This window comes from Clostridium sp. AF02-29 (assembly GCF_934835585.1).
In the GTDB taxonomy this organism is placed as follows: domain Bacteria; phylum Bacillota; class Clostridia; order Lachnospirales; family Lachnospiraceae; genus Otoolea; species Otoolea fessa.
Genome location: NZ_CAKVZK010000006.1, coordinates 1 through 81,992, shown reverse-complemented (window position 1 = coordinate 81,992; position 81,992 = coordinate 1). Strand labels below are relative to the sequence as shown.

The following is an 81,992-nucleotide window of genomic DNA, read 5'->3' as shown; positions in this document are numbered from 1 at the left end:
AATATTGACAAGGAACATATCTGCTGCGCCATGTCCGGCAAGCAGAGTGTTGCAAAAAAGGAATGGCTGCGGCAGCGCTTTGAGGATGGACTTGTTTTCTATCGCAGCGAAGAACGCGGCAAATGCTTTATCGAATACATTCCGGCTGAAAACGCCTGGGTGCCGATTGCGGCAGATGATTATCTTTACATTAACTGCTTATGGGTATCCGGCTCCATGAAGGGACACGGATATTCGAAGGATCTGCTGGAGGCATGTATCTGTGATGCCAAGGCGCAGGGAAAGAAAGGTATTTGCATTCTGTGCGCGGAGGGCCGAAAGCGGGAATTCCTCGCTGACCCGAAATTCCTTACTTATAAGGGGTTCTGTGTGGCAGACATATCCGACTGCGGGATCAATCTTATGTATCTTCCCATTGAATCGGGTGCACAACCGCCGCATTTCAAGGAATGTGCGAAACATCCGGTGATTGAAGAAGCCGGTTTTGTTCTTTATTACACCGATCAATGCCCATACACCTATTATTGGGTGCCAAGAGTGCAGGAGGCGGCGAAGGAACATGGTATCCCGTTTAAGGTTATCCATATCACTGATAAAGAAAGCGCACAGAATGTACCTGCACCGGTCACGACTTATGCACTGTTTCGGGATGGTCAGTTTCTGACACAGAGTATCCAGTCAGATAAAAAATTCCTGGCGCTGGCAGGTTTACAAAATTGATTTTACTCCGCTATTTTTGAGTCGCAACATAATGTTATCAAATGAAATGGAGAAAAAAAGAATGAAAAATATATTGATTATTTCAAGCTTGCCAATGTGACGTGTCTTTGACCTGCGCACAATAAAGCTATCGTGCGATTCACAAGGAGTTAGGATAAAGCCCTGCAAAAGTGCTTTCGGATTTAAAAAAAGGATTTCGATACTGACAGAAAGGAAAAACATGGAGAAAAAATTGAAAAATCCAACCTCTAACAAAAATGAAACACCCGCACCGCAGGGAGGCAAATGGCCGGACGAGACGATCGTTCGCTATATCATCCGTGCTTTTTTGCTGCTTATTGTATTCGCATGGGCGCTGGTAAACCTTGACGCTGTTTTGTGTTTTCTCGGCAAGGTGCTTGCACTGTTCACTCCGTTTCTGATCGGCGGCGCGATTGCTTTTTTGATCAACGTAGTTCTTCGGCCAATGGAATGCTGCTGGAACAAGGCGTGCCGCAAAGCTCCTGCAAAGCTGACCCGCCCCGTGTGCCTGACAGCAAGCACCGTGCTCATCCTTGGAATTCTGTTTGCTGTGGTGTTTATGATGCTCCCCAGCTTGCGGGAATCCGGCGATGAGTTTATCCAAAACATTCCGGTCTATGTGGAGGAAATCGGGCGGTGGTGGGCTGGCGTTGTCCAGTTTGCTGCAAAATATAACATTGTCCTGCCCGAATATGTCATAGACTCTGATCGGTTGATTGAGAAGGTCACCGCCTTGATCAGTGACAAGGAAAGCGGGATTCTCACCGTGACATGGGGCGCGGCAACCTCTGTCCTGTCGGTTTTTGTGGATGCTTTCTTGGGATTTGTTTTTGCACTTTATCTGCTTGCAAAGAAGGAGGCCGTCGCGGCACATTTGAAAAAACTCATTGAGACAGTCCTTCCGCAAAAGACGGCGCAGCGGCTTCTTAGTATTGCTGCGCTGACCAATCAGACCTTCACAAATTTTGTCAGCGGCCAGCTTACCGAAGCGGTTATCATCGGTGTTCTGTGCTTCTTTGGAATGCTGATTCTTGGGATTCCGTATGCCGGTGCTGTCTCCGCGTTTGTGGCCGTCACTGCGCTGGTGCCGATTTTTGGCGCATGGATTGGCGGCGGCTTTGGTGCGTTTTTGATTCTGCTGGCAGAACCTGGCAAGGCTCTGTGGTTCATTCTCTTTCTGATCGTTTTGCAGCAGGTGGAGGGCAATCTGATTTATCCCAAGGTGGTCGGCAAGTCCGTTGGGCTTCCCGGACTGCTTGTGCTGATGGCTGTTACAATCGGCGGCGAAGCATTCGGCATCTTAGGGATGCTGTTCAGCGTTCCCGTCTGCGCCGTGCTGTTCAGCCTTTATCTGGAGTTCATGAAGAAAGCAAGCCCCCTTTAAGCTGTGGTCTATTCAACAAAGACCACGGCAATTATCGAGCATATTATTTACGATGAGATGGATGACCATTACGGCGCAGAGCCGGAATATCCCTGGAATGACTGGAAAGCTGTACTGAGGCGCAACGACAATAATAAATGGTATGGTTCTGAAAGTATCTGCTGATAAGTTGGGGGCGTCGGAAGCAGCCGGCATTGATCTAGGGCTGCCGTTCGAGGAAAAACGAAGGGTTTTCGAGGGAGGCAAGTCAAATGGAAGACGTTCGACTTGAATTATTCATTAGTTCTTGATAAGTAACCATTCGGTAATCATAGCGTAGTTATCGAATGGTTACTTTAATGAAGAAAATAATTATGGCGGAAGGCACAAAGAAACGGATTTTGAGAACAGCACTGGAACTGTTTGCGCATACGTGCCCAGTAAAGGATAGAGTTGTATCTTAACCTGAGTATAGTTATAATACAATTATGACAGCTGCTTTCCCAGGATTATCAATGACGGAAATGATGTATGACGATGATAGGCAGCAGGGAATTTCCTGGGTATAAAAAAGCTTGCGAAGCTAATGAGAAGGGATGGCATCATGGGACATTTTTATTTTGTAAGACACGGACAGACTGTGTGGAATGTGGAGAATAAAATCTGCGGAGCAACAGACAGTCCGTTGACGGAGCATGGACGGCAGCAGGCGGCTGAAACCGGGAAAAATATTGTAGAAAGCGGAATCAAGGCAGATGAAATTCTCTATTCACCCCTTAGCCGTGCAGCAGATACAGCAAAAATTATTTCTGAAATGAGCGGGATTCCCTGCAGGGAAGAACCAAGACTCATAGAGCAGAACTTTGGAAAATGGGAGTCTACGCCGAGAGACGGCAAAGAGTTTAAGACGGCGAAAGAGTCATTTGCCTGCCGATATGAAGGGGGAGAATCCATGCTGCAGCTTGCACAGCGTATCTATAATCTGCTGGATGAGATAAAACAGGAGTCTGACCATAAGACATACATTCTGGTGGCACACAATGGAATTTCAAGGATGATTCAGTCGTATTTTACGGATATGACCAATGAAGAATTTGCATCCTTTGGCGTAAAAAACTGCCAGGTGGTGCGGTATGATTTCTAATATGTATGACCTTTCCGGTCAGGCTGTGCTCTCGACCAAGGGATATCGTTTGGAATTATGGAGAATGCGGAGAAGTGATATCCGGGGAAAAAACATCCTGGAGCGAGGCGGGCAGTAAAGCTTACCGGGAAGCAGCGGGAGAGTAAAAATCACAAACTTAAGGAGGAGAGATGAATCCAAATAAAAAGGATGATGCGAGCTACCTGCAGACGGTTGGCCGTGCCCTAACTATTTTAGAAATGTTTAGACAGCAGAATACACTGTCTCTGCCGTCGATTGCCAAGGAGCTGGGGGTGGGAAAAACCATCGCCTATCGATTGGTACATACTTTGACCGAAGAGGGATTCTTAACACAGGATCCTTTTACGAAACAGTACTCTTTGGGAGAGCAGGTGCTGATGTTGGGATTTTGTGCGGTGCATAGGCAAGATGTTAAACGAATTGCTCACGATTTTCTTTGGAATTTCCATGAGCGTACCAAGATCAGTACATATCTTACAATTCCGTGCGGAAATCAGAGTTTGTGTGTGGATCGTGTGGTCTCAGATAATACTGGGCGTTTGAGTTCGGTGTTTGTGGGTGGGGTATACCCGTTGTTTCGTGGGGCAAGCAATCGAGTATTACTGGCATTTGCTTCGCCCCAATTTCAAAGCAGTTATTTGAATAGCTTAGAGTTGTCAGAAGAGGAGAAAACTCAGCTGAAGGAGGATTTGAAAGGTGCTCGAGCTCGTGGATATGATATTACTCATAACAGGCTGACAGAGGGACTGTTTGCCGTTGGATTTCCTATCTATAACTCAGCTAACCAGCTAGTGGCTGGTCTGAGTGTAGGGGGAGTAGATGATTCGGAACGACAAGACGTTGTGGAGAAATATATCCAGCAGGGGCGTCAACTGGCTGTTGAGATCAATAATCAAATGGGTTCAAACTATTACAGTAGAATATCTGATTGATTTGTTGCAGATGCAAATATAGGTAATAATATAAGGAATCAGGACAAAAGAAATGGTCTTTTGCCCTGATTTTCTTTTTGTCACAAAAAAGTATAGATATAAAACTAATTTATGAGAATTCGATGTAGTATATTGACAAGACTCTGATAAAATGCTAATATAACAACATAATTCTTATGAAAGTAATTACATTCCTATAATAGGAATTTCGGACAAATGAACGATAGAAAGGAGAGTGAGAAGCATGAAGTATAAAGGTGCAGCGATTCAATACGACTGCCATTTTATGGATAAAGAGAAAAACTTGGCTGCTCTGACGAACTTGGTGCGTCAGGCAGCAGCTCAAGGGGCGAAGCTCATTGTCCTGCCAGAAATGTGCGCCACTGGATACTATTTTGAAAGTATGGAACAAGCGGCCAAGATGGCAGAGTCCGTAGTAAATGGGCAGACGGTAGGATTATTGGAGAATTTAGCAAAGGAGTTAGACTGCTATTTAGTTGCAGGACTTCCTGAGCTGGATGGAGAGAGATTGTACAATTCAGCGGTTCTTATAGGACCAGATGGGCTGATTGGCCGACATCGAAAAATGCACCATTATGTTCCTGATAGCACATGGGCTAAAACGGGAGATGAACCGGTAAAGGTGTTCGATACCCCTATTGGGAACATAGGCATACAGATTTGTATGGATCTAAGTTATCCGGAAGGACCTAGGTTAAGCCGGCTTATGGGAGCACAGGTTTTGTGTGCGCCTATGAACTGGAACGAGTCCTCTATCCCATCAGATATCTGGCTGACACGTGCTAAGGAAAACGGTATGTATGTGATTGCTTCTAATCGGCACGGAAATGAAAAAGGATTCGATTTCTGCGGCGGAAGCGGGATTATTGATCCAGAGGGCAGAGTAGTGGCATGTCAGCCTCATGGGGATGGAATTGCTATAGCTGAGATTGATTTAGAGATGAAGCCGGATCGAAGCGATATTCCTTTACGCCGTCCGAAACTCTACCGTGAACTTCAGTTACAGCGTTATCCATGGTATCAGAGCCAGTATTACCAAGCATATGCTACGGAGCCATTGCTTGAGGGAAAGCAATTTTCAACGGCGGTATGCAGCATAAAGCCAGAGAATCGGGAAGAAGGTTTTATGGCTGTAAAGCAGGCTATCAGTCAAGCGGGGAAGCAAGGAGATCGCTTGCTGGTTCTGCCTGAATTGGTGCTTGGAGGTGTGCCTGATGACTTGCAGCAAGCACAGTGCATGGCCATTCGAGAGGATGATCCTGTGTGGAAAGAGCTATCTTCTCTAGTCATGGAGAATCATGTGGATGTGATTCTGGGCTTTGTATTAGAAGAAAACGGGAAGCTATGGAATGCAGCAGCATGCTTGTGCGAAGATGGTTCTCGTCATTACTATCGGAAGAGTCATCTGACTGAGAGAGAAGCACAGTGGGCGGAAGCAGGAGACTGTGCCGGACTGGTCCTTGATCGCCCTTATGGCAGAATCGGTGTACTGTTAGGCAACGAAATTTTTATTACGGAAGTGCCTCGATTGCTGGCCAATAGAGGATGCGATATTTTAGCTATTCCAGCAGTGGAAAATCCGTCGTGCCCTCCTGGTATTCCAGAGGTTCAACAGGAGGTGGAACATTATCATCTTGCTAGGGTAAGGGCTAATGAAAATAGTACATACGCAGCCTTTGCGGCTCAAAAAGGAGTGAGCGGCATATTTGGTCCAGATATGTTCCTAGTACCGCGGAATGAGGTGGTGCTCAACGAGAGCGGATTTGCAGATATGACAATGGATACTCGATTTATATTCTCAGATGAAAGTGGGTGTCCAGTGATAAACCTGGTTCGAGAAAAGCCAATGCTTGGGACCAGACATACTACATGGTATGACAAGTTGATAGAAGAAACGGATTGTGTGCTTTAAAAGAAGGGAGAGCCATATGAGTGATAAAAAACAGGATGTGAATGCTGTGACAACTGAGTCTAACGTGGAAGATCAGGATTATATTTATACCCCGGTTCCTCAGAATAAGCGGTACGGATGGATTAAGATGTTTTTCGTCTGGTTATGTTGGAATGTAGTAGTAGGAGACCTGGCTACAGGTACGGCGTTGGGATCCAGCATGAAGTTTCGGGATGCTCTCATTGCCCTGTCAATCGGTGATATTATATTAGTGGTGGTCATGATTATGACTGTGTATATCGGTTCAAAAACCGGATTGGCAGCAATGTCATTGATTCGGTTTACCGTAGGTCGGGTAGGAACTTATATTTTCTCGGCGATTATCTGTGTGACCTCCGTGGGTTGGTTTGCCACCCAGTTGGGCTTCTTTGGGCAGATTTGGTCTCAGTATCTTCCGATAAGTGTACCGATCCTGGCAGTGCTGGGCGGAATTATGATGGCATCTACAGCGATTAAGGGATTTAAGGGAATGGAGAAGTTAAGCACATTTGCAGCGATTCCGTTGCTTCTGTTTATTGTTTTGGCACTGGTTAACTGTGTAAGATTGATTGGCGTAGATTCTTTGTTCTCTTATAGCCCTACGGGAAGTCAGATTGGCACCATGGCTACTGGCGTTACCACAGTTATTGGCAGCTGGGCAGCCGGAATGGCTACTGTTCCCGACTGCGGTCGATTTGCAAAGACGGATATCATAAAGATTTCTATCGTTTGGATCGCTGGTCTTTTCTTTGGTCATTTCCTGCTTCCAATTGCTGGTATTGCAGCTGCTCTGCATCTGGAAACATGGGATTTCGGAGTAGTATCTGATTACATCGGCGTATTGGCCACTGGTTCAGGAATCATTGGTGCTGTGCTTATTACTTTAGCTGCATGGACAACTAACCAGCAGAACCTGTACTCCGCATCCAATGCGACATGCAACATTATCGAAGTGAAGAAAAAGAGCACTGTTACCATTGTTCTGGGCGCTATCGGAATTGCTTTAGGTTTCTGTGGTGTGGTGGACTACTTTGTGCCGTATATGACATGGCTTGGTATTGTAATTCCGCCAATGGCTGCAGTTATGGTGGCTGATTATTTGGTACTGCCTTTGTTTGGAGTAAAACATAATTATAATTATAATGACATTTCTTACGAAAACCTTCCACTTATCAAGTGGCCTTCCGTTCTGGCTTGGGGATGTGGTGTAGCAGTTGCTATTTTCTCTCCGGGCATTCAGGCTATTAATGGTATGGTAGCTACGGTTGTGCTGCATGTGGTATTTAATCTGGTGGCAAATAAGAAGAATTAAGGTGGAAGCATTTTGATGCAGAATATAGAAAGGAAGAAAGTTATGGAACATATTGGAATGAAATTGACAGAAGAACATGTCCGTTGGGCGGCTCTTGGTGGCTCCATTCTTGGCGGCGGTGGAGGCGGTTCGGCAAAGACCGGAGCTGAGTTCGGAGATCTGGCTGTGCGGTTCAGCCAGCTGGAATTAACCCCGTTGGATCAGATTGATCCGGAAACCGTGGTTGTCACAGCTTCTATGGTAGGGGCTCCTGCCGCACAGGAGAAGTTTGTCTCCCCGGCAGATATGATGCGCTGCGTGGAGCTCTTTACTCAAAGCACGGGTATTCGTCCAGGAGGTATCGTTACTAATGAGAATGGAGGCGGTTCTACGTTCAATGGCTGGCTAGAGGCATCCATGCTGGGAATCCCTCTGATAGACGCTCCCTGCAACGGCCGTGCTCATCCTACGGGAGTGATGGGAAGCCTGAATCTTCATCGTGATCCCAATTATATTACTACCATGACCTGTGTGGGCGGACGAAAGGAATTGGGCCGACACGTGGAATGCACAGTTACAGGTTCTATTGATCATTGTTCTAAACTGGTGCGGGCGGCTGCTGTGGAGGCTGGAGGTCTTGTGGCTGTAATCCGGAACCCGGTGAAGGCTTCGTTCCTGCAAAAAAACAGCGCTGTGGGGGGCTTGTCACTGGCTATTGAGACGGGACGCCGTTATTCACAGGGATTAGAAAAGTCGGTAGAAAATGGCGTGCAGGAGGTTTGTGAATTTTTAGGCGGTGAGATATTGGCTCACGGTCCGGTAGAGGAGTATCAGCTGCGCAGTGAAGGCGGCTTTGATGTAGGTATCGTTAAGATTGGTGGATATGAGATGTCTTTCTGGAATGAGTACATGACGGTGGATGGACCAGATGGACAGCGCAGAGGCACATTCCCTGATCTGATTATGACATTTGACAGCCAGACTGGACGGCCAACGCCTACATCTGACTTGAAGCAGGGCCAGGAAGTTTATCTCATTCATGTGGGTTATCAGCATCTGAAGTTGGCGGCTCCCATGTTTGACAAGGACTTATTGGCGGGCGTAGAGAAGATCATCAACCGTCCTATTGTGGATTGTGTGTCATTCTGATAAGGAGATAAGGAAATCTATGCGAAAGACCCCGCCGCCAAAATACTGGCAGCGGGGCCTTTGTAGATAGGACGTAACGGTTCAGCAGGCAAAAATCCCATTGCCGTAGGCAATTTTTAATGGATTTTTGCGCGTGACTGTGAAGGTACTGAACAGTTACGATAGGACAAGTATAAGATGGAGGAAATTAAGATGGTGAAGATGAAAGTTGGAGCAATAACCATTGGGCAGTCACCCAGGGCGGATGTGGTTCAAGAATTGCTTCCGCTGATGGGTGAGCAGGTGGAACTAATTCAGGCAGGTGCATTAGATGGGCTCACTCGGGAGGATATCCAGGCATTTGCACCAGGACCAGAGGATTATACTTTAATCTCGCGACTTCGAGACGGAAGTTCGGTTATGTTTGCCGAACGACATATTCTGCCCCAGCTGCAGCAGTGTATCGATCGGTTGGAAGAGCAGGGCGTAAATTTGATTCTGTTTTTGTGCACGGGAGATTTTCCAGCTGTGTTTCATTCGAAAGTGCCATTGATTTTTCCGTGCAAGGTGCTTAATGGCCTTGTGTCGGCTTTGTCTAATCGAGGAAAGATCGCTGTAGTGGTTCCTACACCGCAGCACGTGGAACAGACAGAGAAAAAGTGGAATCAGTATGTAAAGGAGAGTATTGTTATTCCGGCTTCTCCCTATGGCAGCCAGGATGATTTGGATGCGGCGGCTAGAGCTGCAGCGAAAATGGATGTGGATCTGGTGGTAATGGACTGCATTGGCTATAATATCGGAATGAAAGAGCGATTTCAGAAATTGTCTGGAAAACGGGTGATTTTATCCCGGACACTTGCAGTTCGGGTTATGATGGAGCTGTTGTCATAAGGGGGGAAAATACGATGGAACTGGCGGAAATTGGAAAAAATATTTTAACAAACTGCATGAATGTCAAACCAGGGGAGAACGTACTGATAGTGACCGATGATGAGAAGTATGCCATTGGTCAGGCCTTGTATCAGGCAGCTAAACTTTTGAAAGCAGAAGCTATGTTAATGACCATGCCTGCTCGAGAGGTATCTGGTCAGGAACCACCCTCTGTAGTGGCAGCTGCCATGAAGGCGGCGGATGTGGTGATTTGCCCCATGAAAACATCGATTACGCATACACGCGCCAAAATTGAGGCAGCGGAAGCTGGAGCAAGGATTGCTACAATGCCGGGAATCACGGAGGAAATGTTTGCCATGGGTGCTATGACTGCAGATTACAGTCGTGTTATGGCACTTACAGAGCAGGTGACTGATTTATTGACGAATGCCAATACAGCCCGCATAGAGAAAGATGGACATGTTTTAACGCTGGATCTTCGGGGACGGCGTGGAGTATCTAGCCCTGGTGTCTATCGGGAAAAGGGGCAGGCGGGAAATCTTCCTTCCGGAGAGTCCTACATAGCTCCGATAGAGACAGGAGCAAATGGTACGATGGTAATTGATGGATCTATGGTTGGAATCGGTTTATTAGAACAGCCTTTGGAAGTGAAAGTGAAGGACGGGGTTCTTCAAAGCATCCAAGGAAAAGAGGCAGAGAAACTGGAGATTCTCTTGAGAAATAGGAACAATGCCACTCTGTGTGAACTGGGCATTGGAACCAACTATGCGGCCAGACTGATCGGCGTTATTCTGGAGGATGAGAAAGCTTATCAAACGGTTCATATTGCCTTTGGTACTAACGTGGGATTTGGAGGAAATAATCAGGCAGACTGCCATATGGATGGAATTATTAAGAATCCTACATTATATTTGGATGACAAGCTAGTTATGTTAGATGGAGTTTTCCAGATTTAAGGAGAACTTCCAATTGCTGCTGGAGTACTTTCTTCATGAAATTATTTTCACGAAACAAGAGAGAAAGGACGTATAATATGAAAACTTATAAAGTTGGTCTGATTCGGGTGCTGACCACAGAGGACGAGGAATTGCTGCAGCTGCATGGAAAGCTGATAGAATCGTATTTCCCTATGTTCCAGGTGGTGTCACGATGTATTCCGGAACAACCGGAGGGAATTCATGATGATGAAACATTCGCTGTAGGTGTACCTAAGGTGGTGAATCTTGCAGTGGAACTGTGGAAGGAAGGCTGTCAGGCTATTATTATCAGCTGTGCCGGTGATCCGGGAGTTCCGGAGGCAAGACAGGCTGTACCGATTCCGGTTATAGGAGCGGGATCCAGTACTGCAGCGTTGAGTCTGTTTTTTGGCAGTCATCCGGCTGTGTTGGGGATTACCGAAGATGTACCGTCAGGATATCAGCGGATATTCGGTGATCGGATTGTAGACAATGCAAAGGGAGATGGGGTAGAAAATGTCCTGGATTTGATGACAGACAGAGGATATGAAGCCACCATGAAAGCAGCGGCTGCGCAGAAAGAGATGGGTGCCGATGTGATTGCCCTTAGCTGTACAGGAATGTCCAGTATCCGTATTGCTCCCTCCATCGAAAAGACAGTAGGAATTCCGGTTCTGGATCCTGTTTTGTGTGAGGGACTGCTGACATTGTTTGAGCTATTGAGAAGAGAAAATATGGAGGATTAGGAGTTAGAATTAGGAAGCTTCGTCTATACTAAAATATAGGCGGAGCTTTTTTGTGTATAATGATTGTATCTTAAATGGAAGATCGATTATAATATAAATAGACAGAAAAACTGGCGGTTTATATAAATATTATGCTGGGTACACATACATTCCCAGCAGCTGCTGAACACAGTAAAAGGCAATGGAGGCACCGGATAACCATAGCTGCAACTGTGGCGCAGAAAGTGAATGAGTGAAATTATGAAACGAATTAACAATGTTATGCCAATTATTTCTGGACCCTGTTTTGGTTTTGCCGGAATTTTTGTACACGAATTACGGATCGTACTTGCTAAGCTTGTGCTTTCGGGTAAAAAGCAGGAAGTTGTGGAGGAATAGGATCATGTCAAAAGATGAGTATTTGATTACCGATGCGCCGCTGAAAGCGTTGACGGTTTTTGCAATGCCGATGATTCTCGGCAGTTTTTTTCAGCAGGTATACAATATGGCTGACTCCATTATCGTCGGTCAGTTTGTGGGTTCCTCTGCACTGGCAGCGGTGGGTGCCTGTGCAGCCCTGACGAATGTTTTCATTTGTGTGGCACTGGGTGCCGGTGTCGGTGCAGGTGTGCTTGTGAGTCGCTATTTCGGCGCCAAAGAGTATGGCAAAATGAAAACCATTGTGTCTACGTCACTGATCAGCTTTTTGCTTCTGAGCATCCTCCTTGGTATCTTTGGCTTTTGCTTTTCCCATGCGATGATGAGCGGGTTACAGACCCCTGCCGATATTCTGGACGAAGCGGTACTGTACTTGCGGGTCTATTTTGTGGGCTTTCCGTTTTTGTTCATGTACAATATTCTCTCCACCATGTTCACTTCCATCGGTGAATCAAAAATTCCGCTGGGGCTGCTGATCTTTTCATCCATCCTGAATATTGTGATGGATCTTTGGATGGTAGCCGGTCTGGGACTTGGCGTGTTCGGTGCGGCGCTTGCAACTTTGATCGCACAGGGCATTTCGGCTGTGTTTTCACTTTTGATTTTCTTTTACCGGATGCGGCGGTATAAGAGTATCTTTGCCTGGTTTGAGGGACAGGAGCTGCGCTCGATGCTTCGGATTGCTGTTCCGTCGGTTCTTCAGCAGTCTACCGTATCCATCGGTATGATGATCGTACAGGCGGTGGTAAATCCTTTTGGCACACAGGCACTCGCCGGATACGCGGCAACGATGCGTGTGGAGAATGTTTTTTCCCTGATTTTTGTGTCCATCGGCAATGCGGTTTCCCCATTTGTTTCCCAGAATCTTGGCGCAAACAAAACCCAGCGCATCAAAAAAGGCTACCACGCAGCATTGGTGCTGGATGTGTGTTTTGCGGCGCTTGCTTTCCTTGTCATTGAAACGCTGCACACGCAGATTTCATCACTGTTCCTTGGAAAAGACGGAACCGCCCTGGCTTATCAGGTGTCTGGGGATTATATGAGATGGCTTGGTTACTTCTTTATTTTTATGGGAATTAAAATGGCGACCGATGGAGTCCTTCGCGGACTCGGAATCATGCGGCCATTCCTCGTTGCCAACATGGTAAATCTTGCGATCCGCCTGTCCGTGGCGTTGATCGGTGCACCGCGTTTTGGCATTAATTTTGTTTGGCTTGCCGTGCCGGCAGGATGGCTTGCCAACTTTCTGGTTTCCTATGCGGCACTGAGAAAATCCTGGCTGGCTGAGAAAGTGGAGCCGTCTCGATAAATTTGGATGTACGGAAACGAAATACATACGTTTGTCTTGTTTGATTTATGAATATCGATTTTGTTAAAAATATGTAATGATACCAGGGTCAAAAGGTCAGAAGTTCGACGCAAGCTTGCTTGCGGGAGAATTTTTGACCCCAACATCATGTAATTGCTTTAGGAAGAAAAAACGAATATAATAACATAAACTGACAGAAGGAGAAATTTGTGATGAAGAGACAGAAAGGTTTTACACTGGTTGAACTCTTGATAGTGGTTGTTATTATTGGAATACTGGTATCAATTTCAATCCCGATTTTTACGGCACAGATGCACAAGGCAGAGGTGGCGGCAGACTGGGCGAATCTCAGGGCATATTATGCGGAAATACAGGCAGATTATATGTCTACCCAGAAGCAGAATCCGAATCCGAAGGTTAAAGTGATTGATGTTGATGTAGCAGGGAGCGATTATGACTGGCAGTCGGTGACTTTTTTAGATGGGCATAAGGTTAAGATGAAGGCTGGATACTGTGCAGTTAGGTTTAAGAAGGATAAAGGATATTCAATTGCATATAATTGTAATAAAGGTCATGCAAAATGTGACTTAGGTTTAGGAGAGAAATATACGAGTCAATGATATAGCTTGAGAATACATAAGGAATTTCCGGTTCTAATGCTGGACATCCACCCCAAAGTCAAGTATAATGAACTAGAACAGTTGTACGATTATAATAAACGGGTAATCAGAGCACAAGCGGACATCTGATTTCCCGTTTTTGTATTGCAATGTATCCGGAAGACAAACAGAAGGAGGTACCCTATCCGATGTCAAGAAAAAATCCGTTCGTCATGCCCATCCTAAAATGGGTAGGCGGCAAACGGCAGCTGCTGGACAGCATCAATCCGCTGATCCCGGAATGTTCGACCTATTATGAGCCGTTTATCGGGGGCGGTGCGGTGCTCTTTGGGAGACAGCCGAACAAGGCGGTGATCAATGACTCCAACGAAGAGCTGATCAATGTATACCGGATGATCAAGGAAGAGCCGGAAGAGCTGATTGCGGCGCTGAGCGCCCATAAGGAACAGAATTGCGAGGAGTATTATTATACGGTGCGGGCGTGGGATCGCGATAAGGAGACGTATCAGACGCGGACCAACGTCGAGCGGGCAGCGCGGATCATTTACCTGAACAAGACCTGCTACAACGGCCTGTTCCGCGTCAACAGCTCCGGCGAGTTCAATTCTCCGTGGGGCAGATATAAGAACCCGAATATCACGAACGAGGCGACTATCCATGCGCTGAATACGTATTTAAATAAAGCGAATATTACGATCAAATGCGGCGATTACCGCGAGGCGTTAAAGGGCATCCGGAAGGGCGCGTTCGTCTATTTTGATCCGCCTTATATGCCGATCAGCTCGTCGGCGTCGTTCACGGGCTACACCGCGGGCGGCTTCGGGGAGGAAGAGCAGATCGCATTAAAAGAGCAGTGCGACATGTTGAATGCAAAGGGCATCAAGTTCCTGCTTTCCAATTCGTCCTGCGAATTTATCGAGGATTTATATAAAGATTACATCATCGACCACGTGGATGCCAAGCGCGCGATCAACGTGAAACCGGAGAAGCGCGGAGAGATTCAGGAAGTTCTGGTACGCAATTATGAGCTTGATTGATGATAAATGGAGAATTTTATTTGATAAATACCGGATTGAGCGGGAAATTGAGAAACATGGGCGGTTTTACATCACCGCCGACCAGATCCGCGAAGTCAAGGAACCGCGTCTGATGACGAAATTTGACACGCGGGAATCCCTGCCGCGGGTGTTTGGAAAGAAGATTTCGATTCTTCCGGTGTCGCGCGGCGGCTATGTGCTGGGCGAGTTTGACTTATATCAGGATTTTCCGGAGATTCCGTCCGATATCAAACGGGTGACGAGCGCGAAGATACCCGATTACTTTGAGTCGATCGACCTTCATGACATCCGCTCGGAAGCCAGCGCGATCAATGTTATGAGCATCACGGGGATTCTGGATGATTTTCTGGGCGAGGATCGCATGGTGCAGACGGTTTCGGGGCGGATGGGGTCTGGAAATTTTGAGTTTTATGTCAGCGACTATCAAAAATCAGAGCCGATTGAAAAAAAGCCGCTTATCCAGGTACAGAATTCGCAGGTCGAGATCGACGGCGGATTTGAAAATGAGAATGTATTTACGCTGATCGAGGGAAAAAACGTCGTCCACAGCAATTTTCTGATCCGGCAGCTCTATTATCCGGCGAGACTCTGGGAGGAGAAGATACACAAGCCGATCCGTCCGGTGTTTATGGTGTATTCGAATAATATTTTCCGCCTGCTGGAATATGAATTTACGGACCTGCGCTACTACAATTCGCTGCGGCTGGTGCAGGAGCGAAATTATAGCTTAGAGGAAATCGAGATCACGCTGGATGATTTATACGATGTCTGGTCACGAACAAAGGTCAAGCCGGAACCGGCGGTTACCTTTATCCAGGCGGACAGCTTTTACAAGGTTATTTCACTGGTGGAACGGCTGAACGAGAATCCAATGACGGGCGGGGAGATCGCGCAGCTTTTTGGATTTAAGGAGCGACAGTCGGACTATTATTTCAACGCGTGCCGCTATCTGGGGCTGGCGGAGAAGCAGACGGATGAGGACGGCGTGAAAGTGCATATCACGGCGATGGGAAGACGGCTTTTGAAACTGCCGTATAGGGCGCGCCAGCTCGAATACGTCCGCCTGATTCTGGAACACCCGATTTTCCACGATTTATTTGAGGCTGCCCTTCAGATCGGAGATGTTCCGGACAAGGAGTATGTCGCAAAGAAAATGCGGGAATACCAGGTCTGCGGGGAGAATCTGATCGTGCGAAGGTCAAGTTCAGTGCGGGCATGGCTGTACTGGATTCTGACGCTGGTGAACGAAGGATAGGGCAATGGTGCGGAATTATTATATGTATCCGTTATCATGCTAAGGGGGTAATTTCGTCTCAGATGCGGCGGCGTCCGTGCATGTGATGCCTGACCGTTAGAAAAACGGACCATTTGGACAGAGAATAAAATATAGAAAGTTACAGGACAGCATATGGGCAGACAAGAGCAGACAAATCATCTTTTCAGCAATCGCGATCTGCGGATTCTTCTGGTTCCGCTGATCGTAGAGCAGATTTTAAACTCCCTGATGGGTACAGCGGACAGCATTATGGTCAGCAACGTGGGATCGGCGGCGATCTCGGCGGTTTCTTTGGTTGACTCCATCAATATTTTAGTGATACAGGCATTCTATGCGCTGGCGGCAGGCGGCACGATCGTCTGCTCCCAGTACATCGGACAGAAAGATAAGAAAAATGCGGAGGAATCCGCGAGACAGTTATCTTTTGTGGTGGCGTGCATCTCGTCGGCGGTCATGGCAGTCTGCCTTCTGACACGCGGACCGCTGCTGCGGCTGATTTTCGGCAGCGTCGAGGCGGATGTCATGGAGGCAGCGCAGATCTATTTCTTCTACACGGCGCTTTCGTTCCCATTTATCGCCCTCTATGATGCTGGTTCCTCGATCTACCGGGCGCAGGGAAATACAAGGCTTCCGATGACGATCGCGGTCGTCTCTAACGGGTTAAATATCGCCGGAAATGCGGTGCTTATCTGGGGCTTCCATCTTGGAGTTGCCGGTGCGGCGATTGCCACGTTCGGTTCCCGCGTTATCTCGGCAGTGGTGGTGTTCGCTTTTTTGCACAATCCCAGCCAGGAAATTGCGGTGCGTGACTATCTGCATATCCGTCCGGACGGACGCCGGATTATGCGGATTCTCTCATTGGGAATCCCAAACGGTATCGAAAATGCGATGTTCCAGTTTGGAAAGCTTGCGATTCAGTCAACCGTCTCGACCCTCGGGACGATCGCGATCGCAGCCCAGGCGATGACGAATATTCTGGAAAACTTAAACGGCATCGCGGCGATCGGTATCGGAATCGGCATGATGACGGTGGTCGGACAGTGTCTCGGCGCGGGGCGCAAGGATGAGGCGATCTATTATATCAAAAAATTGACGGCAGTGGCGGAGATCGTCATCATCGCAAGCTGTGCGCTCGTATTTCTGGCGACGAAACCGGTCACGATTCTGGGCGGCATGGAGCCGAAGAGTGCGAAGATGTGTCTCTACATGGTCGGATGGATCACGGTGGTAAAGCCGATCGTCTGGACGCTCGCATTTATTCCGGCATATGGAATGCGGGCTGCCGGGGATGTGAGGTTTTCGATGATTCTCTCCTGCATCAGTATGTGGGCGTTCCGGGTGACGCTGTGCATTTATCTCTGCCGCGTCCACGGCTTCGGACCGATCGCGGTGTGGATCGGCATGTTTACAGACTGGATGATCCGGGGCATTGTATTCACATTCCGCTTTATGGGCCGGAGATGGCTCGCGCATAAAGTTGTGTAAAAAACAGAGGGAGCAAAATGAAAATGGAGTTACAAATACTGGATTGGATTCAGCAGATGCGGACGCCGGTGGGCGATGTCTGGATGGTGTTTATTTCGCGGCTTGGAAATGCAGGAATGATTTGGATTCTGTTTACATGCCTGCTGCTTATGATTCCGCGGACGAGAAGATGGGGAGCTGCGCTGGCGGCAGCGCTCTGTCTGGATGCGATCATCTGTAATATCTTACTAAAGCCTATGGTTTGCCGGATCCGTCCGTGCGATGTGAATCAGACAATTCAGCTGCTCATTGCCCGCCCGGCGGACTATTCCTTCCCGTCGGGACATACGGCGGCTTCGTTTGCTGCGGTCGCGGCTCTGTACTTTGCCGGGGCGAAAAAATGGTGGAAAATCACGCTGCCTCTGGCGATCCTGATGGCGTTTTCAAGAATGTATTTATATGTGCATTACCCGACCGATGTTTTGGGCGGCATGATTGTGGGATGCGCGGCGGGGTATTTTGGAAACCGGCTGGCGGCGCATCTGATACGGTCCTGGAGACAGAAGATGAAAAAACCAGAGGACAGAAAAAATAGATAATTTTATGTAAGAGATGCCAGAAGTTACTGTTCACGCATACGTGAACAGTAATGCCAGAACACCTGTAATTGCCCCGTTTTTCTCTTGATATCCTTTATTTCCGATGGTATAATCTATAATCGAAATAATTTCTTTTATGATAGAAAAGGGATGATTATGATGGGGTTAGACCAGAATCAGTAATTTTATTCATTGTTAAAAGGTACGGCGTGATCTATCGACTCCAAAGTTTAGGATGATAGGAACTGCGTTTTTTGATGATGAGGTACCTGGAACGAGACCAGGGGTAATGTGCTCTCGGAATCTTTCTGTGCTTGATTTTGTGAGATGATTTTTTTTGTCAGTTGCGCCCAAATTTCTGAGGCGTTGGCGTTGCGTCCGCCTCTGAAATTCGGGTGCGGCTGGCGGAAAATCAGCCACAAAAGCAGGTGCAGAAAAGACTCCGAGAGTACATTATAGAGTGATGGAGGAGAAAGACATGTTAAATTACAAGAAATATAAGAGAGTTCCGGTGGTAGATTACCCGGAGCGTGAGTGGCCGAATAAAGAGATTGAGAAAGCGCCGATCTGGTGCAGCGTTGACCTGCGCGACGGCAACCAGGCACTGGTTGAGCCGATGGTCGTAGAGGAGAAGATCGAGATGTTCAACCTCCTGGTAAAACTTGGATTTAAAGAGATCGAGATTGGCTTCCCGGCAGCTTCCCAGATCGAGTACGATTTCCTGCGCCAGTTAGTAGAACGCAAGCTTATCCCGGACGACGTAGTTGTACAGGTTCTGACCCAGTGCCGCGAGCACCTGATCAAGAGAACCTTCGATGCCATCCAGGGTATTCCGAAGGCGATCGTACATATTTACAATTCGACTTCTACCTTACAGCGTGAGGTTGTATTCCATGCAGAGCGCGAGGAAGTAAAGCAGATCGCGATCGATGGTACCCGCATGGTAAAGAAATATATGAAAGATTACGACGGAAAAGTAATCCTTGAGTACTCTCCGGAGAGCTTTACCGGAACCGAGCTTGATTTTGCACTGGATATCTGCACCGCTGTACAGGAAGAGTGGGGCGCAACCCCGGACAATAAGATCATCATCAACCTTCCGGCAACGGTTGAGATGACGACTCCGAACGTATACGCAGACCAGATCGAGTGGATGAACAAGCATTTTAAGAACCGTGACAGCATTATTTTAAGTATCCATCCGCACAATGACCGTGGTACCGGCATTGCAGCGACCGAGCTGGCTCTCTTGGCAGGTGCAGACCGTGTCGAGGGTACACTGCTTGGAAACGGCGAGCGTACTGGTAATATCGACATATTAAATATCGCTTACAATATGTTCTCGCAGGGTATCAACCCGGAGTTGAATCTGGAAAATGTAAAGGAGATCACCGAGGTTTGCGAGCGCTGCACAAAGATGGCCGTTGATCCGAGACATCCGTATGCAGGCAAGCTGGTATTTACCGCATTTTCCGGTTCCCATCAGGATGCGATCAGCAAGGGTATGCAGGCGCTTCAGAAGAGAACCGATGGCATCTGGGAGGTTCCGTACCTGCCGATCGATCCGAGCGATATCGGACGCGAGTACGAGCCGGTTGTCCGCATCAACAGCCAGTCCGGCAAGGGCGGCGTAGCCTTCGTTATGGATTCCTTCTACGGATTCCGTCTTCCGAAGGGAATGCACAAAGAGTTTGCTGACATTATCCAGAAGATTGCAGAAAAGCAGGGTGAGGTAGCTCCGGAGCAGATCATGGACGAGTTCCGTGCAAACTATCTGGACAGAAAAGAGCCGATGCACTTCAAAAAATGCCAGATCACAGACAAGGAGTACGAGGGCGGCGCATTCGCAACCGTTGCAATTCTTACCTTTACCGATCATGACACCGAGCGTACCGTTGAGGGCGTAGGTAACGGACCGATCGATGCGGTACAGAGAGCGATCGAGGAGGCACTTGGCATTGAGATCCGTGTTCTGGACTACAACGAGCATGCACTTCGTTCCGGTTCCGGCGCACAGGCAGCTTCCTACATCCACCTGATGGATGTAAAGAGCGGCCGGGCAACTTACGGTGTCGGCATCAGCTCCAACATTACGAGAGCATCTATTCGCGGTATCTTCAGTGCGGTAAACAGATTGTTCTACTAAGAATTAAAATGAATCAATTCAGGGTGACTGCTTGTGTACGTGTGGACAGTCGCTGGTTTGGGCGGTATGCAGAAATGTGTGCCGCTCTTTTTCTGCCTGCCCATCTTTTTTAAAACAGGTTTCACCGGATACTCCGCATTCCAATATTGACAAGAACAAAATCCCGGTGTTACGATATAGAAAACTGAAAAACTGCATGAAATGACGAGATTCGACTGAAAATTTCATGCTTATGAAAAAGAGAAAGGAAATCCGTGAAAATGATTCTAAGGGCAAAGTATTTAATTACCGGAGATGGCAGAACCTGCTTGCAGGATCAGGCGGTGTATCTGGATAAAGAGGGAAAAATCGGCTGGATAGGAGACGCAGCGGAAGCGGCGGGGCGCTACCCGGAAGAGAAGGTAAAGGATTACGGCGAGGCGACGATCCTGCCGGGACTGTTTGATATGCATGTGCATTTTGGCTACTACTACAGCCAGCCGGATCTGGATAATTATGACGATTATATGGTGGCATACTATGCGCTGGAACAGGCGAAACAGTCGCTGCGGCTCGGCATTACGACGGTGCGCGATCTGTCCTGTCCGCCCAATCTGATGAAGCAGCTGCGTCTGGCAGGGCAGAAGGGGTATGTGACGGTTCCGCGAATTATCCATGCGGACGCAGGTATCTGCATGACCGGTGGACACGGACATCAGGATGGGGTCGAGGAGGCGGACAGCCCGTGGGGCGTGCGCGCCGCTATCCGAAGACAGCTGCGTGCGGGAGCTGACTGGGTCAAGATCCTGACGAGCAACCGTGGCGATATCCCGGAATTTACGCAGGAAGAGCTGGATGCAGCGGTCGATGAGGCGCACCGCCAGGGGGTGAAGATCGCGGTTCATTCGGGTACGCAGCCGTCGATTCAGATGTGTATTGACGCGGGATTTGACACGATCGAGCACGGAACCTTTTTAACAGAGGCGCAGGCGCGCCAGATGGCGAAAAAAGGAATCGCGTGGACGCCGACGATCACGGCATACACGTATTTGTATGAGCAGACGAAGCAGATGATCGAGGCGGGTGTGGACATGGACAACCCGATCGCCGCCAGAGCCGTTCACGATCAGGCATTTTTCAAACCGGCGTTTGAGGCATACCGGGATAATTTTAAAAAGCTCTATGACACAGGGGTTACGGTGCTGGCAGGCAGCGATATGGTGCTTTACAAGGCACCGCCGCTTCCGATTCATCAGGAACTCGGCTATATGGTAGACTATGGAATCACGCCGATGGAGGCGATCCGCACGGCAACCTACAACGCGGCAAGCGTGCTTGGTATTGAGAACGAGACAGGCAGCCTGAAAGAAGGATTGGCTGGCGATTTGCTGATTGTAAAGGGTGATGTCTCAAAGAATATTCGTGCGCTGGATGATGTGCAGGAAGTGTATCTGGCAGGAGAAATAGTGTATACGGTGTAAAAGATATGAAAAAGCTGTCTTTTTCAGAAATGCAGGAGTTTTTGTTTCCTGAGATGGGAAAAACCAAAAAGAAAATAAAAACATCTTGAAATTCTAAAAGAGACAGCTTTTATTATGTTTCTATACCGCGCAGACTATTTAAAATACGACTTCATTCCCATGAACAAACGGATTCGGCGTGTGTACGGTCAGAATCTTAACGACACGGTTTGTGTTGTTGACCCAGTCATGCGGGGTCTGGGAGTGGATCTGGATGCTGTCGCCCGGATTCAGGCAGTATTCGCTGCCGTCCAGATATACGGTCAGGATACCCTCCAGAACGTAGATAAATTCTTCACCGTCGTGCTGATTCATCTCAAGCTGGTTTTCAGAGCTTGTGGTGGCAGACGGCATCAGGTGGAAGATACGCGGAAGACAGGCAAATCCCTGTGCATTTCCATTGACCAGGTACTGTACGATCTGGGGGTTGATCTGGGAACAGTGCATGGCAAAACTCCGGCTGACCGGGGATTTCTCCTGATCGGCGGAGGAGTCAAAGAACGAAGACAGACTAACTCCGAGAATCGTAGCAAGCTTTGCCAGAGAGTCGATTGCGATCGAAGAGAGACCGCGCTCCAACTGGGAAAGAAAGCCGATGGACAGACCGGACTCTTCGCTGAGCTGTTTCAGTGTGTATTTTTTTGCGGTACGGAAGGCTTTCACCTTGGCACCGATGGTAACATTATGATCCATAGATATATCCCCCTTGCGGTATCATTCTTTAATATCATATATCCACTATACAGGATTTTCAGTGGAACGTCAACCAAAGGGGGAGTTTTGGCGGGCAAATTTAATTCAAAATGGAACGATTTTTTTGGAAAAGGCTGAAATGGGCGGCAGATTTGGAGAAGTGAATCAGTGAGAGGATAGAAGGGACAGGAGAATGGGATAGAGAAAACGGGTGGACAGAAAATAAAAAACAGGGGGAGAAACAGAATGAAGGAAATAGTACGCGCTTCGATCGAGGATTGTTCCCAGATCGAGCGCTTCCGTTTGGTGACCCGTCTGGGAAATGCGATTCTTTCCAACGGCGGGGAGGTATTCCGGGCGGAGCAGGCGATGGAGTATGCGGCGCGGGCGCTGCGTCTTGAAGCATTTAATGCGTATGTGATTGCGAATGGAATTTTTTCAAATGTGGTGATTGACGGGCGGTTTTATTCCAGCCGTATCTGTTATGTGCCGCTGGCACCTACGATTCTATGCCGGGTGGATGCCTTAAATGATCTGTCGAGAAAGATTGCGGCGGGTAAATGCGGTCCTTATGAGATGCGGATGCGCCTTGAGCAGATTGAACACATGAAAGTGCTCGAAAATCGGGGAAAGGTTCTGGCGGCAGGAATTGGAAGCGCTGGATTTTGTTACCTGTTCCAGGGCAGCCTGCGCGATACGGCGGCGGCATTTGTGGCGGGAGTGCTGCTGTATTTGTTCCTTTTATACGCAGCTCCGCGCTTTTCTTCGTCTCGGATGATGCAGACGATCATGACGAGCAGCGTGCTTGCATTGTGCTGTTGTTTGCTGTGCTGGATCGGGCTGGGAGAAAGTCTGGATCATGTCATGATCGGAGCTGTGTTCACGCTGGCGCCGGGTGTGCCGCTGACCAATTCGATCCGGAATTTTTTGGAAAATGATTATTTATCCGGTCTGATCCGTTTTGTAGACGCCTTTTTGACGGCGGGCTGTATTGCGATCGGAGTTGGTGTGGCACTGCGGTTCTGGATGTTTGCGATGGGAGGTATGCTCTGATGGAAATGGCAGGGGAAATTCTGGGGCAGCTTCTGGCGGCCTGTGTCGGAACTGCCGCCTTTTCGGCGCTGTTTGGAGTTCCGAAGAAGTATTGGCTGGACTGTGGTATCTGCGGGGCAGTCGGCTGGGGCGTGTATCTGGCGGTCATGGCAGCTTATCAGACGCCGATCATCGGGACCTTCGCGGCGAGCGCGGTTTTGACGATGCTGTCGCGCTGTCTGGCGATACAGCGGAAAGCGCCGACGATCCTCTTTCTGGTATGCGGCATCTTCCCGCTTGTGCCTGGAGCGGCGATCTACTATACCGCCTACAACTTCTTCATGGGGCAGGAAGCGCTGGCGCTCCAGTATGGCATGGATACAATCAAGATGGCGATCGCAATCGGGCTGGGGATCGGAGCGGCATATTCGCTTCCGGGACATCTGTTTGGATGGAAGCGGGAGATAGAGGTGTGGGAACCTGGGAAAGAAGGTAAAAAGTAGCCGCGGTTTACTTTTCCTTTAAAATATAGTAGAATACCCTCGTACTATTAAGGAAAATATGATCGGCTGCGGCAGGAGTGGGGTATTCTGCGGGCTTGGTGGAGGGGACAGACATCGATATGGACAGTAAATTTTATGAGCCAGAAGTTCTGAAACAGCTGCAGGGAGAGATTTTGTCGATTCTGGATGATTTTATCCGGATCTGTGAAGACTATCATCTGGAATATTTCGGGATAGCCGGAACGGGAATCGGTGCGCTGCGGCACAAGGGATTTATTCCCTGGGACGATGATATCGATATTGCGATGCCGCGGCGAGATTTTGAGCACCTGCTCCGGATCGTGGAAAAGAAGATGAGCGACCGGTATCTGGTTCTCAATGCGGAGCGATATCCCAATTATCCGCTGATGACGACCCGTCTGGTGAAGAAGGGGACGGTGTTTGTCGAGGAGGTTATGAAGAATGTGGACTGTCCGTTCGGTATCTTTCTGGATCTGTATGTGCTTGACAATGTGGCGGACAACCCGGTTCTATATCAGATTCAGTCGTGGACGGCATGGTTCTGGAGTAAGCTGATGATTCTGCGGGCGATTCCGCGCCCGACGCTGCAGCAGCGGGGCATCAAGGCGAAGCTTATCTGGGCGGTCTGCGGGATGGTCTACAAGGCGATGAAGCTGCTCCATATCTCGCCTCAGTGGCTGCGGATGCGCTGTGAGCGGGTCTGCCGCAAATACAATAAATACCGGACACGCCGGATGGCATTTCTGCCGGACACAAGCCCATACTGGAATGTCGTGGACCGGACACGCTGTTATCCGCTCCGAAAGCTGGAATTTGAGGGCAGACGCATGAATTTTCCGGGAAATATCGAGGAAATGCTGACAAATATGTACGGCGATTTCATGCAGCTTCCGCCGGTTGAGAAGCGCAAAACACACACACCGAGCCGGCTGGAATTTTCAAAGGAAGAGATACTGTAGTGATAAAATATTTAGCGAACGCTCTGATTGGTGGAGACGGGCAGATTGAAAAACGAAATATGAGCTGGAATATGATAGGGAGCTTTCTCTATGCGCTGGCGTCCATGGTGCTGACGATCGCGGTCATCCAGATTGTCGGCGAGGATGAGGGCGGTATCTTCTCCTTTGCGTATTCTACATTTGGTCAGCATATGTTTATGGTGGCCTATTTTGGCATCCGCCCGTTCCAGATCACGGATACGAGGCGGCGGTTTACGTTTGGCGAATATCTGCGGCTGCGCCTGATGACCTGTGGTGCGGCGCTGGTGGCCGGGCTTTTTTATGTGACGGTGATCAACCGGGACTATGCCTTTGTCAAGGCGGCGACGGTATTTTTGATGGTAGCGTACAAGGTGATCGACGGTTTCGCGGACGCTTATGAGGCAGAATTTCAGCGTGACGGACGCCTGTATCTGACGGGCAAATCAAACGCATTCCGGACGGTTTTATCAGTCGGTGTCTTTTTGGGCTGTTTGAATGCAACCCATAACCTGGTCGGCTCCTGCCTGGCGGCAGTACTGGCGCAGCTGGCGGGCGTGTGCCTGTTTGATTTTTCGGTAATCGGTCATCTGCCGCAGGTGGACTGGGAGGTCCGCTCCGGACGTGTCGGGCTGTTGTTTAAAGAAAATGTAGTCCTGTTTTTATCGGTTATCCTGGATTTTTATATTTTTTCTGCCGCGAAATATGCGATCGAGGGCAATATGGCGGACAAGTATCAGGCGGTATTCGGTGCGATCTTCATGCCGACCAGCGTCATCAATCTGGTGGCAGGCTTCGTCATCCGCCCGTATATCACGAAACTCTCGGATCAGTGGGAGCGGAATGTGCTCCCGGAATTTGCCGGGACGATAGGCCGGCTGGCGGCAATCATCGCGGCGCTTACGGTGCTGGCAGTCGGGGGTGCCTGGATTCTCGGAATTCCGGTTCTCTCAATATTATATCCGAAAATTGCGTACATGCTGCGGGAATGCCGTCTGGCGCTGGTGTTTATCATTCTAGGCGGCGCGTTCAATGCGTATGTGAATCTGTTTTATTATGCACTCATCATTATGCAGGAGCAGAAACGTATTTTTCTGGGTTATGTCGGTGTGACGGCAGCGGCGCTCCTTATTTCTTCGCCCTGCGTACGCGCGGCAGGACTGCTGGGCGGATCGCTTTCGTATCTGCTTTTGATGGCGGCACTGACTGCCTGCTTTGGACTGACGTCGCTTGTGATGTACCGGAGACGGGCACGTGGGATATAGAACTTGTTTAGAATGTACTCTCGGAGTCTTTCTGCACTTGCTTTTGTGGCTGATTTTCCGCCAGCCGCACCCGAATTTCATCAACGTACGCACCGCGTACGCCTCAGAAATTTGGGCACAACTGACAAAAAATCATCTCACAAAATCGAGCACAGAAAGATTTCGAGAGTACATTAGATAGATTTGGAGGAAATGTATGATTAATTTTGCGGTAGGACCGGTTCAGATGGACGAGGAAATCCGGGCGATCGGGGCGGAAGAAGTACCATATTTCCGCACACCGGAATTTTCTGCAATTATGAAGGAAAATGAGCGCCTGATGAAGCAGTTCACGGGGGCGCCTGAGGATGCGCGGGCGGTTTTTCTGACAGGTTCGGGCACGGCGGCGATGGAAGCGGCAGTCATGAATCTTTTTACAGAGCGCGACCGCGTGCTGGTCGTAAACGGCGGCAGTTTTGGCGCGCGGTTTGCGAAAATTTGTGAGATCCATGAAGTCCCTCATGAGGAGATCCAGCTGGAGAGCGGACGGGCGCTTCGGGCAGAAGACCTGGCACCGTATGAGGGAAAAGGATTTACCGGATTTTTAGTCAATGTCCATGAGACTTCCACGGGCGTTCTCTATAATATGGAGCTGATTTCTGACTTTTGCAGACGAAACCAGCTGATTCTGGCGGTTGACGCGGTCAGCTCGTTTCTTGCCGATCCATTTTGGATGGGAAAATGGGGCGTTGATCTGGTGCTGACCGGCTCGCAGAAAGCGCTGGCACTTCCGCCGGGACTCTCGATTCTGGTGCTGGGGGCGCGTGCGATCGCGAGAGTGCAGGAGACGGCGGTCCGCTCGATGTATTTTGATCTGCGCGACTACCTGAAAAATGGCGAGCGGGGGCAGACGCCGTTTACACCAGCGGTCGGAGTGCTTTTACAGCTTCATAAACGGCTGACGATGATCGAGGAAAAAGGGCTTGCGGCAGAACAGGCGCGGATCCGTCATCAGGCGGAGGATTTCCGAAGCAAAATAAAAGATCTTCCGTTTGAAATCGTTTCCAATTCTCTCTCGGCGGCATTGACGCCGCTTCACCCGACGGGCGTGGACAAAGAGGGGAAAGCGGTCTCAGCGCATCGGATTTTTGAGATTTTGAAGGATGAATACGGCATCTGGATCTGCCCGAACGGCGGCGCGCTTGCCGACACGGTGTTCCGTGTCGGTCATATCGGCGCATTGACGCCGGAAGACAATGACAGCCTGATTGCGGCGTGGAAAGATATGCAAAGGAGGGGACTTCTGTGAAAGTATTGATTCTGGCAGCGGGACGGGGAACCCGGATCTCGCGTTATCTGTCGGGAAAACCAAAATGTACGGTGGATATCGGCGGCGGACAGTGCCTGATCGAGTACACGATTGACCTGCTTCATTCCCGCGGTATCCAGGATATCGGCATCGTGCTGGGCTATGAGGCGCAGGTGATCCGCGAGGTCTTGGCAGACAAGGGAGTTTCCTTTTTCTACAACCCTTTTTACGATGTGACAAACAGCATCGCGTCTGCATGGTTTGCGAAGGAGTTCCTGACAGGGGACGATCTGCTGATCATGAACGGTGACGTATACCTGGAGGAAAAATTGCTTGACCGGATCCTCGCGCAGGGCAGGAGCCCGGTGATGTTTGCGGACGAGAGCCGCCGGGAGACAGCGGATTATAAGTTCTTCTATGAAGATGGAATTTTGAAAAAATATGGAAAAGAGCTGACCGGGGATGATGTGACGGGCGAGTACATCGGAATCGGACGGTTTTCAGCGGCATTTATGCCGGAATTTATCTGCCGGATGGAGGAGATGATCGACCGCCAGGAGCACGGCGTCTGGTGGGAAAATGTTGTTTACAGCATGACCGGGCAGCAGTCGGTCTATGTCGAGGACGTCAGCGGGCATTTCTGGGCGGAGGTTGATTATATTGAGGATTATGAGCGCATCCTGGAACACAGGGGCGTGGAGAAGATAGTGCGCTAGAGCGCTTGATTTGAAAGACAAAACACGGTTCACGGCTAGGCACTTTTGGAATCGAAAGTGCCGTAAGAAAACGTGGTGGCAGCAGAAATTTACCGAATTTAAACGGGAAAAATAAGGGAGAAGTACAGATGCAGTTTAACAGGCATTTTATCAATCGAATAGAGAAAAAAGATGTGCTGCGGCTGCTTCTGGCGCTTGTGGCAGTCTTTGTGATCGGTGTTCTGGGCGAGTTTGTCTGCAATTTCCCGGCGCTCCGGGCAAATGGATGGACGCGGCAGGCGACGCGGACGATCGCTCTGGACGAGGTGCGGGTGAGCGGATTTGAGCGGGTAGAGACAGAAAAAACAGAGGTGCTGCAGCTTTCGGATGCAAGCGGTTATCTTCACATTCCACTGGACGGCAGCTATGTCAGCCAGTTTCTCTACCACTATGATTACGATGGTCTGTTAAATGCCACCGTCCGCCTCGGTTACCGCAACATCTACGGCGAGCAGCGGGAGCACGACGCAAAGATGGTCATGGACCGCAACTGCCGGGTGCTGAAATTTTCTTCGGTTCCGGTGAATGGGAAGCTGGACTACGTGGATCTTCTGATCACGCGGGAGGATCTAGACGAAGAAGGGCTTTCCTACATGAATTTTGGCGGGATGCCGCTTGCACTGACCGGGTTTGCGACGGTGGCGCGGGCAGGTATCAACTGGTACCGGCTGGGACTTTTCTGGTGTGCGGCTGCGGTTTTGATCGCACTTCTCTGTTTCCGGGATTTCGTGGCAAAGCGCATCGAGGTTGGATTTCTGCTGATCTCACTGACGTTTGGAACAATATTCTCACTGTCGCTCCCGGCAAATAAGGTGAGCTGGGATGAGGAAGTGCATTTCGCGCAGGCGTTCTGGATGGCAAATTACCGGACGCCGGTGCAGGCGGATCCGGCGCTTTTACAGGAGTTTACGGCGGGCGTAGATACCTGGCCGTACAATCAGCCGGAAAACCAGGACGAGCAGGCGGCGCTCACTTCGTATCTGAATCAGAATGCGGGTTACCGGCACGGTGAACATCTCTGGAGTACGGATCTCAACAAAACGACGATGACCGGATATGTGGGCTCGGCGCTGGTGCTGAAAGCGGGCGGGCTGCTTCATATCCCATTTGGAATCCTGTATAAGCTGGGGCGGCTGGGAAATCTCTATGTCTATGCGGCAGTTTTGTATTTTGCCATCAAAAAAACACCGGTCGGCAAGGCAATCCTGGCATTTCTGGCGCTGATGCCTGAGCCGATGATGCTGGCGGGGGCATATTCCTATGACCCGACCGTCACAGCGTTTTTGTGGCTGTCTTTTGCGGGCATTCTGGAAGCGGCGCTTGGCGGGCGGAAAATGGACTGGAAAGCGTATGCGCTCATCGTGCTTACCTTTGTCTGGGGCTGCCGCGTCAAGGCGGTATATGCGCCGCTCATTCTGCTGGGACTGATGATTCCGGCAGAAAAGTTCCGTTCTAAACGGGAAATGTACCTGATGAAGGGCGGATTTATCGTGATCTGCGGTCTGATGATGCTATCCTTTATCCTGCCGGTTCTGATCGCGCCGCGCGATATCGGGGATACGAGAGGCGACAGCACCAGCGAGAAAGGGCAGATGGCATACATTCTGGGACAGCCGCTTGCCTATGCATGGGTGCTGATGTGCAACCTGTTCCGGACGCTTCCGTCCTATGTGCTGGGCGAAAATTCCCTGGGGCTTCTGGGACACACGGGAACGATGTCATTTCCGTGGGCGCTGTATGCTGGTTCGGCGGCCGTTATCCTCACAGCCGGGCAGTCATCCTGTGGAAAACGTCTATCAAAAAAACAGAAGCTGTGGATATTTATACTCTGCGTGGGAACGGCGGTGCTGGTCTGGACTTCGATGTACATCGCATTTACCAGGCCGGGTAATACCTATATCGACGGCGTACAGGGGCGCTATTACCTGCCATTTCTGCCGCTTGTCTGGCTGGTATTAAACCCGGAGCGGGTGATGGTGCGGATGGAGAATAAAAACTATCATGCGCTGGTGTTAGGGGCGGCGGCGCTGATTCTGGCGGCAACGGTTTATCTGGATATCTGGATGAAGTTCTGCCGGTAAGCATAAGCAAGCTAGAAGAGGGCCAAGGTTACTGTATACGGGTAGGCACTTTTGGAACCGAAAGTGCCGTAAGAAAACGTGGTGGCAGCAGGAATTTGCCGTATTTAAATGCGAAGCCACGGCAAATTCCGTTACTGGGCACGTATGCGTGAACAGTAACAGGAAAAGATGTTTGAAACGTTAAAATCGATCATAAGTCTGGTAAAAATCAATTCAAGCAGGTACCGCTCTTGAAAAACGAGAAAGCAGAAGTGTGGCATGAAAGAGCGAGAGAGAAAGGGAAACGAGATGCAGCAGGAAATCATTCATACATTTGCGGTCTGTGCATACAAGGATTCGCCGTATCTGGAAGAATGTCTGCGTTCGGTGACGAGCCAGACAGTCAAATCGGAGGTGATCTGCTGTACCTCGACGCCGAGCAGCTATATCCGGGAGCTGACAGCGCGGTATCAGGTGCCGCTCTATGTGCGGGACGGGGCGAGCAATATCCGTGAGGACTGGATGTTTGCCTATGGAAAAGCGCAGGGGCGTTTTGTCACGATCGCGCATCAGGACGACCGATACCGCAGCGATTATGCCGAAAAGCTTTTAAAAGCCTGGAAGAAATATCCGGATCTGCTGCTGTTTGCGAGCGATTATCTCACGATCCGCATGACGGAGAAAGAGGGGGAAATGAAAGCCATTCCGGAGCCATTTAACATGGTCTGGCTGGTAAAAAAGATACTGCGCCTGCCGCTGCGTTTCCATTTTCTGGCGGACCGCACCTGGATCAAGCGGAGCAGTGTCTGGTTTGGCAATTCGATCTGCTGTCCGTCCTGCACGTACAATAAAGAACAGATTGGGGACGATATGCTCCATTCGGAGTATGATTTTGCGCTGGACTGGGACAACCTTTACGAGCTGGCGGGCAAAAAAGGGCGTTTTATCTGTTCGGAAAAACCGCTGATTGCCTACCGCGTCCATGCGGCGGCGACGACGAAAGCCTGCATCGAGGACAACCGGCGCCCGGCGGATGAGATGGCCATGTTCCGGAAAATGTGGCCGGACTGGATGGTAAAGATTCTGATGCATTTTTACAGAAAAGCCTATAAGGAGTACGAAAAATGAGAAAAGCCGATGTGATTATACCTACGTTCAAACCGGGGGATAAGCTGGAAAAACTTCTGCGGCGGCTGTTGGAACAGAGTGTGCCGGTGGGCCGTGTGATCATCATGAATACGGAAGAAAAGTACTGGGATGCTGAGCGGTTTGAGTCCTTATTTGAGGGGGGAGATACGAAGCTGACTGTGTGCCATATCCGCCAGTCGGAATTTGACCATGGAAGGACGCGCCATGAGGGAATTTTGAAATCAGATGCGGATGTCTGCATCTGCATGACGCACGACTGCGTGCCGTATGACCGGAATCTGGTGAAAGAGCTTCTGGAGGCGCTGGATGCTTCGGAACGTGTGGCGGCAGCATATGCGAGACAGCTTCCGGCGGCGGACTGCGGTGTGATTGAACGGTATACGAGGGACTTTAATTATCCGGCGGTGAGCCGTCTGAAAGGGAAAGAGGACGAGGACGAGCTGGGAATCAAGACGTATTTCTGTTCCAATGTCTGCGCGGCATACCGGCGGGATATTTACCTGAAGCTTGGCGGATTTACGAAGAAAACCATTTTCAACGAGGATATGATTTTTGCCGGACACGCGGTGGAAGCCGGGTATCAGATTGCCTACGCGGCGGACGCGCAGGTCATCCATTCCCACAATTATACGGCGATGCAGCAGCTGCACCGGAATTTCGACCTTGGCGTATCGCAGGCGGATCACCCCGAGGTGTTTGGGCGCCTTCATTCGGAGGGCGAGGGAATCCGTCTGGTGAAGAAAACAGCGAAATGGCTGGTGGAAAATGGTCATGTGCTTCTTCTGCCGCAGCTTGTGATGACGAGCGGAAGCAAATATGCCGGGTACTGGCTGGGAAAGCATTATAAAAAGCTGCCGGAGGGGCTGATTCGAAGCCTGACGATGAATCCGGCATACTGGGAAGGAGAAGCGGGCGATGGAAGATAAGGCGTTATTGTCCACAGAAGAAGCTTCTGGGGCGGAAAAAGCCGAACTTTTAATAGTCATACCGGCGTACAACGAAGCCGAAAATATAGAGCGGGTTGTGAACCATCTGACTGCCAATTTTCCGCAGTATGATTATGTGGTCGTCAATGACGGATCGCGCGATGAGACGGCGGCGATCTGCCAGAGAAATGGATATAATCTGTTGAACCTTCCGGTCAATCTGGGACTGGCGGGGGCATTTCAGGCGGGACTTAAATATGCCGACAAGTACGGATATCAATATGCGGTCCAGCTCGATGGAGACGGACAGCACCGTCCGGAGTATCTGGAATCCATGATCAAGAAAATGGAAGAAGGTTACGATATCGTCATCGGTTCCCGGTTTGTCGGGGAGAAAAAGCCATTTACGATGCGGATGCTTGGAAGTAATCTGATCGAGATGGCGATCCGCTTCACAACTGGTGTCAATATCAAGGATCCGACCTCGGGAATGCGGATGTTCAGCAAGCGCATGATCCGCGAATTTGCGTCGGGGCTTAACTACGGTCCGGAGCCGGACACCGTTTCCTACCTGATCCGCCAGGGCGCGCGGGTGGCGGAGGTGCCGGTCATCATGGATGAACGGATTCTGGGGGTCAGTTACCTGACACCGGTCAATGCGATGCGGTATATGCTTAAAATGCTGATTTCGATTCTGTTAATCCAGAATTTCAGAAAGAGGAGGTAGCGCCATGACGCCAACACTCAGAGTTGTCCTGATCGTCGTGTCGATCCTGACAACCTTTATGATTATGCGGAAGATCCGGCAGTCAAAACTCCAGATCGAGGATTCGATTTTCTGGCTGGGATTCTCGTCCATTCTCATTGTGTTCAGTATCTTTCCGGGGCTGCCGGATCTTTTGGCGGAGCTGGCGGGAACGTACACGACTGCCAATTTTATCTATCTGGCGGTTATTTTCCTCCTGATTGTGAAAATGTTCCATATGTCGATCAAACAGTCGCAGCTGGAGACGAAGATCAAGGATCTGGCGCAGAAGATTGCGCTGGATGAAAATGAGCGGGGGAAAGAGGCACAAACATCTGTAAAAAAGGTTGTCAGCCAGAAAAACGAATGATATAGTTAAGGATGGCACAGCCGAAAAGGATGATGCCAGTTACGTATTGAAAAATGAATTGAAATACCTGCATAAGAAGGAGATAGAAAAATGGGAAAGATTAAAGTAACACCATGTGACATCAAGGGACTTTATGTAATTGAACCGACTGTTTTCAAGGACGAGCGCGGTTATTTTATGGAGACATACAATCAGAACGATTTCCATGAGGCGGGACTCGACATGGTATTTGTACAGGACAACCAGTCCATGTCTGTCAAGGGCGTTCTGCGCGGACTTCATTACCAGAAACAGTATCCACAGGGCAAGCTGGTGCGTGCAGTGCGCGGTACCGTATTTGATGTGGCGGTAGACCTTCGTACTGGTTCCGAGACCTACGGAAAATGGTTTGGCGTGGTTCTTTCTGCGGAGAACAAGAAGCAGTTCTACATTCCGGAAGGATTTGCACACGGCTTCCTGGTACTGTCCGATGAGGCAGAATTTGCATACAAATGTACCGATTTTTATCATCCTGGCGATGAGGGCGGTATGGCATGGAACGATCCGGAGATTGGCGTTGAGTGGCCGATCGAGGAAGGCATGGAGTTGATTATTTCGGAGAAAGACCAGAAATGGGGCGGCTTCCGGGATGCATTCAAATTTTAAGAATGGAGTTAGGATAGAATGCGGGAACTGATTTCCCTGTTTCGGGAACTGATAGGAAAAAGAAAATTGGTCACCGAGCTTGCCAAGGCGGATTTCCGCAAGCGCTTTGTCGGCTCATACTTTGGAATTGTCTGGATGTTTATCCAGCCGATGGTTACGATCGCGATCTATGCGTTCATCTTCGGTGAACATGGCATGAAAAATGCGCCGCCGGTTCCGGGGGCGACCTATGTCATCTGGCTGACGCCGGGTATCATCCCGTGGTTTTATTTCAGCGAGATTTTAAATACGGGTACAAACTGCCTGCAGGAGTACCATTATCTGGTTAAAAAGGTAGTATTCCAGGTGGAGATGCTTCCGGTTATCAAGCTTATCTCCTGTTTCCTGGTACATGCCTGCTTCCTGATCATTATGGCGGGGCTGTACCTGATTGACGGGCGTATGCCGTCTGCAACCTGGATTCAGGTGTTATACTATTCCTTTGCGGCGTCGATGCTTGGACTGGCGCTTACCTATTTTACCAGCGCCGTGCAGGTATTCTTTAAAGATATGGCGCAGATCGTCGGCATCTGCCTTCAGTTCGGCATGTGGCTGACCCCGATCATGTACGACGAGGCAATCTTCACCAGCCGTGCATCCTGGCTGGAGTGGGTATTCAAGCTTAACCCATTCTACTACATCGCCGCAGGCTACCGCGACAGCATGCTTACGGGAAGCTGGTTCTTCGAGCGACCGACGATGACGATTTATTTCTGGGTGGTAACATTTATTTTGATGATAATAGGACTGAAGGTATTCAAAAAACTTCGTCCCCATTTCTCAGACGTACTGTAGATGGGAAGGGAGCTGCTGTAGATGGTGTTGACGGCTATTGGATTATCGAGATGCGAACAACGATAATCTGAGAAGCTGCCAGTGCCGCCTCCGGCAGCTCCCTTCTGCGACAACTTATCAATAGGAGTTTACATAAAATGGTTTTCAGCTCAATCATCTTCCTATGGGTTCTTCTCCCCTGCATCCTGCTCCTCTACTACGTGAGCCCCAAACCGTTCAAAAACGGCATCCTGACCGTATTCAGCCTCTTTTTCTATGCCTGGGGCGAACCGCGGTATGTGGTGCTCATGATTTTTTCGGTTCTGCTCAACTACGGTTTCGGGCGTCTGGTGGAGAAATTCGGGAAAAAGAGATGGCTTTTGGCGCTCTGCGTGACGCTCAATCTTCTGATCCTCGGCTATTTTAAATATTACAATTTCCTCGCCGAGGTGCTGAATCCGCTGCTTCGCGGGTTTGATATAGCGCTTCCGGCGATTCAGGTGACGCTGCCGATCGGAATTTCCTTCTATACCTTCCAGGCGCTTTCCTACGTGGTGGATGTGTACCGGGGCGAAAATCAGGCGCAGAAAAATCCGCTCAACATGATGCTTTATATTTCCTTCTTCCCGCAGCTCATAGCGGGACCGATCGTGAAATACCATGACATCGAGGAGCAGATCGAAAACCGGATCGTCACGCTGGAGGGCTTTTCTTACGGCGTGAAACGCTTTATTTTCGGTCTGGGAAAGAAGGTCATTCTGGCAAATACCTTTGCCGAGGTGGTGGACGCGGTCTACGCGTATCAGGCGGCGGATGTGAGCCAGGCGATGCTCTGGCTGACGGCGCTTCTCTATATGCTGCAGATTTATTTCGATTTTTCTGGCTATTCGGACATGGCGATTGGGCTTGGAAAAATGTTTGGCTTTACATTTATTGAAAACTTCCGGCTGCCGTACACAGCGACTTCGATCCAGGATTTCTGGCGGAAATGGCATATTTCCCTCTCCAGCTGGTTTAAAGAGTACGTGTACATTCCGCTCGGCGGAAACAGGAGGGGCACGGCGCGGACGTATGTCAACCTTTGGACGGTCTTTCTGCTGACCGGCATCTGGCACGGAGCGGGCTGGACGTTCATTTTCTGGGGCATTTACCATGGCTTTTTCAACGTGCTGGAGCGCTGTTTTCTGGGAAAATGGCTGAAGCAGGAGAAATTCCGGCCGTTGGCGCATATCTATGCGGTGTTTGTCGTGCTGATCGGCTGGATTTTCTTCCGCGCGGACACGATCGGGCAGGCATTTTCCTTTATCCGGTATATGTTTGTGCCGCACAGCGCAGTCGTTTTGATGGAACGCTACATGAACCGGAAACTCTGGATGTTTCTGGCGGCGGCGCTGCTGGCATGTGGTCCGGTGCAGTGGTTCTGGATGAAATGGAAAGGGCGCGTGCTGGCGCAGGATGGATCGGTGACGGTCACAAGCTGGATCGGCTACATGGCGATCCTGTGGTTTTCCATTTTGCTGCTCGTCAACAATACATATAATCCATTTATTTATTTCCGCTTTTGAAAGCGGTGTAGAAAGCATGCTTGCCTGTGCAATGAGAACATAAAAATGAAAGCATGGGCGGCAGGGCGTGAAAGTACAGAAAGATGGATTCATGCAGGGAGAAGAAAACGAGAGATATGAATCGAGAGACAGGGACAAAAATACTTCTGATTGGTTCCTTTGCGGCGAGCCTGGTGCTGCCGACGCTTGTCTATCCAGCGGTCAGGAGCCATCTGGACCAGCAGAATTATGAAAACAGGGAATTGGCATCCTTTCCGGAACTGTCGGCTGCCAATTTTGACAATATTCCGACGGAATTTGAAGCGTATTACAACGACCATGTTCCGTTTAAAAATCTGTTTGTCAAGGCGAAGACAAAGTTGGATCTGGAGCTTTTAAATGAAAGCTCGATTTCGGATGTGACGGTCGGAAAAGAAAATTGGCTGTTTTACACCGTTTCGGAGGACGGCGAGGATGCGCTGGCGGATTATCAGCGGACAAATCTCTATACGGCGGATGAGAAAACAGCGCTGGCGGACGCGATTACCTCGGTAAACGAGAAAATGAAAGAGCGCGGCATCCGGTTTGTGATGTTTGAGGCACCCAACAAGGAAAGTGTCTATGCGGAATATATGCCGGATTCGGTCCGGGTATACGGAAGTGAGTCGCGTCTGGATGCGGTGCTCCCGGAGCTTGCGGCGCAGGGACTTCCGGTGTATGACATGAAGCCGGAGCTTCTGAAAGAGGCGGACACGTATCAGCTTTATTACAAATATGATACGCACTGGAACCAGATCGGCTCTTTTATCGGAAGCCAGCAGATTGCACAGACTTTGCTTGGAACCTCGACACCGCTCAGTGCAGTCTCGATTGAGGCGGCAGGACCGGCGTCCGGAGACCTGGCGCGGATGCTTAACATGGCAGCAGAGTACAGCGACGATACCGAATATGTGATTCAGAATTATCTGCCGGAGGTGACGGCTACGACGGTGGATATGAACGAGGACAACAGCTTTGCAGTGTTTGAGTCGGATTCGCCGAATGATAAAACACTTCTGGTGGTAGGCGATTCCTTTAGCCAGAACCTTAAATATTTTATGCCGAAGCTGTACCGGAAAACGGTGTTTGCGACCTTTGACACGTACACGGAGGCGCTTCTGGATGAATACCAGCCGGATGATTTTGTCTATCTGACGGTCGAGCGCAACCAGGAGCTGTTTGAGGATGTGGAGACGGTTGTCTGGCGGGATGAGGTGCCGGAGAAGGACGAGTAAGGTGCCGGATGTCCGGGCAGAATGAGAATGCAAAGTTTTTTTAGGCGGGATGCACAAATCCGCAAATCGCCGCCGGACGTTTTTGTTTATATTTCAAATATGGATGTTTTTGTAACTTTTGTACATAGTCAGGGTGTCAAAATTGGTACTTATTACATATATTAACTTATGTTTATATAATTGCAAATAACTTATAAGTTTATACCACTTCCGGGGATGGTACTTTTTGTTTGACAGTGTTATATTATTGCCATCGAAAGAAACAAGAGATTTTCACAGACGGATATCGTAATGGCATCATAAGAATATTGCAATGGATTTCCGCCTATCATATGAAAAAATATAATTTTATTTGATGGAGGTAATTATCATGATGAAAGCAACAAGAACATCCAATAACGGTTTATATCAGGAGAATTTATATCAGGCATATTACAACACACCAGCAGAAAAGCATGTAGTTTCCGAGTCCTTAGAGCAGGAAGCAATGCCGGTACTGGTACATCGTTTAGCTGCACAGTTAGGTTATACCGAGTCTGAGGCAGAAGTAGAAAAAGAGTTTCTGTGCGAAATGTAATAGGAAATCTGCTCGCAAGCTTATAACCATCCGGCAGAATTGGATGAGTTACCACCAACCTAAAGCATTTACGACAGAACAAGGCTTCTGAAGCCAGAAAAAGAAAACCGTCTGAGAAAGAATGAAAGGTTCTTTTACAGACGGTTTTCTTTTTTTACCGAATCGCGTCTTTCATGGATTTCACGTATTCTGCCACATACGGCACATGGGATATCGCTTTCTTCTTTTACCAGATTTACCATCGCGCCGATATCGGTCGTGATCTCACTCCGGACGCCGGTGTCACCTTGATTCATGGAGTGATTCCATGCGCTTTGCGAGATACCTGCATATCTCCGGCAACTAACGTATGCCCTACGTCGCAGAGTACTGGGCTGAAAATATATCCAGCTTTTGGCTGCGCCCTCAGCGGTCCATTTGGCAGCCTGCATCTCGACCCGGTTCTCAGCCTCCCGGACTCTCTGTGCGCGCATATGCTGCTTTGATCTCCGCTTCAACGGTTTTGGTGTGTTTGATTTTTCATCAATATACTACGCATGATGCAAAAAATCAAATATTTTTTGAGAAAAAATTAAATTTTTTTAAAATTATGCGATTCTTTGGAAGTATGTTCCAGCCTTGCCAGCAGCAAAATAGCGAAGAAAGTGATCATTTCCGATGCCAGGAAAGACAGCCAGACACCGTTCAGCCCAAACAGGCGCGCCAGTGTGACAGCGCAGGGGATGATAGCGACGGCCCCGCGCAGCAGAGAACCGGCGATGGCTGGTTTTGGCTGCGCGACGGCGGAAAAATAGGCAACCAGCAGGATGTTGATGCCAGCAAAGAGAAAGCCCAGGAAATACAGCCGGAGCCCACTGTGGGCGTAATGCAGAAGTTCGGCATTCTGCTCCTGGTTGAAGATCTGGATCAGTGGATCGGTCATGCTCCAGGTCAGCACCAGAATGAGCGCTTCCACGATCAGGCAGGCGATGACGCCCCAGGTCAGGAACTGGCGGCTCTGCGTGTGATCGCCTTTTCCGTAGCTCTCGCTGATGAGCGGCTGCGTGCCCTGCGCGAGTCCGTTGAACAGGCACATGGCAACGACGGAGAGATTGGCAGTGACGCCGTAAGCGGCGACACCGACATTTCCGGCGAGCCCCAGAAGCAGGAAATTAAAGACGATCGCGATCACGGCGGAGGATATTTCGCCGACAAAGGCGGATACACCGAGCTGGCAGCAGGCGATCAGGTGGCGCAGGGATGGAGCGCGGAAATGAAATCCGACCTGATTGTGTTTTCCCAGGTAGTGCGTGCTGCAGATGATCATCGTCACTAGCGGGCAGAATGCTGTCGCCAGCGCCGCGCCGGTCAGTCCCAGACCTGCCGGAAACATGAAGACGTAGTCAAACACGATGTTGAACATACTTCCGGCGATGGAGCCGAGCATCGCGATCGCCGGAGCGCTGTCATTGCGCGCAAACGCCGTGAACGCGTAGTTGGACATAAAAAACGGCGAGGCAGCCAGAATAATGCGGAGATACTGCTTTCCGAGCGCGGTCAGCCCCGCGTCTGCGCCGAGAAGCTGCAAGATTTTATCCGGGATGAAAATGCCTGCCAGCACCAGCGGAATGCTGATGAGAATATCCCAGGTTACGGCGGAGAGAAAATAGAAGCTGGCGCTTTTGCCCCGCGCGCGGTCGATTGCATAACGGGTTGCCGATCCGATCCCGATCATGGCTCCAATCGCATAGATCAGCCCGTAAACCGGTAAAATCAGGTTTAAAACCGCCAGACCATCTGCACCGGAGTAGACCGAGATAAAATAGGTGTCTGCGAGGATGTAGACGGAAATTCCCAGCATGCCCGCCATGCTTTGGAAAATGTATTTAAAAAATTTCTGTAACATAAAAAATCTCCCTTGTATCTGTTCTCATAAACGGTAACGACCATTGTACCGAAGAATGAGAATAAATACAAGGGAGAATGTGTTTTTTACAGCGTCTTGGCCCGCTCTTTAATATTCTGGTGGAAGTTGATGATGTCATGCTCATACTCCTCATCCATCAGCGGCGAGGTAATCATAAAATCGGCAGTCGCTTTATTGTTGGCGATCGGGATATCGTAAACCTGGGCGATTCGAAGAAGCGCCTTGACATCCGGATCGTGCGGCTGGGCGGTCAGGGGATCGGAGAAGAAGATGATAAAATCAACCTGTCCCTCGACGACTTTTGCACCGATCTGCTGGTCTCCGCCCAGAGGACCGCTGTTATAGCCCTTGACCGGAAGCCCGGTATATTCCGTAATCATGCGGGCGGTGGTGCCGGTTCCGCATAAGAAATGTTTTTTGAGGATCTCTTTGTTCGCCTCGCACCAGTCGATGAGTTCGCGTTTTTTATTGTCGTGTGCGATGAGTGCAATGTTTTTTTGTTTTCGAATGGTCATTGTTAAAAAATCCATAAAATCATCCTCCTTTGCCATGATTTTTGCATAGCATCTGGATATTGTCAAGAAAATACAAAACATTTCACAAAAAAATACGAATGTTTTTCGTGAGTACATAGAAAGAGGTGTGTTTTTCTGCGTACAGGAATTGCAAGAAACATAGAAAACATGCTATACTACGAGAATAGTGGAACAGGAGGAACGAAAAAGATATATGTCTGCTGAAAATACAACAAACACAGGGGCACAAGAGGCGGAGAACGCAGAGAAGTACGCGGTCGAAGTGAAAAATGTGACCAAGATATACAGGCTGTATGATAAACCGATCGACCGGCTGAAAGAATCGCTGAGCGTCAGCCATAAAGAATACCACAAGGATTTCTACGCGTTGAGCGATCTTTCCTTTACGGTTGAAAAAGGTCAGACGGTCGGCATCATCGGTACGAATGGTTCGGGTAAATCGACGATCCTTAAGATCATTACCGGCGTTCTCACGCCGACGACCGGCGAGGTGACGGTGCGCGGCAAAATTTCGGCGCTGCTGGAGCTGGGAGCCGGATTTAACCAGGACTACACCGGTATCGAAAATATCTATATGAACGGTACGATGATGGGATATACCAAAAAAGAGATGGATGCAAAGCTGCCGGAGATTCTCGATTTTGCCGAGATTGGCGATTTCGTCTATCAGCCGGTCAAGACGTACTCGAGCGGTATGTTCGTGCGTCTGGCATTTGCGCTTGCGATCAACGTCGAGCCGGAGATCCTGATCGTTGATGAGGCGCTCTCGGTCGGAGATGTCTTTTTCCAGTCCAAGTGCTACCGCCGCATGGAGGAGATCCGCAAAAACGGCACGACGATCATCATGGTAACCCACGATATGGGAAGTATCATCAAATACTGCGATAAGGTAGTGCTGCTCAATAAGGGAGAATTTATCGCACAGGGTTCGGCGGGCAAGATGGTCGATCTTTACAAAAAGATTCTGGCAGGACAGATGGACGCGCTGCGCGCCGAGCTGGAAGTGATGAACGATTTTTCCGGGGACAAGGTAGTAAAAGAGGAGAAATCAGGAGCCGGAAGTGCGGAGAATGGTGCATCTGGAAATGAGGCTGGAAATAATGATGCCGGAGATGTAAACGGCTCCGGGGCAGTGGATGGCACCGCAGAAAATGGAGTTGGTTCAGCATCGGACGGCACCGGAAATCCGGCTGGTTTGAACGGAGAAACGGCGAAAAAGCCGGGCTTGATGCGCGACAAGCTGACGATCAACGCAAACCGCGAGGAGTACGGCGACGGCAGGGCGGAGATCTTCGATTTGGGACTGGTGGACGCGCGCGGCAATATCACTAACCTGCTTTTAAAAGGCGAAGAGTTTACCATCCGCGAGCGCATCCGTTTCAATGCACCGATTCAGGCGCCGATCTTTACTTATACAATCAAGGATAAGAAGGGAACCGATCTGACCGGCACGAACACCCTGTTTGAGGGAACGGATGTCCATCCGGTCAAGGAGGGCGATATTTACGATGTCGCGTTTACGCAGAAGATGACCCTGCAGGGCGGCGAATACCTGCTGTCCATGAGCTGTACCGGATTTGAGGGCGGCGAGCATGTGGTGTACCACCGTCTCTACGATGTGGCCAATATTACCGTTATTTCCAATAAGAATACGGTCGGTGTCTACGACATGGAGCCGGATGTAGCAGTCAGGTTATCGCCAGCCGGGGAGGCGGCGAAGCAGGCGGAGTCGCTTAGTGCGGACGAGGCGGCACAGGAAGATCTGCAGGTATGCTAAAAGGAGATTAAGATGAAAAAAATCAATCAGGAGCTGATCGCTCTGTTTGATAAATACGGCAGTGACCGGCGCCGGGCGCTGCGGGAAAATAAGAAGCTTTCCTATCTGTACGCACTGGCAGATCTGCGGGAAAACCTGTTGGACTGGTACCAATTTGACCCGGAACAGCAGGCGCTGCAGATCGGGGCGGACGCGGGCGCGCTGACAGGGCTGCTTGCCAGACGTTTATCATCGGTAACGGTGCTGGATGTTTCCGAAGAAAATCTGGAGGTAGTACGCCGTCGTTTCAAGACAGAGCCGGAGCTGGCGGCGAAGATCCGCTATGTCTGTGCGGATGTGGAGACGTATGCGAGGGAAGCGGAAAAGTGCGGCGGGACATATGGATATGTAGTGCTGATCGGGGATTTGACGGCGGCAGATAGGGCTGGACGCGCGGCGCAGATGACAGCCGCAAAACAGCTTCTTTCTGCTCATGGAACCTTGATTGCGGCGGCGTCCAACTGGTTTGGCGTGAAATACATGGCAGGCGCAGAGCGGGAGACGGGCGCACTTTCCTGGAATGAAATGAAGCAGCTGCTTCCGGGCGGGGAATTTTACTATCCGATGCCGGATTACCGGACGGCGGGAGAGATTTTTTCAGATGCCTATCTGCCGAAAAAAGGCGATCTGACCGGTGTGTTACCGGTCTATGACTGTCCGCAGTATATGCTGATGGATATGGGGGCGGCGCTCGATGCAGCCTGCGAGGACGGACGGTTCCCGGAATTTGCGAATGCATTTCTAGTTTTTTGGCAGAGACAGGCTGCGCCGGAAGCTGAGAATGCTTCACAGGACGTTATCTATGTGAAATACAACCGCACCCGCGAAGACTGCTTCCAGATCCGGACAGAGATCCGTGAAAAGAATGGAACCCGCGAGGTCTGGAAGACGGCGCTCTATCCGGAGGGAAAGGCGCACATCCAGTCCTTCGAAGAAAAATATCAGGTGCTTGACCGTCAGAATCCGTCCCTGAAACTGGCAAAACCGGAGCTTCGGGACGAGGGAATGACAGCGGTATTTCCGTATTTAGAGGGAAAAACGCGGGCGGAACTTCTGGGAGAAATTCTGACTGCCCAGGGCGCGGATGCGGAGGTTTCCGCGATCCGGGCTGCGATGGATGAGATCTACAACATCCGCCCGGAGGAACGCAAACCATTTGCGGTGACACCGGAATTTATCAAGGTATTTAATGCGCTGGGCGAGCTGGATTCCTATCGGGATAAAGAGACAGAAAATGGCGGCGGATGGGCTTCTTTAGGGGCAGTTCTTGCGGACGAGAGCTACAGCGCCTCCAACATTGACGCCCTTTTTGAAAATATGCTGGTGACGGCGGACGGAACCTATGCAATCGACTATGAGTGGGTCTTCTTATTCCCGGTTCCGGCTGGCTTTGTGAAATACAGGACACTGGTTTATTTCTACCGCCGTTATAAGAGTCTGTTGGGCGGTCAGGCCGAGCGGGAATTTATCGGACAGTTCCCGGAGTATGTGAAGGCGGATGAGAAGCTGCTTTCGCTTTATGAGGCAATGGAACGCGGCTTCCAGGAGTACGTGCACGGGGAAAACCAGCGCACCTACCAGGAAGATTACATGGTAAAGACGAAGACATTAGCCGATCTTTCCCATGTGGACGGAGAACTTGCAAGGGCAAACGAACGTCTGGATGCGCTCCGGGCAGAAAATTCGGAAAAAGATACGGCACTCCGCAAAGTGCAGGAGGTACAGCGCCTGACGAATAACCACGTGGCGAATCTGGACGTTATCATTTCGGATCTGCGCCATGAAAATGCAGAGCTTGGCAAGACGCTGACCTACTTAAATGGTCATGAGGCGGTCATTTTCAAGGTGCGCCGCAAGCTCGGACAGGCATTTAACCGGTGCTATCCAAAGGGCACGGTACGCCGCAAGAAGCTCGGCTACTGGAAACGGACGATTCTCCATCCGGGCAAAATGATGAAGATGTACACGACCGGGGAAGGAAAGAACCTTATCAAAGGTGATTTTGAGATCGGTGAGGAGTACCTGACCTACGGAAAAATCCACCTTCCGAAGGAAGAAAATCCGACGGTTTCCATCGTGATTCCGGTATACAACCAGATTCACTATACCTATCTATGCCTGCAGTCGATTCTGGAGCATACGAAGGACGTGAGCTACGAGGTTATCATCGCAGACGATGTTTCGACCGACGCCACCGAGCATCTGGCGGAGTTTGCCGATAACCTGGTAATCTGCCGTAACCAGACGAATCAGGGCTTCTTGCGCAACTGCAACCAGGCGGCGAAGGCGGCGCGCGGCAAATACGTGATGTTTTTAAACAACGATACCCAGGTAACAGAAGGCTGGCTAAGCTCCCTGGTAAATCTCATTGAATCTGACTCCACCATCGGTATGGTAGGGTCTAAGCTGGTATATCCGGATGGACGTTTACAGGAGGCAGGCGGCATCATCTGGAGCGATGGTTCCGGCTGGAATTACGGCCGCCTCGACGATCCGGACAAGGCAGAATATAACTACGTCAAGGATGTAGACTATATTTCCGGCGCAGCGATCCTTTTATCCACCGCACTCTGGAAGCAGATCGGTGGTTTCGACGAGCGGTTTGCCCCGGCGTACTGCGAAGATTCGGATCTGGCCTTTGAGGTGCGGAAAGCGGGCTACCGCGTCGTTTACCAGCCAAAATCCAAGGTCATCCATTTCGAAGGCATTTCCAACGGAACGGATGTCAACGGAACCGGTCTGAAACGGTATCAGGTGGAAAACAGCGAGAAGCTCAAAGAAAAATGGAAAGAAGAGTTTAAGAACCAGTGCGTCAACAACGGCAATCCGAATCCATTCCGCGCACGCGAGCGCAGCATGGGCAAAAAGATCATTGTCGTGATCGATCACTATGTGCCGACCTTTGACAAAGACGCTGGTTCCAAGACAACGTTCCAGTACCTGAAAATGTTCCTGAAAAAGGGGTATGTTGTTAAATTTATCGGAGATAATTACCTCCATGAGGAACCGTATACGTCTACGCTGCAGCAGATGGGAATCGAGGTCCTCTACGGACAGGAATACCTGACCGGTATCTGGGACTGGCTGGTGAAAAATGGAAAAGATATCCACGTGGCATATCTGAACCGTCCGCATATCGCGACAAAATATGTGGATTTTATCAAAGAACACACGGATATCAAGATGATTTATTACGGTCACGACCTTCATTTTATGCGTGAGTTCCGCGAGTATGAGCTGACCGGCGATGTGAAGAAGCGTCAGGAATCCGAATATTGGAAATCGATCGAGTTTTCACTCTTCCACAAAGTGGCGGTGTCTTATTATCCGTCCTACGTCGAAGAAGAGGCGATCCACGCCGTTGATGAGACGATTCCGGTCAAGGCGATCACGGCATATGTCTATGAGGAGTTTTTACAGAATCTGAACAAAGACTTCGCCAAACGGGAAGGACTCCTGTTTGTCGGCGGCTTTGCGCATCCGCCGAACGCAGACGCGGTGCTCTGGTTCGCGAAAGAAGTATTCCCGAAGATCCGGGAACAGATCAAGGTCAACTTTTACATTGTAGGTTCCAAAGTAACCGACGAGATCAAAGCACTGGAACAGCCTGGAAACGGCATCATCGTCAAAGGTTTTGTAAGTGAAGAAGAACTGGCAGACTTGTACCGGAACTGCCGGATTGTAGTGGTACCGCTCCGCTATGGTGCAGGTGTTAAGGGCAAGGTGGTAGAAGCCATCTATAACGGTGCCCCCATCGTTACCACCTCCGTCGGCAGCGAGGGAATCCCGGATGTAGAAAAAGTTCTCCTCGTCAAGGATCAGCCGGACGAATTTGCCGAGACAGTCGTAGAGCTCTACAAAGACGAAAAACGCCTGGAAGACCTGGCAGAGAAAACGCAGGTTTATATCCGCGAGCATTTCAGTATTGATGCGGCTTGGGATGTGATTAAAGAAGATTTTGAATAAAAAATAGTAAAAGATAGAAAATTATATATAATTAAAGAAAACGATCAGGGGAATGTGCTTCTGATCGTTTTCTTACGTAAGGATAATTTAAAGTTATCCAAGGAAGGAAAGAGCCAGCTACGCCGGTATGCTGCAGCCTCTTTCCTGGACTACCGGGTAGAGCATTCTATATTACCGATCGTTCTTCCGCAGCGCTTCCACCCGTCCATACCTCCGATACATCAAAAGCTCAAATACCACCATACAAGCCCATCCAATCGTCGTACCAATCGCTACAGCCTGAATTCCCAGCCGTCCAAACAGCGCATAACTGATCACAACGCGGATCGGAATCTGCACCAGAGTCGCGAACAGGGTGATCATCAGGTGCCCGATTCCCCGGTAATATCCCTGAAAGGTATTGGTGATACCACTGATGAAGTAAAAACTAGCCATCGGCACCAGATAGGACATGCCCTGACGCAGCGCCTCCGTTTCATTCGGCTTCAAGAAAATGCCGAGCAGCGGGTGACGGCAGAACAGCACGACCACCGCTGTCAAAATAATATAAATTTCTGCAATCACCAGCATTTTCCGAAGCCCTTTCGGAATCCGGTCATACTCTTTCGCGCCGAGGTTCTGTGCGGAGAATGTCGTGATAGATGCCGCGAGGCTGTCGCCCGGGGCGAGCACGTAGCTGTCGATGATGGAGACGGCATTAAAAGCGGCAACTGCATCGACACCGAGCGCATTGACGCCGGACTGGACGAGCAGGCGGCCGACGTAGAGAATCGTTTGCTGGACGGCGGAAATGGAGCTGAAATCGATCGTTTTTTTGAGCATCGAGGTTTTCAGTTTCAGATCCCGGATGCCGAGCCGTAAGAGCGGCACTTTCGACCAGATATAGACAAAGAGGGCGAGCGCAGAGACTGCCTGCGAGATGATTGTAGCGATTGCCGCACCGGGAACACCGAGGCGGCAGATGCCAACCAGGAATACATCCAGAAATACATTGACAATGGTCGTCAGGATCAGGACATAGAGCGGCGCTCTGGAATCTCCGATCGCGCGCAGGGCGGCGGAGAAAATATTGTAAAAAAAGGTAAAAATAAGACCCAGCGAGATAATCTGCAAATACAAGGATGCCTGCGCCGATATCTCTTCCGGCGTCTGCGTCAGGCGGATAAACAGGCGGCTTCCGGCCAGTGAGATTCCGGAGAGCACGATGGTCAAAAGCAGTCCGGAGAGTACAGAGGTCGCAAATTCATCTTTCAAATGCTGGTAATCTTTTGCTCCAAAGTAGCTTGCCATCAAAATCGATGCGCCGAGTGACAGTCCCACAATCAGAAAAGTCAGGATATTCATGATCGGACCCGCCGCGCCAACCGCCGCCAATGCTTCTTTTCCGTAAAATTGTCCGACAACCACCGAATCGACCGTATGGTAGAGCTGCTGAAATAAATTTCCAAAAACAAGCGGAACCGCGTAGGCAATCAGGTGTCCGGTTATATTTCCTTTTGTCATATCACGTGCCATATGCATTTCCTCCAAATCCCAATTTATAACTAAGATTGTAGCACGGAACAGAGTGTCTGCCAAATAAAAAAATCTGTCGAATCATGCCGATTTGGAATGCGAAGCATCGACAAGCTCCCGTTACTTGGCACACATGTGTGAACAGTAACAGGAGTTGGAGCAGCATAAAACCGCCCTATCTAGTGGAAATCACCAGGGAAATGTGGTAAGATATATAAGTTAAACTGGACTTAATAGCGGTTGACAGATTGACAAAAGTAAAAATTGTATCTTTCAGTATAAAAACAGTAAAAATTGAGTTGGAAACAACAGACAGAAAGGAAGTACAGTATGCAGGCAATCATTCTGGCTGGCGGACTGGGGAGGCGGCTTCGCAGTGTGGTAAGCGATCGTCCGAAACCGATGGCGCTGGTTGAAGGTAAGCCGTTTCTGGAGTATGTGCTTCAGGGGCTGAAAAAAAGCGGAATTGATGATATTATTTTTGCCGTCGGTTATAAGGGCGGCATGGTGGAAGAATATTTTGGAGACGGATCGCGGTTTGGCATCCGGGCGCGGTATGCGTATGAGGAAGAGCTGCTCGGCACGGCGGGCGCGATCAAGAATGCCGGGAAATATGTGACGGACGAGCAGTTTTTTGTCCTGAATGGCGATACATTTTATCAGATGGATTTCGGTGATTTGAGCCGGATCCAGCAGGAAAAAAATCTGGAGATGGCGCTGGTTCTGCGCGGTGTGCCGGATATTTCCCGTTATGGGGCGGCGCGCCTGACCGACGGGCTGCTGACCGCTTTTAATGAGAAAAACGGCAATACTGGGGCGGGCACGATCAACGGCGGTGTGTACCTGATGAAGCGGGCGCTGCTGGACGAGATTCCGGAGGGAAAAGTTTCGCTGGAAAATGAGTGCATCCCCAGGTGGATGCAGGAGGGAAGACGTCTCGGCGGCATCGTAAATGACGGCTATTTTATTGATATCGGTGTGCCGGAGGATTATTTCCGGTTCCAGGAGGACGTAAGAAAAGGAGACATTACATGGTAATCAGAGGAAGAGCGCCGCTGCGCGTGAGCTTTGGCGGCGGCGGTACGGATGTAGAACCATTCTGTGTAGAACAGGGCGGTGCCATTATCGGAAGTACTATCAATAAATATGCATATTGTTCGATCATTCCGAGGGATGATGACCAGATCACGGTTCATTCCCTGGATTTTGATATGACAGTCAAGTACAATGCGAAGGAAAATTACGTCTGCGATGGACGGCTGGATCTTGTCACGGCAGCGCTGCGGGCGATGGATATCAAGCAGGGATGCGAGGTTTATTTACAGTGTGATGCTCCGGCTGGTTCGGGACTTGGAACCTCCTCGACCGTCATGGTAAGTCTTCTGACCGCGATGGCGCGCTGGAAAGGAATTACGCTGGATAATTATGCGATGGCGGATCTGGCTTACGGCGTGGAGCGGATCGATCTGGGGATTTCAGGCGGTTATCAGGATCAGTATGCGGCGACCTTCGGCGGCTTTAACTTTATCGAATTTCACGGACGCAACAACGTCGTGGTAAACCCGCTCCGCATCCGCCGCGATATTATCAATGAGCTGCAGTATAACCTGTTGTTATGCTACACGGGCAATATCCATGTATCCGCGAATATTATCAAGGATCAGGTAAGCAACTATAAGAAACCGGATGCATTTCAGGCGATGTGCGAGGTAAAGGCGCTTTCCTATGCGATGAAGGACGAGCTTTTAAAGGGAAATCTCCACAATTTTGGCCGCCTCCTGGATTACGGCTGGGAGAGCAAGAAGCGGATGAGCAGCAAGATCACAAATCCGCAGATTGATATGCTCTATGACGAGGCGAAAAAAGCGGGCGCCCTCGGCGGAAAGCTTTTAGGTGCTGGCGGCGGCGGCTTCCTTCTTGTGTACTGCCCATACAATGTTAAACATCAGGTGGCGCGCCGTCTGGAAGCGGCAGGCGGACAGCTGATGGATTGGAATTTCGAACTGCGCGGCGCTCAGAGCTGGATCTGCGATGAGGACCGCTGGGACTACCGCGATATTCAGGTGCAGATGCCGGATAAGGAGTATACATTCCATGTGTAAAAATAGCTGTAAAGTAGTATTCCTCGACCGTGATGGCACGATGAACGTGGAGGTCAATTATCTTCACCGAAAAGAAGATTTGAAGCTGATTGACGGTACCGCAGAGGCGGTCCGTCTCCTGAACGAGGCCGGATATAAGGTGATCGTCATTACCAACCAGGCGGGCGTGGCGAGAGGCTACTATACCGAGGCGGATGTAAAAATCCTTCATGATTATATGAATGAGGTGCTGGAGCGTGACGGAGCACACGTAGATGCGTTCTACTATTGCCCGCACCACCCGGAGCATGGGATTGGACTTTATAAGAAAAAATGCCATTGCCGCAAGCCAGAGACGGGAATGTTTGAGATGGCAGAGCGCGATCTGCCGGAGGGCATTGATAAGGTGCATTCCTATATGATCGGGGATAAGCGCATCGACGCGCAGGCAGGAAAAAACTTCGGCGTGACCGGAGTCCTTGTCGGAACTGGCTATGGGGCAAAAGAACACGCGGAAGATAGGGCGGCTGGACTTATAAAAGAGGACGGAAGCTGCCCGGCGGGCGGTTATGACGCGTATGCAGAGACGCTGCTGGATGCGGTGCGCGGAATTTTAGGCGGGCGTATATAGAATGCGGCTCACAAAAAGATTCCGGGAGTACATAAACTAGAAAGAGAGGAACCATCGACATGCAGAATCAGAGACAAAACGGACGACCAGACGCAGCCGTGCGCAAGGCTGGTCTTTTTCTGGTGCTGTTCTGTGTGGCGGCGGTTCTGATTCCGGCGAAAACGCTGTTTACGGGAAATGGTTTTTTTGCGGATTACATTCATTTCACGGAATCGAAACGGATGTATGTGGAGATTGCGATTCTGGCAGTCTTGATCTTTGGGGGGCTGGCGCTTTTGAAGCGCGGACGCAGCCGGATGTACTGGCTGACGGCGGTTGTGCTGGTGTTTTCCTGGATTCATGTGGTATTTCTGCCGATGGTGGTGTCGGCGATGTATCTGATTAGCCTGTTGGCGATCGGGCGGTTTTTGAGAAAACGGGTGTTTTTCAGGGGAACGGTCTGGGAGCGACCTTATTTTTCTTTTTATATGGACTTCCTTTTTGGCGCCTCCTTTGCAATCGTTGTGTATTGCCTCCTTTCTGCCCTTGGCGTTGGAAAAATCGCCTGGATGCGCCTGAGCGTCTATGCTCTGGGTGTGGCGGCGCTGGGCTTTGATTTTTCCTCGATTTCCTGCCAGTGCATCCTGGGATGGCAGACGCTTTCCTGGATGCTGGATGGCAGGGACAAGGTGTCGGTTCATGTGATTGAGGCAGGGAAACAGGCGTTACTGTTCACAGGTAGGCACTTTTGGAACCGAAAGTGCCGTAAGAAAACGTGGTGGCAGCAGGAATTTGCCGTATTAAAATGCGAAGCCACGGCAAATTCCGTTACTGGGCACGTATGCGTGAACAGTAACAAACCGGCTGGCAGCGGGGCATCGCGGGAAATACCGCGCCGGGTGCGCCGGGCATGGACGCTGGCGGCTGGCTGGTGTGCCCTGATGTTCCTGATTCAGGTGGGACGCCTGAATATCGCACTCGACTTTGATACACTCTGGTATGGTGTGCGTTCCCAGTACATTGTGGCAGGCGGAACCGGGCTGTATGAGAATCCGGGGCTGGTCGGCATGGTCTATGTGTATTCGAAGGGCTTTGAGGTGCTGACTCTGCCGCTCTGCGATCTGGCGAGTCACAGCTACCTGACGTTCTTTAACCTCTGGCTGGCAGTTCTGGGAATCGGGGCGATGGTCTGGAATGCGGTGCTGCTGACGGGCAATCGAAAGCAGGAGACAGAGAGCCGGGAGGCGGGAACAGAGAAGAAACTAACGTATCACAGCGTCTTGCCGGGAATTATGGCAGCTGTTTTGACGGTTTCGGTGCCGGGCATCATGAATATGGCGCTCACAGCCAAGGCGGATTTGATTACGTGGCTGCTGCAGCTTATTATGCTGGGATGTTTCTTTCAGTATATTCATGTGTATGAAAATCATTGGATATTCCTCTCCGGGGTAGCCGGTTCCTATTTCCTGTCCCTCACGATGAAGCCGACCTCCCTGGTCTTTTCCACTGCCGTATTTGGCATGATGGGGCTGTACCTTCTGTGGTTCTGGTTTCATGAGCGCGGGGCGGCGGCTGACCTGTTTCACCATATGGTCCGCCTGATTGGCTCCTTATGCCTGCCGTTTGGGGCATTGGCCGGTATCTGGGCGCGGACGATGAAGATCACGGGAATGCCGGTCACTTCGGTGTTTACTTCGATTTTTGCATTGTTTGGTTTTAAAATGAAATACCCATTTGCTACCTCGGAGCTGCCGCAGAATTATCAGGAGGAATCAACGCTTCATGTGCTGGCGCGGCGCATCTGGCAGATGCTGATGCAGCCGCAGGGTGAAGATATGGGGCATGTAATTCTGGCGTGGGGAACCTCGCTGATGGCGGTGCTGATTGTGATGCTGGTGCTTTATGGGATTTTCTCCAAAAAGGGAGATGAGCAGTCCCATATCTGGAACGCGGCATTGGTAATTTTCTTCCCATTTGTGCTCGTCAGCCTGATCAGCCTGTCGATGCTTTACCAGATCGACGGAAATTATTTCATGCTTCTGTATTCTATGCTGATTCTGGGGGCATGCCGGGCGATGGTGTATTTTAAGAAAATCGGCTTTTATCCGCTTGCGTCGAAGTGCCTGGCGCCGTTGCTGGTATTAAATCTGATTGTCACGGCGATCAGCAGCTGGGCGTGGACGGCTGGATTTTCGGAGATTCATCTTCTGAATAAAGGGCGTGTCAACCACCGGGCGCAGGAACAGGCGCGGATGGAGGAAAAGGGAAACACGCTGATCTGGCAGGAAGTCTCGCAGGATCCGGAAAACCGGGTGATCGCATTTGGAACGCATCCGTACTGTTTGCAGTTCCCGTGCAATGTGGAGTCGTATAAGGATATTACATCGCCGTGGGGCAACGTCGAACTCGTCAACTCGCCGGAGGCGTTTGAAACCTATATAGCGTATGCGAAGACAGATTATGTCTACGCGGAAGCAGGCTATCTGGGACCGGGAAGCTGGGAGTGGAGTCTGGATCTTCTGCGGGAGCTGATCCGCAGAGGCAGCCTGACCGATCTGTTTTTTGAAAATGGAAATATGCTTGCGCGGGTATCCGACACAGCGGTGCCGGAGGAAGAAGCGCAGAACAATCTGGAAATGTTTGAGCAGGAGTATTTATTTTATGATGCAGAAGCTCAATAGACATCGAAAAACCTGACAGGAGGAAATAGAAATCATGAAGGAATACGAGTACCTAGACGAGCTGATCAGCCGCTATCCGGTTCTTGCACCGGTGAAAGCGGATATTCGCACTGCGTATGAGACGCTGAAAGAGTGCTATGAGCGCGGCGGAAAACTTCTGATTGCCGGAAATGGCGGAAGCTGTGCGGATTCGGAGCACATCGTGGGCGAGCTGATGAAGGGGTTTGTGAAGAAACGCCCAGTTTCGGAAGAGATAGAAAAGGCACTGAAAACGGTGGATCCGCAGATGGGAGTGGAACTTTCCGAAAAGCTGCAGCAGGGACTTCCGGCGATCGCGCTGACTGGTCATGCAGGACTGACCACCGCATTTATGAATGATGTGGACGGCAGCATGACTTATGCGGAACAGGTGCTTGGATATGGAAAAGAGGGGGATGTGTTCCTCGGAATCTCAACCTCGGGCAATTCAAAAAATGTCCTGTATGCAGCCGTGACGGCAAAGGCAAAGGGGCTTAAGGTTATCGGGCTTCTGGGACGCGACGGCGGGCGGATCCGTGGGTACAGCGACACTGCGATTGTCGTGCCGGAGCAGGAGACATTTAAGATTCAGGAGTTGCATCTTCCGGTGTACCATGCACTGTGCCTGATGCTGGAAGAATATTTCTTTTAGGATATATTTTGTTTCATGGAAAGGAAGTAATGATTCAGCAGGTTCATGAAGAAAACTGGATGATTACAAGGGAAAAGTATGTTATTTGGAAACAGGCCGGCAGACAAAACGGCGAAATGGAGAGTCACTACCCGCAGCTTTGCAGTGCTGCTTGCCTATACGCTTTTTATCTGGTGGCTGGAAGTGCTGGATCTTCTGGCATGGCTTTTACATGTACCACAGGGAACGGTTTTGTCGCGGGCGGCAGCGCTCGTTTTAGGTGGCGCTGTCATGGCGGTAATCGGAAGATTTGAATGGGACCATGCGGGAGTTAGTCCGCTTTTTATAGCGGGAAGCTTGTTCATCCTGGCGTTCTTTTCGGTCAAGGGATTTGCACCGGATCAGAGCTATGATACGCAGAACTATCACCTGCTGTCGCAGATTCCCGGATTTGTAGACAACCTTCATTATCATGTGATACCGGGACGGTTCCAGATGTTCGGTTTCCGGCTGGGCGACCGGATGTTTTATCCATTCAGGGCGCTTTTTGGGCTTCGGATGGGGACAATGTTAAACGCACTGGCGATGCTTGTGATTTATCGGCAGGTAACGGTGTTCCTGAGCATGGAGGCAGACCGGCTGGAAAGAAAATGCAGCTGGTCGAAGCATCTTGCGCCGGTACTGGCATTTCTGATTGTCAGCCGCCTGGAGTTGATTCAGGAGAGCGGCAGCTACATGGTCGAGCTTCTGGCGCTGCCGTTTCTGCTGGAAATGGTATTTCTGCTTCTGCGCGGGCTGGATGAGGCGAAGCGGGAGCACGAGGCGGTTTTATTCTGCCTGTTTGGTGGAATCCTGTTCTGCCTCAAGATGACGAATATCGTGTATCTGGTGCCGCTGGTGCTTCTGTATCTGTGGAAAATCCGGAAGTATCTGACACCGAAGCTGTTTCTGGGGTGTCTGGTGACGGGGGTGATTCCCGTCAGCGTGTACCTGATTTACAATGGGATAGCGATGAAAAATCCAGTTTATCCTTATTATAACAGCCTGTTTCATTCGCCGTATTTTGGGGATACGGACTTTAAGGACCCGAGATGGGGACCCAGCAATATAAAAGAGTTTCTTTTGTGGGCATATTCGATGATTCGGCATCCGGATTACCGCCTGAGTGAGATCCCGGCGAAATACAACCTGGATCTGGCGCTGATGTATCTGGGAGCGGCGGGAGCCGGGCTCTGCTGGATTTGGAAGCGGGTCAGAAGCAGGACGGGAACCCTATTTCTGCTGTATGCCGCATCCTTTATTCTCTGGGCGGCAACGACGGGACACAGCCGCTATTTTATGGGCGGAATCTTATTTGTCGGAATGCTTTGCGGGTGCCTGGTGCTGCAGGGAATGGCTTCCATTTCTCCCAGGCTGACAGGCGGCGTTGTATTTGCAATTATGTTTATAGTTGTTTACGCCGGGCGCGCTTACGATGCTTACACCTGTGTCTGGAACGGCAGGGAATGGGCGATGCGGGCGGTGAGCCGTGAGAGTATCCGCAGCAACCTGCCTTACGTATTTCACGATCATCAGCTGTTTACACCGGAAGAACGTTCCAAAATTGACCGCATTTTCCTGACCTGGTCGGATGTGGGAAGTTATGCGCGTCTTGCAGGCGAAGATGTGCCGGTCTGGAACCGGTATTCGATCGTCAATGAGCTTTCGGAGCAGAAAGACGCCTATATCGATGAAATCGAGGCGGCGATGGAGGCAGGCGAGGGCGTCTATGACATGATCCCACAGGGACTTGAGACGTTGGAAAGCTATCTGGAATGGATGAATGAGGCGGGATGGTACGTGCATGATATGGAGTATCAGGAAACAATCCTGCAGGGCAGCCAGTCCTTTACACTGGCAGGGCTTGAGATGGCGCATGGACGCGAAAACTGCTGGTACCGCACACAGGAGATTTTCATGGATGCACAGGAACCGGAAAAAGAAGTACCAGAATGGCGCTGGGAGAATACCAGCGGGGACGATCATCCGACTATCCGGGCGGTTCTGTGTGATCCGGACTACTGGGTGCTGAAGCAGCCATTTGAAGTGGAAATCATCGCCTCGGATGGGACAAACAGCCGGACGGCTGCTGTGATCCAGGCGGGACAGAAGGAATATGAACCGATGGAAGTACAGCTTGATCTGACAGGGCTTCAGAGAGAGATAAAATTGGAATTGGTAAGTACAGCTGAGACAAAACGGGCTGTTGTGATCAATCCGGAATGGTTCGCCAAAACGGTGGAAGAGTGAAAACGGGAGGAGAAAAATGGACAAGATAGCGGTATTAATTCCGTGTTATAATGAAGGTCAGACGATTGCCAAGGTGGTCAAGGACTACCGCGAGGCATTGCCGGAGGCAACGATCTATGTATATGACAATAATTCATCGGATCACACGGATGAGATTGCCAGGGAGGCAGGCGCGGTTGTGCGCTATGAATACCAGCAGGGCAAGGGAAATGTCATCCGCAGCATGTTCCGCGACATTGACGCGGAGTGCTATGTCATGACGGACGGCGATGACACCTACCCGGCGGAGGATGCGAGAAAGCTGGCAGACCAGATTTTACAGGGAAAAGCGGATATGGTCATCGGCGACCGCCTTTCTTCGACGTATTTTACCGAAAATAAGCGTCCGTTCCACAATACGGGAAATCGTCTGGTGCGTGGGCTTATCAACCTGATTTTCAAGAGCAATATCAAGGATATCATGACAGGCGCGCGCGCATTTAACTATGAATTTGTCAAGAGCTTTCCGATTCTTTCGACCGGATTTGAGATTGAGACGGAGATGAGCATCCATGCGCTGGACAAGAACTTTAAGCTGGTGGAGATCCCGGTTGGATACCGTGACCGCCCGGAGGGAAGTGTGTCAAAGTTAAATACGTTTTCGGATGGATTTAAGGTGCTACGCACGATCGCGAGACTCTTCCGGGATTACAAGCCATTTGCGTTCTTTGGATGGCTGGGACTCATTTGTTTTGCGATTGCAACGGCATTTTTCGCGCCGGTGCTCAGCGGCTATCTGGCAACCGGCATGGTGCCGAAGTTCCCGACTCTGATCGCGTGTTCCGGGCTCTATGTGATTTCGTTCCTGTTGTGGATCAGTGGTGTGATTCTGGAGGTTATTACGAAGAAACACCGTCAGTTATTTGAACTTTACTTGAACCAGCTGAGCATTTTAAAGAGGAGAAACGGATGAAACGCCGTGTATTTTTAGGGCTTCCGGTTATTTTGGGGATTTTGTTTTATATCTGGTATATATTTCATGCCTCGGACAATGTGGCGTATTCGGATTATATCCGGCTGGTCAATTCGTATCTGCCGGATGTGACAAATCCGGCGAAATTCTTTGTACCGGATATCCTGACGCGCGTTCCGATCACGTATCTGGGGCGCATCATCAATGTGAAACTATTTGGCTATAATACGTATTTTGACATGATTCTGGGTGTTTTGAGCCTGGGTGCTGGCGCGGCGGTGCTGGCGCTCTACGCAGAGCGGAACCGCTCGGTCGGCTATCTTTCCTTCCTGTTGATTCAGTTTGTATATTTCAGCCTGAATAAATGGGAAATGATGACGAACGGGACCGGCTGGGTCTGCACTCTGTCGATCTCCGGATTTTTATTCCATTTTGCAGTCCTCGACCATGCAGCGGCGACCCGGTGCCGGAATATGTCTGACCGGGTGCTTCTGGCAATTCTGCCGATCCTGCTGGTCGTGCTGGTGGCAGGACCGTACAGCGGCGGCTATGCGGTGATTCTGGTGCTGGCATACGGCGCACTGTGGCTGGCGGATCGGCGCGGGGATGCTGAAACAAGCAACCGCTCCTGGAGCCGAAAGTGCCGGAGAACCTGGTGCATCGGGGCATTGACAACGGTTCTTGCGATGGTATTATATCTTTGGAGCAATTCACAGGCAGTTTACGTGCACCGTGGAGCAGTGACGGATGTTTCAATCGCTCAGGAATTTGCCGCCCAGCCGCTCTTTTTCCTGCGGTTTCTGTTGAAAGCGGTGGCATCGTCGGTGATCGGCGTGGCGCAGATTCAGGAGCTGGAGGCAGGAAGCCCCTGGTTTGTCCGGCTGCATCTGGTGTATCTGCTGGGGCTGGCAGTGTTTGTTTCGTATCTGCTGGCACTGTATCTGAATGTGCGGTTTCAGCTTTATAAAAAGACAATTTTTCCGCTTCTGCTGGTTCTCAGCGGCGGCTGTAACCATCTGTTGGTGCTGGCGGCGCGGTGGATTTTCCTGAAGGACGAGTACGGGATGTCCTCGCGGTACGAGATACAGTATCAGATGGGAATTGTAGGAATTCTGCTTACGTTTGCACTCGTCTGGAGTATGTGCCGGGAAAAGGCGCAGGAAACAGAGGCAGATAAGGCGAAAACACGCGTGCCGGAGAAACGGGCAGCCCGCACACTTTTAAAGGTCTGTATGCTGGCATTTACCGTGCTGACGGTCTTTGGAAATGCATGGACAACCCGGGCAGAAATCCGGACAGCGCCGTACCGGAAAGCATATTTACAGGTATCAAGGGAGCTGGGACTGAATTACCGGACGGCGAGCGATGAGGATCTGGAAACCTACCTGCATAACGACCCGGATGCAGTGCGGGATGCGATGAGAATTTTGGAAGAAAACCATTTGAATATATTTCGATAAAAACGATGGACAAAAGGAGAAGTGCAATGAAAGTTGTAATATTAGCGGGTGGATTCGGCACACGAATCAGCGAGGAAAGCCATTTAAAACCAAAGCCAATGATCGAGATCGGAGAACAGCCGATTCTCTGGCATATCATGAAGCACTATTCCCAGTACGGGTTCAATGATTTTGTGATCTGTCTGGGCTACAAACAGTATGTAGTAAAAGAGTATTTTGCCGATTATTTCCTGCATACGTCGGATGTGACCTTCGATCTGGCGAAGAACGAGATGCAGGTGCATAACAATTATTCCGAGCCGTGGCGCGTGACGCTGGTCGATACCGGACTGCACACGATGACGGGCGGTCGTATCAAACGTATCCGCGATTACATTGGGGATGAGACGTTCATGCTGACCTACGGCGACGGCGTTTCCAACGTGGATCTGGACGCGCTGGTGGCATTCCACAAGCAGCACGGCAAGATCGCGACCCTGACCGGCGTCAACATCGGACAGCGTTTCGGTGTCATGGATGTTGACAGCGACGGACACATCCGCGAGTTCCGTGAGAAGAACGATGATGACGGCAAGATCGTCAACGGCGGCTTCATGGTACTCGAACCGGGCGTCTTTGACTATATCGAGGGCGATGATACCGTCTTTGAGAAAGCGCCGTTGGAGCAGCTTGCCAAGGACGGACAGCTGATGGTATACCGCCACGACGGTTTCTGGAAATGTATGGATACCCAGCGTGACAAGATGCAGCTGGAACAGATGTGGCAGGAAGGCAATGCGCCCTGGAAGCTGTGGAAATAATGTACTGTAAGGGAAAATTCAAGGAATATACACAAATCCTGTAAGAAAGTATGATATAATAAGAGCACTCAGCAAAGATAATGGAGTGATGAAATCACGAAATTAATTAAAAAGAGGAAAACCATGGAACTTCTTGATTTTTATAAAGGAAAACGGGTCCTTGTGACCGGTGACACAGGCTTTAAGGGAAGCTGGCTGGTCCGCATCCTCCATCTGGCGGGGGCGGAGGTGACCGGCTACGCGCTGAAAGCGCCGACCGAGCCGTCGATGTTTGAGATCCTGCATCTGGGGGAGACGATTCACCATGTGGATGGGGATGTGCGCGATTTTGCCCATTTAAAACAGGTGTTTGATGAGACGAAGCCGGAGATTGTACTCCACCTGGCAGCGCAGCCGATCGTGCGCGAGTCGTACCGGGATCCGGTCGGCACGTATGCGGCGAATGTCATGGGTACGGTTCATGTGCTGGAATGCGCCAGACAATGTGAATCCGTCCGCTCTCTCGTCAATGTGACGACGGACAAGGTTTATGAAAATAAGGAATGGGAGTACGGTTACCGCGAAAATGACCCGCTGGACGGCTATGATCCGTATTCCAATAGCAAATCCTGTTCGGAGCTGGTGACACACAGCTATAAGCAGTCGTTCTTCACGGACGGCCGCTGCGCCGTCTCAACCTGTCGTGCTGGCAATGTGATCGGCGGCGGTGATTTTGCGGCGGACCGGATCGTGCCGGACTGCGTGCGTGCAGCGGAAAAGAAAGAGCCGATCATCGTGCGGAATCCGCATTCGACGCGCCCGTTCCAGCATGTGTTAGAGCCGCTGTTTTTGTATCTGACGGTGGCAAAGTCGCAGTGGGAAAATGCGGAGCTGGCGGGCTGCTACAACGTCGGACCGGATGACTGTGACTGCGTCAATACAGGACGTCTGGCGGATCTGTTCTGTGAAACATGGGGCGGCGGGATGCATTGGATCAACCGCTATGACGGAGGTCCGCATGAGGCGAATTTTCTGAAACTGGATTGTTCCAAAGTGAAAAAGGTATTTGGCTGGAAGCCGCACTTCCATGTAGAAGAGGCGATGGCTGCGACGGTGGAATGGTCGAAGAAGTGGCTTGCCGGAGCAGATATGCGCGAGGTGACGGATGAGCAGATCCGGGCGTATGCGGCTCGGTTTGAAGAAACATAGATAGATGCAGGCGGCTGCACGAAAGGTGTGTCTGGCAGCAGGCAGAGCTGATACGGCTGCGGCAGAGAACGGTAGCAAAAGCAGGAGGAAAAACATGTCAGAAGAAAAAGTAACCCTGTCGGACGGAAAAGAGGCTGCGCGTCAGCAGATTCTCGATCTGGTGGCAGAGTATTGTGATAAATATCATAATCAGAAAAAAGAATTTACCGAGGGACAGCGGATTCCGTATGCGTCCCGTGTTTACGATAACCATGAGATGGTCAATCTGGTAGACAGTGCGCTGGAGTTCTGGCTGACCTCCGGACGTTACACCGATCAGTTTGAGGCGGGGCTTGCGAACTACCTGGGCGTCGAATACTGTTCCCTTGTAAACTCCGGTTCCTCCGCGAACCTGATCGCATTTATGGCGCTGACTTCCCCATTGCTGGGAGAGCGTCGGGTGTGCCGCGGCGATGAGATTATCACGGTTGCGGCAGGTTTCCCGACGACGGTAACCCCGGCGATCCAGTATGGCGCAGTTCCAGTGTTTGTGGATGTGACGATTCCACAATACAACATCGACGCCGATAAGCTGGAGGCGGCGCTTTCAGAGAAGACGAAAGCGGTTATGATCGCCCACACACTGGGAAATCCGTTTGATTTACAGAAGGTAAAAGAATTCTGTGACCGTCATAACCTGTGGCTGGTGGAGGACAACTGTGATGCCCTCGGAAGCCGCTATGAGCTGAACGGCGAGTGGCATTTTACCGGTACGATCGGAGATATCGGAACGTCCAGCTTTTATCCGCCGCACCACATGACGATGGGCGAGGGCGGCGCCGTGTACACGGACAATCCGCTTTTAAACAAGATTATCCGTTCCTTCCGCGACTGGGGACGCGACTGTGTCTGCCCGTCCGGCTGCGATAATCTCTGCGGTCACCGATTTGACCGCCAGTATGGTGAGCTGCCGCTTGGCTACGACCATAAATATGTATACTCCCATTTTGGATATAATTTAAAGGCGACCGACCTGCAGGCGTCGATCGGCTGCGCGCAGCTTGAAAAGTTTCCATCCTTCGTGGAGCGCAGAAAACACAATTTCGCCCGTCTGAAAGCGGGACTTGCCGGAACCGAGGACGCATATATCCTGCCGGTTGCCTGTGAGCATTCCGATCCGAGCTGGTTTGGTTTCCTTCTGACCTGCCAAGAGGGCGTGGATCGGAACAAGGTAGTCAAATATGTTGAGGAAAAGGGCGTGCAGACGCGTATGCTCTTTGCCGGAAACCTGATCAAGCATCCGTGCTTTGATGAGATGCGGAAAGAAAACTGCGGCTACCGCGTAGCCGGAACTCTGGAAAATACCGACCGTATCATGCGTGATACCTTCTGGGTCGGCGTTTATCCAGGCATGACAGATGAAATGATTGATTATATGGCAAAGACACTTCGTGAGGCATGCCGTCAGTAGGGACGGGGACCGCGGTAATTCACAGGTGGGGAGATACTCTGCCTGTAAGAAAATGCCTGTAAAAATGAGCAGCTGTGACAGAGAATGAACAGTTACAGGAGAAAATGAGGGGACAACCATCATGAATGAGGAAAAATCAGAGAGCCGCAGGGCGGTCAAACTGCCGCCGTATCCGGGGCTTGAGAAGGTTCACCGGGCGAATCTGCGCCTTTTGAAGGAGATAGACCGGATCTGCCGGAAATACAAGATTTCCTATATGCTGGATTCCGGGACACTTTTGGGCGCGGTGCGTCATGAGGGATTTATCCCGTGGGATGATGATGTCGATCTGGCATTTACACGTGCCAATTATGAGATGTTTTTGAAGGTGGCGCCGCGGGAGCTGCCGGAGGGAATGTCCCTGCTGCGCCCGGAGGAGATCCGGGGTGGCAAGGTGTTTTATGATTTTACAACGCGCGTCATCTATGACAACAGCCGCGTCCATGAGGACAATGAGCAGATGCAGTTTTATGAGGGAAAATTAAACCATCTCTGGGTGGATCTGTTCGTCCTTGACCGCCTGCCGGATAGTAAGGTGGGCGCGTGGAGCGCAAAATTTCTTCAGAAGGTCATTTATGGAATGGCGATCGCATACCGTGATCAGATTGATTTCAGCAAATACAGCCTGATGGATAAGCTGCGGGTTGGTGTGCTGGCAGGTGTGGGACACCTTGTCCCGATGCCGGTTTTATTTAAGCTGCAGAGACTTGCAGCGGCGAAGGATCGCAAAAAGAAGACGAAACACTGGTATTACAGCAATTACCAGCCGGATTATCTCTATGTAACGCTGGAGGGCGCATGGTGCGAGCACGCGGTGGATCTGCCGTTTGAGGACACAAAGCTGATGGTGCCGGTGGGCTATGAGCATGTGCTGGAGTGGATTTACGGCGACTATATGACGCTGCCGCCGGTGGAAAAACGGGTTCCGGCACATTCTTCGATAGCGATCGAAATTTTGGATGACCCGGATACTTAATTGAAAGATGAAATATGAGTAAGAAAGATAAGAAAAAACGGACAGACAGCATGGAAGATAAGAAGAAAAATGAAACCAGACAGTCAACCATGCAGAACAGGATGGAAAATATGAACGGACAGAAACCAAAGACGATCTCGATCGTGATTTCTGTTTACAACGAGGAAAAGGCGCTGCATGAGTTCTATCGGGAGGCAATTCCGGTTTTTGAGGCGCTGCCATGGAATTACGAACTGATTTTTGTCAACGACGGAAGTGCGGACGCCTCGGGTCAGATTCTGGCAGAACTGGCAGCAGCGGATCCGCGGGTACGTGTGATCAACTTTTCCCGTAACTTTGGCCATGAGGCGGCGATGCTTGCGGGGCTGGACCACAGCAGCGGGGAGGGCATCGTGTGTATGGATGCCGATCTGCAGCATCCGCCGGAATGTGTGGCGCAGATAATCGAAAAATTTGAAGAGGGCTATGAGGTTATCAACATGGTCCGGACGAAAAATAAATCGGCTGGATTCATCAAAAACCTGACGTCTTCTGCTTTTTATAAATTTTTGAACAAGATTTCAGATGTGAAGCTGGAAAATAACGCATCCGATTTCTTTGCGCTGACTGCCAATGCGGCGCAGGTGTTAAAGACCAATTACCGGGAAAAAGTGCGTTTCCTGCGCGGCTATGTGCAGAATATCGGATTTAACCGGACGACCATCGAGTATGAGGCGAGAGCTAGGGTGGCGGGCGAGAGCAAGTACAGCATCCGGAAATTATTTAAATTTTCGATCAATACGATTCTCTGCTTTTCGGATCTGCCGCTAAAGCTCGGCATTTACTCGGGAATTATCGTGGGCTTTCTGGGGCTGCTCGTGATGCTGGAAACGATTTATGAGTGGGCGGTCAAAGGAACGCCCAATGGTTACGCGACGATCGTAGTGCTTTTATGCTTTATGTTCGCGATGCTGTTCGTGATTGTGGGAATTATCGGGGAGTATATCGCGATCCTGTTTACAGAATTGAAGGATCGTCCAATTTATATCGTTCATGATACAAAAGGATTTCCGGAAAAGGAAAGCTGACAGGAAGGAATCGTATGAAGAGATTAAGACGTTTACTGATAAGTTTGATGATCACGGCACTGATGGCTGCCGGAATGCCGATGACGGCATTTGCAAAGCCGGACTGGCCCTCGGATACGGGGATCGAGTCGGAGGCAGGCATTGTCATGGATGCGGACTCCGGGGCGGTTTTATTCGGGCAGAACATCCATGTGCAGAAGGCGCCGGCAAGTATCACGAAAATATTGACGGCGCTCGTAGTCATAGAGAACAGCAGTCTGGATGATACGATCACATTTTCCCACGATGCTGTTTACAACGTGGAAGATGGCAGCGGAAACAAGAACTCCATCGAGGAGGGCGACACGCTTTCGGTGCGCGATTGTCTCTACCTGCTGCTGATGCGTTCTTCCAACCAGGCGGCGAATGCGCTGGCGGAGCATGTGGGCGGAAGCCGCGACGGTTTTGTGAAGATGATGAACGAGAAGACGGCGGAGCTTGGCTGTGAGAACAGCCATTTTGCGAATCCGTCCGGTCTGAATGACGACACACAGCTCACCTCGGTGTATGATATGGCGCTGATCGCATCGGCGGCGTATAAAAATGACACGCTTTTAACGATCAGTAAGGATAAGAGCTACCGCTTACCGGCGACGAAGAACAATCCGGACGGTGTGACCATCCAGCCGGAGCACAAGCTTCTTATCACGACTGACACAGAGAGTCCGAACTATTATCCATATGCGGTAGCCGGAAAGACCGGTTACACATCGATTGCCGGGCAGACGCTTGTTACCTATGCGATCAAGGATGACAGACGCCAGATCGCGGTCACGATGAAGAGTACGCAGGCAACCCATTATCAGGATACGATTGCATTGCTGGATTTCGGCTTTCTACGGTTTAAAAATGTAAATATTTCGGAAAATGAGACGGCATACACAAGCGGCGATCAGCCGGTGCAGATCGGAGACAATAGCTATCAGCCGTCCGATTTAACGATGGATACGTCGGCAGTCATCACGCTCCCGAAGGATGCTTCGTTTGCGGATGCGGAGAAGACGGTGGTAACAGATCTGCCGGAGGATGCGCCGCAGGGTGCGGTGGCGCTGCTTTCTTACAAATACAATGACCGCAAGATTGGACAGGTGTATCTGATCAGCGCATCGGCGGCAGAAGCGGAAGCAAACGGGGAGACGGCTTCGGATGACGGAAATACGGCATCGGATTCGGCAGCATCCAATACAGGTGCGTCCGGAAAATCGAAGCAGGCGAAATCTTCGTTCCACCTGACCCTGCCGAAACTTCCGAAAGTATCGGTGAGAACGGTGCTGATTGTGGTCGTCAGTGTGCTTCTGGCAGCGGCGTGTGCGGCGCTTGTATGGCTGTTCTACCGGCGTCAGCAGGAAGAAAAGAGACGTCAGGAGGACCGGAGAAAACGGAGAAGACAGCGTCTGCAGGAGATCGGCTGTTCGCAGGAAGAGTTTGAAAAACTGCTTGAAAAGCGGATGGGCGCGTCCTACTGGGCGTCTGGCACAGCGGAGGCAGATGAGAGCACAGAGCAGGCGGAGTCTGACATGGATGTGCGATCTGGTTCAGGACAGGTTCCGGCGGCAGATGCAGCCGCGTCCCGGCTGGCAGAGAGTGGAAAAGCAAGAACTGGTTCCACGGAAAAGAAGCCGCTGAAAGAAAAACTTGCACAGAAAGAGGCAGAGGATGCCAAAGCACAGCAGGGTGTGCAGGAGGATGACACAGAGCTTACGGTTGAGGATCTGGATTGACAACCTGAATGCGCTAAATGGCGGTAAAATGGTCCGGATGGATTGTTTACGGGAGATTTTGGAAAGTATGAAGATTTTTTGAATTTTTCTAAAATGACTACAAAAACAAAAGGCGATATTATATAATATCCATGCGGTTCGGACTGGTTCCGGCTGTGAATGAGTGAATGAAGGGATAGAAGAACACGATGAAAAAACTTCTGATAATGATGGTTGCGTGTATGGCGCTGCTCAGCGGATGCACGGAGAGTACGATTGTAAAACCGACTTCTGAGACGGTAGTCGGAGATCCGAATTTTGAGACACAGGAAAATGTTGAGATTGACTGGACACAGGTCAGCACGGACGCGGAAGACATGTTCAAGGATACAAGTACCTACGAGTACGGCCGCGATTTCCATTTCTATATGGAGCCGAACAAGAAACAGATCATGCTGATATGGGTAGTTGCGGATGATCTGCCGGATGATCAGATAGGAACTTATGCGGAAGATCTAATCAAGGGATTCAACGACATTGTCCACACCCAGGACTTCTCGATTGAGATGTCCGGTGAAGATTCCTACGGCGGACTGTGGAAACAGTATGCACTGTCCTACAGCATCGTTCCGGAGAGCGACCAGGATAACGAGGACGCATGGTTTATCAGCGGTTCCTATGAGGCTGGCGCGGATTTCAAACTTCCGGATACCAAAGAGCTGATTTCCAAGGTGAAAGAGAAAGAAGCAGCAGGCGAGTACGATACGACTGAGGCGGAGGAAGAGACAGAGAGCGCAGAATAAGAGGTTGTCTGCACAGACACGGGATATTTTCTGTGTATAATAGAGAAAAGTGATCACAAAAGCTGTCATATGAGAAACAGATGAGTGTTTCTCATATGACAGCTTTTATTTACCAGGAACCGAAGTACGTGTTTTTAATCAACGGGTAGTCCGCTGTGATAAGACTCATTCCCCAGTTCAGCCAAAAGCGGCGATAAATCCTGTTTATCTAACGGCATGTTGTCTGTGACGGCGCTGTTTAAAAGCGCATAGACACGGCTGCATTTGTCCAATGTTTCATGGAAGAGATCAACAAACGAGGCGGTTGAGACGCGGGTCGGATCCCACGGGTTGCTCCATGCTTCGTGGTTTAGGTTACAGCTGCTCCGGTAGTCGGTTACGGAGTCCGTTACCATTTTCGCGGAAGCAACTGGGTGGTTGACGAAGATGGATTCGACCTGTGCAATGCCGAATTTTTTCTTGCCGTTCTTGTCCGAGAGTGTCCGGCAGCCGAAGCGCAGCGCCCAGATGGAGCGGTGCACCATCGCCGGAGTAACCTGGAAGTTGTTGCGGTAGGTGATCGGATAATAGGTTTCGTTGATGCAGGAAGCCAGGAAATGGGAAATAAACTGGATTTCCTGTCCATTTAGACAGATCGTGGCGGTCTGGTTAAATTCGGACGGCTTCTTTTTTTTATATTTCCAGAGCAGGATCGCGTCGAGCTCATTTTCCAGATGTGCGTGCATTCCGTGATGCATGGAGGTCGGGGCATCCACCGGATAGCCGATGCGCCCGTACACGTAAGGATGACAGATCGAATCGGCAATGTAATGGTTTATAAATCCGGCCAGATAGGAGATGGCTTCCTCTTGCTGCTGGCGCGAGCGGATGGTTCCAATACGGCGCAGACAGCACTCAAAAAAGGCGTTTACCTTGTGTTCGTGCATATAGGAACCGACGTTGCGGTAATCGCGGTGGCGCAGGATCGGGATATTATAGAAAAACATATCCGGTCCCTGCAGACCGAGCTGGTAGAGCCAGCGGTATTTGGCGATCGTGTGTTTTAAGGGTGTGAACGGCATATCGTTGTATGCTTTCATGCCGAATATATAGTGCGTGGTAAAACCTGGCATATTGTTTTCATCCTTTCCAGAAGGACAGAGATTTGGAAATTTGTCCGCCTGTCCGATATGCTTATTGTAGCACTGCCGGTCTGGTTTGTCATGGGGTTTGCGGATGTTTGCAGAAAGTGTAAGAAAAGGTGGATGGAAAGAGAGTTCTCGGAAGGCAATATCACGGCTTGGAGAATGAAATATCATAGTAAATCATAAGATTGGTTTGATAGAGTGAAAATAGATATAGAAAGGTGCTCGGATGGAAGCGCTCAGAATCGTACAGAAAATGGTGTGGGGACCGTGGCTTCTGGGACTGTTTCTGGCGGTTGGAGTCCTCTGCATGGTGCGTCTGCGGGGATTTCCGATCCGTCATATCAGAGTCTGGTGGGGAGAGACGGTTGGGAGCGGCGGGAAAGGACAGCTTTTGACGACCTGCACCGCGCTGGCGGCGACGGTCGGAACGGGAAATATCACGGGCGTGGCAGCCGCGTTGGCGATCGGTGGTCCGGGTGCTGTGTTCTGGATGTGGGCGGCGGCATTTCTGGGGATGGCGCTGGCATATACGGAGGTTTATCTGGGAATTTTGTATGGGGGCGGACCTTATGTCTATCTGGAAAATGGGGTTGGAAGCTGTTTCGCTGGAAAATGCTATGCCCTGTTTTGCGTGCTGGCGTCGCTTGGAATGGGATGTATGGTACAGGCGGGGGCTCTGGCGGATAGCCTGCGCTATGCAGCGTCCCTGCCGCCGCTTGGAACCGGTATCATACTGGCAGTTTTGACTGCCGTGGTGCTCTTTGGCGGGGCAAAACGCATCGGATGGACGGCTTCGGTGCTGGTACCGGTATCGGCGGGGCTGTATCTGCTGGCAGGTGGAATCGCCGTGTTCAGCTTTTACGATCAGATACCGGAAGTATTGGGGAAAATTGTGGGCGGGGCATTTGGACTGGCAGATAATGCAGGACAGACGGATGGAAGCAGTATTTTGAATTTTTCAGGAATTTCGGGCGGGATGACCGGGTACGGAATGGCAGCGGCGATCCGGAGCGGGGTATCGCGCGGTGTGTTTTCCAATGAGGCGGGCCTGGGGAGTCTGGCGGTGCTGCATGGGATGAGTGAGGGAAAGGGGAGGCTAAGACAGAGGCAGGAAGCGCAGAAACAGGGAATGTGGGCGATTTTCGAGGTGTTTTTCGATACGATCATAGGGTGCAGCCTGACCGCTTTTTTACTGCTCTGTGTATTTCCGCACAATCTGACCGGGAAGATCGATTCCCTGGGCGGCAGCGGCGCGGTGGCGGCGGCTCTGGCAGCCCGTTTTGGAAATGCAGGCGGCATAGTGACGGCGGCGTGCATGGTGCTGTTTGCCTTTGCCACGATCCTTGCCTGGTTTTACATCGGCGATCAGGCACTTGGATGGCTGATGCGGGATGTCCCACAGAAGCGTGCCGACAAAATATGTATTTTGTATCACGGAGGCTATCTTGCCTCGGTCTTTCTCGGCTGCGTCAGCCGGATGGAAGCCGTCTGGGCGGTATCTGATATTTTCAATGGGCTGATGGCGGTGCCAAACCTTGCAGCGCTGGTGCTGCTTGGCAGGAAGGTACGAAGACCGGAACGGTGAGAGAGTTGAAAAATTCAGATACAACAAAAGACCTCTCCAGCAGTGAGAGGTCTTTTGGTATTGAAAAAGGGAGGAGAGCTGATATAAACTCAGCTCGGTATTATGAAAAAAATTTGTAAGCATTGCTTGTTGCTATGGTTATAGTATAGGGAAAAATCGTGAAGAAACCATGTTAATTGTGTAAAAGGTTTTTTAATGAAGTGTGAACGAAATATGAACGCGGAACATAGATTCCATGATTACGATAAATATATCTTATGTTCAGAGGATCGAAAATGGCAGCCTGGGCAGGAAACGCAGATAATTTGCGTGCTTCGTCTGTCAAGACTGCCATAAAAAATATGGGTATAAAGTGTGTCAGCAAGTTACTGTACACGGGTAGGCACTTTTGGAACCGAAAGTGCCGTAAGAAAACGTGGTGGTAGCAGGAATTTGCCGTATTTAAATGCGAAGCCACGGCAAATTCCGTTACTGGGCACGTATGCGTGAACAGTAACGTCAACAATCCTTATTCCGCTTTTTTAACTGATAAAACGGTTCCGCTGAATGCATCCACCTCGCTGACGGTTCCCGTATACGTTACGGTAACTTTATCCCCATCTTTTACATCAGAAAGCCCATCTGGTTTCTGATCCTGCTCGAAGTTGAATGCATAATCGGTTCCGTCGGCGGTGATCGTAAACATAAAGTCTTTGATGTCGCTGATCGTACCGGTCATTGTGGACTGTTTTGTATCGGTAGTTCCCTCGGATGGAAGAAGGGTGTCTTTGGCGTCTTCTTTTAAATCATCCATCGGGCTGCTTTCGTCCATGCCATTCGAGCTGGACCCGGAGGAGGCGGACTGGGACGATTCATTAGCAGTCGATTCATTCACGTTTGTGGAAGAGCAGGCGGTTGCGAGCGAGAGGATCGCAGCCGCGCCCAGGATTGCAAAATATGTTTTTTTCATAGTACATTACCAACCTTTCTTTTGACTTGGTTTGCTCACAGATGTATGATGCAGGACAGATGATGATTCCTGAGCGCAACATTCATCTTTTCGCATAGAATGTCCATTTCGACATTGTGATATACATCTTAAGCCATAAATGTGAATGAAATGTGAGGAGAAACTTACGAAATGTAAAGAAGATGGACAAATATGGAACGAAAAACGGTCGATTTTCGAACGTTTTTATGGTATAATGTGACCACTTAATGAGGTATTTTTTAAAATTCAGGAGGAAACATACATGAAAAATCCAGTTGTTACCATTGAGATGGAAAATGGTGATATCATGAAGGCAGAGCTCTACCCAGAGATTGCGCCGAACACGGTCAACAACTTTATCAGCCTGATCAAGAAGGGCTTTTATGATGGTCTGATCTTCCACCGTGTCATCAAGGGCTTTATGATTCAGGGCGGATGCCCGAATGGAAATGGTATGGGCGGTCCAGGGTATACCATCAAGGGTGAGTTCAGCCAGAATGGTTTTACGAACAATTTCAAGCACACCAAGGGCGTTCTCTCTATGGCGCGTGCGATGGACCCGAACTCCGCAGGTTCCCAGTTCTTCATCATGCATGAGACTTCCCCGCATCTGGATGGTCAGTATGCATCCTTCGGGAAGGTAGTTGAAGGTCTGGATATCGTGGACAAGATTGCCGGCGTCCGCACCGACTGGGGCGATCGTCCGCTGAAAGAGCAGAAGATCAAAAAGATGACCGTTGACACCTTCGGCGAGGAGTACCCGGAGCCGGAAAAAGGAAAAGAAAGATAATCTATGACAATCGAACGAGAAGTAACCATTGCGGGACAGACATACCCGGTGATTCTCTCCGATGAAAACGAAGCTCTTCAGGCTGCGAAAGCAGCCGGGAGAGCTATTGTTGGCTTATGGAGGGAAAATGGGGAAAAACAGCCAGCCGACTATTCATCTTGCCTTTACCTTATTACAGACCCTGAAGACGCCGATGAAACATTCCTGGAACGCGTCGTCCGCCGCCACCTGGCTCTCCCGTGGCTCATCGCTGAAACTGACCGCCTCATCATCCGTGAATTTTCCCAGGACGATCCATTGGAACCGGCATCCGCTGAGGATGCCGACGGAACTTTTTCTGATTGGAACAAGCGCGAGGAATACCGGAAACACCAGTACCGCTTTGCCGAGTGCGGTTTGTGGGCGCTGGAACGCCGCGCGGACGGTGTGCTGGTTGGAAAGGCGGGGCTGACGGACGGAGAGCTGGGATATCATATTTATGAACCGTTCCGCCGTCAGGGCTATGCGCTGGAAGCCTGCCGGGCGATTGTGAAATATGGGTTTGAAACGCTGGAGCTGGATAAGATCCGACTTTGCACGAAGCGTTCCAACACGGCTTCACGGATATTGGCGGAAAAAATAGGATTCGTTCAGGTACCTTCATCCTGCAAGGATTCTATTGTATTTTGTATGCAAAAAGGATATAATAGCTTGTATACAAAATAATGAAAAAATACAATCTAGTGTGATTACACTAAGGGAACGATGGGAGGAATGACCGATGATCAGGCATCTGGAGCTGAAAGCATATGGAAAGATCAATCTCGGTCTGGATGTAGTCCGCCGGAGAGAAGACGGCTACCACGAAGTGCGGATGATCATGCAGACGGTGCGCGTGTACGACGCGATCGAACTGAACCGGACGGAGGAAGAGGGAATCCGTCTTTCAACGAACCTTTATTATCTGCCGGACAATGAAAATAACTTAGGTTACCGCGCGGCGAAGCTTCTGATGGATGAGTTTGGAATCCGCGACGGTGTGGAGATCAAGATGAAGAAATTTATCCCGGTGGCAGCCGGGATGGCAGGCGGCAGCAGCGATGCGGCCGCAGTTCTGTTTGGTCTCAACAAGATGTTCGGACTGGGGCTTTCGAAAAAGGAGCTGATGGAGCGCGGCGTCCGTCTGGGGGCGGATGTGCCGTACTGTATCATGCGGGGAACGGCTCTTTCGGAGGGAATCGGGGAGATCATGACACCGCTTCCGCCGATGCCTCAGTGCCGCGTGCTGATTGCCAAACCGGCGGTCAGCGTTTCGACGAAGCATGTGTACGAGAGCTTAAACCTGCCGTCTCTGGGCGCAGAGGCGCATCCGGATATTGATGCGATGCGGGCGGCGATCGAGAAAAAAGACCTCTCCGGCGTCGTTTCACAGCTTGGAAACGTGCTGGAAACGGTGACGATCCCGGAAAATCCGGTGATTCAGACACTCAAAGATAAGATGATGGAGATGGGCGCGGACGGCTCTTTGATGAGCGGAAGCGGTCCAACCGTATTTGGCTTGTTTACGAACCAGACGGCGGCGCAGGCGGCGTATGAGGAACTCCGCTATGGCAGCAGCCAGGATCTGGCGAAACAGGTATACCTGACTAGTTTTTACAACAGGAAGGGGCACGCAGATGGGGAACAATTTTGAGGTTAAAATGAATGAATATCTCCCACTCAGGGATGTGGTATTCAACACACTCCGGCAGGCAATCTTAAAGGGAGAGCTGGCACCGGGCGAGCGCCTGATGGAGATTCAGCTGGCACAGAAGCTGGGCGTCAGCCGCACCCCGATCCGTGAGGCGATCCGCAAGCTGGAGCTGGAAGGACTCGTTCTGATGATTCCGCGGCGCGGCGCGGAGGTGGCGCGGATTTCGGAAAAAAGCCTGAAAGATGTGCTGGAAGTGCGCCGTTCGCTGGAGGAACTGGCGATTGAGCTGGCGTGCCAGCGCATGACGGAAGAAGATATGCAGGCATTGGAAGAAGCACAGAAAGCATTTAAAGCGGCGATTGATCAGGGCGATGCGATGAAGATCGCGGAGACGGACGAGGCATACCATGATGTGATCTACCATTCGACCCGCAACAAGCGTCTGGTGCAGATTTTGAACAACCTGCGTGAGCAGATGTACCGGTTCCGTCTGGAATACATCAAGGACGAGGATAAACGGCAGATTCTGCAGTTAGAGCATGAAAAAATATTGGCGGCACTGCGTCTGCGCCATATGGCGGAGGCAAAGGCGGTAGCCAGGGGGCACATAGATAACCAGGAAATTACGGTACTTAAGAATTTAAAGGAGCGGAAGGAAGTATGACATTTAAAGAATTGTACCTGTCCGGACAGGTTCCATTTGAGGAAATCGATCGCTATATTTCCCGTTGGAACCGGTCGGATGATGAGCGGACACTGGCAAAATATCTCGGTCTCAACGCCGATGAGGAGGATGTCTGGATCGATGACAGCGACGAGGCGCTGAAAGAGATGCTGGACGCAAGAGAAAGGGTAGCCGGTACGCCGGTTACCCTTGGAAAGACGGATATTATCGTCAATAAAAATGGATTTGGCGCGCTGCCAATCCAGCGTATTTCTTTTGATGATGCGAAGGTACTGCTTCGCAAGGCGTATGACGCGGGTGTCCGTTTCTTTGATACGGCGCGCTTTTATACGGACAGTGAGGAGAAGATCGGCTATGCGCTGAGCGACGTGCGCGAGCATATCTATATTGCGACCAAGACAGCGGCAACGACGGCGGAAGGCTTCTGGAAGGATCTGGAGACGAGTTTACATAACTTAAAAACAGACTACGTGGACATTTACCAGTTCCACAATCCGGCAGTCTGTCCGAAGCCGGGAGACGGAAGCGGTCTTTATGAGGCGATGCTCGAGGCAAAAGAGCAGGGGAAAATCCGTTTCATCGGCATCACGAACCACCGCATGAGCATTGCGGAGGAGGCGATCGAGTCGGGGCTTTACGATACCCTGCAGTTCCCATTTAATTATCTTTCCACCGAGCGGGAGATCGCGTTGGCGAAGGCCTGTGCGGAGCACGAGATGGGATTTATCGCAATGAAGGGTCTGTCGGGCGGTCTGCTGACCAATTCGGCTGCGATCTATGCCTATATGGCACAGTTTGAGAATGTACTGCCGATCTGGGGTGTACAGAAGGAAAGCGAGCTGGACGAATTTTTAAGCTACATCGGCAATCCACCGGAACTGACGGACGAGCTGAAAGCTGTTATTGAAAAAGACCAGAAAGAGCTGGCAGGTGAATTCTGCCGGGGCTGCGGCTACTGTATGCCGTGTCCGGCAGGAATCGAGATCAACAACTGTGCGCGTATGTCCCTGCTTCTGCGCCGTTCTCCGTCAGCGGGATACCTCTCCCCGGAGGGACAGGCGAAGATGAAGAAGATAGGGGACTGCCTGCACTGCGGACACTGCAAGTCGATGTGCCCGTATGGTCTGGATACGCCGAAGCTTTTGGAGGAGAATTATAAGGATTATAAAGAGGTTCTTGCAGGGAAGAGCCTGTAAAGAGAGGATAAATGCAAGAGGCATTTTTCCGTAACTGTTCACGGATAGGCACTTTTGGAACCGAAAGTGCCGTAAGAAAACGTGGTGGCAGCAGGAATTTGCCGTATTTAAATGCGAAGCCACGGCAAATTCCGTTACTGGGCACATATGCGTGAACAGTAACTAGAAATGTAGTGAAATAGACCAGGGAGGCGGAAACAATGGATATAAATCAGAAACAGAAAGAACGTCTGGAGCAGCAGTTTGCATTTATCCGGGAGATAGATAAGGAGAAATTTATCGGTCGTCAGACGTATCTGACAGACGGCGAGCGGAAGGAAAATGACGCGGAGCACGCATGGCATATGGCGATCATGACGGTGCTTCTGGCGGAGTATTCCAATGAGCCGATCGATGTGCTGAAAACGGTTACCATGCTTCTGATTCACGATCTGGTCGAGATCGACGCCGGCGACACGTATGCCTATGATGAGGAGGCGAAGAAAACCCAGCGGGAGAGAGAATTAAAGGGTGCAGAGCGCATTTTTGGAATACTGCCGCCGGATCAGGGCGAAAAACTGCGCGCTCTCTGGGATGAATTTGAAGCCGGGGAGACGCCGGAAGCGCGGTTTGCACATACGATGGACAACATCCAGCCGACGATGCTCAATGATGCTTCCAAGGGAAAGGCGTGGGCGACGCGCGGCGTGCACCTGAGCCAGATTCTTGGAAGAAATAAGAATACCGCCAAGGGCTCGGAGACGCTGTGGAACTATTCTTATGAGAATTTCATCACTCCGAGCCTCCGGGAAGGAAAGATAAAAAACGACACGTTACCCGAAGAGTAATCGAATTGTCGGAGGAAGCATGAGCTTTATCCGGCAGACTGCTGTCAGCGGAAACGGTGTGCGTGGCTGTTATTTTTGAGTTCGGAGAGGATTCTGTCGGTTCGGTGGTTGTTTTGGAAGCTGAAGCTGTTCCAGAACGTTCCGAGTGATTGGAGCAAGTCATCGGGTCAGCTTTAGAGGAAATCAGAGCAGCAGCTTTCTTGTTTACATCAAAAATGATATGCTTCTTTTGCGACAGCCAGTTCATATCGTTATCAGAAATCAGAGCGTCAGAGACGGGATCGGCGCTCTGATTTTTTGAGTTTTCTTCCGGCATGACACCTCCGGACAGGGCGGGCGGCGGATAGAGAACACCCCACCAGTTGTCGATCACATGAGTCTGCAGGAGCGGCGGGGCGATCGCGTACGCCAGGACTTTCTGCTGAATCTGGTTTCTGGTAAAAGTAAGAAGAGGCAGGCAGAAAAGCAGAAATAAGAGCATGGAACATAATGCGAGAAGCGGGAGTATTCCATCGTAGATATGGGAAAGCTTGCAGGAACCGGTGGAAAAATGGCGGCATTTATTGGTAACAGGTGGATGAATCCTGGATGCGGATGACAGAGAATTTTCAGACTGGAACGAAATCACTTGATTTAACATAATGGCTCTCCTTTTACTGAAAGAAATCGAATCTTCTTGTCGCAAGTATTGACAGTTATGGTATAATCTAAACTATATTTTGGAATAGCATTCCGGCGTGTGGTGACGCTTCCCACACCCGGCAGAAAGGCGGATATTATGAAAAAGAGTGTACTTGTGGTATTTGGCGGACAGTCTTCGGAACATATTGTTTCATGTATGTCGGCAATCAATGTCATTAAAAATATAGATACAGAGCGCTATGATGTAACCCTGATCGGCATTACCGAAGAGGGAAAATGGCTGCTGGTTGACTCGGTCGAGCAGATCGAGGATGAGAGCTGGAGAAAGAACACGACGACCGCGATCCTTTCCCCGGATGCAACGGAGAAATCCGTGATCGTCCTGAAAGATGGTAAGGCGGAAATGATCCGCATTGATGTGGTATTCCCGGTTCTGCATGGACTCTGGGGCGAGGACGGCACCATTCAGGGTATCTTTGAGCTGGCAAAAATCCCGTATGTCGGATGCGGTGTGCTTGCGTCCAGCGTTTCGATGGATAAAGTGTATACAAAACAGATCGTTGACCACACAGGCGTGCGCCAGGCGGCATATGAGCTGGTCATCCGCAAAGAACTTGAAAAGATGGATGAGGTTGTGGCACGCATCGAGAACCGGTTCGCATATCCGGTATTTATCAAGCCGTCCAATGCAGGTTCTTCCAGAGGTGTCAGCAAGGCGTCGGATCGCGAAGAGCTGATTGCAGGCTTAAAGGAGGCGGCGCACCATGACCGCAAGATTCTGGTTGAGGAGACGATCGTCGGCCGTGAGATCGAATGTGCGGTCTTTGGAAATGGCACAGAACCGGTCATCGCTTCCGGTGTTGGCGAGATTCTGGCAGCAGCCGATTTCTATGATTTCGATGCGAAATATTACAACGCAGAGTCCAGAACCGTGGTAAATCCAGAGCTTCCGGGCGATGCGACCGAGCGTGTGCGTCAGGCGGCGAGACGTATTTTCAAGGCGGTAGATGGCTATGGTCTGTCGCGTGTCGATTTCTTTGTGACGAAGGACGGCGAGGTTATCTTTAATGAGATCAATACCATGCCGGGCTTTACCGCGATCAGTATGTACCCGATGCTTTTTGAGGCGGCCGGAATCCCGAAGCCGGAGATGGTGACAAAGCTGATTGAACACGGACTGAAACGCTACGAAGCCTAGAAATAAATAAAAATGTTTCAGAATCCTGAAACAGTGTGAGAGAATCTACTTTTGGACGTTATATGATTCGATATACACAGATGTTCGGGAAAGAATGGAAACATGACCATAAGAATTTTGCCGAAAGGAAGGTAAACATGGATAGAAATGCCCCGATCGGAGTTTTTGATTCAGGCATCGGCGGTCTGACGGTAGCCCGTGAGATCATGCGTCAGATGCCGCAGGAGCGCATCGTATACTTTGGAGATACGGCGCGCGTTCCATATGGAAGCAAATCGCAGGATACGGTGCTGCGCTATTCCCGCCAGATCATCCGTTTTCTGAAAACACAGGGAGTCAAGGCGATCGTGATTGCCTGCAACACGGCCTCGGCGTGTGCACTGGAGACGGTCAGACAGGAATTGGATATCCCGATCATCGGGGTTATCTACGCGGGCGCGCGCACGGCTGCCGAGGCAACCCATAATGGAAAGATTGGCGTGATTGGAACCGAGGCGACCATCCGGAGTGGTATTTATACCAGAGAAATGCAGAAGCTGCGCCCGGATATTGAGGTTATTGGAAAACCGTGTCCGCTCTTTGTGCCGCTGGTGGAGGAAGGACTCTTTCATGATTCGGTAACAGACGAGATTGCCTCCCGGTATCTTTCTTCGCTGAAAGAAAAATACATTGATACGCTGGTTATGGGATGTACGCATTATCCGCTGCTGCGTTCGACGCTGCACCGGCTGATGGGCGACGAGGTGACTTTGGTAAATCCGGCATATGAGACGGCGGTTGAACTTAAAACTCTGCTGCGGGACATGGATCTGACACGCAGTTCGGAGGATCTGGAACGTTTTTCGGAGGAAAACAGCCGCCGCGCTGCTGCCGGGGAGCCGATTCTTGACCAGTATCAGTTCTTTGTCAGCGACCGGGCGGAGAATTTCACGCGTTTTGCCAAGGCGATTCTGCCAAAAGAGGTAAAAGACACGAAACAGATTAACATTGAGGAGTATTAAAATATGACGAAAGATGTGCTTGTATCCGTGCGCGGTGCCCATATTGCGGACGGGGAGACGAATAACCTGGAGGTTATCACGGCAGGCAGCTATTATTTCAAAAATGGCAAGCATTATATCATCTATGATGAGATCCTGGAGGGCGAGGAAGGAAGCATCCGCAATACCATCAAAGCCAATGCGGACAGCGTCGATATGATCAAGGGAGGCGATGCGCGGGCGCATATGATTTTTCAGGAGAACCGTCCGAATGTCAGCTGTTATGTGACTCCATACGGTCAGATGATCGTGGGCGTCACGACCGACCGCATCAAGATCAATGAAGGTCCGGATCATCTGAAAATCCAGATTGATTATACGCTGGAACTCAACTATGAGCAGACCAGCCAGAGCCATATTGAAATTGATGTGAAATCGAAGGCGACGGCGAAATTGAACCTGAAAGAGCAGTAAATATAAAAGAATATAGAAAGAAATAAATAAAATCGATGAATCAAAAATCCCGGAAACGTGCAATCAATTACATTTCCGGGATTTTAAGATCCATTATTTATTTTTCTTGGACTTGGAAGCTTCTTTTTTTGCTGCCTCTTCTGTATTTTTCTTGAAACGGTCAAAGAATTTTTTCTTCTTTGGCAGCGGCGGGATGCCTCCGCGCACGCTCTTGATCTCTGTGATATAAAGACCGCTGATGACAACCTTTGCCTCGGTGCGGAGCGGTAACTGAAGGAATACCTTCTCATCCGCGATCATGGTCACAACCTTCGGTCCGATCTTAGCCTTTACGATCGGGAGCTTCGCCCACTTCATATACCATGGAGTCTGGTCAATAACCATCTTCGGGAGACCGGAATCTCCGATCTTCAGTTTCTTTTTGTCAATCGCCAGAATCGAAACGGTCTGTTTCGAAGCGTCGATCATAGTCTGCTGCTCTGCCTGACGTTTCTGCATCCGGGAACCCAGAATATACAGTACGACAAGAAGGATAGCCAGAATGACGATAATAACTAGCAGTACATTCCAAAATGACATATATATACCTCCGTTGTAGATAGCGGCGGGACGCAAATCCAATCCCATTTCGCATGGAACACGAAAATAACCGCGCAATTACTGTATATTATAGCATTGGAGAGAGGAAATGGCAAGAAAAATAGACGGGTAACTATGGCGATGGGGACTTAAAAAAATAGAAAAAATCAAAATCATGTTATCGAGCGCTTTTACTGAGATGATTTCGGATGTGTTAGTGCATTGGTCTGCATAAGCGATTCTTTCAAATTCACTTAACTCTGGCATCGGTTTCCTCCATATGTTGTAGTGAATATTCTTAAATTATACCATGATTTGCCGCATGATACAATGAAATGAGAAGAGGGAAGGCTATATTTTCCAAATCCATCAAAAAACCACTTGACACCCATCAAATCCCATGCTAAGATGGAGAATGCACTATTGTGGAAAACTGTGTTTTCCGGGTATTCGTATGCCCAAATGACAGTGCGGCTCCGGCGGCATGAAACAAGGCTGGTTCGGAGATGGAAAAATGCAAACCATAGAGATAGAAAGAAAACAGGGGTGAAACATCGAATGGAGAAAAGCAGGATGCGTCCGGTAAAAACCGGTAAAGGTGTAAGGATGACCTTCTCAAGACAAAAAGAAGTTCTGGAAATGCCGAATTTGATTGAGATTCAGAAAAACTCGTATCAGTGGTTCCTGGATGAGGGACTGAAAGAAGTGTTTGCTGATATCTCCCCGATCACGGATTTCGCAGGTCACTTGAGTCTGGAATTTGTGGATTTTACACTGTGTAAAAACGATATCAAATATACGATCGAAGAGTGCAAAGAGCGCGATGCGACCTATGCAGCTCCTCTGAAGGTAAAGGTAAGACTTTGCAATAAAGATAAAGATGAGATCAATGAACATGAGATTTTCATGGGTGATCTTCCACTTATGACCGACACCGGCTCCTTCGTTATCAACGGAGCGGAGCGAGTTATCGTCAGCCAGCTTGTTCGTTCCCCTGGTATTTATTATGGAATCGCGCACGATAAGATCGGTACAGAGTTATACAGCTGCACCGTTATCCCGAACCGGGGTGCCTGGCTGGAGTATGAGACAGATTCCAACGACATTTTCTACGTGCGTGTAGACCGGACCAGAAAAGTTCCTGTTACTGTTCTGATCCGTGCTCTTGGTTACGGTACTAACGCCGAGATCATTGACCTGTTCGGCGATGAGCTGAAACTGGAGAAGAGCTTCGAGAAGGATCCGTCCAACAACTACCAGGATGGTCTTCTGGAATTATATAAGAAGATTCGTCCGGGTGAGCCGCTTTCCGTAGACAGCGCAGAGAGCCTGTTAAACAGCATGTTCTTCGATCCGCGCCGCTACGATCTGGCAAAGGTAGGTCGTTATAAATTCAATAAAAAGCTTCACTTTAAGAACCGTATCGTAGGTCACGTTCTGGCTGAGGATGTGGTTGATACAACTACCGGAGAGATTCTGGCGGAGCAGGGAACAAAGGTTACCAAGGAACTTGCTACTGACATCCAGAACGCAGGCGTTCCGTTTGTATGGATTCAGGGTGAGAAGAAGAATCACAAGGTTCTTTCTAACATGATGGTAGATCTGGGCGCTTATGTGAATTTCGATCCGGAAGAAGTAGGCGTCACAGAGTTAGTATTCTATCCGGTTCTCCAGGGTATTCTGGAAGAAAATGCCGGCGCTTCTGATGAGGAGTTAAAAGAGATTATCCGCCGAGATATCCATGACCTGATTCCGAAGCACATTACGAAGGAAGATATCATCGCTTCCATCAACTACAACATGCATCTGGAAGGCGGCATCGGCAATCCAGATGATATCGACCATCTGGGCAACCGTCGTATCCGTGCGGTCGGCGAGCTGCTTCAGAACCAGTACCGTATCGGTCTGTCCCGTATGGAGCGTGTGGTACGTGAGCGTATGACAACACAGGACATGGAAGGTGTTTCTGCCCAGTCCCTGATCAATATCAAGCCGGTTACAGCAGCAGTCAAGGAGTTCTTCGGAAGTTCCCAGCTGTCCCAGTTCATGGATCAGAACAACCCGCTGTCCGAGCTGACCCATAAGAGACGTCTTTCCGCCCTGGGTCCTGGCGGTCTGTCAAGGGACCGTGCCGGATTCGAGGTACGAGATGTACACTACACACACTATGGTCGTATGTGCCCGATCGAGACACCTGAGGGACCGAACATCGGTCTGATCAACTCCCTGGCATCTTACGCACGTGTCAATGAGTACGGTTTCATCGAAGCTCCGTACCGTGTAGTAGATAAAACCGATCCGTCCAACCCGGTTGTTACGGATGAGGTTGTATACCTGACAGCAGACGAGGAAGATAACTTCGTTGTTGCACAGGCAAACGAGCAGTTAGACGAAGAAGGACACTTCGTCCACAATAACGTATCTGGTCGTTTCCGTGAGGAGACCTCCGAGTTCCAGAAGAAGAAAATCGACCTGATGGACGTATCCCCGAAGATGGTATTCTCCGTAGCTACTTCCATGATTCCGTTCCTGCAGAACGACGATGCGAACCGTGC

At 50.2% G+C, this 81,992-nt stretch carries 73 protein-coding genes and 1 pseudogene; 65 read left to right on the top strand and 9 right to left on the bottom strand.

Translation table 11 applies throughout. The annotated features are described in order from the left end of the window. The 21 genes from PUQ60_RS03060 to PUQ60_RS02960 form a co-directional block, all read left to right on the top strand. A partial coding sequence (locus tag PUQ60_RS03060) for a YoaP domain-containing protein (RefSeq protein WP_273482840.1) occupies positions 1-720 on the top strand: 720 nt, incomplete at its 5' end. A gap of 220 nt (positions 721-940) precedes the next feature. Further along, positions 941-2,125 carry an AI-2E family transporter gene (locus PUQ60_RS03055; RefSeq protein ID WP_273417077.1) on the top strand — a complete coding sequence of 395 codons (1,185 nt, stop codon included), beginning with the start codon at positions 941-943 and terminating at the stop codon, positions 2,123-2,125. A 3-nt stretch (positions 2,126-2,128) separates the two neighbouring features. Beyond that, the gene (locus PUQ60_RS03050) at positions 2,129-2,290 is read left to right on the top strand and encodes a hypothetical protein (protein WP_243034048.1); all 162 of its coding nucleotides are present in this window, start codon (positions 2,129-2,131) and stop codon (positions 2,288-2,290) included. Positions 2,291-2,708: 418 nt separating this feature from the next. After that, positions 2,709-3,248, top strand: coding sequence for a histidine phosphatase family protein (locus PUQ60_RS03045; RefSeq protein WP_118749204.1), 540 nt, complete (start codon positions 2,709-2,711; stop codon positions 3,246-3,248). After that, complete coding sequence (locus tag PUQ60_RS03040) at positions 3,238-3,366, top strand: hypothetical protein (RefSeq protein WP_273379615.1); 129 nt, start codon at positions 3,238-3,240, stop codon at positions 3,364-3,366. Before PUQ60_RS03045 ends, PUQ60_RS03040 begins: the two co-directional genes overlap by 11 nt. Before the next feature lie 52 nt (positions 3,367-3,418). Continuing rightward, on the top strand, positions 3,419-4,201 hold the full coding sequence (locus PUQ60_RS03035) for an IclR family transcriptional regulator (protein ID WP_273379617.1): 783 nt from the start codon (positions 3,419-3,421) through the stop codon (positions 4,199-4,201). Between the two features lie 244 nt (positions 4,202-4,445). Beyond that, positions 4,446-6,134 (top strand): nitrilase-related carbon-nitrogen hydrolase, encoded by a 1,689-nt coding sequence (locus PUQ60_RS03030; RefSeq protein WP_273379619.1) that lies wholly within the window; start codon positions 4,446-4,448, stop codon positions 6,132-6,134. A 16-nt stretch (positions 6,135-6,150) separates the two neighbouring features. After that, positions 6,151-7,464, top strand: coding sequence for a cytosine permease (locus tag PUQ60_RS03025; protein WP_273379620.1), 1,314 nt, complete (start codon positions 6,151-6,153; stop codon positions 7,462-7,464). 42 nt (positions 7,465-7,506) lie between these two features. Then, positions 7,507-8,592, top strand: a complete 1,086-nt coding sequence (locus tag PUQ60_RS03020; RefSeq protein ID WP_273482838.1) for a DUF917 family protein — start codon at positions 7,507-7,509, stop codon at positions 8,590-8,592. Between the two features lie 192 nt (positions 8,593-8,784). Further along, the gene (locus tag PUQ60_RS03015; RefSeq protein ID WP_273482836.1) at positions 8,785-9,462 is read left to right on the top strand and encodes an AroM family protein; all 678 of its coding nucleotides are present in this window, start codon (positions 8,785-8,787) and stop codon (positions 9,460-9,462) included. A 14-nt stretch (positions 9,463-9,476) separates the two neighbouring features. Next, a complete protein-coding gene (locus PUQ60_RS03010) occupies positions 9,477-10,418 on the top strand; it encodes an aminopeptidase (RefSeq protein ID WP_273379625.1) in 942 nt (313 codons plus the stop codon). Between the two features lie 77 nt (positions 10,419-10,495). Next, positions 10,496-11,164: an aspartate/glutamate racemase family protein gene (locus tag PUQ60_RS03005; protein WP_118493351.1), complete on the top strand. Its 669-nt coding sequence runs from the start codon at positions 10,496-10,498 to the stop codon at positions 11,162-11,164. Positions 11,165-11,404: 240 nt separating this feature from the next. Continuing rightward, positions 11,405-11,542 (top strand): hypothetical protein, encoded by a 138-nt coding sequence (locus PUQ60_RS03000; RefSeq protein WP_181357196.1) that lies wholly within the window; start codon positions 11,405-11,407, stop codon positions 11,540-11,542. A gap of 4 nt (positions 11,543-11,546) precedes the next feature. Continuing rightward, positions 11,547-12,890: an MATE family efflux transporter gene (locus PUQ60_RS02995; protein WP_273482834.1), complete on the top strand. Its 1,344-nt coding sequence runs from the start codon at positions 11,547-11,549 to the stop codon at positions 12,888-12,890. Positions 12,891-13,102: 212 nt separating this feature from the next. Beyond that, positions 13,103-13,510 carry a prepilin-type N-terminal cleavage/methylation domain-containing protein gene (locus PUQ60_RS02990; RefSeq protein ID WP_273379629.1) on the top strand — a complete coding sequence of 136 codons (408 nt, stop codon included), beginning with the start codon at positions 13,103-13,105 and terminating at the stop codon, positions 13,508-13,510. Positions 13,511-13,698: 188 nt separating this feature from the next. Next, positions 13,699-14,547 carry a DNA adenine methylase gene (locus tag PUQ60_RS02985; protein WP_273379631.1) on the top strand — a complete coding sequence of 283 codons (849 nt, stop codon included), beginning with the start codon at positions 13,699-13,701 and terminating at the stop codon, positions 14,545-14,547. Continuing rightward, positions 14,534-15,823, top strand: coding sequence for a hypothetical protein (locus tag PUQ60_RS02980; protein ID WP_273379633.1), 1,290 nt, complete (start codon positions 14,534-14,536; stop codon positions 15,821-15,823). Before PUQ60_RS02985 ends, PUQ60_RS02980 begins: the two co-directional genes overlap by 14 nt. A gap of 153 nt (positions 15,824-15,976) precedes the next feature. After that, positions 15,977-17,329: an MATE family efflux transporter gene (locus PUQ60_RS02975; protein WP_273379635.1), complete on the top strand. Its 1,353-nt coding sequence runs from the start codon at positions 15,977-15,979 to the stop codon at positions 17,327-17,329. A 23-nt stretch (positions 17,330-17,352) separates the two neighbouring features. Beyond that, positions 17,353-17,907 (top strand): phosphatase PAP2 family protein, encoded by a 555-nt coding sequence (locus PUQ60_RS02970; protein ID WP_182431244.1) that lies wholly within the window; start codon positions 17,353-17,355, stop codon positions 17,905-17,907. A 478-nt stretch (positions 17,908-18,385) separates the two neighbouring features. Further along, the gene (gene leuA, locus PUQ60_RS02965; protein ID WP_273379638.1) at positions 18,386-20,053 is read left to right on the top strand and encodes a 2-isopropylmalate synthase; all 1,668 of its coding nucleotides are present in this window, start codon (positions 18,386-18,388) and stop codon (positions 20,051-20,053) included. A 260-nt stretch (positions 20,054-20,313) separates the two neighbouring features. Continuing rightward, entirely contained in the window at positions 20,314-21,513 is a 1,200-nt protein-coding gene (locus PUQ60_RS02960) for an amidohydrolase family protein (RefSeq protein WP_273379641.1), read from the top strand. 138 nt (positions 21,514-21,651) lie between these two features. On the opposite strand, the gene PUQ60_RS02955 is transcribed toward PUQ60_RS02960, so the two are convergent. Continuing rightward, positions 21,652-22,245 carry a cupin domain-containing protein gene (locus PUQ60_RS02955; RefSeq protein WP_022360036.1) on the bottom strand — a complete coding sequence of 198 codons (594 nt, stop codon included), beginning with the start codon at positions 22,243-22,245 and terminating at the stop codon, positions 21,652-21,654. A 246-nt stretch (positions 22,246-22,491) separates the two neighbouring features. On the opposite strand from PUQ60_RS02955, the gene PUQ60_RS02950 reads away from it, so the two are divergent. From PUQ60_RS02950 to PUQ60_RS02875, 16 genes are all read left to right on the top strand, one after another. Then, positions 22,492-23,298, top strand: coding sequence for a threonine/serine exporter family protein (locus PUQ60_RS02950; RefSeq protein WP_022360037.1), 807 nt, complete (start codon positions 22,492-22,494; stop codon positions 23,296-23,298). Further along, entirely contained in the window at positions 23,298-23,780 is a 483-nt protein-coding gene (locus PUQ60_RS02945; protein WP_022360038.1) for a threonine/serine exporter family protein, read from the top strand. The genes PUQ60_RS02950 and PUQ60_RS02945 overlap by 1 nt, the downstream gene beginning before the upstream one ends. Positions 23,781-23,899: 119 nt before the next feature. Further along, entirely contained in the window at positions 23,900-24,760 is an 861-nt protein-coding gene (locus PUQ60_RS02940) for a LicD family protein (protein ID WP_273379647.1), read from the top strand. After that, positions 24,760-26,043 (top strand): lipopolysaccharide biosynthesis protein, encoded by a 1,284-nt coding sequence (locus PUQ60_RS02935; RefSeq protein ID WP_337955590.1) that lies wholly within the window; start codon positions 24,760-24,762, stop codon positions 26,041-26,043. The genes PUQ60_RS02940 and PUQ60_RS02935 overlap by 1 nt, the downstream gene beginning before the upstream one ends. A gap of 196 nt (positions 26,044-26,239) precedes the next feature. Further along, positions 26,240-27,331, top strand: coding sequence for an aminotransferase class V-fold PLP-dependent enzyme (locus tag PUQ60_RS02930; protein WP_273379649.1), 1,092 nt, complete (start codon positions 26,240-26,242; stop codon positions 27,329-27,331). Next, positions 27,328-28,047, top strand: a complete 720-nt coding sequence (locus PUQ60_RS02925; protein WP_118637826.1) for a phosphocholine cytidylyltransferase family protein — start codon at positions 27,328-27,330, stop codon at positions 28,045-28,047. The genes PUQ60_RS02930 and PUQ60_RS02925 overlap by 4 nt, the downstream gene beginning before the upstream one ends. Positions 28,048-28,175: 128 nt before the next feature. Next, on the top strand, positions 28,176-30,167 hold the full coding sequence (locus PUQ60_RS02920; RefSeq protein WP_273379653.1) for a DUF2142 domain-containing protein: 1,992 nt from the start codon (positions 28,176-28,178) through the stop codon (positions 30,165-30,167). A 258-nt stretch (positions 30,168-30,425) separates the two neighbouring features. Further along, positions 30,426-31,274, top strand: coding sequence for a glycosyltransferase family A protein (locus tag PUQ60_RS02915; RefSeq protein ID WP_273379655.1), 849 nt, complete (start codon positions 30,426-30,428; stop codon positions 31,272-31,274). After that, a complete protein-coding gene (locus PUQ60_RS02910) occupies positions 31,271-32,221 on the top strand; it encodes a glycosyltransferase (protein ID WP_273379657.1) in 951 nt (316 codons plus the stop codon). The genes PUQ60_RS02915 and PUQ60_RS02910 overlap by 4 nt, the downstream gene beginning before the upstream one ends. Then, the gene (locus PUQ60_RS02905; RefSeq protein ID WP_107000710.1) at positions 32,211-32,948 is read left to right on the top strand and encodes a glycosyltransferase family 2 protein; all 738 of its coding nucleotides are present in this window, start codon (positions 32,211-32,213) and stop codon (positions 32,946-32,948) included. Before PUQ60_RS02910 ends, PUQ60_RS02905 begins: the two co-directional genes overlap by 11 nt. A 4-nt stretch (positions 32,949-32,952) precedes the next feature. After that, positions 32,953-33,336 carry a DUF2304 domain-containing protein gene (locus PUQ60_RS02900; protein ID WP_022360047.1) on the top strand — a complete coding sequence of 128 codons (384 nt, stop codon included), beginning with the start codon at positions 32,953-32,955 and terminating at the stop codon, positions 33,334-33,336. Between the two features lie 90 nt (positions 33,337-33,426). Next, positions 33,427-33,981: a dTDP-4-dehydrorhamnose 3,5-epimerase gene (rfbC, locus tag PUQ60_RS02895; protein ID WP_022360048.1), complete on the top strand. Its 555-nt coding sequence runs from the start codon at positions 33,427-33,429 to the stop codon at positions 33,979-33,981. A gap of 18 nt (positions 33,982-33,999) precedes the next feature. Continuing rightward, positions 34,000-34,815, top strand: a complete 816-nt coding sequence (locus PUQ60_RS02890; protein WP_022360049.1) for an ABC transporter permease — start codon at positions 34,000-34,002, stop codon at positions 34,813-34,815. Between the two features lie 137 nt (positions 34,816-34,952). Continuing rightward, entirely contained in the window at positions 34,953-36,359 is a 1,407-nt protein-coding gene (locus PUQ60_RS02885) for an MBOAT family O-acyltransferase (protein WP_273379664.1), read from the top strand. A gap of 116 nt (positions 36,360-36,475) precedes the next feature. After that, positions 36,476-37,612, top strand: coding sequence for a hypothetical protein (locus tag PUQ60_RS02880; RefSeq protein WP_273379666.1), 1,137 nt, complete (start codon positions 36,476-36,478; stop codon positions 37,610-37,612). A 370-nt stretch (positions 37,613-37,982) separates the two neighbouring features. Continuing rightward, positions 37,983-38,189 (top strand): hypothetical protein, encoded by a 207-nt coding sequence (locus PUQ60_RS02875; protein WP_273379667.1) that lies wholly within the window; start codon positions 37,983-37,985, stop codon positions 38,187-38,189. A gap of 134 nt (positions 38,190-38,323) precedes the next feature. Here PUQ60_RS02875 and PUQ60_RS02870 read toward each other — a convergent pair whose 3' ends face one another. From PUQ60_RS02870 to PUQ60_RS02860, 3 genes are all read right to left on the bottom strand, one after another. Further along, a complete protein-coding gene (locus tag PUQ60_RS02870; protein WP_273379668.1) occupies positions 38,324-38,485 on the bottom strand; it encodes a hypothetical protein in 162 nt (53 codons plus the stop codon). A gap of 275 nt (positions 38,486-38,760) precedes the next feature. Beyond that, entirely contained in the window at positions 38,761-40,074 is a 1,314-nt protein-coding gene (locus tag PUQ60_RS02865; RefSeq protein ID WP_273379669.1) for an MATE family efflux transporter, read from the bottom strand. Between the two features lie 86 nt (positions 40,075-40,160). After that, positions 40,161-40,625 carry a methylglyoxal synthase gene (locus PUQ60_RS02860; protein WP_022360055.1) on the bottom strand — a complete coding sequence of 155 codons (465 nt, stop codon included), beginning with the start codon at positions 40,623-40,625 and terminating at the stop codon, positions 40,161-40,163. A 199-nt stretch (positions 40,626-40,824) separates the two neighbouring features. Between PUQ60_RS02860 and PUQ60_RS02855 the strand changes: the two genes are divergently transcribed. Together PUQ60_RS02855 and PUQ60_RS02850 are read left to right on the top strand one after the other, a co-directional pair. Next, on the top strand, positions 40,825-42,408 hold the full coding sequence (locus PUQ60_RS02855) for an ABC transporter ATP-binding protein (protein WP_273400849.1): 1,584 nt from the start codon (positions 40,825-40,827) through the stop codon (positions 42,406-42,408). Between the two features lie 12 nt (positions 42,409-42,420). Then, positions 42,421-46,413: a glycosyltransferase gene (locus PUQ60_RS02850; protein WP_273380160.1), complete on the top strand. Its 3,993-nt coding sequence runs from the start codon at positions 42,421-42,423 to the stop codon at positions 46,411-46,413. A 171-nt stretch (positions 46,414-46,584) separates the two neighbouring features. On the opposite strand, the gene PUQ60_RS02845 is transcribed toward PUQ60_RS02850, so the two are convergent. Continuing rightward, positions 46,585-47,928 (bottom strand): MATE family efflux transporter, encoded by a 1,344-nt coding sequence (locus tag PUQ60_RS02845; RefSeq protein ID WP_022360058.1) that lies wholly within the window; start codon positions 47,926-47,928, stop codon positions 46,585-46,587. A 330-nt stretch (positions 47,929-48,258) separates the two neighbouring features. Between PUQ60_RS02845 and PUQ60_RS02840 the strand changes: the two genes are divergently transcribed. The 15 genes from PUQ60_RS02840 (at position 48,259) to PUQ60_RS02770 (ending at position 66,712) form a co-directional block, all read left to right on the top strand. Next, positions 48,259-48,966 (top strand): nucleotidyltransferase family protein, encoded by a 708-nt coding sequence (locus PUQ60_RS02840; protein WP_273380157.1) that lies wholly within the window; start codon positions 48,259-48,261, stop codon positions 48,964-48,966. Further along, positions 48,960-50,030, top strand: a complete 1,071-nt coding sequence (locus PUQ60_RS02835; RefSeq protein WP_118469188.1) for a GHMP kinase — start codon at positions 48,960-48,962, stop codon at positions 50,028-50,030. Before PUQ60_RS02840 ends, PUQ60_RS02835 begins: the two co-directional genes overlap by 7 nt. Then, positions 50,023-50,640: an HAD family hydrolase gene (locus tag PUQ60_RS02830; protein ID WP_022360062.1), complete on the top strand. Its 618-nt coding sequence runs from the start codon at positions 50,023-50,025 to the stop codon at positions 50,638-50,640. Before PUQ60_RS02835 ends, PUQ60_RS02830 begins: the two co-directional genes overlap by 8 nt. A gap of 59 nt (positions 50,641-50,699) precedes the next feature. Beyond that, entirely contained in the window at positions 50,700-53,300 is a 2,601-nt protein-coding gene (locus PUQ60_RS02825) for a potassium transporter KefB (RefSeq protein WP_273380153.1), read from the top strand. A 34-nt stretch (positions 53,301-53,334) separates the two neighbouring features. Continuing rightward, a complete protein-coding gene (locus tag PUQ60_RS02820) occupies positions 53,335-53,970 on the top strand; it encodes an SIS domain-containing protein (protein ID WP_273380151.1) in 636 nt (211 codons plus the stop codon). A gap of 78 nt (positions 53,971-54,048) precedes the next feature. Further along, positions 54,049-56,238, top strand: coding sequence for a hypothetical protein (locus PUQ60_RS02815; protein WP_273380149.1), 2,190 nt, complete (start codon positions 54,049-54,051; stop codon positions 56,236-56,238). Positions 56,239-56,254: 16 nt separating this feature from the next. Beyond that, on the top strand, positions 56,255-57,190 hold the full coding sequence (locus tag PUQ60_RS02810; protein WP_022360066.1) for a glycosyltransferase family 2 protein: 936 nt from the start codon (positions 56,255-56,257) through the stop codon (positions 57,188-57,190). Beyond that, positions 57,187-58,650 (top strand): hypothetical protein, encoded by a 1,464-nt coding sequence (locus tag PUQ60_RS02805; protein WP_273380146.1) that lies wholly within the window; start codon positions 57,187-57,189, stop codon positions 58,648-58,650. Before PUQ60_RS02810 ends, PUQ60_RS02805 begins: the two co-directional genes overlap by 4 nt. 26 nt (positions 58,651-58,676) lie before the next feature. Further along, on the top strand, positions 58,677-59,450 hold the full coding sequence (gene rfbF / locus PUQ60_RS02800; RefSeq protein ID WP_022360069.1) for a glucose-1-phosphate cytidylyltransferase: 774 nt from the start codon (positions 58,677-58,679) through the stop codon (positions 59,448-59,450). 123 nt (positions 59,451-59,573) lie between these two features. Then, complete coding sequence (rfbG, locus tag PUQ60_RS02795; protein ID WP_273380143.1) at positions 59,574-60,638, top strand: CDP-glucose 4,6-dehydratase; 1,065 nt, start codon at positions 59,574-59,576, stop codon at positions 60,636-60,638. A 94-nt stretch (positions 60,639-60,732) separates the two neighbouring features. Further along, complete coding sequence (gene rfbH, locus PUQ60_RS02790; protein WP_273380141.1) at positions 60,733-62,088, top strand: lipopolysaccharide biosynthesis protein RfbH; 1,356 nt, start codon at positions 60,733-60,735, stop codon at positions 62,086-62,088. A gap of 121 nt (positions 62,089-62,209) precedes the next feature. Continuing rightward, entirely contained in the window at positions 62,210-63,103 is an 894-nt protein-coding gene (locus PUQ60_RS02785) for a LicD family protein (protein WP_273380139.1), read from the top strand. 110 nt (positions 63,104-63,213) lie between these two features. Further along, positions 63,214-64,170: a glycosyltransferase family 2 protein gene (locus PUQ60_RS02780; protein ID WP_273380162.1), complete on the top strand. Its 957-nt coding sequence runs from the start codon at positions 63,214-63,216 to the stop codon at positions 64,168-64,170. A gap of 14 nt (positions 64,171-64,184) precedes the next feature. Continuing rightward, complete coding sequence (locus PUQ60_RS02775; protein ID WP_273380137.1) at positions 64,185-65,930, top strand: D-alanyl-D-alanine carboxypeptidase family protein; 1,746 nt, start codon at positions 64,185-64,187, stop codon at positions 65,928-65,930. Between the two features lie 188 nt (positions 65,931-66,118). Continuing rightward, entirely contained in the window at positions 66,119-66,712 is a 594-nt protein-coding gene (locus tag PUQ60_RS02770; protein WP_273380135.1) for a hypothetical protein, read from the top strand. A gap of 134 nt (positions 66,713-66,846) precedes the next feature. Here PUQ60_RS02770 and PUQ60_RS02765 read toward each other — a convergent pair whose 3' ends face one another. Beyond that, entirely contained in the window at positions 66,847-67,824 is a 978-nt protein-coding gene (locus PUQ60_RS02765; protein ID WP_273380134.1) for a zinc dependent phospholipase C family protein, read from the bottom strand. 241 nt (positions 67,825-68,065) lie between these two features. On the opposite strand from PUQ60_RS02765, the gene PUQ60_RS02760 reads away from it, so the two are divergent. Next, entirely contained in the window at positions 68,066-69,424 is a 1,359-nt protein-coding gene (locus PUQ60_RS02760; protein WP_273380132.1) for an amino acid carrier protein, read from the top strand. 508 nt (positions 69,425-69,932) lie between these two features. Here the strand turns inward: PUQ60_RS02760 and PUQ60_RS02755 are convergent. Next, positions 69,933-70,373, bottom strand: coding sequence for a hypothetical protein (locus tag PUQ60_RS02755; protein ID WP_273380131.1), 441 nt, complete (start codon positions 70,371-70,373; stop codon positions 69,933-69,935). A gap of 283 nt (positions 70,374-70,656) precedes the next feature. Here PUQ60_RS02755 and PUQ60_RS02750 point away from each other — a divergent pair, with 283 nt between their 5' ends. The 6 genes from PUQ60_RS02750 to PUQ60_RS02725 all read left to right on the top strand — a co-directional run bounded on the left by PUQ60_RS02750 (position 70,657) and on the right by PUQ60_RS02725 (position 75,564). Continuing rightward, a complete protein-coding gene (locus PUQ60_RS02750) occupies positions 70,657-71,184 on the top strand; it encodes a peptidylprolyl isomerase (protein WP_107000686.1) in 528 nt (175 codons plus the stop codon). 3 nt (positions 71,185-71,187) lie between these two features. Next, positions 71,188-71,889, top strand: coding sequence for a GNAT family N-acetyltransferase (locus tag PUQ60_RS02745; protein ID WP_273380129.1), 702 nt, complete (start codon positions 71,188-71,190; stop codon positions 71,887-71,889). A 55-nt stretch (positions 71,890-71,944) separates the two neighbouring features. Continuing rightward, entirely contained in the window at positions 71,945-72,856 is a 912-nt protein-coding gene (gene ispE, locus PUQ60_RS02740; protein ID WP_273401160.1) for a 4-(cytidine 5'-diphospho)-2-C-methyl-D-erythritol kinase, read from the top strand. Then, positions 72,840-73,520, top strand: coding sequence for a GntR family transcriptional regulator (locus tag PUQ60_RS02735; RefSeq protein WP_107000683.1), 681 nt, complete (start codon positions 72,840-72,842; stop codon positions 73,518-73,520). The genes ispE and PUQ60_RS02735 overlap by 17 nt, the downstream gene beginning before the upstream one ends. Next, on the top strand, positions 73,517-74,737 hold the full coding sequence (locus PUQ60_RS02730) for an aldo/keto reductase (RefSeq protein WP_273381032.1): 1,221 nt from the start codon (positions 73,517-73,519) through the stop codon (positions 74,735-74,737). Before PUQ60_RS02735 ends, PUQ60_RS02730 begins: the two co-directional genes overlap by 4 nt. A gap of 200 nt (positions 74,738-74,937) precedes the next feature. Beyond that, positions 74,938-75,564 (top strand): HD domain-containing protein, encoded by a 627-nt coding sequence (locus tag PUQ60_RS02725; protein ID WP_118651759.1) that lies wholly within the window; start codon positions 74,938-74,940, stop codon positions 75,562-75,564. On the opposite strand, the gene PUQ60_RS02720 is transcribed toward PUQ60_RS02725, so the two are convergent. Continuing rightward, positions 75,509-76,204, bottom strand: a complete 696-nt coding sequence (locus tag PUQ60_RS02720) for a hypothetical protein (RefSeq protein WP_273381030.1) — start codon at positions 76,202-76,204, stop codon at positions 75,509-75,511. The genes PUQ60_RS02725 and PUQ60_RS02720 overlap by 56 nt on opposite strands. Positions 76,205-76,342: 138 nt before the next feature. Between PUQ60_RS02720 and PUQ60_RS02715 the strand changes: the two genes are divergently transcribed. From PUQ60_RS02715 to PUQ60_RS02705, 3 genes are all read left to right on the top strand, one after another. After that, positions 76,343-77,404 carry a D-alanine--D-alanine ligase family protein gene (locus PUQ60_RS02715; RefSeq protein WP_022360088.1) on the top strand — a complete coding sequence of 354 codons (1,062 nt, stop codon included), beginning with the start codon at positions 76,343-76,345 and terminating at the stop codon, positions 77,402-77,404. A 137-nt stretch (positions 77,405-77,541) separates the two neighbouring features. Then, positions 77,542-78,405, top strand: coding sequence for a glutamate racemase (gene murI, locus PUQ60_RS02710; protein ID WP_273381029.1), 864 nt, complete (start codon positions 77,542-77,544; stop codon positions 78,403-78,405). 3 nt (positions 78,406-78,408) lie between these two features. After that, entirely contained in the window at positions 78,409-78,858 is a 450-nt protein-coding gene (locus PUQ60_RS02705; RefSeq protein ID WP_022360090.1) for a DUF1934 domain-containing protein, read from the top strand. Between the two features lie 93 nt (positions 78,859-78,951). On the opposite strand, the gene PUQ60_RS02700 is transcribed toward PUQ60_RS02705, so the two are convergent. Continuing rightward, positions 78,952-79,437 (bottom strand): hypothetical protein, encoded by a 486-nt coding sequence (locus PUQ60_RS02700; RefSeq protein WP_022360091.1) that lies wholly within the window; start codon positions 79,435-79,437, stop codon positions 78,952-78,954. A gap of 558 nt (positions 79,438-79,995) precedes the next feature. Here PUQ60_RS02700 and PUQ60_RS02695 point away from each other — a divergent pair. Continuing rightward, positions 79,996-81,992, top strand: a pseudogene (locus PUQ60_RS02695) (DNA-directed RNA polymerase subunit beta); the annotation flags it as partial.

Coding starts and splice junctions, on each gene's coding strand:
- PUQ60_RS02985 (WP_273379631.1), top strand. CDS start 13,699: ATGTCAAGAAAAAATCCGTTCGTCATGCCCATCCTAAAATGGGTAGGC.
- PUQ60_RS02890 (WP_022360049.1), top strand. CDS start 34,000: ATGCGGGAACTGATTTCCCTGTTTCGGGAACTGATAGGAAAAAGAAAA.
- PUQ60_RS02725 (WP_118651759.1), top strand. CDS start 74,938: ATGGATATAAATCAGAAACAGAAAGAACGTCTGGAGCAGCAGTTTGCA.
- PUQ60_RS02835 (WP_118469188.1), top strand. CDS start 48,960: ATGGTAATCAGAGGAAGAGCGCCGCTGCGCGTGAGCTTTGGCGGCGGC.
- PUQ60_RS02875 (WP_273379667.1), top strand. CDS start 37,983: ATGATGAAAGCAACAAGAACATCCAATAACGGTTTATATCAGGAGAAT.
- PUQ60_RS02855 (WP_273400849.1), top strand. CDS start 40,825: ATGTCTGCTGAAAATACAACAAACACAGGGGCACAAGAGGCGGAGAAC.
- PUQ60_RS02930 (WP_273379649.1), top strand. CDS start 26,240: ATGATTAATTTTGCGGTAGGACCGGTTCAGATGGACGAGGAAATCCGG.
- PUQ60_RS03015 (WP_273482836.1), top strand. CDS start 8,785: ATGGTGAAGATGAAAGTTGGAGCAATAACCATTGGGCAGTCACCCAGG.
- PUQ60_RS02825 (WP_273380153.1), top strand. CDS start 50,700: ATGCAGAATCAGAGACAAAACGGACGACCAGACGCAGCCGTGCGCAAG.
- PUQ60_RS02885 (WP_273379664.1), top strand. CDS start 34,953: ATGGTTTTCAGCTCAATCATCTTCCTATGGGTTCTTCTCCCCTGCATC.
- PUQ60_RS02780 (WP_273380162.1), top strand. CDS start 63,214: ATGAACGGACAGAAACCAAAGACGATCTCGATCGTGATTTCTGTTTAC.
- PUQ60_RS02920 (WP_273379653.1), top strand. CDS start 28,176: ATGCAGTTTAACAGGCATTTTATCAATCGAATAGAGAAAAAAGATGTG.
- PUQ60_RS03040 (WP_273379615.1), top strand. CDS start 3,238: ATGATTTCTAATATGTATGACCTTTCCGGTCAGGCTGTGCTCTCGACC.
- PUQ60_RS02705 (WP_022360090.1), top strand. CDS start 78,409: ATGACGAAAGATGTGCTTGTATCCGTGCGCGGTGCCCATATTGCGGAC.
- PUQ60_RS02830 (WP_022360062.1), top strand. CDS start 50,023: ATGTGTAAAAATAGCTGTAAAGTAGTATTCCTCGACCGTGATGGCACG.
- rfbF (WP_022360069.1), top strand. CDS start 58,677: ATGAAAGTTGTAATATTAGCGGGTGGATTCGGCACACGAATCAGCGAG.
- PUQ60_RS03025 (WP_273379620.1), top strand. CDS start 6,151: ATGAGTGATAAAAAACAGGATGTGAATGCTGTGACAACTGAGTCTAAC.
- PUQ60_RS02975 (WP_273379635.1), top strand. CDS start 15,977: ATGGGCAGACAAGAGCAGACAAATCATCTTTTCAGCAATCGCGATCTG.
- PUQ60_RS02945 (WP_022360038.1), top strand. CDS start 23,298: ATGGAAATGGCAGGGGAAATTCTGGGGCAGCTTCTGGCGGCCTGTGTC.
- PUQ60_RS03005 (WP_118493351.1), top strand. CDS start 10,496: ATGAAAACTTATAAAGTTGGTCTGATTCGGGTGCTGACCACAGAGGAC.
- PUQ60_RS02990 (WP_273379629.1), top strand. CDS start 13,103: ATGAAGAGACAGAAAGGTTTTACACTGGTTGAACTCTTGATAGTGGTT.
- PUQ60_RS02910 (WP_273379657.1), top strand. CDS start 31,271: ATGAGAAAAGCCGATGTGATTATACCTACGTTCAAACCGGGGGATAAG.
- PUQ60_RS02905 (WP_107000710.1), top strand. CDS start 32,211: ATGGAAGATAAGGCGTTATTGTCCACAGAAGAAGCTTCTGGGGCGGAA.
- PUQ60_RS02845 (WP_022360058.1), bottom strand. CDS start 47,928: ATGGCACGTGATATGACAAAAGGAAATATAACCGGACACCTGATTGCC.
- leuA (WP_273379638.1), top strand. CDS start 18,386: ATGTTAAATTACAAGAAATATAAGAGAGTTCCGGTGGTAGATTACCCG.
- rfbC (WP_022360048.1), top strand. CDS start 33,427: ATGGGAAAGATTAAAGTAACACCATGTGACATCAAGGGACTTTATGTA.
- PUQ60_RS03000 (WP_181357196.1), top strand. CDS start 11,405: ATGAAACGAATTAACAATGTTATGCCAATTATTTCTGGACCCTGTTTT.
- murI (WP_273381029.1), top strand. CDS start 77,542: ATGGATAGAAATGCCCCGATCGGAGTTTTTGATTCAGGCATCGGCGGT.
- PUQ60_RS03035 (WP_273379617.1), top strand. CDS start 3,419: ATGAATCCAAATAAAAAGGATGATGCGAGCTACCTGCAGACGGTTGGC.
- rfbH (WP_273380141.1), top strand. CDS start 60,733: ATGTCAGAAGAAAAAGTAACCCTGTCGGACGGAAAAGAGGCTGCGCGT.
- PUQ60_RS02820 (WP_273380151.1), top strand. CDS start 53,335: ATGAAGGAATACGAGTACCTAGACGAGCTGATCAGCCGCTATCCGGTT.
- PUQ60_RS03030 (WP_273379619.1), top strand. CDS start 4,446: ATGAAGTATAAAGGTGCAGCGATTCAATACGACTGCCATTTTATGGAT.
- PUQ60_RS03045 (WP_118749204.1), top strand. CDS start 2,709: ATGGGACATTTTTATTTTGTAAGACACGGACAGACTGTGTGGAATGTG.
- PUQ60_RS02865 (WP_273379669.1), bottom strand. CDS start 40,074: ATGTTACAGAAATTTTTTAAATACATTTTCCAAAGCATGGCGGGCATG.
- PUQ60_RS02785 (WP_273380139.1), top strand. CDS start 62,210: ATGAATGAGGAAAAATCAGAGAGCCGCAGGGCGGTCAAACTGCCGCCG.
- PUQ60_RS02730 (WP_273381032.1), top strand. CDS start 73,517: ATGACATTTAAAGAATTGTACCTGTCCGGACAGGTTCCATTTGAGGAA.
- PUQ60_RS02770 (WP_273380135.1), top strand. CDS start 66,119: ATGAAAAAACTTCTGATAATGATGGTTGCGTGTATGGCGCTGCTCAGC.
- PUQ60_RS02970 (WP_182431244.1), top strand. CDS start 17,353: ATGGAGTTACAAATACTGGATTGGATTCAGCAGATGCGGACGCCGGTG.
- PUQ60_RS02810 (WP_022360066.1), top strand. CDS start 56,255: ATGGACAAGATAGCGGTATTAATTCCGTGTTATAATGAAGGTCAGACG.
- PUQ60_RS02960 (WP_273379641.1), top strand. CDS start 20,314: ATGATTCTAAGGGCAAAGTATTTAATTACCGGAGATGGCAGAACCTGC.
- PUQ60_RS02955 (WP_022360036.1), bottom strand. CDS start 22,245: ATGGATCATAATGTTACCATCGGTGCCAAGGTGAAAGCCTTCCGTACC.
- PUQ60_RS02760 (WP_273380132.1), top strand. CDS start 68,066: ATGGAAGCGCTCAGAATCGTACAGAAAATGGTGTGGGGACCGTGGCTT.
- PUQ60_RS02995 (WP_273482834.1), top strand. CDS start 11,547: ATGTCAAAAGATGAGTATTTGATTACCGATGCGCCGCTGAAAGCGTTG.
- PUQ60_RS02735 (WP_107000683.1), top strand. CDS start 72,840: ATGGGGAACAATTTTGAGGTTAAAATGAATGAATATCTCCCACTCAGG.
- PUQ60_RS02900 (WP_022360047.1), top strand. CDS start 32,953: ATGACGCCAACACTCAGAGTTGTCCTGATCGTCGTGTCGATCCTGACA.
- PUQ60_RS02850 (WP_273380160.1), top strand. CDS start 42,421: ATGAAAAAAATCAATCAGGAGCTGATCGCTCTGTTTGATAAATACGGC.
- PUQ60_RS02840 (WP_273380157.1), top strand. CDS start 48,259: ATGCAGGCAATCATTCTGGCTGGCGGACTGGGGAGGCGGCTTCGCAGT.
- PUQ60_RS02815 (WP_273380149.1), top strand. CDS start 54,049: ATGTTATTTGGAAACAGGCCGGCAGACAAAACGGCGAAATGGAGAGTC.
- PUQ60_RS02805 (WP_273380146.1), top strand. CDS start 57,187: ATGAAACGCCGTGTATTTTTAGGGCTTCCGGTTATTTTGGGGATTTTG.
- PUQ60_RS02775 (WP_273380137.1), top strand. CDS start 64,185: ATGAAGAGATTAAGACGTTTACTGATAAGTTTGATGATCACGGCACTG.
- PUQ60_RS02715 (WP_022360088.1), top strand. CDS start 76,343: ATGAAAAAGAGTGTACTTGTGGTATTTGGCGGACAGTCTTCGGAACAT.
- PUQ60_RS02980 (WP_273379633.1), top strand. CDS start 14,534: ATGAGCTTGATTGATGATAAATGGAGAATTTTATTTGATAAATACCGG.
- rfbG (WP_273380143.1), top strand. CDS start 59,574: ATGGAACTTCTTGATTTTTATAAAGGAAAACGGGTCCTTGTGACCGGT.
- PUQ60_RS02720 (WP_273381030.1), bottom strand. CDS start 76,204: ATGTTAAATCAAGTGATTTCGTTCCAGTCTGAAAATTCTCTGTCATCC.
- PUQ60_RS02860 (WP_022360055.1), bottom strand. CDS start 40,625: ATGGATTTTTTAACAATGACCATTCGAAAACAAAAAAACATTGCACTC.
- PUQ60_RS02755 (WP_273380131.1), bottom strand. CDS start 70,373: ATGAAAAAAACATATTTTGCAATCCTGGGCGCGGCTGCGATCCTCTCG.
- ispE (WP_273401160.1), top strand. CDS start 71,945: ATGATCAGGCATCTGGAGCTGAAAGCATATGGAAAGATCAATCTCGGT.
- PUQ60_RS02750 (WP_107000686.1), top strand. CDS start 70,657: ATGAAAAATCCAGTTGTTACCATTGAGATGGAAAATGGTGATATCATG.
- PUQ60_RS02880 (WP_273379666.1), top strand. CDS start 36,476: ATGAATCGAGAGACAGGGACAAAAATACTTCTGATTGGTTCCTTTGCG.
- PUQ60_RS02940 (WP_273379647.1), top strand. CDS start 23,900: ATGGACAGTAAATTTTATGAGCCAGAAGTTCTGAAACAGCTGCAGGGA.
- PUQ60_RS02870 (WP_273379668.1), bottom strand. CDS start 38,485: ATGAATCAAGGTGACACCGGCGTCCGGAGTGAGATCACGACCGATATC.
- PUQ60_RS03020 (WP_273482838.1), top strand. CDS start 7,507: ATGGAACATATTGGAATGAAATTGACAGAAGAACATGTCCGTTGGGCG.
- PUQ60_RS02745 (WP_273380129.1), top strand. CDS start 71,188: ATGACAATCGAACGAGAAGTAACCATTGCGGGACAGACATACCCGGTG.
- PUQ60_RS02700 (WP_022360091.1), bottom strand. CDS start 79,437: ATGTCATTTTGGAATGTACTGCTAGTTATTATCGTCATTCTGGCTATC.
- PUQ60_RS02950 (WP_022360037.1), top strand. CDS start 22,492: ATGAAGGAAATAGTACGCGCTTCGATCGAGGATTGTTCCCAGATCGAG.
- PUQ60_RS02915 (WP_273379655.1), top strand. CDS start 30,426: ATGAAAGAGCGAGAGAGAAAGGGAAACGAGATGCAGCAGGAAATCATT.
- PUQ60_RS02765 (WP_273380134.1), bottom strand. CDS start 67,824: ATGCCAGGTTTTACCACGCACTATATATTCGGCATGAAAGCATACAAC.
- PUQ60_RS03055 (WP_273417077.1), top strand. CDS start 941: ATGGAGAAAAAATTGAAAAATCCAACCTCTAACAAAAATGAAACACCC.
- PUQ60_RS03010 (WP_273379625.1), top strand. CDS start 9,477: ATGGAACTGGCGGAAATTGGAAAAAATATTTTAACAAACTGCATGAAT.